Annotated in this window: 91 protein-coding genes (2 of these 91 cut by a window edge); 14 read left to right on the top strand and 77 right to left on the bottom strand. The window is 49.6% G+C overall.

Going from position 1 to position 115,343, the window contains the following annotated elements:
• The 3 genes from gatA to aspS form a co-directional block, all read right to left on the bottom strand.
• Positions 1 to 1,450, bottom strand: partial view of an Asp-tRNA(Asn)/Glu-tRNA(Gln) amidotransferase subunit GatA gene (gene gatA, locus DXC57_RS01355; RefSeq protein WP_118650835.1) — the 5' portion only. Its footprint begins 26 nt before the window's first position; 1,450 of the gene's 1,476 nt are visible here — the first part of the coding sequence; the start codon lies at positions 1,448 to 1,450; its stop codon lies off the left edge, out of view.
• 41 nt (positions 1,451 to 1,491) lie between these two features.
• Positions 1,492 to 1,785: an Asp-tRNA(Asn)/Glu-tRNA(Gln) amidotransferase subunit GatC gene (gene gatC, locus DXC57_RS01360; protein ID WP_106999925.1), complete on the bottom strand. Its 294-nt coding sequence runs from the start codon at positions 1,783 to 1,785 to the stop codon at positions 1,492 to 1,494.
• A 75-nt stretch (positions 1,786 to 1,860) separates the two neighbouring features.
• Positions 1,861 to 3,192 carry an aspartate--tRNA(Asn) ligase gene (gene aspS / locus DXC57_RS01365; protein ID WP_118650837.1) on the bottom strand — a complete coding sequence of 444 codons (1,332 nt, stop codon included), beginning with the start codon at positions 3,190 to 3,192 and terminating at the stop codon, positions 1,861 to 1,863.
• A gap of 909 nt (positions 3,193 to 4,101) precedes the next feature.
• Between aspS and DXC57_RS01370 the strand changes: the two genes are divergently transcribed.
• Complete coding sequence (locus DXC57_RS01370) at positions 4,102 to 6,201, top strand: glutamine synthetase III (protein WP_118650839.1); 2,100 nt, start codon at positions 4,102 to 4,104, stop codon at positions 6,199 to 6,201.
• 174 nt (positions 6,202 to 6,375) lie between these two features.
• Positions 6,376 to 7,800, top strand: coding sequence for an amidophosphoribosyltransferase (gene purF / locus DXC57_RS01375; RefSeq protein WP_118650841.1), 1,425 nt, complete (start codon positions 6,376 to 6,378; stop codon positions 7,798 to 7,800).
• A 244-nt stretch (positions 7,801 to 8,044) separates the two neighbouring features.
• Here the strand turns inward: purF and codY are convergent, their stop codons facing one another.
• From codY to DXC57_RS01410, 7 genes are all read right to left on the bottom strand, one after another.
• The gene (gene codY / locus DXC57_RS01380; RefSeq protein ID WP_022360247.1) at positions 8,045 to 8,842 is read right to left on the bottom strand and encodes a GTP-sensing pleiotropic transcriptional regulator CodY; all 798 of its coding nucleotides are present in this window, start codon (positions 8,840 to 8,842) and stop codon (positions 8,045 to 8,047) included.
• A gap of 143 nt (positions 8,843 to 8,985) precedes the next feature.
• Positions 8,986 to 11,055, bottom strand: coding sequence for a type I DNA topoisomerase (topA, locus tag DXC57_RS01385; protein WP_106999929.1), 2,070 nt, complete (start codon positions 11,053 to 11,055; stop codon positions 8,986 to 8,988).
• 9 nt (positions 11,056 to 11,064) lie between these two features.
• A complete protein-coding gene (gene dprA / locus DXC57_RS01390; RefSeq protein WP_243101256.1) occupies positions 11,065 to 12,297 on the bottom strand; it encodes a DNA-processing protein DprA in 1,233 nt (410 codons plus the stop codon).
• 279 nt (positions 12,298 to 12,576) lie between these two features.
• A complete protein-coding gene (locus DXC57_RS01395; RefSeq protein ID WP_118650843.1) occupies positions 12,577 to 14,220 on the bottom strand; it encodes a YifB family Mg chelatase-like AAA ATPase in 1,644 nt (547 codons plus the stop codon).
• A gap of 489 nt (positions 14,221 to 14,709) precedes the next feature.
• Entirely contained in the window at positions 14,710 to 17,022 is a 2,313-nt protein-coding gene (locus tag DXC57_RS01400) for a molybdopterin cofactor-binding domain-containing protein (protein WP_118468604.1), read from the bottom strand.
• Entirely contained in the window at positions 17,019 to 17,495 is a 477-nt protein-coding gene (locus tag DXC57_RS01405; protein WP_107000403.1) for a (2Fe-2S)-binding protein, read from the bottom strand. The genes DXC57_RS01400 and DXC57_RS01405 overlap by 4 nt, the downstream gene beginning before the upstream one ends.
• 59 nt (positions 17,496 to 17,554) lie before the next feature.
• Positions 17,555 to 18,418 carry an FAD binding domain-containing protein gene (locus tag DXC57_RS01410; RefSeq protein WP_117795471.1) on the bottom strand — a complete coding sequence of 288 codons (864 nt, stop codon included), beginning with the start codon at positions 18,416 to 18,418 and terminating at the stop codon, positions 17,555 to 17,557.
• A 147-nt stretch (positions 18,419 to 18,565) separates the two neighbouring features.
• Here DXC57_RS01410 and DXC57_RS15395 point away from each other — a divergent pair, with 147 nt between their 5' ends.
• The gene (locus tag DXC57_RS15395) at positions 18,566 to 19,690 is read left to right on the top strand and encodes an NTP transferase domain-containing protein (protein WP_182457183.1); all 1,125 of its coding nucleotides are present in this window, start codon (positions 18,566 to 18,568) and stop codon (positions 19,688 to 19,690) included.
• Positions 19,691 to 19,836: 146 nt separating this feature from the next.
• Here DXC57_RS15395 and DXC57_RS01420 read toward each other — a convergent pair whose 3' ends face one another.
• The 4 genes from DXC57_RS01420 to DXC57_RS01435 form a co-directional block, all read right to left on the bottom strand.
• The gene (locus DXC57_RS01420; RefSeq protein WP_118650845.1) at positions 19,837 to 21,234 is read right to left on the bottom strand and encodes a nucleobase:cation symporter-2 family protein; all 1,398 of its coding nucleotides are present in this window, start codon (positions 21,232 to 21,234) and stop codon (positions 19,837 to 19,839) included.
• Positions 21,235 to 21,379: 145 nt separating this feature from the next.
• Positions 21,380 to 22,303, bottom strand: coding sequence for an alpha/beta hydrolase (locus DXC57_RS01425; RefSeq protein ID WP_118650847.1), 924 nt, complete (start codon positions 22,301 to 22,303; stop codon positions 21,380 to 21,382).
• A gap of 298 nt (positions 22,304 to 22,601) precedes the next feature.
• Positions 22,602 to 26,138, bottom strand: a complete 3,537-nt coding sequence (gene nifJ, locus DXC57_RS01430; protein ID WP_118650849.1) for a pyruvate:ferredoxin (flavodoxin) oxidoreductase — start codon at positions 26,136 to 26,138, stop codon at positions 22,602 to 22,604.
• 346 nt (positions 26,139 to 26,484) lie between these two features.
• Complete coding sequence (locus tag DXC57_RS01435; protein ID WP_243101257.1) at positions 26,485 to 28,302, bottom strand: VanW family protein; 1,818 nt, start codon at positions 28,300 to 28,302, stop codon at positions 26,485 to 26,487.
• A gap of 331 nt (positions 28,303 to 28,633) precedes the next feature.
• Between DXC57_RS01435 and DXC57_RS01440 the strand changes: the two genes are divergently transcribed.
• The gene (locus tag DXC57_RS01440; RefSeq protein WP_118650851.1) at positions 28,634 to 29,488 is read left to right on the top strand and encodes a PHP domain-containing protein; all 855 of its coding nucleotides are present in this window, start codon (positions 28,634 to 28,636) and stop codon (positions 29,486 to 29,488) included.
• Between the two features lie 108 nt (positions 29,489 to 29,596).
• On the opposite strand, the gene hemC is transcribed toward DXC57_RS01440, so the two are convergent.
• Complete coding sequence (gene hemC, locus DXC57_RS01445) at positions 29,597 to 32,023, bottom strand: hydroxymethylbilane synthase (protein WP_243101258.1); 2,427 nt, start codon at positions 32,021 to 32,023, stop codon at positions 29,597 to 29,599.
• Positions 32,024 to 32,048: 25 nt separating this feature from the next.
• The gene (locus tag DXC57_RS01450; RefSeq protein WP_117795481.1) at positions 32,049 to 32,531 is read right to left on the bottom strand and encodes a bifunctional precorrin-2 dehydrogenase/sirohydrochlorin ferrochelatase; all 483 of its coding nucleotides are present in this window, start codon (positions 32,529 to 32,531) and stop codon (positions 32,049 to 32,051) included.
• A gap of 494 nt (positions 32,532 to 33,025) precedes the next feature.
• Here DXC57_RS01450 and DXC57_RS01455 point away from each other — a divergent pair, with 494 nt between their 5' ends.
• Together DXC57_RS01455 and DXC57_RS01460 are read left to right on the top strand one after the other, a co-directional pair.
• Positions 33,026 to 33,283, top strand: a complete 258-nt coding sequence (locus DXC57_RS01455) for a hypothetical protein (protein ID WP_022359554.1) — start codon at positions 33,026 to 33,028, stop codon at positions 33,281 to 33,283.
• A gap of 185 nt (positions 33,284 to 33,468) precedes the next feature.
• A complete protein-coding gene (locus DXC57_RS01460) occupies positions 33,469 to 33,705 on the top strand; it encodes a hypothetical protein (protein WP_022359553.1) in 237 nt (78 codons plus the stop codon).
• A gap of 202 nt (positions 33,706 to 33,907) precedes the next feature.
• On the opposite strand, the gene DXC57_RS01465 is transcribed toward DXC57_RS01460, so the two are convergent.
• Positions 33,908 to 35,074 carry an alanyl-tRNA editing protein gene (locus DXC57_RS01465; protein WP_118650853.1) on the bottom strand — a complete coding sequence of 389 codons (1,167 nt, stop codon included), beginning with the start codon at positions 35,072 to 35,074 and terminating at the stop codon, positions 33,908 to 33,910.
• A gap of 216 nt (positions 35,075 to 35,290) precedes the next feature.
• Between DXC57_RS01465 and DXC57_RS01470 the strand changes: the two genes are divergently transcribed.
• Positions 35,291 to 35,542: a hypothetical protein gene (locus DXC57_RS01470; RefSeq protein WP_022359551.1), complete on the top strand. Its 252-nt coding sequence runs from the start codon at positions 35,291 to 35,293 to the stop codon at positions 35,540 to 35,542.
• An 82-nt stretch (positions 35,543 to 35,624) separates the two neighbouring features.
• Here DXC57_RS01470 and DXC57_RS01475 read toward each other — a convergent pair whose 3' ends face one another.
• The 12 genes from DXC57_RS01475 to DXC57_RS01530 form a co-directional block, all read right to left on the bottom strand.
• Positions 35,625 to 36,260 carry a precorrin-8X methylmutase gene (locus tag DXC57_RS01475; RefSeq protein WP_118651314.1) on the bottom strand — a complete coding sequence of 212 codons (636 nt, stop codon included), beginning with the start codon at positions 36,258 to 36,260 and terminating at the stop codon, positions 35,625 to 35,627.
• Positions 36,261 to 36,276: 16 nt separating this feature from the next.
• On the bottom strand, positions 36,277 to 37,890 hold the full coding sequence (locus DXC57_RS01480) for a cobyric acid synthase (protein WP_118650855.1): 1,614 nt from the start codon (positions 37,888 to 37,890) through the stop codon (positions 36,277 to 36,279).
• Positions 37,891 to 38,038: 148 nt separating this feature from the next.
• Positions 38,039 to 39,226, bottom strand: coding sequence for an aminotransferase class I/II-fold pyridoxal phosphate-dependent enzyme (locus tag DXC57_RS01485; protein WP_118650857.1), 1,188 nt, complete (start codon positions 39,224 to 39,226; stop codon positions 38,039 to 38,041).
• Between the two features lie 156 nt (positions 39,227 to 39,382).
• Positions 39,383 to 40,399, bottom strand: coding sequence for an adenosylcobinamide-phosphate synthase CbiB (gene cbiB, locus DXC57_RS01490; RefSeq protein ID WP_243101259.1), 1,017 nt, complete (start codon positions 40,397 to 40,399; stop codon positions 39,383 to 39,385).
• Between the two features lie 23 nt (positions 40,400 to 40,422).
• Positions 40,423 to 40,881 carry a bifunctional adenosylcobinamide kinase/adenosylcobinamide-phosphate guanylyltransferase gene (locus DXC57_RS01495; protein WP_118472659.1) on the bottom strand — a complete coding sequence of 153 codons (459 nt, stop codon included), beginning with the start codon at positions 40,879 to 40,881 and terminating at the stop codon, positions 40,423 to 40,425.
• A 15-nt stretch (positions 40,882 to 40,896) separates the two neighbouring features.
• On the bottom strand, positions 40,897 to 41,682 hold the full coding sequence (locus DXC57_RS01500) for an adenosylcobinamide-GDP ribazoletransferase (RefSeq protein WP_118472660.1): 786 nt from the start codon (positions 41,680 to 41,682) through the stop codon (positions 40,897 to 40,899).
• Between the two features lie 71 nt (positions 41,683 to 41,753).
• Positions 41,754 to 42,395: a bifunctional adenosylcobinamide kinase/adenosylcobinamide-phosphate guanylyltransferase gene (locus DXC57_RS01505; protein WP_118472661.1), complete on the bottom strand. Its 642-nt coding sequence runs from the start codon at positions 42,393 to 42,395 to the stop codon at positions 41,754 to 41,756.
• Between the two features lie 87 nt (positions 42,396 to 42,482).
• Positions 42,483 to 43,625 carry a nicotinate-nucleotide--dimethylbenzimidazole phosphoribosyltransferase gene (gene cobT / locus DXC57_RS01510; RefSeq protein ID WP_118472662.1) on the bottom strand — a complete coding sequence of 381 codons (1,143 nt, stop codon included), beginning with the start codon at positions 43,623 to 43,625 and terminating at the stop codon, positions 42,483 to 42,485.
• Between the two features lie 265 nt (positions 43,626 to 43,890).
• Positions 43,891 to 45,267, bottom strand: a complete 1,377-nt coding sequence (locus DXC57_RS01515; protein ID WP_118472663.1) for a TolC family protein — start codon at positions 45,265 to 45,267, stop codon at positions 43,891 to 43,893.
• A 14-nt stretch (positions 45,268 to 45,281) separates the two neighbouring features.
• Positions 45,282 to 46,472, bottom strand: coding sequence for a TolC family protein (locus DXC57_RS01520; protein ID WP_118472664.1), 1,191 nt, complete (start codon positions 46,470 to 46,472; stop codon positions 45,282 to 45,284).
• A gap of 86 nt (positions 46,473 to 46,558) precedes the next feature.
• Positions 46,559 to 49,567, bottom strand: a complete 3,009-nt coding sequence (locus DXC57_RS01525) for an efflux RND transporter permease subunit (RefSeq protein ID WP_118650859.1) — start codon at positions 49,565 to 49,567, stop codon at positions 46,559 to 46,561.
• A gap of 19 nt (positions 49,568 to 49,586) precedes the next feature.
• Entirely contained in the window at positions 49,587 to 50,870 is a 1,284-nt protein-coding gene (locus tag DXC57_RS01530) for an efflux RND transporter periplasmic adaptor subunit (RefSeq protein WP_243101260.1), read from the bottom strand.
• A 207-nt stretch (positions 50,871 to 51,077) separates the two neighbouring features.
• On the opposite strand from DXC57_RS01530, the gene DXC57_RS01535 reads away from it, so the two are divergent.
• Both DXC57_RS01535 and DXC57_RS01540 read left to right on the top strand, forming a co-directional pair.
• On the top strand, positions 51,078 to 51,755 hold the full coding sequence (locus DXC57_RS01535) for a response regulator transcription factor (RefSeq protein ID WP_118650861.1): 678 nt from the start codon (positions 51,078 to 51,080) through the stop codon (positions 51,753 to 51,755).
• A gap of 430 nt (positions 51,756 to 52,185) precedes the next feature.
• On the top strand, positions 52,186 to 52,416 hold the full coding sequence (locus tag DXC57_RS01540) for a DUF6061 family protein (RefSeq protein ID WP_009203541.1): 231 nt from the start codon (positions 52,186 to 52,188) through the stop codon (positions 52,414 to 52,416).
• A gap of 158 nt (positions 52,417 to 52,574) precedes the next feature.
• Here the strand turns inward: DXC57_RS01540 and DXC57_RS01545 are convergent, their stop codons facing one another.
• From DXC57_RS01545 to DXC57_RS01565, 5 genes are read right to left on the bottom strand one after another with little or no spacing between them, the layout of a single operon-like run.
• Entirely contained in the window at positions 52,575 to 54,284 is a 1,710-nt protein-coding gene (locus tag DXC57_RS01545; protein ID WP_118650864.1) for an ABC transporter ATP-binding protein, read from the bottom strand.
• On the bottom strand, positions 54,277 to 56,040 hold the full coding sequence (locus DXC57_RS01550) for an ABC transporter ATP-binding protein (protein ID WP_055181072.1): 1,764 nt from the start codon (positions 56,038 to 56,040) through the stop codon (positions 54,277 to 54,279). The genes DXC57_RS01545 and DXC57_RS01550 overlap by 8 nt, the downstream gene beginning before the upstream one ends.
• 3 nt (positions 56,041 to 56,043) lie before the next feature.
• Positions 56,044 to 57,516 (bottom strand): energy-coupling factor ABC transporter ATP-binding protein, encoded by a 1,473-nt coding sequence (locus DXC57_RS01555; RefSeq protein WP_118650866.1) that lies wholly within the window; start codon positions 57,514 to 57,516, stop codon positions 56,044 to 56,046.
• Positions 57,513 to 58,238: an energy-coupling factor transporter transmembrane component T gene (locus tag DXC57_RS01560; protein WP_015524536.1), complete on the bottom strand. Its 726-nt coding sequence runs from the start codon at positions 58,236 to 58,238 to the stop codon at positions 57,513 to 57,515. Before DXC57_RS01560 ends, DXC57_RS01555 begins: the two co-directional genes overlap by 4 nt.
• A complete protein-coding gene (locus tag DXC57_RS01565) occupies positions 58,235 to 58,846 on the bottom strand; it encodes an MptD family putative ECF transporter S component (protein WP_055181075.1) in 612 nt (203 codons plus the stop codon). The genes DXC57_RS01560 and DXC57_RS01565 overlap by 4 nt, the downstream gene beginning before the upstream one ends.
• Positions 58,847 to 59,032: 186 nt before the next feature.
• Between DXC57_RS01565 and DXC57_RS01570 the strand changes: the two genes are divergently transcribed.
• Entirely contained in the window at positions 59,033 to 60,001 is a 969-nt protein-coding gene (locus tag DXC57_RS01570) for an AraC family transcriptional regulator (protein ID WP_118650868.1), read from the top strand.
• Between the two features lie 275 nt (positions 60,002 to 60,276).
• Here DXC57_RS01570 and DXC57_RS01575 read toward each other — a convergent pair whose 3' ends face one another.
• The 5 genes from DXC57_RS01575 to DXC57_RS01595 form a co-directional block, all read right to left on the bottom strand.
• On the bottom strand, positions 60,277 to 60,987 hold the full coding sequence (locus DXC57_RS01575) for a DUF6040 family protein (protein ID WP_055181080.1): 711 nt from the start codon (positions 60,985 to 60,987) through the stop codon (positions 60,277 to 60,279).
• Complete coding sequence (locus DXC57_RS01580; RefSeq protein ID WP_118650870.1) at positions 60,965 to 62,686, bottom strand: MobA/MobL family protein; 1,722 nt, start codon at positions 62,684 to 62,686, stop codon at positions 60,965 to 60,967. Before DXC57_RS01580 ends, DXC57_RS01575 begins: the two co-directional genes overlap by 23 nt.
• Entirely contained in the window at positions 62,662 to 62,967 is a 306-nt protein-coding gene (locus DXC57_RS01585; protein ID WP_118650872.1) for a hypothetical protein, read from the bottom strand. The genes DXC57_RS01580 and DXC57_RS01585 overlap by 25 nt, the downstream gene beginning before the upstream one ends.
• On the bottom strand, positions 62,967 to 63,281 hold the full coding sequence (locus DXC57_RS01590; protein WP_014080633.1) for a hypothetical protein: 315 nt from the start codon (positions 63,279 to 63,281) through the stop codon (positions 62,967 to 62,969). Before DXC57_RS01590 ends, DXC57_RS01585 begins: the two co-directional genes overlap by 1 nt.
• Before the next feature lie 144 nt (positions 63,282 to 63,425).
• Entirely contained in the window at positions 63,426 to 63,656 is a 231-nt protein-coding gene (locus tag DXC57_RS01595; protein ID WP_003505382.1) for a helix-turn-helix domain-containing protein, read from the bottom strand.
• A 174-nt stretch (positions 63,657 to 63,830) separates the two neighbouring features.
• Here DXC57_RS01595 and DXC57_RS01600 point away from each other — a divergent pair, with 174 nt between their 5' ends.
• From DXC57_RS01600 to DXC57_RS01610, 3 genes are all read left to right on the top strand, one after another.
• Entirely contained in the window at positions 63,831 to 64,460 is a 630-nt protein-coding gene (locus DXC57_RS01600; protein WP_003505395.1) for a helix-turn-helix transcriptional regulator, read from the top strand.
• Between the two features lie 86 nt (positions 64,461 to 64,546).
• Positions 64,547 to 65,842: a tyrosine-type recombinase/integrase gene (locus DXC57_RS01605; protein ID WP_003505396.1), complete on the top strand. Its 1,296-nt coding sequence runs from the start codon at positions 64,547 to 64,549 to the stop codon at positions 65,840 to 65,842.
• 182 nt (positions 65,843 to 66,024) lie between these two features.
• The gene (locus DXC57_RS01610) at positions 66,025 to 66,900 is read left to right on the top strand and encodes a HAMP domain-containing sensor histidine kinase (RefSeq protein WP_243101261.1); all 876 of its coding nucleotides are present in this window, start codon (positions 66,025 to 66,027) and stop codon (positions 66,898 to 66,900) included.
• 268 nt (positions 66,901 to 67,168) lie between these two features.
• On the opposite strand, the gene DXC57_RS01615 is transcribed toward DXC57_RS01610, so the two are convergent.
• From DXC57_RS01615 to DXC57_RS01655, 9 genes are all read right to left on the bottom strand, one after another.
• Positions 67,169 to 67,573 (bottom strand): GerW family sporulation protein, encoded by a 405-nt coding sequence (locus tag DXC57_RS01615; RefSeq protein ID WP_118650876.1) that lies wholly within the window; start codon positions 67,571 to 67,573, stop codon positions 67,169 to 67,171.
• 1 nt (position 67,574) lies between these two features.
• Positions 67,575 to 68,657, bottom strand: coding sequence for a hypothetical protein (locus DXC57_RS01620; protein WP_118650878.1), 1,083 nt, complete (start codon positions 68,655 to 68,657; stop codon positions 67,575 to 67,577).
• A 122-nt stretch (positions 68,658 to 68,779) separates the two neighbouring features.
• The gene (locus DXC57_RS01625; RefSeq protein ID WP_118650880.1) at positions 68,780 to 69,118 is read right to left on the bottom strand and encodes a hypothetical protein; all 339 of its coding nucleotides are present in this window, start codon (positions 69,116 to 69,118) and stop codon (positions 68,780 to 68,782) included.
• Between the two features lie 103 nt (positions 69,119 to 69,221).
• Positions 69,222 to 70,475, bottom strand: coding sequence for a competence/damage-inducible protein A (locus DXC57_RS01630; protein WP_118650882.1), 1,254 nt, complete (start codon positions 70,473 to 70,475; stop codon positions 69,222 to 69,224).
• Between the two features lies 1 nt (position 70,476).
• Complete coding sequence (gene pgsA, locus DXC57_RS01635) at positions 70,477 to 71,019, bottom strand: CDP-diacylglycerol--glycerol-3-phosphate 3-phosphatidyltransferase (protein ID WP_118628485.1); 543 nt, start codon at positions 71,017 to 71,019, stop codon at positions 70,477 to 70,479.
• On the bottom strand, positions 71,003 to 72,346 hold the full coding sequence (gene rimO / locus DXC57_RS01640; protein WP_118293188.1) for a 30S ribosomal protein S12 methylthiotransferase RimO: 1,344 nt from the start codon (positions 72,344 to 72,346) through the stop codon (positions 71,003 to 71,005). The genes pgsA and rimO overlap by 17 nt, the downstream gene beginning before the upstream one ends.
• A gap of 274 nt (positions 72,347 to 72,620) precedes the next feature.
• Positions 72,621 to 72,875, bottom strand: a complete 255-nt coding sequence (rpoZ, locus tag DXC57_RS01645) for a DNA-directed RNA polymerase subunit omega (protein ID WP_347501656.1) — start codon at positions 72,873 to 72,875, stop codon at positions 72,621 to 72,623.
• A 17-nt stretch (positions 72,876 to 72,892) separates the two neighbouring features.
• Positions 72,893 to 73,513: a guanylate kinase gene (gene gmk, locus DXC57_RS01650; protein WP_022360271.1), complete on the bottom strand. Its 621-nt coding sequence runs from the start codon at positions 73,511 to 73,513 to the stop codon at positions 72,893 to 72,895.
• Positions 73,514 to 73,621: 108 nt separating this feature from the next.
• On the bottom strand, positions 73,622 to 74,500 hold the full coding sequence (locus tag DXC57_RS01655) for a YicC/YloC family endoribonuclease (protein WP_118468641.1): 879 nt from the start codon (positions 74,498 to 74,500) through the stop codon (positions 73,622 to 73,624).
• A 144-nt stretch (positions 74,501 to 74,644) separates the two neighbouring features.
• On the opposite strand from DXC57_RS01655, the gene DXC57_RS01660 reads away from it, so the two are divergent.
• Positions 74,645 to 76,387, top strand: a complete 1,743-nt coding sequence (locus DXC57_RS01660) for an NFACT RNA binding domain-containing protein (RefSeq protein WP_118650884.1) — start codon at positions 74,645 to 74,647, stop codon at positions 76,385 to 76,387.
• Between the two features lie 109 nt (positions 76,388 to 76,496).
• Here the strand turns inward: DXC57_RS01660 and serS are convergent, their stop codons facing one another.
• The 29 genes from serS to DXC57_RS01805 form a co-directional block, all read right to left on the bottom strand.
• Positions 76,497 to 77,774 (bottom strand): serine--tRNA ligase, encoded by a 1,278-nt coding sequence (serS, locus tag DXC57_RS01665; protein WP_022360274.1) that lies wholly within the window; start codon positions 77,772 to 77,774, stop codon positions 76,497 to 76,499.
• 280 nt (positions 77,775 to 78,054) lie between these two features.
• Positions 78,055 to 78,891 (bottom strand): pyridoxamine kinase, encoded by an 837-nt coding sequence (locus tag DXC57_RS01670; protein ID WP_118650886.1) that lies wholly within the window; start codon positions 78,889 to 78,891, stop codon positions 78,055 to 78,057.
• A gap of 461 nt (positions 78,892 to 79,352) precedes the next feature.
• Positions 79,353 to 79,955: an ECF transporter S component gene (locus DXC57_RS01675; protein ID WP_022360276.1), complete on the bottom strand. Its 603-nt coding sequence runs from the start codon at positions 79,953 to 79,955 to the stop codon at positions 79,353 to 79,355.
• 117 nt (positions 79,956 to 80,072) lie between these two features.
• A complete protein-coding gene (locus DXC57_RS01680; RefSeq protein WP_333491426.1) occupies positions 80,073 to 80,732 on the bottom strand; it encodes a thiamine diphosphokinase in 660 nt (219 codons plus the stop codon).
• Positions 80,729 to 81,394 (bottom strand): ribulose-phosphate 3-epimerase, encoded by a 666-nt coding sequence (rpe, locus tag DXC57_RS01685; RefSeq protein WP_022360278.1) that lies wholly within the window; start codon positions 81,392 to 81,394, stop codon positions 80,729 to 80,731. Before rpe ends, DXC57_RS01680 begins: the two co-directional genes overlap by 4 nt.
• A gap of 23 nt (positions 81,395 to 81,417) precedes the next feature.
• Positions 81,418 to 82,311, bottom strand: a complete 894-nt coding sequence (gene rsgA, locus DXC57_RS01690; protein ID WP_118650888.1) for a ribosome small subunit-dependent GTPase A — start codon at positions 82,309 to 82,311, stop codon at positions 81,418 to 81,420.
• Between the two features lie 25 nt (positions 82,312 to 82,336).
• The gene (pknB, locus tag DXC57_RS01695; protein ID WP_118650890.1) at positions 82,337 to 84,583 is read right to left on the bottom strand and encodes a Stk1 family PASTA domain-containing Ser/Thr kinase; all 2,247 of its coding nucleotides are present in this window, start codon (positions 84,581 to 84,583) and stop codon (positions 82,337 to 82,339) included.
• Positions 84,580 to 85,326 (bottom strand): Stp1/IreP family PP2C-type Ser/Thr phosphatase, encoded by a 747-nt coding sequence (locus tag DXC57_RS01700; RefSeq protein ID WP_118650892.1) that lies wholly within the window; start codon positions 85,324 to 85,326, stop codon positions 84,580 to 84,582. The genes pknB and DXC57_RS01700 overlap by 4 nt, the downstream gene beginning before the upstream one ends.
• Positions 85,323 to 86,387 carry a 23S rRNA (adenine(2503)-C(2))-methyltransferase RlmN gene (rlmN, locus tag DXC57_RS01705; protein ID WP_022358690.1) on the bottom strand — a complete coding sequence of 355 codons (1,065 nt, stop codon included), beginning with the start codon at positions 86,385 to 86,387 and terminating at the stop codon, positions 85,323 to 85,325. Before rlmN ends, DXC57_RS01700 begins: the two co-directional genes overlap by 4 nt.
• Before the next feature lie 71 nt (positions 86,388 to 86,458).
• Positions 86,459 to 87,790: a 16S rRNA (cytosine(967)-C(5))-methyltransferase RsmB gene (gene rsmB / locus DXC57_RS01710; protein ID WP_118650894.1), complete on the bottom strand. Its 1,332-nt coding sequence runs from the start codon at positions 87,788 to 87,790 to the stop codon at positions 86,459 to 86,461.
• Complete coding sequence (locus DXC57_RS01715; protein ID WP_106999964.1) at positions 87,783 to 88,499, bottom strand: zinc metallopeptidase; 717 nt, start codon at positions 88,497 to 88,499, stop codon at positions 87,783 to 87,785. Before DXC57_RS01715 ends, rsmB begins: the two co-directional genes overlap by 8 nt.
• A 66-nt stretch (positions 88,500 to 88,565) precedes the next feature.
• Complete coding sequence (gene fmt / locus DXC57_RS01720; protein ID WP_118650896.1) at positions 88,566 to 89,510, bottom strand: methionyl-tRNA formyltransferase; 945 nt, start codon at positions 89,508 to 89,510, stop codon at positions 88,566 to 88,568.
• A 49-nt stretch (positions 89,511 to 89,559) separates the two neighbouring features.
• A complete protein-coding gene (gene def / locus DXC57_RS01725) occupies positions 89,560 to 90,033 on the bottom strand; it encodes a peptide deformylase (protein ID WP_022358693.1) in 474 nt (157 codons plus the stop codon).
• A gap of 18 nt (positions 90,034 to 90,051) precedes the next feature.
• On the bottom strand, positions 90,052 to 92,268 hold the full coding sequence (gene priA, locus DXC57_RS01730) for a primosomal protein N' (RefSeq protein WP_118650898.1): 2,217 nt from the start codon (positions 92,266 to 92,268) through the stop codon (positions 90,052 to 90,054).
• Between the two features lie 161 nt (positions 92,269 to 92,429).
• Entirely contained in the window at positions 92,430 to 93,839 is a 1,410-nt protein-coding gene (gene murF, locus DXC57_RS01735) for a UDP-N-acetylmuramoyl-tripeptide--D-alanyl-D-alanine ligase (protein ID WP_118650900.1), read from the bottom strand.
• Between the two features lie 18 nt (positions 93,840 to 93,857).
• On the bottom strand, positions 93,858 to 95,321 hold the full coding sequence (locus DXC57_RS01740; RefSeq protein ID WP_118650902.1) for a UDP-N-acetylmuramoyl-L-alanyl-D-glutamate--2,6-diaminopimelate ligase: 1,464 nt from the start codon (positions 95,319 to 95,321) through the stop codon (positions 93,858 to 93,860).
• 42 nt (positions 95,322 to 95,363) lie between these two features.
• Positions 95,364 to 98,660, bottom strand: a complete 3,297-nt coding sequence (locus DXC57_RS01745; protein WP_243101262.1) for a DNA translocase FtsK — start codon at positions 98,658 to 98,660, stop codon at positions 95,364 to 95,366.
• 139 nt (positions 98,661 to 98,799) lie between these two features.
• Positions 98,800 to 99,606, bottom strand: a complete 807-nt coding sequence (locus tag DXC57_RS01750; protein WP_106999969.1) for an ATP-dependent Clp protease proteolytic subunit — start codon at positions 99,604 to 99,606, stop codon at positions 98,800 to 98,802.
• Between the two features lie 326 nt (positions 99,607 to 99,932).
• Positions 99,933 to 101,612: an SH3 domain-containing protein gene (locus DXC57_RS01755; protein WP_118650904.1), complete on the bottom strand. Its 1,680-nt coding sequence runs from the start codon at positions 101,610 to 101,612 to the stop codon at positions 99,933 to 99,935.
• 15 nt (positions 101,613 to 101,627) lie between these two features.
• A complete protein-coding gene (locus tag DXC57_RS01760; protein WP_118650906.1) occupies positions 101,628 to 103,307 on the bottom strand; it encodes a C40 family peptidase in 1,680 nt (559 codons plus the stop codon).
• A gap of 387 nt (positions 103,308 to 103,694) precedes the next feature.
• Positions 103,695 to 104,492: an ABC transporter ATP-binding protein gene (locus tag DXC57_RS01765; RefSeq protein WP_117795542.1), complete on the bottom strand. Its 798-nt coding sequence runs from the start codon at positions 104,490 to 104,492 to the stop codon at positions 103,695 to 103,697.
• On the bottom strand, positions 104,492 to 105,409 hold the full coding sequence (locus DXC57_RS01770) for an ABC transporter permease (protein WP_118628495.1): 918 nt from the start codon (positions 105,407 to 105,409) through the stop codon (positions 104,492 to 104,494). Before DXC57_RS01770 ends, DXC57_RS01765 begins: the two co-directional genes overlap by 1 nt.
• Positions 105,410 to 105,539: 130 nt before the next feature.
• Positions 105,540 to 106,562: an ABC transporter substrate-binding protein gene (locus DXC57_RS01775; protein ID WP_106999973.1), complete on the bottom strand. Its 1,023-nt coding sequence runs from the start codon at positions 106,560 to 106,562 to the stop codon at positions 105,540 to 105,542.
• A gap of 182 nt (positions 106,563 to 106,744) precedes the next feature.
• Complete coding sequence (locus DXC57_RS01780; RefSeq protein ID WP_117795546.1) at positions 106,745 to 108,145, bottom strand: ATP-binding protein; 1,401 nt, start codon at positions 108,143 to 108,145, stop codon at positions 106,745 to 106,747.
• Positions 108,146 to 108,152: 7 nt separating this feature from the next.
• Positions 108,153 to 108,881, bottom strand: a complete 729-nt coding sequence (locus tag DXC57_RS01785; protein ID WP_118650908.1) for a response regulator transcription factor — start codon at positions 108,879 to 108,881, stop codon at positions 108,153 to 108,155.
• Positions 108,881 to 110,554: a Na/Pi cotransporter family protein gene (locus DXC57_RS01790; protein ID WP_022358706.1), complete on the bottom strand. Its 1,674-nt coding sequence runs from the start codon at positions 110,552 to 110,554 to the stop codon at positions 108,881 to 108,883. The genes DXC57_RS01785 and DXC57_RS01790 overlap by 1 nt, the downstream gene beginning before the upstream one ends.
• A 166-nt stretch (positions 110,555 to 110,720) precedes the next feature.
• Positions 110,721 to 111,821, bottom strand: a complete 1,101-nt coding sequence (locus tag DXC57_RS01795; protein ID WP_118651322.1) for a tRNA-dihydrouridine synthase family protein — start codon at positions 111,819 to 111,821, stop codon at positions 110,721 to 110,723.
• A 5-nt stretch (positions 111,822 to 111,826) separates the two neighbouring features.
• Positions 111,827 to 112,393, bottom strand: a complete 567-nt coding sequence (cbiT, locus tag DXC57_RS01800) for a precorrin-6Y C5,15-methyltransferase (decarboxylating) subunit CbiT (protein WP_106999977.1) — start codon at positions 112,391 to 112,393, stop codon at positions 111,827 to 111,829.
• Positions 112,394 to 112,432: 39 nt separating this feature from the next.
• Positions 112,433 to 115,343, bottom strand: partial view of a cobyrinate a,c-diamide synthase gene (locus DXC57_RS01805; RefSeq protein WP_118650910.1) — the 3' portion only. 161 nt of this gene lie beyond the right edge of the window; the window shows 2,911 of its 3,072 coding nt (coding positions 162-3,072); its start codon lies off the right edge, out of view — the gene reads right to left on this strand; its stop codon occupies positions 112,433 to 112,435.

Here is a 115,343-nt window from a genome sequence, read left to right on the forward strand (position 1 = left end):
CCGGAAGCTTCCATGCACCTCTCGCCTTTTCGTATGCAGATGCCGCGCCAAACAGCTTCTTTTCCTGAAAGCAGTCTGCGATCATCTGAAGCCCGATCGGAAGTCCCTTCGAATCCAGCCCGCACGGAACTGAAATGCCCGGAAGACCTGCCAGGTTGACCGAAACAGTATAAATATCGCCCAGATACATCTTCATCGGATCGGAAAGGCTGTCGCCCAGCAGCGGTGCCGTGGACGGCGCTGCCGGTCCCAGAATGACATCGTATTTCTCAAACGCCTTGTCAAATGCCTGTTTAATCAATGCTTTTGTGCGGAGTGCTTTCAGATAATATGCATCGTAGTAGCCGGAACTCAAAACGAACGAACCGAGCATGATACGGCGTTTTACCTCTGGTCCAAAGCCCTCGGAACGGCTCTTTTTATACATTTCATGTAAATCTTCATATTCCGGTGTGCGGTAACCGTACTTCACACCGTCAAACCGGGACAGGTTGGAGCTTGCCTCCGCCGATGCAATGACGTAATATGCCGGGATCGCATACTCAACCATGCCTAAATCAAAAAACTCCACTTCTGCCCCGCGTTCTTTTAACGCATCAGCTGCCGCCAGAACAGCTTTTTTTACATCTTCATCGAGTCCTTCGCCCAGATAATCGGACGGGATTCCAATCTTCATCCCTTTTACCTCTCCGGTCAGGGCAGCGGTAAAATTGTACGCCTCCCGCTTGACAGAGGTGCTGTCCTTTTTATCATAGGAAGCGATCGTCTCCAGAATTGCCGCGCAGTCTGCGGTATCTTTCGCAATCGGTCCAATCTGATCCAGCGAGGAACCGTAGGCGATCAGACCATACCGGGAAACCGTTCCATAGGTCGGTTTGATGCCGGTCACGCCGCAGAAGGAACTTGGCTGGCGGATGGAACCGCCCGTATCTGAACCAAGAGCAAAAAAGGTCTCTCCCGCTGCGACAGCCGCACACGAGCCACCGGAGGATCCGCCCGGTACATGCTCTGTATTCCACGGGTTTTTCGTCGGTCCAAACCAGGATGTCTCGGTCGTACTTCCCATCGCAAATTCATCCATATTTGTCTTGCCAAGCAGGATCGCACCGGCTTTTTTGAGGTTCAGCGCTGCCTCCGCTGAGTACGGAGGTACAAATCCCCTTAAAATTTTGGAACTGCACGTTGTCTCAATTCCCTCTGTACAAATATTATCCTTGATCGCCATCGGAACGCCCGCCAGCGGTCCGGTCAGGGTGCCATCGTCAATCTGTTTCTGGATCTCATCCGCCTGTGCCAGTGCTGCCTCCTCGGTCAGCGTTACATAAGCATGAACTGTATCTTCATATTTATGAATCCGTTCCAGAGATGCCTGTACCGCCTCCCGGACGGAGATTTGTTTTTCTTTAATTTCTTTTCCCAGCTCCAGCGCTGTTAATTCTGAAATTCCCATCCTGATTTCCTCCATATTGCTGCCTGTATCTCTACTTCTTTTTACTCCACTGTCCTCGGCACCTTGTACTGTTTTTCTTTCTGCTCCGGTGCATTCGAAAGCATCGCATCTGATTCATCTCCATTTTCCACGACATCTTCGCGGAACACATTGTGAATGTCAAAGACATGCGACATCGGTTCTACCTCCGAAGTATCAAGCTGATTCAGCATATCGATATACTCAAGCATCCGGCTCATGTCGCTTTTCGCTGCCTCCTTTTCCTCCGGGGAAAGGGAAAGCTTTGCTAAAATACCAACATAATCAATCATTTCATCGTCTATTTTCACTGCCATAAGTTCTGTTCCTTCCTATTATAATGTGTGTTATGGACAAGCTCTTTGTTTCATAGGAAATTGCGTCCTGTCACGTTACGGTACCAGACGGCTCATATCTCTCGGGAAGAGCGAAACCTCACGGACATTCTCCTCTTCAAGCAGCTGCATCGTCATACGTTCCAGACCGATACCGAGTCCGCCGTGAGGCGGCATACCGTGTTTGAAGGTGCTTAAATACTGTTCCATTCCCTCGGTATCCATACCGCGTTTTTCAATCTTCTCCATCAACTCGGTGTAGCTGTGGATACGCTGTCCGCCGGTTGTGACTTCCAGTCCACGGAATAAAAGGTCAAAGCTGAGTGTTACTTTCGGGTCTGTCGGGTCATCCATCGCATAGAATGGACGCTTCTTGGATGGATAATGGGTGACAAACACGAAATCGGCGCCGTACTCTTCTTTAAAGTAGCGTCCAATCAGGTGTTCTTCCTCCGGCTCCAGATCGTATGGGTTTTTGATCTGGGTTCCATATTTTTCGGAGGCAAGGCGTTTCGCCTCGGTAAAGGTCACTGCCGGAATCTTCTCTACTTCCGGAAGTTTGACTTTAAGGATTTCCAGCTCCGCGGAATATTCCTTCTTTAAAATTTCCACCATATGCTGAAGAAATCCGGTTTCCATCGCCATGATATCGGTAAAATCATCGATATATCCCATCTCAAAATCCAGTCCGGTATATTCGTTTAAATGACGTTTCGTGTTATGCTTCTCCGCACGGAACACCGGACCAACCTCCATCACACGGTCAAACACGCCGACCATCATCTGTTTGTAAAACTGCGGACTCTGCGCTAACACCGCCGGGCGGTGAAAATAATCGAGTTTAAAGACGTTTGCTCCGCCCTCGGCTCCTTTTGCTCCGATCTTCGGGGAATGAATTTCCGTAAATCCTTCTCCATGCAGGTACTCCCGGAATGCCCGTGCGATTCCTTCCTGGATTCTGAAACGTGCGCGCTCCCGCAGGTTGCGGAGTGTCAGAGAACGCATATCCAGTTTAGCTTCCAGGGATGCGCTCATTTTCCATTTTGATACGGCAATCGGCATCGGTTCTTCCGGTTTCGAGAGGATCCGAACACTCTTTAAACGAAGTTCCATGCCTCTCGGCGCCCGCTCTTCTTTTCGGAGGACACCGGAAACTTCTACGAATGTTTCTTCTCTTAATTCAGCAAAATCCGCGTCGGTCACACCTTTTTCATAGACAGTCTGCAACACGCCGTCACGTTTCCGGAGAATCACAAATGCGATATCGCCCATGTTGCGGACACTCATGATCGCGCCGTTTACCTTTACTTCCCGTCCTTCCATACCGTCTGCAAACACGGCTGCCAGATCCAGCACTTCTTTTTCCTTTTTACCTGTCATAAATTCCATCGCTGTTTCCTCTCTTTCTCTGCTTTTTGATATGTCCGGGACGGGAATAATGAAAAAGAATGTGCCTTGGCACATTCTCGCGCCGAGCGCGGTCGCTTGCGACAAACTACATCTTCGCGCGAGTGCGCATCATTGGCACGTTAGTGCCTTTTTGTGTAATAGGGGATTCCAAGGAATTTCCTATTACACAAAAAGTCCCGGAATGACGTTCACTCACATCATTCCGGGACGGGATATTCCCGCGGTACCACCCGCATTTAAAAAGAAACGATTGTTTTTCTTTTTACTCTTTCGCTGCTTAACGCGCAGTCACGTGATGACCTACCTGCGGCGGCTGGCGGGGTGTCCAGTGTCGCTCTCAGTCATCCGGCTCCGGAGTGTTCCCTATTGTCCCGCTCCCTCCTGACACGGCTCTCAGCCGGTGACCGCGTCTTTCTGTCGGATTCTTCGAAACAGAGTCTCCATCTTTGCCTTTTAAAAAAGTGGGCACGAATACCATGATTATCATGGCATCCTTGCCCACCCCGTTGGATTCAATTTTTATGTTCAAACTATAAACTATTTTTCTGAGTTTGTAAAGAGGTTTTTTAATTTTTTTTCACGCAGTAATTCTGTATGGAATATGTCAGCTTCGCTGACCAGTATCACGCGCCAAGTCTCACAGATGTTCGACTTGAATAGAAGAAATCTTGTACAATATTCTCCCTTGAAACATTTTTTCAAAATTCGTGTGCAAATTGTATTGACATTCAGAATTTTTCGTGTATACTACTACACATAAAAGCAAGGGCGCTTCGAGATGATCGAGGTGCCCTTTTCTTTATGTAAAATGTGTCAGAGCACATTCATCTTACGTAGATTTAATCATCACAAAATCGCAGACATAAAACCTGAAAGGAGACATGAGTTATGAAAAAAAACATCCCTGAACTGTATGGAAGTCTTGTATTCAACGACAAAGTCATGAAAAGCAAATTGCCGCGAGATGTTTATAAGGCACTCCGCAAAACGATTGAAAATGGCAGCCATCTGGATCTCGATATTGCAAATGCAGTCGCAGTTGCAATGAAGGAATGGGCCGTTGAAAATGGTGCAACTCACTTCACACACTGGTTCCAGCCGATGACCGGCATCACTGCTGAGAAGCACGACAGTTTCATCAACCCGGTTGGCAATGGCGAAGTTATCATGGATTTCTCCGGCAAAGAGCTGGTAAAGGGCGAACCGGATGCATCCAGTTTCCCATCCGGCGGACTTCGTGCCACCTTTGAGGCAAGAGGTTATACAGCCTGGGATCCAACCTCCCCGGCATTTATTAAAGACGATACACTCTGCATCCCGACCGCATTCTGTTCCTACAGCGGCGAGGCACTTGATACCAAAACCCCTCTTCTGCGTTCGATGGAAACCATCAACCGCGAGGCGCTGCGTGTCCTGAAACTCTTCGGAAATGAAGATGTGACCCGCGTTGTCTCCACCGTTGGTCCGGAACAGGAGTATTTCCTGGTTGATAAAGAACTGTTTAATAAGAGAAGCGATTTGAAGTTCTGCGGAAGAACTCTGTTTGGCGCACCAGCTCCGAAGGGTCAGGAAATGGATGACCACTATTTCGGCGCTCTCCGTCCGAGAGTTTCCGCTTTCATGAAAGAACTGGATGAAGAGCTCTGGAAGCTCGGTATTCCGGCAAAAACCAAACACAACGAGGTAGCTCCGGCGCAGCATGAACTTGCCACCATCTACACGACTACCAATGTGGCAGTTGACAACAACCAGCTCACTATGGAAATCATGAAACGTGTGGCAGAGAAACATGGCCTTGTGTGCCTGCTCCATGAGAAACCATTTGAGGGCATCAACGGAAGCGGCAAACACAACAACTGGTCTTTATCGACCAACACCGGCGAAAACCTTCTTGATCCGGATCGCGATCCGGCAAAGAACTTACAGTTCCTTCTCTTCCTGTTCGCAACGATCAAGGCAGTCGATGTCTACGGCGATCTGCTCCGCGTATCAGTTGCAACTGCCGGAAATGACCACCGTCTGGGCGGCAACGAGGCGCCGCCAGCTATCGTGTCTATGTTTATCGGCGATGATCTGGAAGCAGTTCTCAATATTGTGGAAAAAGATCTGGAGTCTGAGGCAAAAGAAATCCAGACGATGAAGCCGGGCGCAAAGGTTCTGCCACACTTTATCAAAGATACGACCGACCGCAACCGCACTTCTCCGTTTGCCTTTACCGGCAATAAATTCGAGTTCCGTATGCCAGGTTCCGCTCTCTCTGTATCGGAACCGAACATTGTCATCAATACAGCCGTAGCTGAAGTTTTAGGCGAATTTGCAGACCGTCTGGAAGGTCTTTCAGGCAAGGCTCTGGAGGCAGAAATCCATCTGCTCTTAAAGGAAGTGCTGCGTGATCACCGCCACATCGTATTCAACGGCAACGGTTACACCAGCGAATGGGTAGAGGAAGCTCACAAACGCGGACTCTTCGACCTGCCGAGCTGCGCAGAGGCATTTCCGCGCCTGATTGCTGAGAAAAACGTAGAACTGTTCCTGAAACACGGCATCTACACCAAGGAGGAACTCTTCTCCCGCTACGAAATCAAGGAAGAGAACTACATCAAGACCATCAACATCGAGGCGAAGACGATGCTTTCGATGATGAAGAAGACCTTCCTGCCGTCCGTCCTCTCCTACTGCAAGGAGCTGGCTGAAACCGCCGCAAAGACAAAGGCAATCCTGCCGGACGCACCGATCAGCGCCGAGAGCAAACTGCTTGAGAAGCTGTCCGGTCTCTACACCGAGATTTCCGAGAAAACCGAAGCACTGGCAGAGGCTGAAAAAGCGGCAGAATCCATGGAAGATAATATCGAGAAGGTTACATATTTCCACTATACGATTCTTGCCAAGATGGATGACTTGAGAAGCAGCGTTGATACCGCAGAAGCCCTGATTCCGGATTCCTTCCTGCCGTATCCGACTTACGATGAACTGCTGTTCTCCGTATAATCTGACATGTCAATATTATGACTTGATTGAAAAATCGAGAAAAATGTGTTATGATTTGGCTGCAAAATATTGGTATATTGTCTTTTATACTGATATTTTGCAGTCAATTTTGGGTTCTTATCCCTGTTATTTTCTTATCATTCAGGTATCTTGAATACAAAGGAGGTTTATATCATGAGGGAGTCACTCACATACGAAACCGGGCTTCGTGAGGAATGCGGCGTATTTGGAATGTTTGACCTGGAGGGCGGCGATGTTGCCAGAGATATGTACTACGGACTCAGCGCACTCCAGCACCGCGGTCAGGAGTCATGCGGCATCGCAGTCTGTGACACGAACGGCCCAAAGGGCGTTGTCAACTGCTACAAAGGGCTGGGACTTGTCAATGAGGTATTTCATGAGGAGACGTTAAAACGCCTCGGCGGCAATCTGGGAGTTGGTCATGTCCGCTACTCCACAACCGGTTCTTCTACCATCGAAAACACACAGCCACTGGTACTTAAGTATTTTAAGGGAACACTCTGTCTGGCGCACAACGGAAACCTGGTAAATGCGTTTGAGATGCGCCGCCAGCTTGAAGAAACCGGCGCAATCTTCCAGACGACGATGGATTCAGAGGTAATCGCGTTCCACATCGCCAGAGAACGTCTGGCTGCCCCGACCGCTGAAGAGGCAATCAAACGGACCGCGGCAAAAACACGTGGCGCTTATGCCCTGATTATCTCCAGCCCGCGCAAGCTGATCGGTGTTCGTGACCCATTTGGTCTGCGTCCTCTCTGCCTCGGCAAAAAGGGAAATGTCTGGATCATGGCATCGGAAAGCTGTGCCATCACCTCGGTCGGCGGCGAATTTATCCGTGATATCGAACCGGGTGAGATCGTGACCATCACCCGCGACGGCGTTTTTTCTGATAAAAGCCTGCAGCAGGAAAAACGGGCGCACTGCGTTTTCGAATACATCTATTTTGCCCGCCTCGACAGCCACATCGATGATGTGAGCGTCTATGAGGCTAGGCTGCGCGGCGGCGCGGCTCTCGCACATTCCTTCCCTGCCGATGCCGACCTCGTCGCCGGTGTACCGGATTCCGGCCTGACCGCCGCGATGGGATATGCGAAGGCATCCGGCATTCCATATGAGATTATTTTCCATAAAAACAGCTATGTCGGCAGAACTTTCATCAAACCGACCCAGGAAGAACGCGAAAATAGCGTCCGGATCAAGCTTAATATTCTGGAACCGGCTGTCAGGGGAAAACGCATTGTCCTCGTCGATGACTCTATCGTGCGCGGTACGACGATGAAAAACCTGATCCGCATGCTCAAAAAAGCCGGGGCGAAGGAAGTCCATGTGCGCGTCAGCTCTCCGCCATTCCTCTTCCCCTGCTATTTCGGTACCGATGTCCCATCCAATAAACAGCTCATCGCCAGCAGCCATTCCGTCGAAGAAATCTGCCGGGAGATCGATGCGGATTCGCTTGGATATATGCCGGTTGAAGATCTCGAGGAGATGGCAGGCGGACTGCCGCTCTGTACGGCATGCTTTACCGGAAACTATCCGATGGATGTGCCGGATGGGGAGATTAAGGATGCATTAGAATAAATATTGTGCAAATAAAAAAGAATGTGCCTTGGCACATTCTCGCGCCGAGCGCGGTCGCTTGCAACATGTTTCTGCTTCGCGTGAGTGCGCATCATTGGCACGTTAGTGCCTTTTTGTGTAATAGGGAATTCCAAGGAATTTCCTATTACATAAAAAAGGGCTCTCACCGAGTCCTTTTTTATCCCTCACACTTTTTCACGTTTTGTCAAAACTTTTGTTTTTGTTTAAAATGTCTTATATGTTTTTATACATTGGATGACGGACGGTTGTTCTGCGCTTTTAACGCTTTCAACTCGTCAAATACAACATCGTTCAGAACCTTAATGTAGGTTCCCTTCATACCGGACGAACGGGACTCTATAACGCCTGCACTCTCAAACTTGCGGAGTGCATTGACGATAACGGAACGGGTAATGCCGACTCTGTCTGCAATCTTGCTGGCTACCAGAATGCCCTCGTTGCCTTCCAGCTCATCGAAGATGTGGGTAATTGCTTCCAGTTCGGAGAAGGACAGGGTGCTGATCGCTGATTTAACGATCTGGATCTTTCTTGTCTCCTCTGCATTCTCCTCGTTGACAGAACGCATCATCTCAAGTCCGACAACAGTGGTTCCGTACTCACTCAGGATGATATCGTCGATGTCGTACTGTGCATCTGATTTGTAGATGAACAGAGTACCCAGTCTCTCACCGGATATATCAATAGGCGTGATGATCGCCTGATACTTCTTCACGTTCTCCTCGGCGAATCCCAATGTGGCAAGGTTGACATTTTCCTTCGTTGACAAAACGCTTAAAAGGCGTTCATTCAACATACGGTCAACAAAACCGCCGACCTGATCCTTGATCAACTCTTCGATCTCATCCACACCCTCATGAATCGCAACTCCGAGTACTTTACCTTTCTTGCTGATTACGAGAATATTGGATTCCAGTATGTCACTGAGGACTTCACAAATGTCATTGAACACAACCTTATGAGAATGGTTGTTGTGCAATAACTTATTAATTTTTCTAGTTTTGTCCAGTAATTGAACGCTCATTTTACCAGTTACCTCCTTTGCCTTTATCGTAAATTAGAATTCGATCCTAACCTGTAAGAATTGTAACACGATTTTCGTATAATAGCAAGAGTTTTTCTGTATTTTTCATTTTTTTTAATAATTAATATCTATTTCAAGAGTTTTTATGAGTTTTTTACAAAACCGCAGGCTTCGTTAGAACAAAGAAGCTTATTTCCCTTTTCGAGCATAATATGTCCACATTTCGGACACATTTCTTTTGACGGTTTCTGCCAGGTCATAAAATCACAGTCCGGGTTATTTTCGCAGCCGTAATATCTTCTGCCCTTTTTCGATTTACGGATGACAATCTCACCACCGCATTTCGGGCACTTCACGCCGATCTTTTCCAGGTACGGCTTCGTGTTTTTACAGTCTGGGAATCCCGGGCAGGCAAGGAATTTGCCGTGCGGGCCATACTTAATTACCATGTTGCGCCCGCACTGGTCACAGATCACATCCGTCACCTCGTCAGCAATCTTGACGCTCTCAAGCGTCTTCTCCGCTTCTTTAACCGCCTTGTCAAGATCCGGATAAAAGTTTTCGATAACGGTCTTCCAGCCGATCGTGCCGTCCCCGATGCTGTCGAGCAGGTACTCCATATTTGCCGTAAACTGCAAATCGACGATGGATGGGAACGCTTTCTTCATCATCCGGTTGACTACCTCGCCAAGCTCCGTCACATAGAGGTTCTTATTTTCCTTCGCTACATAGCGGCGCGCGATGATTGTCGTGATGGTCGGTGCATAGGTACTTGGCCGTCCGATGCCCTGCTCTTCCAGCGCCTTGACGAGCGACGCCTCTGTATAATGTGCCGGTGGCTGTGTAAAATGCTGTGCCGGTTCTAACTGGTTTAAATCCAGCTTCATGCCTGCTTCCAGCGACTCGTTCAGAACGCCGTCGGTCTCCTTATCCTCGTCCTGTGAATAGACGGACATGAAGCCGTCAAATTTGATTTTGGACGCCGACAGGGTGAAAAGCTCCTCTCCGGCTGCTACCTTGACGGAGGTTGTCTCGTAAACCGCCGGGCGCATCCGGCTCGCCGTGAAGCGCTTCCAGATAAGCTGGTACAGACGGAACTGGTCTCTGGAAAGCTGTTCTTTTACCTGTACCGGCGTCAGTGTAATGTCGGTCGGACGGATCGCCTCGTGTGCGTCCTGGATCTTGGCGTCTGATTTTGCCGCCGCCGGCGCCTCGGACACGTAACTTGCCCCAAACTGGTCGCCGATATAGCTTCTCGCCGCCGCATCTGCCTCTGCCGCGATGCGGGTGGAATCGGTACGCAGGTAGGTGATCAGACCGATTGTGCCACGTCCCTTGATATCCACGCCCTCATAGAGCTGCTGGGCAAGGCGCATCGTCTTCTGCGTTGAGAAATTCAGCGTCTTGGATGCCTCCTGCTGCAGCGTACTGGTCGTAAACGGGATCGGCGCCTTCTTCACGCGTTCGCCCAGCTTCACATCGCGCACTTCGTACTCACAGCCCTCCAGACGCTTCATAAGCGCCTCCACTTCCTCTTTGCTGTGAATTGCCTTCCTGCCGTCCTTATCGCCGTAATAATGGGCGGTCAGCTTCTTTCTGGAGCCATGTACGTGGAGCTGTGCATCCAGCGTCCAGTATTCTTCCGGTATAAACGCATTGATCTCTTCCTCACGGTCGCAGATCATACGCAGCGCGACCGACTGCACACGACCGGCGCTGAGTCCTCTCTTGACCTTCGCCCAGAGAAGCGGGCTGATGAGGTAACCCACCATACGGTCAAGCATACGTCTCGCCTGCTGTGCATCCACCAGATTTTCATCGATGGCACGCGGCTCTTTTAAAGATGCCTTGACGGCGTTTTTTGTAATCTCATTGAAACTGATACGGTAAACCTTTTTATCTTTCTGTTCATCCAGCTTTAATGCTTTCATCAGGTGCCAGGAGATCGCCTCTCCCTCGCGGTCCGGGTCAGTTGCGAGATAAATCTTATCCGCTTTTTTAACCTCTTTACGAAGACGCGCCAACACATCGCCCTTTCCCCGGATGGTGATATACTTCGGCTCATATCCATGCTCTACGTCCACTCCCAGCGTGCTCTTAGGGAGGTCGCGCACATGACCGCCGGAGGCGTCCACCTCATAGTTGGAACCCAAAAATTTTTTAATTGTCTTGACTTTCGCCGGAGACTCTACAATAACCAGATTTTTTGCCATAACAGACCTCTATACAATCTTCCTAACGTAATATTGATTCATTGGCTGCAGGATCAATCCCTGCATTTCCAGATTTAAAAGCGCAGTCATGCATTCCCCTGCTGTCACCCCACAGCTTTTCATGACCGCTTCCAGATGTTTCGGTTGTGAATCTAGGCAACTATACACCATTTTTTCCGACTTGGCAAGTGCATTTACTGATTTTATTGTTTTTTTACAAGAATTTTTACATTTTATATGGAAGAAATCCAACACATCCTCCGGTTTCGTCACGATCCCCGCTCCCTGTGCAATCAGCCGGTTGCAGCCCTCACTGAGCGGATCGATGCGCCGTCCCGGCAGCGCAAATACCTCTTTTCCCTGCTCCAGCGCCAGATCCGCCGTAATCAGGGAGCCGCTTCTTTTTCGTGCTTCCACGACCAGCACCAGGTCGGAAAGTCCGCTGATGATCCGGTTCCGGATTGGAAAATGGGATGCCGTCGGCGGTACACCCGGTCCATATTCTGACAATATGCCGCCTTGTTCACGGATGCGCGCATGCAGTCGGATACCGGATGGCGGATAACAGGTGTCAATCCCACAGCCCATCACGGCATACGTCAGTCCGCCGCCATCCATCGCGCCCTTATGCCCCGCCTGATCGATCCCCAGCGCCATGCCGCTCACTACCTGCACGCCGTTTTCTGCCAGAATCCGGCCGAAATACTCTGCCTCCTGTCGTCCATACGGCGTACAGCTGCGCGCCCCGATGACTGCCGCGGATGGTTTCGCATCTTCTGGAAGCATTCCACGCACAAACAGCCACATCGGTTTATCATAGATATGCATCAGGCGCTTCGGATATGCCGCCTCACCGCACAGAATGAAACGTACCCCCTGTTCCTCCAGCCTATCGTATTCTTCCACGCGCTGTTTGAAGAGCAAAACCGCTTCCTCCAGCCCCTTTTTCACAGCCTTTCCGAGAAAGGAACATATAAACGGATCCAGTTTCTTCCTATTATATAAAACCCGCTCATAGATTCCCTCAAAACTGCCGCAGGATTCATATAATTTAGCCGCCGTCACCGCGCCGATTCCATCCACTCTCGATAACCAGTAGGCATGGATGCGCTCACGGTCGGAATACTGCATATTTTCTGTCAGAGGCACTTTTTTATGCGGCGGTTCCTGTGTTTTTCCATATAGTTCCTGCATAGAAAGCTGGGCATTCTGTACATTGCTCTCTTCTTTTCCTATTTCCATATCTTTCCCCCCTATATATGTCAGGTCGGCTGCCTTTTACCTTCAAGAATGCCTCGGCATTCTTGCTGCGAGATGCGCGTCATGCAAAGCATGACATACTTCTTTTGCGCATCTTAAGCAATCCTGCCGGAGGCTATATCAGATGGGGGATTGGCTCCCACCACTGATACTAATTTGCTTCTCGCCACCTGAAGAGGTGGGAGTCATCTCACATCTGATATAACAATTACAATCCCTGTTAAACTTTTTATTCTTTCGATCTTTTAGACATGCTTCTTTTCAGAGACTCCCCCAATATTTTTTTTCAAAACTCCGGAATCCAATCGCCTCCGCCAACTGCGTCCGCCCGATCTCCGCCTGTCCATCCAGATCGGCAAGTGTGCGCGCTACTTTTAAAATCTTTCCGTGTCCCCTGGCACTGATTCCCTGCTGCCGTTCGACCTTTTCCAGAAATACCACATCTTCCCCGGATAGACGGCAATACTTTTCGATCTGGCGGCGGGTCATCTGGCTGTTGTAGGAGATAGATTCGTCTGCAAACCTCTTTTCCTGTCGAGCGCGCGCCTCCATGACGCGGGCACGCATGACAGCGGAGGAATTCCTCTGCTCCGTCTGTGGAAAACTCCCCTCATCTATACTCTTCTCTGAAGCCAGCATACCCAAATCCTGCCGCGGTACTTCCACCCCAATATCGATCCGATCTAAAAATGGTCCCGAAACGCGGTTCAGATACCGGCGGATCTGGGTTGGAGTACAACGGCATTTTCCCAAATCTGGGAAAAAACCGCATTTGCAGGGATTCATCGCCGCCGCAATCATCGTTTTTGCCGGAAATACAACCGTCTGGTTGAGACGGGAAACCGTGATGCTTCCTTCCTCCATCGGCTGACGCAGCAGATCCAAAATTTTCGGCTGAAACTCCGTTAACTCATCTAAAAAGAGGGTTCCATAACTGGCAAGTGAGATCTCCCCGGGCTTCGGATTTCGTCCTCCGCCCGCCATCGCCTGGGCGGTCGTGCTGTGATGCGGGCTGCGGAACGGACGCTGCAAAACCAGCGGTGTGTCTGGCTTCAGGAGACCGCAGATACTGTATATCTTCGAAACTTCAATGCTTTCCTCCAGCGTAAGCGGCGGCAAAATTGTCGGAATACGCCGAGCTGCCATCGTTTTTCCCGTTCCAGCCGGTCCGATATAGAGAATGTTGTGACGCCCCGCTGCTGCCGCCTCGGTTGCCTGCCGCACCAGCGGAAGTCCGACGATCTCATCAAAATCGACGTCAAATTCTTCCTGTCCCGCCTGAAACAGATCTGGTGTGAACCATTGTCCGTGAATCTGTTCCGGATGCTGCAGGCAAGCCGTCAGCGCTTTCACATCCCGGACTCCGACGATCTCGATTCCATCCACAGCCCGTCCCTCCTGTACATTCTCTTCGGATAGAAAAACCCGTTTCATTCCGCAGCGGCGCGCTTCATAGACCATCGAAAGAACACCGGTCAACGGCTTGATGCTGCCGTCCAAACCCAGTTCACCGATAAACGCCCATTGGTCCCAATCCGGTGCAGAATTGTTCTCCTCATCTTCCATCCCATCCATTTCCGGGCAGGTTTCATCCGTCTTTCTTATTTTTGCCTTTTCACCCTGTTCCCACAAGCACCTCAAAATTCCTGCCGCGATCGCCAGATCACACCCCGTTCCCTCTTTCCGCACCCCGGCTGGCGATAAATTGACCGTGATCCGCTTCGGCGGCAGGCAAACCCCCGCATTCCGAAGTGCGGTCCGAACGCGCTCCTGCGCCTCCCGCACCTCCTCCGCCAGGTAGCCCACCATGACAAAACTCGGCAATCCGTTGCTCACATCAACTTCCACCGTGATCCGGTAGCCATCGATGCCGCGGGTGCTGAAACTGTTTATTTTACTGAACATATATTTCCCCCTATTACTGATTTTTTTACCTTGCCTTGCATTTTTCATATCATACAGATTTAAAATTTGAATACTTTTAACGATATTTTGAATTTTTAGAATTAAACATTTATTAAAACAAACTTATCTTCTCTGAAATTGATATCATCCAAAAGAGATGGGAGTCTTCTTAACTGAGATAAAAGAAATTCTACTTGAATTTGATTTGAAATTAAGTGACTGTGAAGGTACTGAACAGTTACGAAATTAAAATAAATAGATTTGAATTATGAAATCAGATTTACCAGATCTAAAATAGATATCTACTCTTTCATTATATATAGACCTGCGGCAGAATGCAAGCCAAAACAGCTTAGAACTATGACACATTGTGCGTGAACGTTACTGTTCACGCATGTGTGAACAGTAACACGTGAACAAAAACAAAAGCTGCTGCAAAATGCTAACATATAACATTCTGCTGCAGCTTTTTGTTTTTAATCTATCTCTTTAAATAAAATCTTCTCCCAGCTTCTCTGCCGCCGCGCGTGCAATCTGCTCCGGCGTGATCGGAAGCTCATAGAATCGTTTTCCGACTGCATTGTACACCGCATCAGCAATCGCCGGAAGCGGCGTGTTGATAACAATCTCGCCGATCGACTTTGCTCCGAATGGACCAGATGGCTCATAACTGCTCTCAAATTCAACGTTTAAATGTCCATAGTCAATCCGGGTCGGAATCTTATACTGCATCAGGGAATTTTCACGCACACCACCCTGTGCATTGCGGGTAATATTTTCCGTCAGCGCCATGCCGATTCCCTGCATCAGACCGCCCTCAACCTGCAGGCGGGACAGATTCGGATTGATCGGTGTACCGCAGTCTACCGCTGCCGCATAATTAATAACGCTGGTTTCGCCTGTCTCCATATCAATCTCAAGCTCAACCGCACCTGCCATAAACGGAGGCGGGGAAATGTGGGCGGTTCTCGACTCGGTTACCTCCAGCGGAATTTCATGCCCGTACATGGACGCCGTTGCGATATCAGCCAGAGCGATCTTCTTCGTCTCATCCCCGGCTTTTTCGGTTGTGAATACCTCTTTTCCGTCAAATTCCACTGCATCCGCCGGGACGCCCAGAAGTTCTGCACCCAGTTTACAGATCTGCTCACGCAGGCGCAACGCACACCGTTCGGTCGCTTTTCCGGTCAGATAGGTCGTACTCGATGCATAAGAACCTGAGTCATACGGGGATGAATCCGTGTCCGCGCCCAGCACCGTGATCGCGTCGATTGGGCATTCCAGCACTTCCGCCGCAATCTGCGCCAGAATCGTGTCACAGCCGGTTCCCATATCTGCCGCTCCGAGCGACAATGTATAGAACCCTTCGTCGTTGACTTTGAGACGGGCACTTCCGACATCCATCGCCGTGATTGCCGATCCCTGCATCGCCATACCCATGCCGACGCTGCGGACCTTGCCATTGCCCATGTCACGCACCGGATATTTGTCTTCCCAGCCGATCATCTCACGCACTTTTTTTACACAACGGTCGAGTGCGCAGCTTGTATTAACCTGATTATAATATGCTGGCATCAGATCGCCCTCTTTAACCATGTTTTTCAGGCGGATCTCAAAGCGATCCATCTGAATCTGGTCTGCCAGCTCATTGACCGCCGACTCGATCGCGAAAAGTCCCTGTGTCGCACCATAGCCACGGTACGCGCCTGCCGACATGATATTCGTGTAGACAACATCGCTGATAAACCGGAATGCCTCAACACTTCCATACAACGGGATCGATTTGTGTCCTGACAGTCCAACGGTTGTCGGTCCATGCTCGCCGTAAGCACCGGTATTGGACAATGTGTAAAGATCGATGCCGCGGATCGTGCCGTCCTTCATCGCGCCCAGACGCACATGCATCTCCATCTCATGGCGCGGCGAAGACGCCGTCTGTGCCTCCATCCGGCTATAAATCAGCTTCGACGGTTTTTTCGTCATCCAGGTAACGAATGCCGGATAGACTTCACAGACCGCCGTCTGCTTCGCACCAAAACCCCCGCCGATTCTCGGCTTGCTCACGCGCACCATCGACTTCGGGATATGAAGCGCATTTGCCACGATTCTGCGGCAGTGGAACACGATCTGCGTGGAACTTAAAATATTTAATCTTCCGTAGGTATCGATCGAACAATAGGTACGGAATGTCTCCATCATCGTCTGCTGGCACGGCTTTGTGTGGTATACATGATCAATCACGATGTCGCAGTCCTTTAAAACCGCCTCGACATCCCCGTTGCCGCACTCATCGTGCGCGCAGAGGTTGCGCTTGTTGTCTGCGCCGACCGGAGCAAGACTCTCCCAGTTGTCCTCTGGGTGAACCAAGATCGGGTTGTCCTTTGACGTATGGAAATCCAGAACCGGCTCTAAGACTTCATACTGTACCTTGATCAGGCGGAGTGCTTTATCGACACATTTTTCATCTTTTCCTGCTACAATCGCCACGATATCGCCCTGAAAACGGACATGGCGGTCGATCAGGAGACGGTCATACGGGCTCGCCTCCGGGTATGTCTGCCCCGCCTGTGTGTAGCGCTTTGCATCCTGCGGCACATCCTCCCAGGTATAAATTGCCTCGATGCCCGGAACTTTCATTGCGATCGCGGTGTTGATCGTTTTTACCATCGCATTCGCATACGGGGAACGCAGAAGTTTGACGATCAGGCAGTCCTGCGGCGCCAGATCATCCACGTAAACCGGCTGTCCGGTTACCAGCTGCATCGCATCTTTTTTTCGTACAGAAGTATTGACTACTCTCATTCTGCCGCCTCCTTCTGTTTTTCTCTCTTCCAGTCTAAAAATGCCAGAATGCCGCGAAGCTGTCCTTCATAACCGGAACAGCGGCACAGGTTTCCTGCCAGATATTCGCGGATTTCATCCTCCTCCGGGAACTCTTTTTCCCGGAACAGCGCCAGCGCATTCATGATAAAGCCCGGATTACAGAAGCCGCACTGTTCGGCTCCCTGATCGGCAATGAATGCGCCAAATTCTTTTGCCTCCTCCTGGAGTCCTTCCAGCGTCGTCACGCTGTGACCGTCCGCCCGCGCCGCCAGCACGGAACAGGAAAGCACTGGTTTTTCATCCAGAAATACGGTACAGAGTCCGCAGTTTGCCGTCTCGCAGCCGCGCTTGACACTGTAACAGCCCTGACTGCGTACCAGATCAATCAGAAGCGTATCCGGTTCAATCTCCGGGGAAATCTTCGTTCCATTTAGAGTAATCGTTATCTGCATCATATGTGAATCTCCTAATATTCATACTGTTATACGATCATTTTATTGTCCTATTTCGTTTAGCACTCTTCCAGCACACGCACCGCCCGCTTTATCAGAACACCGGTTAAATGTTTCCGGTATTCAGCGCTGCCGCGCATATTTGAAGACGTCTGAACCTGATCACGGATCCACTTTGCAAGACAGGCTGCTTTCTTCCCGGTCTGCGTCTTGTCCTGACTTTCTCTGGTATCGGCATCCGCATCTGCTTTTGTTTCAGCCTTTTGCTTTTCCTCTATAAGCGCCTGTATTGTCTCCGCTGATGCCTCGAACAACACAGCACGCCCCGGACGCGCACCGATGCTAAAACGATATGCTCCATCCGCCCGTTTCGCCGCTGCACAGGTCAGCACTGGAAAATCAGTCTGCGTATTCCGCACGGACTGGTAGTGATATACGGCTTTGTCTTTATGGACAATTAATTTAACTAAAATGTCCCGGCCGCCGATCTGTTTTGCAAATTCCACCAACGGCATCCGTCCAGCTTTGTAAAGTTCCACTTCGGTGTCCATCGCCAGGAACATCGTCAGGACATCTGAAAATCCAAATCTGCCATAGATACTGCCTCCGACTGTCGCCAGGTTCCGAAGCTGCACGCCGACGATATGGCGCACCGACTCGCGCATGGCACCGTCTGTGTATGCCGCCAGTCCCGGATGTTCTTCCAGCTGGCGCAGGGTAACCATCGCGCCAATCTCAAACGCATCCTCTGTCTCCTCTATCTGATCCAGCCCCAGCCCTGAAATATCAATCGCGGTTCCTACATTGCCCCGGCTCATCTTCAGCCAGATCATACCGCCTATCACCCGGTTCGCTTTTTTCTGATTCAGCTCCCAGGCTTCCTCCAGGCTTTCTACCCGTTTATATTCTCGAATCGTCATCATAGGTTTTTCCTCTTTTTCATCTATTTCTTAAATAACAAAATTATCCATCTTTTATTATAGCATAAAACATGGTATAATTCCGTTGTTATTTTTAAAATACAACGAGGCCCCTTTTTCCAGAAAAGATTAGGAGGATTTGACAAAACTATGAAACCATCCATCCGTACCTACCTCTGCAATGACGAAAACCATCGTTTCTTTGGCGAAGGTCCTCGTCAGCTTCTTCATGCCATCGATGAAACCGGCTCGCTCCGCTCCGCCGCTCTGTCCATGAATATGGCGTATACAAAAGCACTTCGGATTATCCGCTCCGCCGAAGCCACGCTTGGATTTCCACTGACCGTCCGCACCACCGGCGGAAAAGGCGGCGGAGGCAGCCAGATGACGGCGGAGGCAAGGGAGTTTCTAGCTAAGTATGAGGCATATCGGGATGCATGTACGGAGAGTGGGCAACAATTATATGAAGAATTTTTTTGCAGGCGGAAATCTGTTTTTTTCTCTTCTGGAACACAAACGCCCTCTTTCACTTGTTTGCAAAATTCAAACGAGGTCCGGATCGCCTGCATCATCATGGCCTCTGGTCTTGGAAAACGTTTCGGCTCAAACAAGCTCATGGCTTCGTTCCACGGTGCTCCGCTCATCCACTCGGTTCTGGATGTGACCGGTTCTGTTCCGCTCTTTGCCGATCGTCTCGTTGTGACGCGCTCCCGGGAGGTTCACGATTACTGTCAGTCCCTGGGAATTCCGGTGCTGATTCATACACTTCCCAATCGGAACGAGGCGCTCTGCCTGGGACTTACACACATGTTAAAAAGGCACCCGGATTTATCAGGCTGTCTCTTTGCACTCGGCGATCAGCCGCTTCTGCGTCCACGGACACTGGAACGGATATGCCGGCGCTATCTCGAATGCAAAATATCACCAGGTCACTCTGAATCTGTTTTCCCAGATTCTGATTTTTCCATTTTGAAATCAAAATTGCCTCAGAATTCAGGAATTGCAGAAAAATCACCGATTGTACAGCTCTGCAGCATCCAAATGACGGCTTCTCCCGAACCTTCCGTCTCAACCACCGTCGGAAGCCCGATTCTCTTCGACCGGGCATATTTTGACGAACTGCTCCATCTGCCGGAAAAAGCTGGCGGAAGCCATGTTCTCCGCCAGCATCCGGACGTTGTCCAGTATGTGACTGCCGAAGTGCCGGAGGAATTGATGGATGTAGACACGCCGGAGGAGCTCAAACGCCTGGAGAATCTGGTAACAATCGAATAAAACTATAAGGACTGACATCACACATGCAGCATGATGCCAGTCCCTTTTTATCCATCTACGTATCACTTTCAGCCATACATTCCATATTTTATAGATGGATCTTATATTTTTATGTACCTATGACCTTTTTCTAATCTTCCTATTTCTTACGCCTCATCCTTCGGCAGCAGCACATTCAGGATAATCGCCATGAAAGCTGCCGGAACGATACCAGATCCGCCGAATACAAGCTGAATTGCTTCCGGCATCTTGGAAAGGATGGTTGCATGTGCACCCATGCCGTAACCAACACCCAGTGCAACAGAGACGATGGTCAGGTTGCGTGAAGTCATCTTCTCTTTCGTGATAAGCTGAATACCGCTAACTACGATCGAAGAGAACATCATAACCGCTGCGCCTCCCAGTACCGACTGCGGCATGATCGAAACGATCGCACCCAGCTTCGGAATCAGACCGCACAGAATCAGGAATACCGCGCCGGTTGCAAGTGCCATGCGGTTGACTACCTTTGTCATTGTAACCAGACCTACGTTCTGGCTGAACGAAGTGTTCGGAAGAACACCGAACAGCGCCGCAATACTGGAACCAAGTCCATCGCAGATAACGCCGCCGGAAAGCTCTTTATCGGTCGCCTCACGGTCCATACCGCCCTCAACGACACCGGAAATATCTCCGACCGTCTCAACAGCGGTTACAATAAACATGATAAGAACCGGCAAAATTGCGCGCATATCAAAGACAATTTTAACCGGGATGATCGGCGGAATGCTGATCCAGCTTGCCTGTGCTACCTTATCCCAGTTTAATACCCATGCTTTGGTATATTCGGTTCCGTCCGCTGCAATGCCCGTGTGCGGAAGCACCAGACCCATGATGAATGCTACCGCATAACCGGCAATAATTCCGACCAGAATCGAGGAAGAACTTAAATATCCCTTCGTTCCGTGCTTCACTGCCAGAATCACAATCAGGACAAAAATAGCAAGCAGCATATTTTCCATGGAACCAAAGTCCTGCGCCGAGCTGCCGCCGCCGAAGGAATTGACGCCGACCCCGATCAATGACAGACCAATCGAAAGAACGACCGTACCTGTTACGACCGACGGGAAAAATCGGCGAAGCGGCTTTAAGAAGCATCCCAGCACACTCTCGAACAGACCGCCGATGATCGAAGCACCCATAATGGCGCCGTACGCTAAAATACCGCCGCCCATCGTAGCCGCCACGCTGTTGAATACACCGATGAAACCAGAGCTGGTTCCCATGATAATCGGAACCTTGCCGCCGACCGGACCAACCGAAAATAACTGCAGCAGCGTGATCAGTCCCGCCACCAGCATCGCATTCTGCAGAAGCTCGATCTGCAGCTGTGCCAGATCGTTTCCGCCCGTGATACCACAGGCGCCTGTGATGATCAGAAGTGGTGTCAGGTTACCGACAAACATCGCAAGCACGTGCTGCAGTCCCAGCGGAATCGCCTGTTTTAACGGCATCTTCGCCTCAAACTCATAGGCAGGTCCCGTAAATTTCTTTTCATTTTCCATAGATTTTCTCTCCCTGTACCCAATTTAAAACTACCTTTTTACACAGTTTCCAAAACATTCTCAATTATAAAAAAAAGCATATGAACTGTAAAGATTGTTTTTTCATTTGTATATTATTTTTCATTAAGTAAGTTATAAGTATTACTTATAACTTACTTACCCAGTCCACAATATCACCAAATACCTCTTCCCGGTTGATCTCATGAAACAGTTCATGCCTTGCCCCCGGATAAAGTTGCATCGCCACATTGGTACATCCGGTTTCTTGCAGATCTTCCATCGTGCGCCGCACACCGCGTCCGCCTTCTCCGACCGGGTCCTCCTCTCCCGATATCAGCAGAATCGGCAGATTTTTCGGAATTCCATCAAAGCCTCTCTTCCGCTTCAAATCCAGCATGACCTGGAAAAAATCGACGAATGCCCCATCGGTAAATAAAAACTGGCAGTATGGATCCGCCTCGTATTTTTCATCCTCCTCCGTCACGCGCGACAGCCATTGATGTTCCGTTTTTCCTTTTTCAAAATAGCGGTTATAGCTTCCAAGAACCAGCTGGTGCAGCCGCTCATTTCGTCCATTTCTTCCTTCCAGCCACGCTGCCGCTGCCACGACGGTTCCGCCCAGCCACAAAAGTGGTTCCGGCTGGCTTCCGGTTCCCATGAAAATTGCGCCGTCCAGCCATTCTCCATAATGCGTGATAAAACGGCGTCCAAAAAACGAACCCATGCTGTGCCCCAGAAGAATATGCGGAATGCCCTGAAACTTGTGTTTCGCAAAACGTGCCACCTGCGCCATCGCACCGTTCACGCGGCGGACACCATTTTTCTCCGCGAACTCGCCCAATTCCCCTGGTTTTGCTGTCCGTCCATGTCCCGGATGATCGTGCCCGATGACCGCAATCCCCGCCCGGTTCATCGCCTGTGCAAATTCTTCGTATCTGCCAATGTGCTCGATCATACCGTGCGCCACCTGAATGACCGCCCACGGTGTTTCCTCCGGCTCCCAGCAGATGCCATGGATTCTGCCGCTCCCATCCTGGAATGGAATATAAAAATCTTTGCCCTGTGCCATCCTGATTTCCCCGCTTTCTAAACGCTATATCAAATTATCTCTCTCAACATTGCCTGAAATATTTTTTATTTTCCTGTTTTATTGAAGCATATAATTTTCAGATCCTTTTCATATACAGGATACCACAAAAACACTCTATTATACGATTTTCCCCCTTAAAAAAAGAATGTGCCTTGTTGTGTAATAGGGAATTCCAAGGAATTTCCTATTACACAACAAAAGCTCCATCTTTCGACGGAGCTTCTGCAGTCATACGTTTTATATATCGTATGTCATATATTCATGAATCAGTGATTCATTAGTTGTTTGTATACAGAGTAACGAGCTTGTTCAGGTACTGGTATCTAGCCTTTGCCTCTTCCTCGTTCTTTGCATCCAGCGCGCCGGCTCTATCCGGATTCTTCAGAGCCAGAGATGCGTAACGAACCTCACCCTTTAAGAATGCCTGGTAGTCACCTGTCGGTGCCTTGCTGTCCAGAGTGAACTTCTTGTCCTCTGCAGCCGGATTGTAACGGAAGTTGTGCCAGTAACCGCACTCTACTGCCAGTTTCTCCTCAGTCTGAGCCTTATCCATACCCTTCTTGATACCGTGGTTGATACACGGAGCGTAAGCGATGATTAAGGACGGACCCGGATATGCCTCTGCCTCAGCAAGAGCCTTAACAGTCTGAGCATAGTCAGCACCCATGGAGATCTGGGCAACGTATACATAGCCGTAACTCATAGCGATGGAAGCAAGATCTTTCTTCTTCACATCTTTACCGCCTGCAGCGAACTGAGCAACCGCACCGGTCGGAGTAGCCTTGGAGGACTGTCCGCCTGTGTTGGAGTAAACCTCGGTATCGTAAACCATGATGTTGATATCCTTACCGGATGCCAGTACGTGGTCTACACCGCCGAAGCCGATATCGTAAGCCCATCCGTCACCACCGAATACCCACTGGGATTTCTTGGAGAGGAAGTCTTTATTCTTAACAATGTCTTTGCAGATATCGCAGTCGATACCTTCCAGAGTTGCTACCAGTTTATCGGTAGCTGCGCCGTTCAGAGCACCGATTCCGAACGTATCAAGCCATTCTTTGCAAGCAGCCTTAACTTCTGCAGAAGCCTGGTCAGCAGCCATCACAGCCTCAATCTTACCCTTTAAGCCGTCACGGATAGCATTCTGAGCCAGAAGCATACCATAACCGAACTCTGCGTTGTCCTCGAACAGGGAGTTGTCCCAAGCCGGACCCTTGCCAGCCTTGTTCATGGTGTAAGGTGTGGACGGTGAAGAGTTGCCCCAGATAGAGGAGCATCCGGTTGCGTTGGCAATGTACATACGATCGCCGAACAGCTGAGTAATCAGTTTTGCGTACGGAGTCTCGCCGCATCCTGCACAAGCGCCGGAGAACTCAAGTAACGGCTGTTTGAACTGGCTTCCCTTAACGGTGGTCTCTTTATATTTATCAATAACATCCTGTTTGATCGGAAGTGTCTGGCCGTAATCAAAGCCCTTCTGAGCTTCTACGTTCTTCTCAAGGCTTACCATGGTAAGAGCTTTCTCACCCTTCTTGCCCGGGCAAACGTTAGCACAGGAACCACATCCGGTACAATCCAGTGCGGAGATGGTCATAACGAACTTGTACTCCGGCATACCGGTTAACGGCAGGGTCTTTGTTCCTTCCGGAGCTGCTGCTGCCTCAGCCTCTGTCATAGCGATCGGACGGATAGCTGCGTGCGGGCAGACATAAGAACAGAAGTTACACTGGATACAGTTATCCGGATTCCATACCGGTACGTTAACTGCGATACCACGTTTCTCGTAAGCTGCAGAACCGGACGGAGTTGTACCATCTACATAATCGGTGAATGCAGATACCGGCAGATTGTTGCCTTCCTGAGCATTAACAGCAGCCTGAACGGTATTTACAAACTTAACAACGTCAGCTCTTCCCTCTGTTGCGTGAGTCATATCAAGACCCTCGTCAACGCCGCTCTTCCAGCTTTCCGGAACCTGAACCTCTACAACGTGCTGAGCACCTGCATCGATAGCAGCCCAGTTCTTCATAACAACGTCTTCACCCTTACGGCCGTAGGTTGCCTTTGCAGCAGCCTTCATCAGTTCGATCGCTCTCTCCTCCGGAATAATATTTGCCAGCTTGAAGAATGCGGCCTGAAGGATGGTATTGATACGGGTCGGACCCATACCGGTCTCGATACCCAGTTTAACACCGTCGATGGTGTAGAATTTAATCTTGTGGTCAGCGATGAACTTCTTAACCTGTCCCGGTAAGTGCTGCTCCAGCTCTTCCATGTTCCATGGGCAGTTTAACAGGAATGTACCGCCGTCAACCAGTTCCTGAACCATGTTGTACTTACGGATGTAAGCTGGGTTGTGACAGGCAACAAAGTTTGCCTTGTGGATCAGGTAGGTGGATTTGATCGGTTTATGACCGAAACGAAGGTGGGACATTGTAACACCACCAGATTTCTTGGAGTCATAATCGAAGTAAGCCTGTGCGTACATATCGGTATTATCGCCGATGATCTTGATAGAGTTCTTGTTTGCACCTACAGTACCGTCGGCACCAAGACCCCAGAACTTACAGTTTACAGTTCCTTCCGGAGTGGTAACAAGCGGTGCGCCAAGCTCCAGGGAAAGGTTGGTAACATCATCTACGATACCGATGGTGAACTGTTTCTTGGTTGTGTTCTCATATACAGCTACGATCTGAGCCGGTGTGGTATCCTTGGAACCAAGTCCGTAACGACCTGTGAAGATCGGAGTCTGATCGAATTTTGTACCCTTTAATGCTGCTACTACATCAAGGTAAAGCGGCTCGCCAAGGGAACCTGGCTCTTTGGTGCGGTCTAATACGGAAATCTGCTTAACTGTATCCGGAATAGCATCTACCAGTGCGCTGGCTACGAACGGACGGTACAGGCGAACCTTTACAACGCCGACTTTCTTTCCAGCTGCTACGAGGTAATCGATCGTCTCCTCGATGGTATCGTTGACAGAACCCATTGCAATGATAACGTGCTCTGCATCCGGAGCGCCATAGTAGTTGAACAGCTTGTAGTCTGTGCCAATCTTCTCATTGACCTTGTCCATGTATTCCTGAACAATCGCCGGAAGTGCATCGTAGTACGGGTTGCAAGCCTCTCTTACCTGGAAGAAGATATCCGGGTTCTGAGCAGAACCGCGCTGACACGGGTGGTTCGGGTTCAGTGCATTCTTACGGAATGCATCGATTGCATCCATATCTGCCATATCTTTCAGATCTTCATAATCCCAGGTCTCGATCTTCTGAATCTCATGGGATGTACGGAAACCATCAAAGAAGTTAATGAACGGAATCTTGCCCTTGATGGATGCCAGATGTGCAACCGGGGTTAAATCCATAACTTCCTGTACGCTGGATTCACACAGCATCGCGCAGCCTGTCTGACGGCACGCATAAATATCAGAATGGTCACCAAAGATGGATAACGCATGGCTGGCCAGTGCACGAGCAGAAACATTAAATACGCCCGGGAGCTGCTCACCTGCAATCTTGTATAAGTTCGGGATCATCAGAAGCAGACCCTGGGAAGCGGTGTACGTGGTTGTCAGCGCACCTGCTGCCAGAGATCCGTGTACTGCACCTGCTGCACCTGCCTCAGACTGCATCTCTGTAATCTGAACTGTGTGGCCGAAAATATTGGTTCTTCCGTCTGTTGCCCATTCATCGGTAGCCTCAGCCATCGGAGAAGAAGGGGTAATCGGATAGATAGCTGCCACGTCGGTGTATGCGTAAGAAGCATGCGCTGCTGCGTGGTTTCCATCCATGGTTTTCATCTTTCTTGCCATAATGAATATTCCTCCTATTGATAGTGAATGTATTCAGTAATAAATCTCCCCAAATAGATTGTCCTGGAAATTTACCTGATAATATTATAACAAATTCTCGTCAAAATGCAAATAAATTTGATTTATATCCGGTATTATTTTTCGAACAATTACAAAAAAGCTGTCTACTGTTTTTTCAGATAGTCGGTAAAATCACAAAATATGGAAAAAAGCACCGCCAGACGAAGAAAGACTCTCCATCCAGCGGTGCTTTTCATTCAAATGCCGCTTGAATGCCCTTTTATCATTCATTTTTGCAATCTATCTTACAGCACTTTCTATATTTCACCTTAGTTTTGCCTTGGTTTTAATTGCTTCCAGGTCCATTTGCTTCCACAACCGGGTTCGTTTCCTCTGGCTCTGGAGTTGTCTCCTGTGATCCTTCGTTGGATGCCGCCGCTGTCGTGGTCGGAACTTTTGTCTCGCCGCCAGGGCTGGACGGTGCCGCTGTGGTTGTCTCATGTGCCGCTGTGCTCTCATTAGCTGCATTTGTCTCAGCTGCGGTACTCTCTGCTGCCGCCGTTGCCTCCGTTGCGTTGGTCGCTACAGTAGCGGAACTGTTACGTTTGATTTGCGCTGCCTTTCCACGATAGCTGCTATTGTGAAAAAATTCACGACTCACTTCTTTATCATTCTCATAGGTAACCAGATCCGTGGACCAGCGGCTGCCCGGAGTCGCTGCCTTTGTCTGCACTTCCTGACCCGGCTGCAGGGAACCATCCTCGGTATAAACCGCAGACGGCGGATCAATCTCGCCTGTCTTCTCAGAAGACATACGAATCTTGACACCCTCTTTCAGAATCGGAACTCCATACAGTGCGATCGTCAGTTTTCGATCAGATGCGCTGAAGCTTGCCTTGATAGCCAGCGGATATTCCGAGTTGTTGACGAACTTGAAGTCCGGTCCGCCGTAGCTGACTGCCGCATCCTCGCCCGGTGTAACGTAGGACGGCTCGTAGCTGTGTGCGTGGCGCTCCGTACTCTTAAGCCCTGCAAATACAACCGCGTTATATAAGGTTGAAGATACCTGGCAGACGCCACCGCCTGGCTCCTGGACAACCTCGCCATTTAAGTATGCGGTTGCCGGCTTGTAGCCTTTTTCTTCGGTTCTCGCACCGGTCGTATTGTTAAAGGAAAATTCCTGTCCTGGTTTGACAATCGTTCCGTTTAACGCTGCGACCGCCAGACGGATATTCTCGTTTCGGTTGCTGTTGGAGGTCGTCGTGGTTGTGTAGGTGGACATTGTCTTGTACTTATCCTGTACCGACGAATCCGCTGCGACTTCCTTCGTCTCTGCGGTCAGAACGGCATCAAACTCTTTCTTGTCAATCGCATCGACCATCGCCTGTGCCAGCTTGTCCTGATCGATGACAAGTCCCTTGGTGCCCTCGCTGAACTCAAACTTGCCCGTTTCCTTATTGTAACCGGAGATACCGCCGCTCTTGGCTGCCATGTTCCAGTTTCCGGCAATCAGTGCTGCCTCTGCCTTGGCATCCTCGATCATATTTTCCGTGTTGACTTCATATGTCTCACCCGGTTTCAGATCACTTGCATAGATCTCCTCGAGAAGCTGATCAACTTTATCCGCCATCAGATTGGTGACGTCGGCCTCTTTGTCCTCGTATTTGACCTTCATCTTCCAGTCAAATGAATCAAGGATCGCCTTGCGCGCCTCCTCCTGCGTCATTCCGTAAATATTGACGCCGTTGACGGTCACCGCTCCATCTGCCACGGTACTCTCCTGTACGGCATCCGATTCGGTCGCCCCGCCTGCCGCGCTGCCCCCACCGCACCCGCGGGAGGCAATCGCCGCTATCAGGATAACCGCCAGAACACCGATCACGATCAAAAGGATCTGTGTAATATCCAGACGGTTTCTTCTCTTCTTTTTATAACGCCCGGAAGTATGCCCACTCCGACCGGCTGCCGCCCGGTTCATCGCAGTATCCCGGCGTCCCGTGCTTGTGTGCGCAGCTGTACTTTTTGTATGGCTGGATGTTTCGGACGACGAACGATGCCCGGTACTGCTATATCCGGCACGGCTGTACGAACTCAGCGTTCCGCCCTCCAATCCTCTATGTTCAAAATTCCTTCCTCCTGAAGAATTTCTGTTGTACTCACTCATTTTCCATCACCTGTCCGTCTTTTCCATGAAATTTTATTATATGTGTTTATTTGAAAATATCCCTGCTACAGTATAGCACAATTCCAGGAAAAGAAAATAACATAATTCTTAAATTAACTTATAAATTTTTTTGATCCCCACAACCTTTTCCTGGTACAAATTTCCACAACCGCTCTGTTTTTTGTATAACGCTTCTTCTTTCAAATATATCTGATGTAAACAATCATTTTTGTTCCCGTTTACACACTGGCAAACTGCAGTGGGTATCTGCCGCATACTTGACTTTTCCATCTAATGCGGGTAGTCTTACAGCAGAAGGAGGTCTGCATCTATGCAGTTAATTGATTTACACGTTCATTCTACTGCTTCGGACGGAACACTCACGCCCACCGAAGTGACAAAGCTGGCGCTCCAATGCGGTCTGACCGCCTATGCGCTGACGGATCATGATACAGTTGACGGCGTTGCGGAAGCCACGCAGGCAGCCGAGAACACCTCCCTGACTGTCATTCCCGGTGCCGAATTTTCCAGTCCTTATAAAGGAAAAGAAATCCATATTCTGGGGCTCTACCTGAACCCGCACTGCCCGGAACTTTTATCTGCACTGCGGCAGGTCCGCGAGATCCGCAACCGGCGCAATGAAGAGCTTCTCGCTTTATTTCAGGCAGATGGATTTCCCATTAAATATGAAGATTTAATTCACGGAAATGAACACACTGTCATCACCCGTGCCCATTTTGCACGCGCACTGCTTGAAAAAGGCTGTGTCACTTCGGTCAGCCAGGCATTTGATAAATACCTCGGGGACGGCAAAAAATATTACCGCCCGAAGCAGATGATTGAGCCGGAGGAAGCGATCCGCCTGATCCGTGTAGCTGGCGGTTTACCAGCGCTCGCACATCCTCTCCAGTATAAACTTGGCTGGAAAAAGACCGAGCAGCTTCTCTCCTATTTAAAAGAAGCCGGAATGATGGGCATCGAGGTTTATTATTCCTCACACTCTCAATCCGACAGTCTTCATTTACGTGAAATAGCTTCCCGTCTCGGTCTGGTTTCCACCGGCGGTTCCGATTTTCACGGTGCCAACAAACCAGATATCCATCTTGGAAGCGGCTACGGCGGTCTGCGGGTTTCTGCACTGTTGCTGGACAACATAAAAGCCCGGTTACAGCAGAAAAACAGCTAAAATGCTGATTTACCCGCTCACGCTTCTATCGGTTCCGTATGTTCAGGCATTTACAATCTATATGAAAACTTCTTCATGAACCTGCTGAACAGACGTCTGTTTATGTGTTTACATATGATAGAGCGCCTGCTCAATCCCTTCTTCCGAGACGGACTCCGCCAGTACGGCTTTCATTCCCGCCGCGCTGGCGGTTTTTTCTGTCTTTTCTCCGATACAGACGGCTGTAAATCCGTTCAATGTCTCCTTATCCGGCTGTAAAATATCCAGGAATCCCTGTACCGTCGATCCGCTCGTAAACGTGACCGCATCGATCGCGCCCTCTTTTAGGAGTTCACGGATGCGCGCTGCAAGCGGCGATTCCTCCGGCGTGATCGTATCGTAAAGTGTCACATCCATATAGGATATTCCGGCAGCTTCAAATGCCTGCGTCAGTTCCGGCGAACCATGTCTGGCGCGCAGGATGCATACGCGTTCGTTCTGCTTCACCCGTTTTGCCAGCCCTTTTCCGAGATCTGCCGCATAAAAGCGCTCCGGAATATAATCTGGGTAAATGCCGTGTTCCCGGCAGACGGACGCGGTTCCCTCGCCGATCACAGCAAAACGCAGATGGGAGAGGCTCCTGAAATCTTTCTGCATCCGGTTCAAAAGCTCAAAGAAATATTGTGCCCCTGCCGGACTCGTGAGCACCAGCCAGTGATACGATTCCAGATTCCGAACCAGTTCATACAGTTTTTCTTTATCCGCTGTGCCAGCATCCGCTTTTTCTGATTTTTTCCAGACCGGTTTTAACTCAATCGTCGGAAATTCCAGCACCTCCGCTCCGGCATCGCGCAGATGTTCCGCCAGCTTCTGGCTGCGCTCCTTCGGGCGGGTAATCACGATCCGTTTTCCTGCCAACGGCTTTTCTTCTCTCCATGCACACGTATCAGCAAGCGCACAGACCTCCCCGATCACAAGGATGGCAGGCGCCTTGACGCCCTGACGCACACCCTCTTCCGGAAGTGTCTGCAGGGTTGCGCGGATCATTCTCTGGGACGCAAGGGTTCCGTTCATCAGAAATGCCGCCGGCGTCTCCGGTTTCATTCCCGCATTCAGAAGCCCTTCACAGATCCTCGGCGCATTCGCAACACTCATCAGAAAAATTAAGGTGCCGCCGACCCGAGCAAGTGCCTCAAAATCCAGAGCCGGCATGCCCTCCATACGATGTCCGGTAATCACATGAAACGATCCCGCCAATCCTCGGTGCGTCACCGGGATGCCAAAATATGCCGGAACTGCCAGGCTGGAGCTGATACCCGGAACCACCTCAAACGGGATCTGATGTTTCTTTAAAAATTCAGCTTCTTCGCCGCCGCGTCCAAAGACGAACGGATCCCCGCCCTTGAGGCGCACGATCGTTCCGCCCTTTTTCGCTTCCTCTAATAAAATTTCTAAGATTTCTTCCTGCTTCTTCGAATGGCGTCCACTCCGTTTACCAACGTCAATTTTCCGCGTGTGCTCCGGAATCCAGCCCAGTACCGCGTCGCCTGCCAAAGCGTCGTAGACGACGGCATCCGCCTGCTCCAGAAGTTCTCTGCCGCGCAGGGTAAAAAGCCCTGCATCGCCAGGGCCCGAGCCTATAAGGTAGACTTTCCCCAGCGGAGACAGTGCAGGCTTTCCCGATAACTGTTCCGCCAATTTTCTTCCAAGCTCCGCTGCTTTCTCTGCCTCCCCCTCAATGGAGCCAATACGGACTTCTCCCGTTTCTTCCTTATAATAAAGACCACGCAGCTTGATTTTTCCATTTTCAAGCACCGCCGAAGCTGCCGTCGGCGACGAACATCCGCCTCCAAGTGTGGCGACAAAGCCCTGTTCTGCCCTGGTTAAAACCGCAGACTCCTCAGAGTGAACCATTTTCACAAAAGGGATCTCCCGGTCACGCCGTCCCTGGATTGCCAGAATGCCCTGTCCTGCTGACGGGATCATTTCCTCCACAGAAAAATAACGGCTGATGCGATCTGCAAATCCCAGACGAATCAGCCCCGCCGCTGCCAGAATCAGCGCATCATATTCGCCAGAATCGAGCTTTCGCAAACGCGTGTTCAGGTTGCCTCGGATCCCCTTAAATTCTGCATCCGGGAATAATCTCTGCCCCTGTAAGACGCGGCGGCGGCTGGAAGTTCCAATTACCGGGTGTGCCGGAAGCTCGGATAAGCCTTCACGCAGAACCAGCACATCGCGGCAATCTTCGCGCTCTAAAAGCGCCAGCACCGGCAGCTCCTCCGGCGGACAGAGCGGCATATCTTTTAAGGAATGAACTGTCAGCTCGCACCGCCCTTCATAAAGCGCCTGATCCAGCTCTTTTACAAACAATCCCCTGCCGCCAACCGCATCAAGTGGACGGTCAAGCACCTTGTCTCCCGTCGTTTTCATCGTGATCAATTCAAATCCTGTCTCCGGACAGACATTCTGCATCGCTGCGATCGCCATCTTTGACTGAACAACTGCCAGCGCACTGTCGCGGCTGCCTACGCGGATCCTATTGTTATCTGTCAATTTTTAATCTCCTCTATAAAATATATTAAGTATCTTCTACCTCTGCTTCCGCCAGCACGCGGCGTACTTCTTTTGCCACACGATGCGTCAATCCCGGATCCGCTCCGCCAGAAATCAATCCGGCTGTCAGTTCTCTGCCCTGGGCGATCGCCGGGAAATAAAACTCTGACTGACTTTTATCGGAAGCCATATTAAACCAGACGGAATGGCTCGACGCATCCTCCTTGATCCGTGCATCCGTCCCCGTCTGCCCGGTCGCTGCCAGCGCCATAAAAAAGTTTTTTTCCTGCCAGATCGTATCTCGAACTTCCTCATAGGTTTGTTCAATCAGACGGATTTTCCGTGAATCCGCCAGCTTCCGTATCTCTTCCGAAGTGTTCGGTGCAATCACCGTGATTGCTGCGCCAAATTTTTCCAGCACGCCGACCCGCCTCGATGCCACACTTCCAGCTCCCACAACCAGCACCTGCCGATCTGTCATATCTATAAAAATCGGAAAATAGGACATTTCTCTTCTCCCACTATTTTCGTTTGGTAACTGTTCAGTGCCTTCACAGTCACGCGCAATAAATCCGCAGACCTACTGAACAGTTACTTCGTTTGTTTCTATGCCACCGGAATTGAGTTCATCTCTTCAAAACCGTATTTCCGTATTATTATAAGGTTTCACGTTTTATAAATCAAGCATGAGGCAGACCTATTTTTCATTTTAGAACCTCTTTTGTTTCTGTTCACGGGTAGGCACTTTTGGAACCGAAAGTGCCGTAAGAAAACGTGGTGGCAGCAGGAATTTGCCCTATTGAAATGCGAAGCCACGGCAAATTCCGTTACTTTTTACGTATGCGTGTACAGTAACCCTCTTTTATTAATACCCGTATACGTAAAAAGTAATCCTTGTTTTGTCTTGCCAGAACGGTGCAGATTTTGTATACTTATAACACATTTAAATTCAATACAATGAGTATAAAAAGATTGACTAATACCAATAAAGGAGTTACAACGATGGAAGAATTTTACAAAGCAATCGAAGACAAGATCAAAGCTTCCGGCTATCCGGGCGAGGTAAACGGCGAGGATATCTACAACGACATCTGCGATCAGATGGAGGAAAAAGAAAATGGAACCTACCTGTTTCTCTCCAAAAAAGACAATGGCGTCGTATTTGAATACAAGGTAGACATTCTGGATGAGTCTTTCAATCTCTCCTATGTTCATATTACCGCAAATAACGACACGTTTCATATTGATTTTGACAATTAATAGACAATCTTTTCTTGGACATCCCTGTATTTTTGACATACAGGGATATTTTTTTAAGGATTTTTTTGGAAAATGTGAGCATTGCGCCCTTTATAGAGGTCTGTTATAATTATCATTGTTAAAAGATTGACGAAAGTATAAACTGCACACAGGGTTGTGTGCCAATCCATGAAGGAGGGCTAAATATGAAAATCCAGAATATTTCCGATGTAAACACATTTTTTAAAGTAATTGATTCCTGCAAAGGAACCGTCGAGCTGGTTTCCCCGGAGGGCGACCGCATCAACCTGAAATCCAAGCTGTCCCAGTATCTGTCGATGGCAAATATTTTTTCCAATGGCTATATCAAAGAGCTGGAGCTGGTTGCTTATGAGAAAGAGGACTTAGACCGACTGATTAAATTTATGTATCAGGGGGAGTAAGCTCTCTTCTGAGGTGTACACGGTATGTACCTTGCCGTTGTATAAAAAAATGTTTGAATGATACGATAGAAACTGTATAAAAAAGCTTCCTGGCTGCATGGCAGATTGGCTCTGCTGCACAGGAAGCTTTTTTCCGTTTTATGAATCTAAGTCAAACCGTTTCTCATACTTCACGCAGTAAACACGCAAACCTTCTAAACAGCTACGCCTCTATCCGCGCCAGCTCTTGAAAGACTGTTTCAATTTCTTCCCGCGACGCCCGGAATGTTCCCTGCACCATCTGGGTGCTCCCGCCGCCGCGTCCCTGCAGACGGGCGTTTAATTCTTTTCCGAATGCACGCATATCACGGCCGAGGCTTCCGGCTGTGTAGTTATAACCTGACGCGTCATCGCCAGAGCACACCAGCACGGTCTCTCCTTTTTCCTGTTCCAATAGCAGATTTGCAAACTGACGCACCAGAACTGGCGTCATGCCCTGCTCAAATACAGTCAACGCTTTCTGCCCCTGCGGATAGACGTCTGCCTGCATGGTGAGAATGCGCTGCCAGAGGCGGTTGATCTCACCGTCCTTGCGCCCGCTCTCCTCTTTCAGATGGCTGACCGCCTCCGCCGCCTTCTCCGGTTTTGCAGAAAGCAGGTTAGAGATCGTCTGCATCTGCTCCGTCTTCGCCTCAAAATTCTCCAGCGCACGGTCACCACAGAGCATGGAGAAACGCACGCCGCCCTTGTAATTCATCAGGGAAAGCACCTTGATCACGCCGATCTCTCCCGTGTAATCCACGTGTGTGCCGCAGCAGGCACAGATATCCGCCCCCGGAATCTCTACGATGCGGACCTGACCGGTCATCTCTTTCTTGCTGCGGTAATCGATGGTTTTCAATTCCTCCTCACCCGGATATGTCACCTGTACCGGAAGATTTGCCCAGACAACCGCATTTGCCTTCTTCTCGATTTCCTTTAACTGTTCCCAGTTAAGCGGACCATTCAGATCGACCGTCACTTCATCGTGTCCCATATGAAATCCGACATTATCATATCCGTATGCGGCATGAATCAGCCCCGATATGATATGTTCTCCCGTATGTTGCTGCATGTTGGAAAAACGCTGTTCCCAGTCGATGACCGCGTGAACGGTGCTTCCCACCTCCAGCGGCGCGTCCGTCTCATGAACAACCACGCCATGTTTCTCCTCCACATGTGTCACATGCACTTCCCCGATCCGTCCGGTGTCCGACGGCTGTCCGCCGCCCTCCGGGTAAAATCCGGTCTGGGAAAGTTCCACCTCAAATCCGTGCTTTGCCGGGCGACAGGCGGTGACGATGGCATCAAATTCTTTTACATACGGTGTCTGATAATATAACGGTTCCATTTTCATTCCTCTTTTCATTTCGTTGTACAATGTTCTGTGACAAATCGTTATGGATAAACATCCATGTCGATCCGCCCGGTTATCTCGGTTATCTCGATTATTTCAACAAAAAATTTATAATAAAATATTTCCGTCCTAATTTTCCTGATTTATGGAAACTGTGGCAAGCTGCCCCTCATATGATGAAGTGTATAGAAAATCTCGGAGGACATAACCATGAGTGATTTAGCGGCTACCAACTGCGGTTGCGGATGTGATAACAACGGAGGAAGCTGCGGCTGTAATTGTGGCTGTGGATGCGGCGGTTTCGGCAACAACAACTGTCTCTTCCTGATTCTGATTCTGCTGTGCTGCGGCGGATGTGGCGGCGGATGCTTTGATCACGGATGCGGCGGCAACAACTGCGACTGCCTGATCTGGATCCTGCTTCTGTGCTGCTGCTGTGGCGGCGGTGGCTTTGGCTGCTGATAAACATCCGCCCATATCCAGCATATCTTTTGAGAATGCATCCATGTACATTTTAATACCGCAGATTTAACACCATCACATCTTATTTGCGCGTCAACTGATAAATCAATGCATTGCAGATCGCGGCGGCTACATTGCTGCCGCCTTTTCTGCCTCTTGCCACAATATAAGGAGTGTCCGGCAGGGATATAATCAATTCCTTGGACGGCACGACATTGACAAAGCCGACCGGCACGCCGATGATGAGCTTCGGGTGGATTTTTTCCTCCTGAATCAACTCGTACAGACGCACCAGCGCGGTCGGTGCATTCCCAACTGCAAAAATACAGTCTTTTCCCATTTCTGCCGCCTTGTCCATGCTGGCAACCGCACGGGTGGTCCCGGACGCTGCCGCTTTCTTCGCGACATCCTCGTCCGCCATAAAACAGTAGACCTCACCGCCCAGCGACGCAAGCGCGCGCTTGTTAATGCCGGATTTTCCCATATTCGTATCAGTCACGATGCACGCCCCATTTTTCAGAGCTTCCAACGCCTTATCGACTGCGCCCGGTGAAAATACAAGCGAATCTGCGTACTCAAAGTCGGCTGTCGTGTGAATCACGCGTTTCACAATTGGTGCTTCTTTCTCCGGAAATGTCCGCTCCCCCAGCTCCTCGGTGATAATCTCAAAACTTCTCGCCTCGATCTCCGACGGCAATACCTGACTGAGTTCTTTCATTTTCTCATCCATCTATCTACACTCCCTCTTCCAGAATCCGGTAAATTGCTTCCATATCCAAGTACTTCCGCATCGTGTCTGCCAGCCGGTTGTACTGCTCTTCCCGGTATTTCTCATAATCAAACGATAATCCGCCGACTTCCGGCTCCATTCCTTTTTCTTTCATCAGCGCACAGACAATCGTCTCCGCCACCTCTGCCTTGTCAAAAATGCCGTGGACGTAAGTGCCGTAAAGGTTGTCCCGGCAGCAGCCATCCTGTTTTTCAGTGTGGTTTCCCGCCTGTTCTTCCCTGAGTTTCAATAAACTATGATTTACGGCTTTTTCCTGCTCCTTGATCACGTTCTTAACAATATCACCGCCGACCGATGATGTCTCTCCCATATGTATTTCATATCCTTCCGCCTCCATCCCCGAAAGCCCGGAAAAGATACCGCTGACCGTCCCGAAACATCCCTTGACCTGCGTCCTGGTCTTTTCTTCCTGAAACTGTGTCTGTAACGGCAGAAGTCCCATACCGGAGATCGTACGCCCAGGCACACCCGCCTCGGTTCCTTCCTGATCTGACAGCGTCTGTCCCATCATCTGATAGCCGCCGCAGATGCCCCAGATCGGCGTTCCTCCGGCTGCTTTCTTTAAAACTGCCGCTTCCAGACCATTCTGCCGCATCCAGAGCAGATCCTCGATCGTATTCTTCGTTCCCGGAAGAACAATCAGATCCGGTCGTCCCAGCTCAGACAGACGGCTCACATAACGCACTGAAACGCCGGGGATCGGGTCAAAGACGTTCAGGTCAGTGAAATTGGATAAACGCGGAAAGCGGATGGCTGCAATGTCGATCCATGCCTCTACATGTTTTTCAGATGACTCGTTTTCCTGTTTAAGGGTATTATTCCGCCCTGTGGATGAAAGACGACTGCTTAAACTATCCTCGTCCTCGATATCCACGTCCATGTACGGAACGACGCCGACCACCGGAATCTTGCATAATTTCTCGATCATCTCAACACCTGGATCCAGGATCGTCTTATCGCCGCGGAATTTGTTGATGATAAGCCCCTTTACCATCGCCTGTTCATCCGGTTCCAGAAGCGCTACCGTTCCATAGAGCTGTGCAAACACGCCGCCCCGGTCGATGTCCCCGGCAAGCAGCACTGGCGCACCCGCCATGCGCGCCATTCCCATGTTCACGATATCATCCGATTTTAAGTTGATCTCCGCCGGGCTGCCGGCGCCCTCGATCACGATGATATCGTACTGTTCGGACAAGTGCTGAAACGCATTCTTGATTTCCGGGATTAGCTGCTTTTTATACTTGAAATATTCCTTCGCGGGCATTGTGCCGATCGGGACACCGCGCACGATCACCTGAGAACCGACATCGCTGGATGGCTTTAAGAGAATCGGATTCATGTCCACCGATGGCTCACAGCCCGCCGCCTGCGCCTGCACTACCTGTGCGCGTCCCATTTCCAATCCCTCGCTGGTAATATAGGAGTTCAGCGCCATATTCTGCGATTTAAACGGCGCCACGCGATAGCCGTCCTGCTTGAAAATCCGGCAGAGTCCCGCCGCCAGCAGGCTTTTTCCCGCATTGGACATCGTTCCCTGTATCATGATTGCTTTTGCCACGGTGAAATCCTCCTTATTTTTGAGTGTCTTACCAAATAATGGTTGCTCAGAGCTATTTAATTCGAAGCTATTTTGTGCTTAACCGAAACTATTTTTCTGCCATTTGTCCTTTCAAATGACAGAGATTATTTTATGGTTTCGTTTTATATTACAAATTCACATTGTGTTTTTCTTCAGATTGTACCTCTTTCAAAATATTTATCAACCTTTCATTTTCTCCCCGGTTCCGCACCGCCACCCGGTAATAATGACGGTTCAGCCCTTCAAAATTCTCACAGGCGCGAATCAAAATGCCATGCTCTAAACATCCCTGTTTGTAATCGCGCGAATCCTCATCCGGCGAACGGAACAACAGATAATTTGTCTGGGACGGATAAACGATAAATCCCAGTTCTTCCAGTTTTTCCGCCAGCCGCGGACGTTCCGTCTGCAAAGATTTAACCGTCCATTCCAGCAGATTTCCTTCTGAATGATCCGCCAGTACCGCAAATGCCGCCACCCCGCCCGCCTGTGCCGGAGCCGAGACACTCCACGGCTGGCGGAACTTCTCGAGGCGTTCCCGGAATCCGGCATTGGGGATGAGGCCATAGCCCAGGCGAAGGCCTGCCATTGAGCAGATTTTGGTCAAGGCATTTAAGAGAATAACGTGATCTCCAACACCATTTAACAAATTTCCAACAAACGAACATTCTCTCCGTGTATCCAAAAACCACTGAAAACACTCGTCCAGCATAAGCCAGGTATGTGTTTCCCGGCAGACCTGTGCCAACTTTTCCAGCTCGGTGGCTGAAATAGCGCGCCCTGTCGGGTTATTGGGATTTCCGAGAATCAATATTTTTTCCCAGACGTTTTCATGTTTAGAGGATAAAGTTGGGACCGAATCTATCTTCGATGCATCCCCTGAGCCATCGCAAAGCATGGCATACAATTCTTCCCTCGTACTCTCCAGAGAAAATCCATTTTCTTCCTTTAAATGAAGCCACCGGATCTCGCAGCCGCACATCCGAAGCGCCTGCTCATACTCCGAAAATCCCGGTGCCAGCAAAATCGCCTGTTTGGGCCGAATCGCTGAGACAACTGCATATAAAATATCCGAAGCACCGTTTCCAAACACGAGCCAGTCCTCCGGAATCGGCGTGCCGTCTGCCTCATAAAAAGCAGCCGCTGCACGCCGCAGCTTCCGGCATAAAGCATCCGGATATTGTTCCCAAGCAGCCGCCGATGCTATCACAGCATCACGGACAGCCTGCGGCATTCCAAGACGATTTGTATTGACTGAAAAATCTAACTCTACGGCTGCATCACCGTAAATATCGCCGCCGTGCGTGTATGGCATAGATGCTTCCTCCCTGTTGTTCCCTCTTTTTTGTGTATTCTTTATCTGGTTACTCTTTCCTTCGTTCGTTCTGTTTTTGATATTTTTATCTGTTTGATTGCTTCATTATTTGGATTTTTTGCTTTTTTTATATTCTTCTTTGTTAAAATTCCCTTATCAAAACAAAATCACGGCCCGCATCACCAGTGCCAGAAGTCCCATGATTCCCGCCGCTCCATACATCAGGCGGTTGACACGGCGGATGTCCTGCGGTTCAATCGGGTGTATCTCATCACCGATATATGGCTTCGGAACTAACTTGCCGAAATACCAGGCATCGCCCGCCAGTCGCAAGCCCAGCGCGCCGGCGCATGCCGACTCGGTCTGCGCGGAATTGGGGCTTTTGTGGTTCCGGCGATCACGCCGCCAGATACGGTAAGCATTCTTTCCGTCATATCGTAAAAGGTATGCAGATACTATCAATAAAAGCGCTGCCAGACGCGACGGAATCAGGTTTACCAGATCGTCCAGTTTTGCTGCCGCGCGTCCAAAATGCAGATACCTGTCATTTTTATATCCGACCATCGAATCCATCGTGTTGACTGCCTTGTACAGCCAGCCAAGAAACGGACCTCCGATCGCCAGATAAAACAAAGGCGCAATCACTCCATCCGATGCATTTTCCGCTACCGTCTCAACTGCCGCCCGTGCGATCCCCGCCTCTGAAAGAGGTTTCGTATCGCGCCCGACAATCATCGACACTGCATAGCGGGCTCCCTCGATCTCTCCCGCCTCCAGCTTCCGGCAGACCGCCATGCTCTCATCCCGCAGGGAGCGCGCCGCCAGCAGATAGTAAGTCATGACCGCCTCGACTACTGTCTGAATCCAGATGCCGCCCAGACGGGAAATCCAGAGGATTGCGCCTGCCACACTGCCTGTCACAAGCAGCACCAGACACACAAAAAGAACGCCCGCGCGGCGTTCCCCCCGTTCCGTTGCATGCTTTTTTCCAGCTGGACGCAAATATTTTTCCAGCCACACAATCAGATTTCCGATCGCCCGGACTGGATGTGGCATCGAATGCGGATCACCCAGGCACAGATCCAGAAGATAACCTGCCAGAATCGCAGCTAAGTGATATCCGACCATTCTGCCTTCTATCATTCCTGTCAATACTTTACTGATTGCTGTCATTTTGTCTACTCCCAACTATTCTTTTATTTGATCCGCATTCCCAGACCGCAGATAACCCGGTGCACTTCCTCCGAATATGCGGCGATCCGCTGGCAAATGCGCCCGTCTGTCTCCCGATAATCGCGCTCAAATGCTTCCATCGGCACAATGCCGCAGCCGATTTCATCCGCCGTCACGAATGCATCCGGATTTTCCTGCATCAGGCGTTCTGCAAACACGTATGGATCGCGCCCGGCTTCCATCTCACGCCTCACAAACAGTTCAAAATGCGTGATCAGATCCGCCTGCATGATCGTCTGTTCGTCCGTTTCTAATCTCCCGTCCGCGATGCGTGCCGTAACTCTACACGCTTCTGGATTTTTCGATCGATTCAGAACGGTGGATAAGTCTTTTGTTTTCCTCCGTTCCAAAGTACGTTTTTCCCACAATTTCATCGCATACGCTGTCTTTCCTTGTTCCCTGCCGCCAATTATAAAAATCATTCTGCTTTTCCTCGCTTAAAAATTCAAAAATCGCAGGCACGTACCTGCCAGCCGCATCGCCGCCAGCACCAGCAGCACATTCCGCTCGCAGCTCTGCAGAAAATGCCCTGCCAGATCGCCGTTGATGCCGCCAAATTCCCGCATGGAAAAACGATAATAGCAAACAAAGGTTGCAAGAGCCGTCAACGCTGCCAGAGCGCCGCGCAGATGTCCCCAGTAAATCATCCAGCTGATCGCCAACACTGCTAAAACTGCCATACTCACGCGAACAACCTTTGTCTCGGCACTTCTGGAAAATTCAGCGGCAAGCCCGTCCTTTTTCGCCTTTGGAAATGCCACCACCGAATAGCCGCTGCAGGCGCGTTCCAGCATAAGCGCCCCCGGCAGCAGCCACACATCTGCTCCCACAAGCTCAGAAACTGCCCCCGCATAGAGAAGCAGGTACAGCCCCAGACCGATGATCGCAAACGCCCCCGTATGGGGATCTTTTAAAATCGCCAGCTTTTTTTCCCGCTCGCCGTAGGAATGGCGCGCATCCGTCACATCGAGATACCCGTCCATATGGATTCCACCAGTAATCAATAGTGGAACCGCCGTCAACAGGCAGGTCCGGAACAGAACTCCAGCACCCAAAATTTCACAGAGCGCAAACGTGGCTATCTCTACCGCCCCGATCACCGCCCCGATCAGCGGAAAAAAACAAAGCGCATAGCGCATCCGCTCTTCCGTCCAGTCCATGCGCGGCATCGGAATGCGTGAATACATAGAAAATGCAATGACAAAACTTCCTATCAGATTCAATCTTCGATCCCCCTGACTCTATTCTGGCAACTATAACTTTAGCAGGCATTCCGCTCTGTTCCACTCACTGACTACCCTACATCTTTTGTCCTTTCATCGGCTGCAAAAACAGGTGTTGACACCGCAATCGGAATTCCATACACCACTTCCGTCACCGAATCCGCCATCTGTCCCAGTTCCCGGTTGATCCGTCCCAGAAGCTCTATGTACCGCTCCGATTCCAGATCATACGTCACACCGTCCGAAAAGATCTCATTCGTTACAATGATAAGGTCATGGCACTGGTTTTGCAAGCGTTTTATTCCTTGCAGAATCCGCTCTTGCGCACCATTTTCCTGAGCATAAAATTCATTGAGGACAAGGTTGGACATACATTCAAGGAGAAGCACTGGTTTTTGTGCCACTCGGCAGGACTCCCAGCGCTTCAAACTATCGTTTTCCTGTTCAGCGTCCAAACCAGCCGAATTGGACTCTTCGAATCTCTCCTCTAATTCTAATGTTTCTAACCCCGTATACCGCTCAATCGTCTCAAACCCTTTTGCCGCGCGCATCCGCCGATGGCGCTCCACCCGTTTTCTGCCTTCATCATCCCAAATCCGCATCGTCGCCAGATACCAGAGTGTCCCACCGTTCCTGTTCCGGCACTGCACGGCAGTCTGTTCGGCATATTCGGACTTGCCGCTGCCACTGCCGCCTGTAACTATATATAACATCGTTCATTTATCCTCTTTTTCACTGAATTGCAGCAGTTTCCATGCTTTAAAAACATACGCAAAAAATGTTTTAATCCGTATATCTCATCACACCAGCGGCTTATATTCCTCTATTTCCATCTCCGCAAACGTATCCATATCCCGGTAAATGGACAGCGCCATATCCAGCAGTGGAAACAGCGCCAGCGCCCCTGTACCTTCTCCGAGTCGAAGTCCCGCCTGGATAGCCGGAGTTACTCCTATCAAATCAAGCAGCCAGATAGACGCCGGTTCCGCCGATACATGGGCTGCCAGCATATAGTCCGTCGCTGCCGGTGCAATTCTTCCAGCAGCTGCCGCCGCAGCTGCCGCGATAACCCCGTCAATCACAACCGGAACATGATAGATGGCACCGCCCAAAAAAGCACCTGCCATCGCCGCCAGATCGAATCCGCCTACCTTTTGCAATACCTCCATGCCATCCATGGGATCCGGGTGATGCAGTCCGATTCCACGCCGGATTGCCTCCGTTTTCCGTTTCAATCCAGCCGAATCTAAACCCGCCCCAGCTCCAGTGACAAGTTCTGGATCCTTTTGCAGCAGAACCGATGCGACCGCACTGCTGGTCGTCGTATTGCCGATCCCCATTTCACCCACTGCAGACAAGCGGTACCCCTGCTCCTTCAGCACACGCACCGCATCAATTCCCGTCAAAATGGCTGTCAACACCTCCTGGCGCGTCATCGCTGCTGCTTTTGTAAAATTGGAAGTTCCACGGCGGATTTTCCGTTCCGTTAGGGGATAAAGTTCTCCCCGATGTTCTACCTCACAGGCAATTCCCATATCGATCGGAAACACATCTGCCTCTGCCTTTTCTGCCATCAGGCAGGAACAGCTCCTCCCGCGTGTCATATTCGAAACAACTGCCGCCGTAACCTCCTGCCCGGTCTGTGATACTCCTTCTTTGACTACCCCATTATCTGCGCAAAAAATTAAAAGCGCACGCCTGGAGAAGTCTGGCACTTCCTCCCCCTGCGCTGCCGCCGCCCGCACAATATCTTCCTCCAGGACTCCCAGACTGCCAAGCGGTTTTGCCACATGCCCCCAATGCTTTTCTGCCTGCTCCCGGATTGTCTTGTCCGCTGGTACAATCTGTTTCTTAAGCTGGTCAAACCGTATTTCCAGCTCTTTTTCCGAAAAATGCCGAAAATCTTCCAGAGATTCCAATGTCTTCATATTCTCCTGCTGCATCTATATGTTCCTCCCGTTTTCGTTTCCGACCTTTTCCATGGGTCCGTGAACGGGCGTACCCTTTCAGTCTATCGTTTACCGGTTCAAAATTCCGCCTATGATTGTACCATTGACCGGAACAATACGCAAATACAAATTTGTTCTCACACCGAAAGCATGAAAAAGAATGTGCCTTGGCACATCCTTTTTCAAACCCATCTTATAAAATTCCATTTCACATATCCATACAAAACATACAATCTTAGGAAACGCAATCACTTAATCCTCACGCAACCCCTTTCAACATCCACTCATACGCATCATACGCCGTCCGCAGGGAAATCTCGGCAGTCTCTAGTTCTGCTTTTTTCTGCAGATAAGACGCCTCACCCTGTAAATACGTTGCTTTATTAATCGCACCGGACTGATACTTAATCTGGGTGGCGCCGTATGTTTTTTCGGCAGACTGGTAGGCTGCCTGCGCCGCGTCACGTTCTAGGCTTAATGCCGCTATCTCAGCGTACTGCTCATCCGCTGAGGCGCTTGCGGCGCTCTCGGCTTCCTCGATCTGCTGGTGGCGCAGCTTGCGCGCCGCATCTCCGGTTGCGGAGGATCGTCTGGCTGATTTGACACTGGAACTTGCAACGACAGCTGCCGCGCGGTCCGCATCCAGATTCATAGAAGCCAGTTCCGTTGCCGATACGGCTGGAATTTCCCCCAGCGTAATAGAAGTTCCGCTCTTTCCAAGTAAAATAGCAAGCTGGCGCAGCGCCTTATTTGCCTGATCGGTCGTAGATTGTAATGCTGTCTGGGCGCTTAGCAGGTTTTTCTGAGCCTGCAGCAGATCCGTCTCCGTGCAAAGCCCCGCTGCCAGTTCCCGCTCTTTGCGATCCACCTGCGCCTGATAGTTCTCTGCCGTCTTGGCAGCCGCCTCCACCTCGTCCTGAAGCTGCCGGCAGGTGCCCCACTGGATCTGTGCGGTCTTTACGACCTGCCAGACCGTCCGGTTTCTGGACGCACGGCTTGACGCCGAATTTAAGGAAGTGAGGGACTTTTTATACTGCTTCGCTGCCATCGACAGCGTTTGTGCATTTCGCTCATAGGTGCCGATCAGTGCCTCATCTCCGCCCGCATCTTCGAGCTCATCTGCTTTATAGTTCATATCCCGGGCACCGGAAATCATCGCATCGTAGGCTTCCTGGTAGACGGCAAGGCTGTCCTGATAACTGTAATCGGCGCTGACAGCCGTTCCATTGCCGCGCCGCACCAGCGCCTCCAGTTCCCCGTACTCTATCACAGAATCCGCGAGCTGTTCCTCCGTATAGGAGCCGGACTGGCTGGCGATCGTGTTGTCTGCGCTGTTTTCGGTTATGGTGCCATCTTCCAGCGCCGGACCATCTGCCTCGCTGTCTGAATCACTTTCAGTGCCGGAAATCAAAGGCGTTTTCGCCGCCTGCGCCGGGCTCGATACAAGAATACAAGCCGCCAGGGCAATTCCGATCGAACGAGTCAATCTGCTTTTTCCGATTCGTTTCACATTATAACCGTCCAGATGCACATCCAAAGCACTTGCACCGCTTCGGTCTCTTTCTTGCCCCTTGCGCATCTTTTGCTCTGTCCCAGCTTCCGCGTTCATCCATTTTCCTTTCAGATTTCGCATCATCCGCCCACCCCTTTCTACTGCGTGGACGCCAGACCGCCCACCGCCCACTGGTAGGCGAGCTGCGCCTGGAGAAGCGACATCGCTGCCGTCTCTTTTGCCACGGATGCCGATTCATAGGAATAGGTTGCGCTCTGGTATGCGTTCTGGCTGATAAGTCCGGCTGCCAGCTTGCGGTCGTTGGTCTGTTTCGTCTTTTCTTCTAATTCAAGGCTGCGTTTTGCCTGTTCATACTGTGCCTCAGAAAGCTTCAGATTCTGATAAGCCGACTGGACATTCGACTTGACTGCCTCCTTTCCGCTGGTCAGAGTTGTCTGGTACTGCTCTTTAAGGGTGCTTGTCATCGCATTGTTGACCTGACGTGCCAGAATCTTTAACTGATAATTATTTTCCTGTGCTTTCGCAATGTCCTCTTCGAGGTTGACCGATGCACTCATCTGTTCCTGCGGGTCCGGTAATGCACCGATTTCTACTGATGCGCCATATTTCCATCCAAGCATCTGGCACAGGGATTCCTTCGTCGATGCAATATTGCTCTCCGCCGTCGTGATGGACGCCTGCGCCTTTAAAAGAGTCTCCTTGGCATCCAGCACATCCGTCTGGGTCGCGCTTCCGGATAAAAGCTTTAAGTTTGCCGTCTCATAGTCTTTTTCTGCCTTGGACACCTGGTTCTGCACACTCTTTAAGTTTTCCTGGGCATTCCAGTACTGGATCATCAGGTTCTGCGCCTGCTGTACCAACGATTTCTCGGTCTGCGTATACCCCCACGCCTTAACATTCGCATCATCGACGTTATTATCGCCCTGCTCGCGCATCTGGGTCGCGGAAGTCTCGCTTCTCTGTGCTGCTGCCAGTGCGGAACCATAATTCGCATCATCTGAATCCGGGTACTCGATACTGCTCTCGATCTCATCTGCCGCGTCATAATATTCCTGCGCGATCTCATTGCTGTCTTTGCCCTGATAATCCTTGTACTCGATCCGGTTCTTCTCCACTGTGCTGTTGTACTCATGGATCCGATCAGCAATCTCGTCAAATTCGAGCTTATCATCCTGCAGCGAAGCCCATTTTTCTGTGGAATATGCAAATTGCGGGCTGGCTGCCAATACCTGGACCGGCGCACCTGTCGCCAGGAATACTCCCAGTGAGCAGGCTGCCACGCCAGAGGCAATCCGACGGGTCAGGCAGAATCTTCTATTTTGATTCATGTATGTCACTCCATTCCGATCTATCTGATTTTAATTTCCGCAGCAAATATTTTATTTCCTACAATATTTTTTCAATTAACCTATATCTAATCCACATCCGGTATCTCTTCCTTCGGTTTCCGGCTCAGCAGTGCGTAATATACTGGAACCATGAAGAGCGCGACAATCACACCTGCGGTCAGGCCGCCGATATCTACGATCGCCAGACCCTGTGTCGTGGAACCGCTGCTTCCGATTGCCAGTGCCATCGGGATCATCGCGAGGATGGTTGTCATACTTGTCATCAGAATCGGTCGGATACGGGTCGCACCTGCCTCGATGAGCGCTGTCCGCAGATCCATCGTGGAGCGATACTGGTTGACCGTATCCACGTAGAGAATACCGTTATTTACAACAGTTCCGACCAGAATCAGGAAGCCAAGCAGGGACGTCATACTGATGCTGACGCCGGTCAGCTTCAGTAATCCGAAGGAACCAACCAAACTGAACGGGATGGTCGTCATAACCATGATGGAAAACTTCACAGACTCAAACTGTGCCGCCATGACAACGAATACCAGGAAGACTGCAATCGCAATCGCGCGGTACAGGGAGCTGAACTCACTCTTCATCATACGGTCACGGCTGTTCTGCCCAATGCTGATTGTGCCGCTTAAGTTCGGAGTAATTACCTCACTATTGATTTGCTGCTGTACATTATCACCGGTGTAATCGGCAGAGATTGTGATCTCATATGCACCGTCGGTTCTGGAAATCGAAGCCGGGCTATCCTCAAATACGACATTTGCCACATCGGTCAGTGCCACCTTCTGTCCGTTTGTTCCCGTCAAAATAATATCTTTTATGTTATCAACTGTCTCGTACTCGCCCTCCGGATACTCAACCGTTACCGTAATGTCCTCGCCGTCAATTTTAAGTGTCGTCGCGTCGATACCACTCAACATCTGGTTGATCGTCGTTCCGATACTGGAAGCCGTGAGTCCATACGCCTTTGCCATGACTGGATCAATCTTCAGGGTAATGATCGGTGCATTATTCTCAATACTGGAATGGATGTTGATGACATCCGTTCTTGCTGTCATTTCCTTGACAATCTTATCACTAACTTCTTTTAATTCATCATACTGCGTGCCGTGAAGAATCACTTCATAGCCGCGCTGTCTTCCCATGAAGCTCATGGAAGTCGATGCCGATACGTCGATCGTACAGTTTGCAATGTTATCCATCTCTTTCTGCCACTGATCGGCTACATCGTCTGTTTTCATGGTACGGTCATCTTTCAGATAGGCACTGATCTCACCGCTGTCTCCGTTGTAACGCAGCATGTACGAATCAACCTGGTCGCTCGCGGAAACAATCGCCTCCGCTTCTGCCAGCGCCTCCTCGATCTTTTCCTGTTTCAGACCCGGACGCGTCTCAATGCTGACACTGACCGTACCGGTATCATCCGATGTCATCAGCTCCGTCTGCATTCCGCTCGCCAGAATTACCGTCAGTACAAGTACCAGAACCGAAAATCCCATAACCATCGCTTTGTGGTTTAACAGACGGTCCATGATGCCGCGGTACCATTTCTGTAAACGTTCAATCGGACGTCCCATCAGGGCGCGCTTCGCCTCGCTCGGTTTGTAGAACAGATAGCACAGCGGAACCACCGTCATCGCAGAAAGCAGGGACGCCGACATACAGAATACGATCGTGAATCCCAGCGGTTTGAACATCTGTCCGGTCATACCGTTTAAGAATGCCAGCGGCAGGAATACGACACAGGTCGTGATCGTCGAACCGATGATCGAGTTGATGACAATGCCGGTTCCGTGAAGCGCTGCCGAAAAATAGCCAAGCGCCCCCTTGTCTTCCTGCTCCGCCGTTGCACGGAAACAGCTCTCCAGTACAACGATCGAGTTATCGACCATCATGCCGACGCCGAGTACCAGCGCACTCATCGTGATAACGTTCAACGAAAATCCTGCCATCGTGATCGCAATCAAGGACATCAAAATCGAAGTCGGAATGGAACTTCCGACGATCAAGGACGCCTTATAATCGCCAAAGAACAGGAAAATGATGAGCATGGAGATGATAACCGCCAGAACCATTGTCTCTGCTACGTCTTTTAAGGAATCAAGAATCGTGTCAGATGTATCATTTGCAACCGTGATCGTCAGATCCGAATCATCTGCCATCAATTCTTCAACTTTCTCTTTGACAGCCGAGGACACTTCCATATCTGTGCTGTCCTGCTGCTTCTGAATCGAAATGGAGATCGTCTCCTGACCGTTGTAACGGGAAATGCCGCCCCGGTCTTTCGTTGCCTCATACACATTTGCCACATCCGACAGAGAAATAATCTGTCCTGCCGGCGTCTTGATTGGAATATCCTGCAGCTCATTTACCTGTTCTGTTTTTAAGGAGGTAGTAACGGAAAGCTCCAGGTTTCCGGCATCTGCCTCACCCGACGGGGATGCCACGTTTGCATCGCTGATCGCACTCGCAACATCCTGCATGGTCAGATTGTACTGATCCATTTTTTCAGACTGTAATTCAATGCTGACATACTTAGAAGAACCGCCTCGCGTCTCAATGTTTGCAATTGAAGAAATTCGCTCTAATTCAGGTACTATCTTCTGATCCACATAATCGTAGAGGTTTGTCTGCGTTTTATGTGCAATCGAAAGCATCATGCTGTCTCCTTGATTGGAGTTCATCGACATAACGCTCGGTTCCACATCATCCGGCAGCTCCCGCTGGATATTGTCCAGTTTCTGCTTTAAGTTGTCATACGCCTCATCCATATCGGTGCCGTAATCGTACTGAAGCATGACCATCGAACGTCCATCGCTCGATGTGGAGGAAATCGTGTCCACGCCCTCTAGCGTGCCGATCGCATCCTCGATCGGTTCGGTTACCAGCTCGCTGATATCCTCCGGTCCTGCGCCTGAATAATTTGCCATGATAATCAGCATCGGCGTCTCCATATCCGGCATCTGCTCCAGCTTTGCCGAAAAGACCGATGAAATACCGAATACAACCAAACACAACAGAGCCATGACAGTAGTAACCGGATGTTTCAGGATATATTTCGTTACTCCCATGTCTTACATTCCTCCTGTCCTACTGTTTCTGTCCATTTTTTGCATCTTTCGGAGCACCTGCATCACCCGCAGGCTGATCGTTTCCGCCATCTGCCGGAGCACCCGCTTTCTGTCCATTTTCAGACCCTGCCGGGGCATCAGCTTTCTGGTTTCCAGCTTCATCCGCTGCTGCCGCATCTGTTTCTTCACCCTTTAAGTTAACGGTTGAACCCTCATAAAGCTGGGAACTCCATGTACTGATGACGAGATCATCTGCCGTCAGCCCCGACTTGATCTCCGCCAGCTCTGTATTATAAAGCCCCACTTCGACTTCCACTTTATGTACCGTTCCGTCCTGATAAACATAGACATTTCCAACGCCGTTATCATAGTAGATCGCATCTACCGGCACGGTCATGACATTCTCTGCACGCTCAGAAGTTACTGTTACCTTGACAGTACTTCCCGTTGAAAGGCTGTTCGCCTCCGGCAGCTCTGCTTTTATCTTAAACAGACCGTTGCTCTCGTCCGCCATGCTGCTGACATCGGTAATCACACCATCATAAGTCGTTCCATCTTTTACAATCGTCATCGCGTCGCCCTGGTTTAAGTTGCTCATAACACGCTCGGATACGTAGAACGATACCCTTTTATCTCCCTCACCGGAGATAACGCAGAGCTGCGCCTGCTGGTTGACATGATCATATACATCAATATCCATCGTCTCAATCTTGCCGGAGATCGGTGCGGTCACGGAACTGTATTCCACCTGACGATCGTAGTTTAATTTTGCCGATTCATAATTTAACTGTGCCGTCTTCGCCTGGTTCTGATACTGCTCCCATTCCTGATCAGAAATATCTCCTCCCTGATAAAGAAGCTGCATACGGCTTAAATTGCTCTGTGCCTCGGTCAGGTTAACAGAGGCGGAGTCCATCGCATTTTTCGCCGTCTCAACCTGTTCGGTATTGATCGTACAGAGAAGCTGACCCGCTGTCACCATATCACCGACGCTGACGTTGACACCCGTCACATCGCCGGATGCCTTCGCATAGACATAGACAACGTCCGATGCCTCGACAGTACCGGATGTGCTGGTTGTCCGCTCGATCGTTCCGCTCTTTGGATTCTCAGCCGCAACCGTCGCCACATTGTCCATCTGCATGTCCTGCATACCGCCCGGACCGCCGCCTGAACCTCCTTTGCTGCCACCCTTGAAACGCATAAAAAGCGCCGCAAGTACGAGCACCACCACCACCGCGATGATGGCTGTTTTCTTTTTATTCTGTTTTGCCGCTTCCATCAGAGAAGATCGTTTACTCATTTCGCATATTCCTTTCTGGTTTTTCCTGATTGTCCCTAGTATAACATCCCATTTTTAAACGAGTTTCAACTACATATAAACTGAATGTAAACGAACCGTGAAAAAAATGTGTTGCACCGTTCACAATCAGTTTAAACTCATGTGGTATACTATGAGTACTTATGATATTACATCTTTTTAATTGAATTATAGGGAGGTTTTACGGATATGTTTCACATTCTTGTGGTAGAAGATGATGCGAAACTGCGTTCCCTGTTCTGCACGGTACTTACCAACAATGGTTATCTGGCGCTTCCGGCAGAAAGCAGCGAAAAAGCATTATCTCTTTTAGATTCTGAATATGTAGATCTCATTATTTCGGATATTATGATGCCCGGAATGGACGGATATGAACTGATTGATCACCTGCGGACGAGTGGATTTACAATGCCAATCCTGATTATCACCGCCAAAGAGCGCTTCGAAGACAAGCAGCGCGGCTTTCAGGCAGGCACGGATGACTACATGGTGAAGCCAATCGATGTCAATGAGATGGTTCTGCGGGTTGGCGCCCTGCTCAAACGCGCCAAGATCGCGACGGAGCATCGGATTGTATGCCAAAATACGATGCTCGACTACGATGCACTGACGGTCACGGTCAACGGGCAGGAGACACTTCTGCCGCAGAAAGAATTTTACCTTCTATATAAATTACTTTCTTATCCAAATAAGATTTTCACGAGGCAGCAGCTCATGGACGAAATCTGGGGGCTTGACTCGACAACCGACGAACGGACGGTCGATGTGCATGTCAACCGGCTGCGCGAACGGTTTAAAAACTGCGATGATTTTATCATCATGACCGTGCGGGGTCTCGGCTATAAGGCGGTGAAAACAGAAGCATGATCAGCAAGAACTTTACCAAATATTTCCAGATTCCTCTCTACTGGCTGACCCTCCTGGTCTTTTTCTTCCTGGTGTCCTCGTTGATGCCGATGCTGACCGGATATTTTGTCTCACTGCTCACAAGCGGAATAGATAAACTTGAATTGAGATTTCATATATTCAAAGGGATTTAATAACTGTTATATTTTATTATCAAATATCTCTCAAGCCCTTGAAAACACTAAGTTTGTCGCAGGTGAGCTTTCCCTTATTGTTTCCCTTGTATTATATTGTCCCATGAGTTTTTACGAACTCTGATAAGGGAAAAAACAAGGGAAAGAAAATCTTATAAAATAGTATAACACAAAATAAAAGTGACATGGGGAACTGATTGAAATGCTTCTGATTTTTGCAACAAATGATTGATTGAACGATAAGGAGATTTGATACGATGAGAACGATATTTGCAGAATACAATCCACAACGCAACAGCATTGATGTTTATACTTCTGCTGGCTATATGCTCCGCATTGACTGCTGGGAAGCGGAGAAGAATTTAACAACTACTCCCGGATCTGACTGTGCATTAAACGCACTTGCCATTGATGAACCACTTGAGTATGCAAGATTGTATCTTGATGGAACGATGCAAATGTGGATAGATGCGGAAGATTCCTTTTAGGTATACGCAAGAAACGGCGGCTCTGATTTCTCAAAACCGCCGTTAGGATAATAACTTAAAATAGGCGCGCAAAATCACCTGCCCCAGCCAGCGTTTTTTTCTTTCCCCGTAGTCGGGGCAGGTTCATGCGCTATGCAATTATTCTTCTTTAGCTTCTATCAAGCCGATATTTTTTGCTCTGCGTTCCACATAGCAGCATATTTTCCGCCTTTCGCAAGCAATTCCTCGTGGGTTCCAGATTCAGCAATCCTGCCATCACCCATTACAAGAATTTGATCAGCGTTTTTGACAATGGAAAGGGTATGAGCAATCATTACCACTGTCTTTTTCTCTTTTAATAGATTAGCGATGGCCTGCTTTACGGCAAGCTCATTTTCAATGTCAAGAGATGCTGTTGCTTCATCCAAAAGCAGGATGGGGCTATTTTTCAGTATAGCGCGGGCTATTGAAATTCGCTGACGCTCACCGCCAGAGAGAAGATTTCCGTTCTCACCAGTCGGCGTATCGTATCCCTTTTCCATCTTACGGATGAAGCTGTCACAGTTAGCCTCCCGGCAAGCATCCTCGATTTCCGTGTCCGTAGCATTAGGGCGGGCGTGTCGGATATTATCCCGGATGGTATCGTCAAAAAGAAATACGTCCTGGTCTACCATAGAAACTTGTTCCAGTACACGCTCTGCGGCAACATGGTTAATGGGTTTACCTCCAATAGAAATCGTCCCGCCCGTTGCTTCATAATATTTTGCAATCAGATTCAAAATAGTAGATTTGCCAGAGCCAGAGTCTCCGACAATGGCCGTGAGCTTTTGATCTGGCACCGTAAAGGTGGCGTGTTTTAGTACAGGTTCACCGGGAACATACTCAAAATCTACACTGTCAAATGTGATTTCATGGGTAGCTGTGTGAAGCGGCTCCATGCTACCAGTTTCCTCTGGCTCATTCATTACACCCGAGATTTTGTTTTTTGAGATCATCAGGTTCTTATAACTGGTGAGGTCTACAAAAATCGAGTTAGCCAGCTTTGCACAGAACAGGGGCAGCATACAAATCAAAAGGTATTCCACCGTGTTCAGTGTCCCTGCGACCCAGGGGGCATAGGACAGCAAGATAACCAGCGGGCAGGACAGCCAACTCAAGATACCAAAGCCCGCACCAATAGGAAGCACTTTTGCCTCGTATACAAAGCTAATCCGGCAAAACTCCCGCATGGCGTTGATAACAGTTTTGTTCTTCATACCGCCCACACCATAGGCTCGAAAAGTCTGAATACCAGAAACATACTCAACAATGCTACTGACATTCTCCGCACAAATATCGTTCTTTTCTTTTCCGTATTTCCGTACCATGCGGAAAGAAAGCCATAGGCTGGGGATTAAAAGAAGGTCGGCTATCAGCAGGATAATTCCAGCCGGAACATAGAGCGTCATAACAAAGACAATCAACATCAATGACAGGGCAAAATTCTTTGCCAAATCTCCGACTTTATGGGTCAGGATTTTTTCGTAGTTGTTTACGTCGCTTGTAATGGTGTTGATATAATCGCCAGTGTGCCCCTGCGAAAATCGGGACAGTGGGATGCGCTTCAAATGGTCGCCCATAAAAAGCCGAATCTTTTTGCTGACCTCTGCACCGCCAATCTGCGCTTTGGTATAACCGTAGCTGTAAATCAGGATACGAAGAAGAAAAACCACTGCAATTATACCGGTCAGAGCCAGAACACGGTTCATGTCAAATTGGCCCGACCACAAAAACTGCATAACAGAGTAAAGCAGCATAAACAGGCTGCCGGAGAGAAGTCCTTCCAGAACGGTTCCGCTGACACCAATATAGAAATTGTGGTTCTTTTTCAATACATCATGCTCATTCATGCTGCTCGCCTCCCTCCAACTGATAAGTGATATTCCGGGCTGTTTCGTAGTCTTTCCACGCATTTCGATAGTAGGCATTGTTCTTACGAACTTCCTCATGGGTGCCAGCGCTGGTAATTGTATGATTTTCCACCACAGCCACCCGGTTGCACATTTTCAAAGCACTCAAACGGTGTGCTACTACAATGACTGTTTTGCCTTTGCATAGATTTTGAATAGCTTTATCAATCTCCATCTGATTTTCCGGGTCAGAGGCACTTGTGGCCTCGTCCAAAATTAAGATAGGTGCATTTTTCAGAATTGCACGGGCAATCGCAATCCGCTGTTTTTCTCCGCCAGAAAAGCGTGAGCCGAAACTGCCCACTTTTGTGTCATATCCATCCGGCAGGGACATGATAAAGTCATCAATCTGTGCCTCTTTTGCAGCAGCCCGCACTTCTTCCAGAGTAGCGTTACTACCCATGCGGATATTTTCCAGCACACTGTCACGGGTGAGGAAAGTCTTTTGAAATACGATGGCTATATTTTTCAGAATGGTATCGTAGTCAAGCTCCTTGACATTTTTGCCGCCAATCAGCACTTCGCCTTCCTGCACATCATAGAACCGGGAAATCAGTTCAATCACAGTGCTTTTACCGGCACCAGATCTGCCCACAAGAGCCATGCGCTCGCCATCACTGATTTTGAGATTGACACCATGCAGCACATCGGTTTTTCCGTCATAAGAAAATCGAACATTCCGAAGCACAATATCATGGTTTTGGGGGAAATCTGTTCCACCCTCATAAATCGGAATATCCAGTATCTCTTTGGTTTTGGTGATAGCGTTTAGTACATTTGCAAAGTTTGTTCCCAATTCCTGCAAAGGCCTGATTTCAGTTAAATACATAGAACCGACATACAAAAATAGCAAGAGCGTACTGGCAGCCAGTGAGCCTTTCAGGAAAAACATTCCGCCGATTGGAACCATCATCAACATCCCACATTCGATGATAACAACAAAGGCCGCATAAGGTGGCCCCATGCGCCGGGAAGTTTCATTCCACATGGCGTTTTCTTCCTGGATAGCGTCTGAAAACTTTTGAAACGATTTGCTCCCCATGTTATAGGCTTTAATCAATTTCATGCCGCTGATGTACTCAATCATAACCGAGTTCAGTGTGGTAATGGAGTGATTGGCCCGTTCCATCAGGTCATCCGTATTGCGGAACATCATCCCCATTACAACAACAGCAAGGATCAGCGGAACCAGGGAAATCAATGCCAGAGGAATATTGACGGTCATCAGATAAATAAAGATGACTACCGGCCCCACCAGATAGCACACAAGGTCAGGAAGGTTATGGGCCAGAAACAGCTCCAACTTTTCAATATCTTCATTCAGAACCGTTTTTATGTCCCCGGTGCGCCGTTCATTCAAGGCCCCTAAAGGCGCTCTGGCCATGTGTTCTGCAACCATGCAGCGCACTTTGAAAAGAGCGCCATAGGCCCCTTTGTGGGCTGCTACGCCGGAACAGCCAAACAGGGCAAACCGCAAAGTTACCGCCACTGCAATCATTACCACGGTATGTACAACAAGTTCCTGCGTGCAGGTATGATTGAAGGTGGCGTCCATCAGCCGGTAAATTCCAATGTAAGGGACGATAATGCAAAGACCGCTGACCGCCGATAGAAAAATTGCCAGGAACAGCCAGATTTTTTGCTCACCGGCCCAGTGGAGCAGCAAAGCTACTCTGTTTTCTTTTTTCTGTTTCATAGATCACCTCTCCTTTCCATCTGGAACAGAGAACAGCTCTCTCAATTTCGGGAGGGCATCCATTGTAACTGGTACATCATCGGGCATTTCGCCCTCGTCAAAATGCAGGACACGGGAGCAGGTACGGCAGACAAATTCAAAATCGTGGGTGACAATGAAAATAACCTTTCCCATATTGGACAACCGGCGGATCAGTCCCGCCACCTGCGTCATACTGTCAAAATCAAGGCCGCTGGTCGGTTCATCGAATACCAGCAGATCTTTCCCACAAATCATGCTAACAGCTACAGCTACTCGTTGCTTTTGACCGCCAGAAAGCGTGTTTGGATGGCGCTCCCGATATTGGGTAAGGCCTAATTCCTCCAAAGTTGCATTTACCAGTGTTTGATCTGGATTGCGTATACCAAAGGAGCACTCTGCCGCCACGCTGTCAGCGAAAAGTTCATAATTCACATCCTGCATAACCATGTAAGAGCGTTTCAGCCTTTCCTTACGCTCAATCGGCTCGCTTTCCCACAAAAATTGTCCATCGCAGTCTTTGTGAAGCCCACAGAGAGCGCGGGAAAATGTAGTCTTTCCAGCTCCGTTGTGGCCGACAACACCAATCACTTCGCCCTTTCCGGCGGATAGCTCAATGTCATGCAAAATTGTTTGCTTCTTGTAACGGAGCGTCACATTCCGCAGCTCCAATACAGGGGTAGGCGCAGGCAAGTGGGCTTTTTGCGGGAATACCGCCTGTAGATCAACAGCTCGCAGCCCCATGTGTTCACGATCAGGTTCAGATAGCTGCCAAAATTCTTCCGGGGTGTATATTCCTTTGATTTCTCCTTTTTCCAGATAAACAATTCGGTCAGCCAACTCCATCAGGTAGTACAGACGATGTTCCGCTATCAAAACTGTTTTGCCCTGTTTTTTTATCAGCCGCAAATGTTCCTTTAGTTCTTGGATCGAAGTCATATCCAGATTAGAGGATGGTTCATCCAATAGATAAATCTGTGGGTTCATGGCATAAACAGAAGCAAAGGCGATTTTCTGCTTTTCTCCGCCGGACAACTCAAAAATATTTCTGTTTCGCAGCTTTTGAATATGCAAATCTTCAGTTGTCTGCTCTACTCGCTCAGCCAATTTCTCAGGAGGGCGAGCTTCATTTTCAATTCCAAAGGCAATCTCACTGTCTGTATCAACATTGAAAAACTGCGTCCGTGGATTTTGGAAAACGGAGCCAACCTTAGCGGCAATCTGATACATGGGGATATTGCTGATTTCCTGACCATCTACCAGCACACGGCCATGAAGCTCCCCCTGATAAAACTGAGGGATCAGTCCATTCACCAGCCTTGTAATCGTTGTTTTTCCGCACCCGCTGCGGCCACAGAACAGGACGAATTCTCCGTCCGAAATTTTCAAATTGATGTCGCGCAGCCCACCATGTTCCTGCCCCGTATAGGAAAACGATACATTTTCAAACTCAATCAACCGATCACACCTCCTCGCACACATAATTCAAAAATCAGATAAGCTACGGCAACGGCCATGACGCCCCAATCGGAAATTCCGCATTTTATCTGGACAAGACAGGTGCGTGGATTGGGATTTTCAATTCCACGAGTGACAGAAGCAACAGAAAGATCATCCGCCGCTTTTGAAGCTGCCATCAATAAAGGCACATAAATACACTCAACCGTCATGCCCGGATGTGTTAAAAAGCCCGCCAGAGATGGTGAAACATCTCTCATTCGCATAGCGTCTGTGATATAGCGCCAGTCCTCTTGAATAGTTGGAATGTACCGCAGCATAACTGCCATAGGAATTACTAACTTTTTGGGTGCGCGGACACGGTTCATAGCAGACAGGAACTCATTGACTTTTGTAGTAGTCAGAACAATCCCAGCCAAGGTTCCGCACGCATAGACCTTATGAAACAAGCCTAAAAAGGCAATAAACATTGTCCGCAGCGTGCCTGTCATTTCTGCCATGATCCAAACTGTCAGGGCACAGATGACCGCATAAAAGCATACAGCCTTAATGACATATTTCCACTTTCCAAAGAAAGCCCCCAATATCGCAATCAGCATAACAAGGATAAATTGATATGCAAGTGAGGGCGCAAACATGGACGATAAAACACACATAAGAATAAGAAAGAGCTTGGCCCGTGGGTCGAGCCAAAGCTCTTTCTTGTGGCGTTTACCGCTCATGCTGTAATACCTGCTTTTTCAAACTGCTTTTTCAGCATTTTGCAGCCTACAAAAGCGCTGATTGCAGATGTAATGATAACCGCAGCAAACATGGCAATCAGGATGCCGGTATTTGCAGTTGCCTGCATGGTGTCGATGTAACTCTGTTCAGTTCCGTTCCCCAACATGGTCTGCGCCCAGCCGTTGGGGTCAGCAAAGAACACGATATATGAACCAGTGCCACCGAGAGAGAACAGGATATAAGACAGGCTGTTGAGTTTTTTGCTTTTGTACTGCCCTACACCAGCAACAAAGTCCGCGACAATCGCCATGATCATGTAGCCCAATGCAAAAGCCCAGTGCATACCAGTCACGAACCAAATAATACCCATGATAACGCCCATTATAGAAAGGCTCCAACGCTTATGTACTTTTGCAATCAGCAAAAGATAAATGGGGCCAGCAAGCAGCCCACCTCCTGCTGGCATGAAAAAAGTAAGTACAGGATTCGTTGCAAAAAAGACACCGCCCACCAATACAAAAACAAATAACAGTGCAGTAAAAATACCTGTTGTTACAAGGTCTTTCACTGTCAGACCTTTGTTCATAGAATTTACTTGATTACTCATTTTGACCTCCTACCTTTCATTGTCTTGACTCGACAAGTGGTTTGTGATATTCTTCGGTTAGATACCTCTAATCTTCGTCTAATACAATACGCATTTATCGAACAACATTCAATAGGTTCCGGCAATGTTCGTCTGTTCCTTTCAAAAGTTCGTCTAATCGTTGCAAAAAGGAGGCGGTCTGTTTTCATGTCTGAAATTATTGACCAGTTTTATACACCGCTACTGATTGGACACGGTTTTATCCGTGACCCAGACAACCAGCAATATGGGGCATTAGGTGACTGCTGGAAACTTTCTCCCGAAGTTGGAGAAGGCACCTACTGGACTTATGGACAGAAAGACTTATATGATATTAAAATCCATAACTTTTCCTTCCACGAAGATTTCATGTTGGAATGCTCCATGCCGGAATGTCTGAGTATCACTCGGTATGACTCTATTTCCGGGGAGGAATTATCTCCATACCGTAGACTGTCTGCCGGTTGTATAAAAACATTTATTGGAGGCTACGCTCCATACAAGGCTTTGATACATAAAAATATTCCAATCCGTTCGGTTGGGATTGAGATTGCACCGGCATATTATGAGGACTACCTGAAAAAACTGTACCCGGAGGCACAGATCAATCCTGTGGATGCATTTCGGAAGATCGACCAAACATCCGACTTTCCAGAAATGTCACGGTTACTCACAGAAATCAAAGACTATCGCGGGGAAGGGATTGCAGCAAAACTTTTTTATGAGAGTAAAGTCGCAGAAGCTGTTTCAATGGTGGTGGAATATCAGAAGAAACATCCTGATAAACCGGCCCATAAGCTCTCTCAACAGGATATTGAAAATCTCCAAATAGTTGCCGCTTATCTTAGCGATCACTATGCTTTTGATATTCCTCTGGAACGGCTAACACAGATTGCCTGCATGGGAACAACAAAGCTCAAAAGCTGTTTTAAGAAATACTACGACTGCACCATCACGGAATATGTTCAACAGCGGCGCATGAGTCAAGCAGAATATCTGCTGGCATATACAGAGCTGACAGTCGGGCAAGTTGCCCAAACAGTAGGCTATTCCACTTCAAGCCGATTTGCAGAATTATTCCGTAAAAGCACTGGATTGTTGCCACTGGAGTACAGAAAAAACGCACGGCGAAAATAAAATGAGTGCCAGAGGAAACTCTGGCACTCGTGAAATTTTTCACCCACATTCTAGTCGGGCTTAGCCATGTGTGGAATATATACGGAATGCATCGTCAATATTCCACTGCTGCTTGCGGTTGTTACCAAGATAGTGAGAGCTCATCTGAACACAAAGTTTCCATTGCCCTTTTTCGTACCTAAACGAAGTAAGATTTCATGTGCATGCTCATCACTGAATTTTTAGAATAATCTGTCCTAGCACGAAAGTAAATATGAATAGTTTCTAATAGTTTTTTAATAATATCCTCTGGCTTCTTGCCATCCTTTTACATACCACCTAATTCCAACATATACCAGTTGCACCAATAATAAGAGAAATAGCATATTGATCGGCAAGACTGTCTTTATCCAATCTCCAAAGTAGATTGTTATTTCCAGGCTTATAAGTGTTACCAGTATGGTAATCATATCCCAACAGTATTTCTTATATAGCCCTGCAATCTTTATCCCTATAAACGCTACAAGTATTCCCGCACCCACCAGACATCCACCGCAAATCAATATTCTTATCAGCCAGTATATAATTCCGGCAATGACAGGATTGGATATTCCATTACTAATCTGTGCCACATTCTTTCCTATCAGTGCAATCCAGCCAGCAATAGTCTGTGTGAAAGTTCCGATTGCACCAAAGAATATTCTGCAATCAGAAATAAATACCTTTGACTGTATCATCTGAAAAAGAGTAGTTGATGCGGAATACCATATCAGCAGAAACATCAATGCTTCATACATAGCTGTTTTTGCTTTATATCTGCCTGCCATTTTTTCTCTCTGCGTATCATACCTTTCCTTCGCTTTCAGATAAGCTGTCTGGTTACAATTCCTGCACTTTTGATAGAGCACCGACTTTTCAACCGGTATCTCTACTTTTTTCTGATGGGAGAGTGCATAATCCCGTTCCTGTTCTGCCTGTCTTAGCTTATCGCGACATTCCTCTATCATGTCCTTTGCGGTGAGCGTTTTCTCTTTCTCGCTCTGCAATAATTCTTTTGTTTTCCTCAAGTCGTTCTTTAAGGCTTGAATGTTCCCTGCTCTGTTCTCGCTGTTTAACCTCTCGTTCAAGGTCAGCGATTCGTCGAGCTGCATTTTCAGTTCCCGGATAGTCATGTCTTTCTGGTCGAGTTCTTCCTGCATCTGCTCCGTCAGCATTAGCAGTTCTTCCAGTTGATCGTCGCTCTTTGAGTTTCTTAATTCGTTCATCAATCAACCTTCCTTTCTCTAATTGCTGTTCAAGTTCAGTAATTCGCTGTTCTGTTTCTGCAATAGCCGGTTCTCGCTGTTTAATTTCTGTGCCAATTCCTGCCATTGCTGATTTTCGTCTGTAAGCTTCTGTATCTGGTCTGTCTTTTCTTCCAGAAGCATCAACAGTTCTTCTGTATTCGGTAAGATTTGTAGCAGCTCTGACAATTCTTTCTCTAATTGCTGCAATCGTTCTTCCTGCTCCTGAAAGCACATCAGCTTCTCGTCCTTTTCCTGTATCTCCTGAAGCATCTCTGCCATGATATTCTGCTGTTCCTCTATCTGTGTAATCATTGCTTCCATCATGGGAATTACTTCTTTGCTTTCTTCTAATGTCATTCAACCACTCCTTCCATATTGACAATGCACCGGATACCTTACCAAAGGTTGTGATTACCTTTTGCAGCAATGCATTTTGTTTTTTTATCATCTGGTTTTCCTCGACCTTCCATGAACCTTTCCTTATCTGCCCGGTGAGATATTTTTCCTCGATCTTCCTTGCATCTGCACCCTCATGAATCGTAGGGATTTTTAATTTGCCCTGTCTTTCATAAGAGCGGTGGTCAATCTGATTGTCTATGGATAAATGCCGGTTACACATCCTAGCCCATTCGCTTCGCCATAACTCACAATTTTTTGGACTGTTCCAGCCGGTAGCATCGGTCAGAACCCGTTTCCATTGTTTTCTGTTTCTTGCCCCGACTTTCTGTACTCCGTTTTCATCAAGTACCGGAATACGGATTCCATGACGGTCTGGATTTTTCTTATCCTGCCACCAATCCGGGTGGGATTCATCAACCACGATATTTTCCTCAGTATCTCTGACAAAATCCCAGTCCTTGACTTCTTTGTTGCCCCATGAATGATCCGGATTGAATGGTCGCATGGTTACAAGTAAATGCACATGTGGGTTTCCATCGTTCTTATCGTGTATGCTCCAATCGGCACACATTCCCTTGTCCACGAAAGTTTTTTGAATATATTCGGTTGTATAATCAATCTGTTCCTGTCTGCTCCATTCTTTCGGTAAGGAAAATTCAAACGAGCGTCCAAGCTGTGCATCTGCATTTTTTTCTATCTTCAATACCTCATTCCATAGCCGCTGTTTCTGAAATGTGATTTTAAACTTTTCCAGTGCGGCTTCCTTATCGCCTGCCCTTTTATAACGGATAGACTGTTGAAACCTTTTTATATTTTCTTCCGGTACATGCAGCCATTCAGGAGGTGCATTTTCACACATCATCAGACTGGTGTAGACGACTTCCTTTTTGGAAGTGTAGTAGCTGATCCTGCCTGTTTCCTCATTTTTCATCACATCTCCATTAAGATATGCCGATGCGGATATGACAGATTTTCCTTTACTGCGTCCGACAATCTTTACTGTAAAGTGAAATATCGCCATGATACGATTCCCCCTTTCTGCCGTATCCGGCATTGATTTCCGACAGCATCTTCTTCTAGTTTGGCAGGAGTGAAGCTGTCGGAACGCCCTCTGCGCAAGAGTGCCCCCTGCGGCATGAGCAGGTCTGGCTGAAAGCCCCGCCGACGGAACGAGCCCGGCAAGCGTAAGCGCAGACCGGTTGCCACTTGTGGCAAACTTATAAGGACGACCTCTGGTTGTCCATAAGTGCGCCCTTCATTCAAAGGCAATGAAGGGAATGGAAAAACCACTCCCTCCGCCATTACACTTCCTCCATATCTGTAAGTGGCTCTTTCTGCATCGCCTTTGAGAAAAACTTTCCGTTTGTTTCCTGCCTTTTTAAGAAGCCTATCAACTTTGGTAAATCTTCCTCCTCAATCGGACAGCCAAGAACCGATTCCACTGCGCCACCAATCTGACAGAGCCTGTGGGTTCGTTTTTTACTTTCCTCTGCTTTCTTTCGCTTTTCCAGTTCCTTCCGCTGTGCAATGAGCTTTTTTGTAGCTTCAATGCTTTCCTGTTCCTTTTTCTCTAATGCACGTATTCTTTCTTCATAAGTCTTTGTTGATTTCGCCATATCGTCTTCATCCTTTCTTTTTCCGATAAACAACAGTTCCCGGTTGCATATCAGGAGAAGCACATGGTATAATCCTCTTGCGTGTAGGTATATCATGGCTTCGGTCTGATAGAACCTTTGGCGGTTTCTTAGGAAGCCGCCTTTTTAAGTTGCCACATTTCTTGTGACAGCTTTTACATTTCCTTTATCCCTCAGATCACGCCCCTCGTTGGCTTCCATGAACTTTTCCAGAATGTCAGTTTTAATAAGGACTTTTCTTCCGACCTTTAATACCGGAAGCTTCTTCCATTCAACCAGCTTTCTCAAAGTGTTTCTGCCAATTCCTGTATAGTCGGCTGCTTCCTCGATGGATAATGCAATCTTTCTTTCCGTCATCTTGTCACCTCCTTATAAATTGCATTATGCAATTTTTGTTGTGCTGTTAGTATAGCGGTTTTATATTGTGTTGTCAAGCGTTATGAAATTTTAAAAATAATTATTATATTGCATATTGCAATTATGTGAGGTACATGCTATAATTCATACATACCGAAAAAGGAGGCAATCAGCATGAAAGATAAAGAACTACGCAAGCTGATAGGCAGCAGGGCAAAACAGCGTCGTCTGGAATTAAATCTGACACAGCCTTATGTTGCAGAGAAGATGGGAGTTACAGCTTCCACAATCCTGCGTTATGAGAATGGTTCGATTGACAATACCAAAAAGATGGTGCTGGAAGGTCTTTCGGAAGCACTTCATGTATCTATTGAATGGCTCAGAGGGGAAACCGATGAATACGAAACCGATATTACGGATAAGAAAGAATTACAGATTCGTGATGCAATGGGCGATATTCTCAAACAGTTACCTCTCGACCTTAGTAAAAAGGAAGATGCTTTTTCCAAAGATTTACTGCTGTTGATGTTAAAGCAATATAACCTGTTTCTGGAATCATTCCAGTTTGCCTGCAAGAATTACAAGGGCAACACGAATGAAGCTGATATTGCAAAAGTAATGGGGTTTGAATCGAATGATGAATATAACGAGATTATGTTTCTCCGGGAGATCACCCACACTGTTAATGCCTTTAACGACATGGCAGATATCGTAAGGCTTTATTCCAAGAAACCGGAAATGGCAGAACAAAGGCTTGAAAATCTTTTATCAGAAGTTTTGTATGAGGATTCCGATTCGGTATAGAACGACAACCGGAGTTATGATATACTTACACGCAAGAAGCATTTCATCAGTTCCGATTGTCTGATATCGAAAGGAGACACACGATTATGGCAAAAGGATCTGTAAGAAAAAAAGGAAAGAAATGGTACTACCGCTTCTATGTAGAAGATGCAAGCGGCAATCTGGTTCAGAAAGAATACGCTGGAACAGAAAGTAAAAGTGAAACGGAAAAACTGCTCCGTCAGGCAATGGACGATTACGAAAGCAAGAAATTCATTGCAAAGTCGGAAAATATTACAATTGGAGAATTACTTGATATATGGGCAGAGGAAGAATTAAAGACCGGTACGCTCAGTAATGGGACAGTCCAGAATTACCTCGGTGCCATTACCAACATCAAGAAGCATCCAATTTCAGAGAGAAAGTTGAAAAATGTAACATCTGAGCATTTACAAGCCTTCTTCGATCTGCTTTCCTTTGGTGGCACTTATCCAGATGGTTCAGAAAGAAAAGGTTATAGCAAAGATTACATTCGTTCTTTCTCGGCAGTATTACAGCAGTCATTCCGATTTGCAGTATCACCAAAGCAATATATCACTTTCAATCCGATGCAGTATATTAAGCTGAAATACCAGACGGATGAGGTTGACCTGTTTTCCGATGATGACATGGATGGCGATATACAGCCAATTCCACGAGAGGATTATGAAAGACTGATTGAATTTCTACAGAATTACAATCCACCGGCAATACTTCCAATCCAGATAGCTTATTATGCAGGACTTCGTATCGGTGAAGCCTGTGGTCTGGCATGGCAGGATGTGAATCTTGAAGAACAGTGCCTTACAATCAGACGCAGTATCCGATATGATGGTTCAAGGCACAAGAATATCATCGGACCAACCAAACGAAAAAAGGTAAGGATTGTTGATTTTGGAGATACACTGGCAGAGATTCTTCGCAATGCCCGAAAGGAACAACTTAAAAACCGAATGCAGTACGGAGAACTTTACCATAAAAACTACTACAGAGAAGTAAAAGACAAAAACAGAGTTTACTATGAGTTCTATCATCTGGACGGAACAGAGAATGTTCCAGAAGATTATAAGGAAATATCCTTTGTCTGCTTAAGACCGGATGGAAGTTTGGAACTGCCAAGCACGTTAGGAATTGTTTGCAGGAAGATTGCTCAGAAACTGGATGGATTTGAAGGATTTCATTTTCACCAGTTGCGACACACCTACACAAGCAACCTTCTGGCAAATGGAGCAGCACCAAAGGATGTGCAGGAACTGTTAGGGCACTCAGATGTCAGTACCACCATGAATGTCTATGCACACTCTACAAGAAAAGCCAAGCGGGAATCTGCAAGGTTACTTGATAAAGTGGCAGGCAATGACTAAATAAAACTTTCCCTTATTTCCCTTACGATTATCTCATAAGGGCAAAAATAAGGGAAAATACATATCGTTTCGCTAATGCACAGGCTGGAAAGCCTGTAAAATAGGGAAAGTTAGAAATATATTTCGGCAAACACGAAGTTTTTCGGATTTTCGGTCCGAATTTTCCGAGTCTGATGTCATTTTTGAGCAGCCTTGCGTTCAGTATCGCGCTGTCGCTGCTCCTCTGGTCGAAAATCCTCCGCCCGATCGGTTCCATAAGCCTTGCCGCTAAGCAGGTAGCAGACGGAGACTTTTCTGTTCATGTGCCAAATTCGAAGTCTTTGCAGGCGATCTGTGAACTAACCGACAATTTTAACCGTATGGTGCAGGAGTTAAACAGCATCGAATCGCTGCGAAATGATTTCGTGACCACGGTTTCCCATGAGTTCAAGACACCGCTCGCCGCCATCGAGGGCTATGCGACATTGCTGCAGGATCCATCTCTCTCAGAGGCGGACCGGAATGAATACACGCGCATCATCATCGACAGCACGCGCCAGCTTACCACGATGACCGGCAACATTCTTCTGCTTTCCCGCCTGGAAAAGCAGGAGATCGTGACCGGCCGCACGATGTTCAGCCTCGACGAACAAATCCGTCAGGCGATTCTTCTGCTGGAACCGCTCTGGGAGAAAAAGCATCTGAATCTCGACATTGATTTGACGGCGTGCAAATTTTACGGCAACTGTGAGATGCTGCAGCAGGTCTGGATCAATCTCCTGCAAAATGCCATCAAATTCACCCCGGCTGGCGGTATGCTTTCTGCCAAACTCGTTATCACAGGAGATAAGGTGCGTGTCTCCATCCGCGATACCGGCGTCGGCATGGATGACGCCACGATGAAACGGATCTTTGAAAAATTTTACAGCAGGAACTCTGATCCCAATGAAAAGGGCAACGGGCTGGGACTTTCCATCACGAAACGGATCATCGATCTGATGCACGGTACCATCGAGGTATCCAGCCAGGTGGACGAGGGTAGCTGCTTTACAGTGATTCTGCCGCTTGAAAAAGCATAAAATCTCATCGGCAAAACATATTGTACCCGACAATCATCAGAGAAATGGCGATGCTGACCCATAGAAAATTCTTTGGGAAAATGAGCACCAGGGTCATGCCAAATCCCATTGAAAAAAGGACTAAACCAAATAAACGCTTCATAGAATGATACCTCTCTGAAATGTCTGTTTTCAAAAGAAGTTAAATAGCAGGCGATCATTGCCAGAGACATCTGACATTCGATCGTGTGCTATGATCATTCTATGAAGCGTTTTGATTTTAATTTCTTTATTTCTTCTCTTCCATCTCGCCCGCCATTTTCTCAGCTGTCTGCATCGTCTCCGCATCGATCGGTCCGGTGCTTCCGCCGACAAATTTATTGACGAGATCCGGTGCCATGTCGAGAACCTTGGTCAATGCATCCTGATGCTTGATATTGACCACCTTCGTCATGCCATTCTGAATGACCAGCACCGCGCTCGGCGTCATCTTGGCGCTCATGCCGCCCGCATTCTTCTCTTTCGTCGACTGACCAAACGCGCCCGCCGCCATGCCGCAGGTTACATCCACGAGTGGAAGTATAATCGCATCGCCAACTGTCACCGGCTCTCCCACGACTGTCTTTGTTGTGACGAACTCATCCATACCCTGAAATAATGCACCGATTGTCGATGCAAACTGATTGTCTGCCATATTATCTTCCTCCTCGGTTTCTATATTTATAAACCTGTGTCCGTACATTCTTATCCATCCAGATCCGAAGCGCCATCAATGCCAGCACGCCAATCTGGACTCTGCCCCGGAACGAAAGCTCCCCGTCCAGCGCATTTGCATCCATGACCGGAGTCAAATCAATCTTCTTTCCGTAAACTGGATACAAAAAAGCCGCCACACTCAAAATTTGTCCCATCAAATAAGGATCCTCCACGCCAAACGTAACCTGCCCGGACAGCTTTCTGGGAAATATATGCCGCAGAACTCGCATGAGCTGGCGTTTGATCAGGCGAAATGACTTCTGATTTTCTTCATTTTCTATAAATGCAAGGACGGATTGGCGTTTGTGCTCCAGGTTGTTGATTCGGGTAAGCAGCTTTGAGAGGGATTGCCGCAGGGCGCTCCATTTTTGTTTGAACCAGCTAATGATTCTATGAAGGAACGATTCACACTTTTCCTGGCTGGGATTTGAATTTAATTCATTCTTTGCCCGATGCGTTTCTCCTTCTGCCTCCTTCACATCTGGAAATGCATCTGCATTCTTCACAGCTTGAGACATTTCCGCCTCCCTCTGCGCACTCCGTCTCTTCACCGCCTCCTCCAGCAGCCTGGCCGTTTCCTCCGCTTTCTCAATCGCGGCGTCTGTCTTCTCCGATGCTGCTTCCGCCCGCAAAATCAGTTCACCGGTGTCTAAATCATCATCCTCTGTTTTCTCCTGCGCATTTACAAATTCCAGCTCATCCGAATCCGCTGCCTGCGTGCCTTCCCGCACACGCCCAGATTCCGTATCTTTCACTTCACTCTCACTCCCGAAAATCCGGAATCCAAACAACTTAACCGCATATCGAAGCTCATTTTCATAAGCAATCCGCAGCGACACCGCATGAAGCAGCCAATGGATATGCAGATGCACGCCAAAATCCTTGATACTGTGGTAGCTTCCGTTCCCCCGGTATCGAGTCGGGACAAATAAAACCGCCAGCAGGCACAGAAACAACAGTCCCAGAATGACAAGAAGCAGGATTCCGAGTATTTTCAAGATTATGAACAAAATATGCAGCAATCCATCCCCTCCCACTTCTTATTTTTTCATTGACAAATTCATGTATCAGCTCTGTATCATATGATGTTGGGGTCAAAAGACATTTTCAGTCCAAAAAATCTTCCTCAAAGGCTGCAAAATACTTACCTCTTTTTCCTCAGCCTGTCTTCCTTCTCTCTCAGATACGTCTTCACATCAAATCCACCCGTCTCGCGGTACGTCTCATCCACAATCCGCCCCACCGTCTCCACGGCATCCTGGTAGCCCGCGCCGACCCCTACGATCAGCAGATCCGCCTGCTCCCGGTAATAATTCTGCCGGAGCACATAGGCAGGCAGGATATCAAGCAGGTTGTGTCCGCCTGAGGCAGGCGTGATCACGTGAACGCCCGGCTGTACCTTTCCGAGGCGGAGTCTCTGTAGAATCGAAAAACGATGCTTTTTAGCAGTTTCTCCCAGATACAGATATTTATACCAAATCATCGTCCCCGCCTCCTAAAAAAGGAGAGCCTGATCCATGGCGCTCTAAAAACAGCACGTTTCCGGCTATTTCTCTCCGCCTGTCAGCTCTCCCTCCTTTACGTGATCAATCTTTTTTATAATTTTTAATAATCGACCGTCTCAGCAGATCCAGCGCCTGAATCACCGTCTGTTCACGCACCTTCTCGCGGTTTCCGCGGAAATGGTATTCCTCTACTTTGACTTTATCCTTCATATAACATGCGATATAGACGAGTCCCACCGGTTTCTCCTCGGTTCCGCCGTCCGGTCCGGCGATGCCGGTCACAGCGATACAGGCATCCGCATCCGTCGTAAATACACCGCCTGCAGCCATCTCACGCGCCGTCTGTTCGCTGACCGCGCCGTATTTTTTCAGGGTTGCCTTACTGACGCCCAGGATCTTTTTCTTTGCCTTATTGGAATACGTCACGTATCCCTCGTTAAAGACCTCTGAAGCCCCCGGCACGTTGACGATGCGTCCGGCGATCAGACCGCCTGTGCAGGACTCTGCGGTTGTCACAGTCAGGTCGTATTTCTTTAAGAGGCGGACAACGACATCCTCCAGATTCTCATGCTCATCTGTCGTGTAAACCGCATTACCGAACCGTTTCTTGATCTCTTTGATAACCGGTTTTAACAGCTGTTTTGCCGCGTCTTCGCTCTCGGCTCTCGCGGTCACGCGCAGATGTACTTCTTTCGTCTTTGCATAGGTCGCAATCGTCGGGTTCGTCTGCTGGTCGATGAGGTCGAGAAGCATCTCCTCCACCTTGCTCTCCCCGTATCCGCAGATTTTGAGCATCTGGGAATAGATCACACAGTCAGATCGTTTCTGAATATAAGCACAAACCTGATCTTCCACCATCGGATACAGTTCGTTCGGCGGTCCCGGAAGAAGGATCGCGGTCTTACCGTTTTTCTCCAGGGCAAGTCCCGGAGCTGTACCGTTTGTGTTGGAAAATACCACCGCGCCCTCCGGCACCAGCGCCTGACGCCAGTTGCTATCCGGAATATCGGTGCGCTTGCGCTGCCGGTACCAGTCCTCCAGATGTATCCGCACCTCCGGATCCTCGACTAACGGCATTCCCATCAGCTCCGCGCAGACATCCTTCGTGATATCATCCTCCGTCGGTCCCAGACCGCCGCCGATGATAACGAGATCGGCTCTTGAGAGCGCCGTCCGGAAGACTTCTGTCATGCGCTCCCGGTTGTCCCCTACCGTCGTCTGGTAATAGACGTTAAGCCCCAGCTTTGCACACGTTTCCGATAAATACTGCGCATTGGTATTGACGATATTGCCAAGCAGCAGCTCTGTTCCTACCGAGATCAGTTCGACTATCATATCAGATACTCCCTTCTGTCAGTATTTTATGATTCTTGTAAATATAATCAACCAGTGACACAATCGTCAGCAGCAGCGCGATCCAGACACAGATCGTCGTGACAAACGCAAGCGCCGGAATATCCAGAATCAATAACACCACCGATACCATCTGAAACGTCGTCTTAAATTTGCCCCAATAGCTGGCGGCGATGACAACTCCGTTGTCCGAGGCGATCAGACGGAATCCGCTGATGATAAACTCCCGGCTGATGATGATGATAACCATCCAGGCTGGAAGCGCGTTCAGCTCAATCAGGCAGATGAGCGCCGAGCACACTAGAAGCTTGTCCGCGAGCGGATCCATAAATTTTCCAAAGTTCGTAACCAGATTGTACTTTCTGGCAATCTTTCCATCCAGAAGATCGGTCAGGCTGGCTATGATAAACAGTGCCAGTGCAATCATACGGAAAGTATGGTTTTCACCATTCTGCCAGAGAAGGAAAAACACAAAAAACGGAATCATGATGACGCGAAGCGTCGTAAGCTTATTCGGTAAATTCATCAGCCAACTCTCCTATCAAATCATATTCGAGTGCTCCCGTTACGCGGACACGGCAGAAATCGCCGGACATCAGCGGAACATCCGCATTGACAAAAATCAAACCATCTACGTTCGGCGCGTCTTTATAGGTACGTCCCACGAAAGCATTCTCGTCTGCCACTTTTCCCTCGATCATAACCTCAAGCACACGATCTTTCATATCCTCGGCTTTCTCAAAGGCAATCTCCTGCTGCAGCTCCATGATCTCGTCGCGGCGGTCTTCCTTGACCTCCTGCGGTACCTGATCCGGATATCCGGCTGCCGGTGTGTCCTCTTCTGCAGAGTATGCAAACACGCCCAGGCGGTCAAATTCCATCTCATCGACGAACCGCATCAGTTCCTCATGATCCTCCTGTGTCTCACCCGGGAAACCGGAAATTAAGGTCGTGCGGAGTGCAATATCTGGGATCTCTTCCCGCAGATGCGCGATCCGCTCCCGAAGCTCCGCCTGATTCGTGCGGCGTCCCATCCGCTTGAGAACGGCATCGCTCGCGTGCTGGATCGGAATATCCAGGTAGTGACAGACTTTTTCCTCCGTCTTGATCGCCTGAATCAACTCCTCGGTGATCTCCTCCGGATAACAGTACTGGATACGGATCCATTCGATTCCATCGATCTGTGCCAGTTCATGTAAAAGTTTCGGCAAGGTCTTCTCTCCATACAAATCCACGCCGTAAAGCGTTGTCTCCTGTGCGACAAGAATCAGTTCCTTCACGCCCTGATCCGCAAGCTCCTTTGCCTCTGCGAGAAGCTGCTCCATCGGCACACTGCGGTACGGTCCACGCAGGGACGGGATAATACAATAAGTACACCGTTTGTTACAGCCCTCGGAAATCTTTAAAAAAGCATAATGTCCGCCGGTCGTCACCAGACGTTTGCTCCGCATCTTCGTCTCCGGAAGCTCGGACAAATCGTGGAAATCAGATACCCGCTCGCCCTTCAGCGCCTCCGCCAGCACCTTGCTGACCTCATCATAGCTGGTCGTACCGAGAATACCGTCCACCTCCGGCACCTCCTGCAGGATCTCTTCCTTGTAACGCTGTGCCATACAGCCGCTGACTAAGAGCGCCTTGCAGGTTCCGCTCTTTTTGTACTCTGCCATCTCTAAGATAGTGTTGACACTCTCCTCCTTGGCATCGTTGATAAAGCAGCAGGTATTGACCAGAATGACATCTGCCTCCTGCTCGTCATCGGTAAACGTGTACCCGTCCTGGCTCAACGAACCCAGCATACGCTCTGCATCAACCAGGTTTTTATCGCAGCCAAGGGATATACAAAGTAATTTCATTCAATTCTCTCCTAATACCATATTTAAAAAATTTCTGTAACCATAATCGATTTGAACCGTCACAAAAATTCTATATCGTAACTGTTCAGTACCTTCACAGTCACGCGCAAAAATCCATTAAAAATTGCCTACGGCAATGGGATTTTTGCCTGCTGACCCATGTTTTCGTACGGTCAGCGCAGTAAATGCGCAGACCTACTGAACCGTTACTCTATATCTAAGAAAAGACCATCTCCATGTACATAATGAACACGGGACGGTCTTCTGTCACCTTTTAGACCTCTTCCTCCGGGGAATCGTTCTCTGCTACAATTTTAACCTTAGAATGGTACAGCTCGTCGATCGCGATCGAAAGCGGTTTTCTTCCATTCTCAATGACCAGTGCCTCATCACCGGCGATCAGCTGTCTTGCACGCTTTGCAGTCGCAATTACGATGGAGTAACGGCTCTGAATCAGCGGTTCTTTCCCCGGCTCAGCCTCATTGTTTACAACATTAATTAAGTCAAGATATGACGGACGCAGCATCATAATACATCTTTCTCCTTTCAGAATTGCTTCATCTCTTCTTTTATTTTTTCAATCAAAGTCTTGTGATTTTCTGTTCTGGCATGCATCGCCTGAATCAGTGCGTGCATTTCTTCTACACAGCGGTCTACCTCATCATTCACCAGAATGAAATCGTAGTCATCCATCTGCTTGGACTCCTCTGCTGCTCTCGAAAGCCGTGCGGCAATCTTCTCCGGTGTCTCGGTTCCACGACCTGCCAGCCGGTTTCTAAGCTCCCCGGCACTCGGCGGCGTGACAAAAATGAGAACTGCCTCCGGGAATTTCTTCTTGATTTTCAGGGCACCCTGAATCTCAATCTCCAAAAGGACATCCTTGCCCGCTTTCAGGTTGGAAAACACATACTCCTTCGGTGTGCCGTAATAGTTTCCGACATACTGGGCGTATTCGACCAGCTCATCGTGTTCGATCATCTGTTCGAACTCTTCCCGGGTCTTAAAGAAATACTCTCTTCCATCAACCTCGCCCTCGCGCGGTGCGCGGGTGGTCGCGGAGATGGAAAGGGCATAATTGTCATACCGCTCCAGCAATGCACGCATCAATGTTCCCTTGCCTGCCCCTGAAAATCCGGATATAACTGCCAGTACTCCCTGATTATCCATATATTTCGCCTGCTTTCTAAATTCTATCTATTATTACAATATTTCATATTCTCCGTATTTTCACCGCCAACGGCAGCTTTCCGTGAATACCTCTTCCAGCATGATCGGCTATTCAATATTCTGAATCTGCTCTCTGACTTTCTCGATCTCTGTCTTGAGTGCAATCGCACAATCGGAAACCTCCAGATCGTTTGCCTTGGAAAGGATCGTATTCGCCTCGCGGTTCATCTCCTGTGCAATGAAATCCAGCTTACGTCCGACGCTTCCGCCCGCCGTCAGCTCCTTGCGGGTCGCCTCGATGTGGCTTCTCAGGCGGACCGTCTCCTCATCGGTGCAGATCTTGTCTGCAAAAATCACAACCTCTGCCGCAATCCGGCCTTCATCGACGCTGCTTCCTTCCAGAAGCTCTTTCACCTTATCTTCTAGTTTCGCCCGGTATTCTTCCACGATCTTCGGGGAACGTTCTTCAATCTGATCGACCAGCGTTACCATATAGTCCAGCTTGCCAAGCAGATCCTGCTTCAGATTCTCACCCTCGCGTGTGCGTGTCTCGACAAATTTCTCTGCCGCCTCGCCGATCGCCTTTTCGAGAATCTGCCACATATGCTCCTCGTCCTCCGGCGCCTGCTCCATCGTAAAGACCTCCGGACACCGTGCAAGACGCATCACCGTCGCGTCATTCGGAATTCCAAGCTCGTCCGCCATCTGACGGAAATAATCCATATACTCGCCGGCCAGGGAACGATTGTACTTTAAGGACATCTTCTCATCCGTATAATCTTCATAGGAAATAAAGACATCTACCTTTCCCCGCTGAATGTATTTCTTGAGCTGCGCGCGAATCGCCGCCTCAAAGTAATTAAATTTCTTCGGCATCTTAATGCTGAGATCCAGGTAACGGTGGTTTACCGCCTTCATCTCCACAGAAATCTTATATTCATCCGTTGCCATCTCGCATCGGCCAAATCCAGTCATACTTTTAAGCATAGTGACGCCTCTCTCTTTCATCCATAGATAATGGTATTATAATGCAAATCGCCGCAAGCGTCAACCGAATTTAAAAGTGATTGTTTTTCGTGTCTTCTTTCATTATAATAGTAGATACTACACAAATAAAGGAGCACCAAAACCATGGCATTTGACGGAATTGTAATCGCAAACCTGGTTAAGGAGTTTAGTGACGCGCTTACCGGCGGCAAGATCGCAAAGATCACGCAGACCGAGCGCGATGAACTTCTTTTTACCATAAAGAACTTCCGGGAGACGAAACGGCTTCTTCTCTCGGTCAACGCAAGTCTCCCGCTGGCATATCTGACGGATACCAACAAGCAGGGACCGATGACTGCCCCGAATTTCTGCATGCTGCTTCGCAAGCACATCGGAAGCGGACGCATCGTGTCGGTCAGCCAGCCGGGTCTGGAACGCTGTATTCATTTTGAGATCGAACATCTGGACGAGATGGGTGACCTCTGCCGCAAGCTGCTTATTGTCGAACTGATGGGAAAATACAGCAATATCATTTTCTGCAGCCCTGACGGCACGATCCTCGACAGTATCAAACATATCTCCGTGCAGGTCAGCTCCGTGCGCGAGGTTCTGCCGGGACGGCAATATTTCCTCCCGCAGACGGTCGCGAAGCAGGATCCGCTGACTGCATCTGCCGATGATTTCGCCGTCATTCTGGCACAGTCATCGGCACCGGCAGGAAAAGCCATTTACACGAATTTCACCGGTATCAGCCCGGTCATGGCAGAAGAATTCTGCTATGAGGCATCGATCGATGCCGACCGCCCCGCATCGGAACTGAATGAGCTGGAGCGCACGCACCTCGGGCACACGCTGGAACTGGCAATGGAATCCATCAAAAATGGACAGTTCTCGCCCTGCATCGTATACCGTGAAGATGAGCCAATGGAATTTGCCGCTCTCCCATTGACCTCGTTCCCGCCGGAATATCAGGTCGAACACTTTGATTCGATCAGTAAAGTGCTGGAGACCTACTATGCGTCCAAGAACGTCATCACACGAATCCGCCAGAAATCCTCGGATCTGCGCCGGATCGTCCAGACTGCCCTGGAGCGCAATTATAAAAAATACGATTTGCAGCAGAAGCAGTTAAAGGACACCGAAAAACGGGATAAATACAAGCTCTACGGCGAGCTGTTAAACACCTACGGTTATGAGCTGACCGGCGGCGAAAAAGAACTTGTCTGCACGAACTACTACACAGGAAAAGAGGTCAAGATCCCGCTTGACCCGCAGCTGACCGCCCGCGAAAATTCGCAGAAGTATTTTGACAAATATGGAAAACTCAAACGTACTTTCGAGGCTCAGAGCCAGCTCATTGAGGAGACGAAGCAGGAGATCGAGCACCTCGAATCCATCAGTACCTCCCTCGATATTGCCTTAAAGGAGGAAGATCTGACCCAGATCAAGCAGGAGCTGACGGAATATGGCTTCATCAAAAAGCACGGTCCGGCTGGAAAGAAAGTGAAAATCACAAGCCGTCCATTCCACTACCTTTCCTCCGACGGATTCCATATCTACGTCGGCAAAAACAACTACCAGAATGAGGAGCTGACCTTCAAGATCGCGACTGGAAATGACTGGTGGTTCCACGCAAAAGGAATTCCGGGTTCCCATGTCATTGTGAAATCCGAAGGAAAAGAGCTTCCGGACCGCACCTTCGAGGAAGCCGCCGGGCTGGCTGCCTACTATTCCAAGGGACGGGAAAATGAAAAAGTTGAGATCGATTATGTACAGAAAAAGCAGGTCAAAAAAGTAGCGGGCGCTGCTCCGGGATTTGTGATTTATCATACGAATTATTCGATGATGGCGACGCCGTCGAATCAGCTGGAAGAACTGCCATCATAATGCCGCCTGAAAAAAGACAATGTCTATATTTCTGCAATTCACAATGAGTCCAGTAAAAAACGCCACAGGCACACAACCCATGGCGTTTTTTTACTGGACTCAAATGAACTTAGCGAATCTCGCTCTTACCACCCATATACGGACGCAGAACCTCCGGAATGCGGACAGAACCGTCTGCCTGCAGGTTGTTCTCTAAGAATGCGATCAGCATACGCGGCGGAGCTACTACAGTGTTGTTCAAGGTGTGTGCAAAGTATTTGCCGTCTTTGCCGTTGACACGGATCTTCAGACGTCTTGCCTGTGCATCACCTAAGTTGGAGCAGCTTCCAACCTCGAAATATTTCTTCTGACGCGGGGACCATGCCTCTACATCAACAGATTTTACTTTCAGATCAGCCAGGTCTCCGGAGCAGCACTCCAGGGTACGAACTGGAATATCCATGGAACGGAACAGATCCACGGTGTTCTTCCACAGTTTGTCATACCACATCTTGCTGTCTTCCGGTTTGCAGACTACGATCATTTCCTGTTTCTCAAACTGGTGGATGCGGTATACGCCTCTCTCCTCGATGCCGTGAGCGCCCTTCTCTTTACGGAAACACGGAGAATAGCTGGTCAGTGTTTTCGGAAGCTCTTCCTCCGGAACTACGGTATCAATGAATTTACCGATCATAGAGTGCTCGCTGGTACCAATCAGGTAAAGATCCTCGCCCTCGATCTTGTACATCATCGCATCCATCTCATCGAAACTCATAACGCCGGTTACAACATTGCTGCGGATCATGAACGGCGGGATACAGTAGGTAAATCCACGGTCAATCATGAAATCTCTTGCATATGCGATAACAGCAGAATGAAGTCTTGCGATATCGCCCATCAGGTAATAGAAACCATTTCCAGCTACCTTTCTGGCACTGTCCAGATCGATGCCGTTAAATTTCTCCATAATCTCGGTGTGGTACGGGATCTCAAAATCCGGTACAACCGGCTCGCCGAAGCGCTCGATCTCTACGTTCTCGCTGTCGTCTTTACCGATCGGAACACTCGGATCAATGATGTTCGGGATGGTCATCATAATCTTTAAGATGCGCTCGCCAAGATCCTTCTCCTGCTCTTCCAGCTCAGACAGGCGGGCAGACTGCTCTGCTACCTGTTTCTTCAACTCTTCTGCTTCCTCTTTCTTTCCCTGACCCATCAGAGCGCCGATCTGTTTTGCAATCTTGTTCTTGTTCGCACGCAGATCATCTGCTTCCTTCTTCGCTGCACGGTTCTTGGCATCCAGCTCAATTACCTCATCTACCAGCGGAATTTTCTTGTCCTGGAACTTATTTTTAATATTCTGCTTTACAATGTCAGGATTTTCTCTGACGAATTTAAGATCTAACATATCTTCCTCCTACTGTTATGCAATTAACTGCACGAAAACTATTTATAATTATACTACAACTTTGTACGAATGAAAAGCCCTGTTTCAAGAGTTCCTCTGTTCGTTACTGTTCACGCATACGTGAACAGTAACGGAATTTGCCGTGGCTTCGCATTTAAATACGGCAAATTCCTGCTGCCACCACGTTTTCTTACGGCACTTTCGGTTCCAAAAGTGCCTACCCGTGAACTGTAACCTATGTTCTTCTTGATACAAAACAGGATAGACTGCCCCATTATATTTAACTCAACTTCGTCAAATAGGACAGACACGCCTCCAGGCACAGTCCGTCCTGCTCCGGGGCACCAAGTTCTTCTGTCTTTTCCACACATTTTTTTGTAAAAGCTGCCGCCCGTCTGACGGCTTCCTCCATCGGCACACCTCGCACCATGCTGGCACCGATGACTGCTGCAAAGACATCCCCGGTTCCGTGGTAATTGCCCGCCACAAATTTAGTTGCATGAAAGACCGGATCCTTGCCACGCTCATGGATCACGTTGAGGATCCGTTTGCCCTTGACCACGCCTGTCAAAATGACTGACCGCGCGCCCAAAAGGTGAAGCTTCCAGGTCAGATCTGAGAGCTTGCGCTTACTCCATCCATTTTCCTGATACAGCGTGTCCGTCAGGGCACAGGCTTCAGTCAGATTTGGCGTGACAACGTCCGCATACTGCATCAGCTCCCGCATCGCCTCGATCAGATCCTCGTCACAGACGCTGTAGAGATGTCCGTGGTCGCCCATCGTCGGATCTACCAAAACCTGCGTATTTTCCCGTTTGAAATCCCGGATAAAATCTGCCACGATCGACGCCTGTCTGGCAGAACCTAAGAATCCAGTCATGATTCCGTCCATCTCAAATCCCATCTTCCGCCACGGCTCCAGATATGCCTCCATCCGATCGGTATAATCATCCATATAGCATTCCGGATATCCCGCGTGATTGGACAGCACCGCCGTCACCACCGGACAGCACTGTACTTTGAGGGCGCTGATAACCGGCATTGCCGCCGTCAGCGAACAGCGCCCGTAGCCTGACAGGTCATTTAAAACCGCTATTTTCTTCTGAATTCCTTCCATGTATAATTTTTCCTCATTTTCTTAATTTTAAGATACCAGGGTCAAAAGGTCAGAAATTCGACGCAAGCTTGCCTGCAGGAGAATTTTTGACCTTGGAACCCGCCAAAAACATGAGTAAGTAGCCATTTTTCAAAGAAAAATGAGCGAATTACGAATGTTTTCGAAGATTGCGGGAGCATATAGTGCGGAGCAATCTGGTATCAGAGGGGTCAAAACGTCTTTTGACCCCAACATCATTTTAAGCAACTTTATAATCTAACATATTCTCGCGGCAGATACGACTGCCTGCAGCATGATTCTGGTTTCTACAAGCGTGTATCTATGCATTTGTGTTTCATAAGCCGTACACTCCAATGACGCAACAAGGAGACTGCGCCCGGACAGATGTTTTTCCCATTCTGCCCAATCACAGTCTCCTGTATGTATTTCATTTTAATTCTTCTCGACTGAGATAAATTGCCTTATGCTCTCGCTTCTACAGACAATGCATCCAGAAAACCTGCCTTGCGGAGTGCCGGACGAACTGCCATATATATAACAACAGACGCAATCGTAGATGTCACCGCATTGATCGAAGTCGCTGCGATATTCCATGCAAGTGTGAGCTCTGCCGCCGGTTTACCAATGATCCAGAGTTTATAATAATATCCGATCAGCGGATCTGCAATGACGTTGAATAAAAGACCTGCCACCGCTGCTGCAATCGTAAAACCAAGGATGTGGTTCTTATCGGTGCTCCGGTCAATCTTGCCCAGACGATGTGCTACGAATCCGGCGATCAGTCCGATGCAGAGTTTGCAGATAAATGTCTTCGGTGCATATACAATATAAACCGGATCGAGAAGGTCACCTATCGTCATGCCGATAGCACCTCCCAAACCGCCGTAAAAGCCGCCGACTAAGAGTGCCCCGATGACACAGACTGCATTTCCCAGATGAATGGAGGTTGCATCGCCGCCCGGAAGTGTGATCTTCACCTGTCCGTATGTAAATACGACATAGGAGAGAGCTGCCAGCAGACCGACCATCGCGATCTTGTAAGCCTGATTTGATTTGTTTGCCATGATGTTTCATCCTCCCTTGTTATTGGACTCATCATAGCACAATCTTGTCCCCTGAAAAACATACAGTTTTTATCATTTTAAGCAGGTCAGTTTTAACTTGCCACTTTTTTATCCGGATTAATCATGTGCCTCCACGCACAAAAGGACGCCTCTCTCCAGCTCCAGAATGCCCTCTTCCCGTTTGAGTTCATTGCTGATGCAGAGACTCGTCCCCAGCCCGATCGTCCGCCGCTGGAGCGGGTATTTAAATCCCCGCAGCGTCAGTCCCTCGACAGTCTCGGTCATCGGCAGGAACGAAATGTATTTTCCATACACCTCTTCCCGGTGAAATACCTTATGCCCGCCCAGAAGATACAGGCGGTTGCGGGCATCATAAATATTCACTTCCATTCCCTGGCAGAAAAACTGATACATCAGCTGGATATTGCCGATGGCGTGATCCATACGGCCGCCCAGCGCCCCCAGGATATCAACTGCCTCACAGCCCTGGCGCGCCGCCGTCAAAAGCGCCAGCTCCGTATCCGTCTCATCCTTCTCCGGTTTATGGATCTCAAATTCGATGTCCGGCTGGTTCTGATATTCTTCCAGAACCTTTTTGTCCACCGTGTCCAGATCGCCGACCACCGCATTCGGAGAAATATGCAGCGGGCGCAGAACCTCCAGCCCCGCATCTGCCGCAATTACATAGTCATACGAGCGCTGTGAGAGAAAATCTTTCGCAAACGCAATATCAATCGTTCCGCCTGTCACAATCAAACAACGCTTCATCTTCATCATCCCTGTTCAAATTCCTGAAAAATATTTAAAAATGTTTTTACATTCCCAGCCGGGTTTCCCTTAAATACGGCGCTTCCCGCCACGATCACATCGGCTCCTGCCTCTAATACCGTCCGCACATTGTCCGGCGTGATTCCTCCGTCCACCTCAATGCGGGTGGAAAGTCCCCTCTCGCTGCACATTGCGCGCAGCTTCTTGATTTTTTCTACCGTATATGGAATAAATTTCTGACCGCCAAATCCCGGGTTGACCGTCATCAGAAGAACCATGTCCACCTCCGGCAAAATAACATCCAGTGTCTCGACCGGGGTCGCCGGATTTAACGCTACACCTGTTTGCAGTCCTGCCTCACGGATCTGCGCGATCGTGCGGTCCAGATGAAGACAGGCTTCCTGATGCACACAGATCAGATCCGCCCCCGCTTTTTTGATATCCTCTACATAACGTCCCGGTTCTTCCACCATCATGTGTACGTCAAACACACGATCCGTCACCGGGCGCAGGCTCTTAATCACCGGCATTCCAAAGGAGATACTCGGCACAAACGCGCCATCCATCACATCCAGATGGATGTACTGTGCGCCTGCCTTGTCCACCTCAGCGACCTGCTCTCCCAGCTTCGTAAAATCTGCCCCCAGAATCGAAGGTGATAATATAATCATGGTTCTTTCCTCCCAATTTCTTGTCAACGGCTGCTTCTGCCGTATTTCTTTTTCTCTTTTAATTCCTGATACATCAAACGGTAATTGTCATACCGGCTCTGCCCGATCTTCTGCTCCTGCACCGCCGTCTTGACGCCGCACTCGCGCTCGCCAATGTGGACACAGCCTAAGAAACGGCATTCATCCTCATATGCCTCAAATTCCGGGAAAAAGTCCTTGAGCGCCTCCGGCTCCAGATCCTCGATATAGAGGGAACTGAATCCCGGCGTATCCATCATATAGGTGCCCTCTTCCACAAAAAACAGTTCTGAATGGCGCGTCGTATGTTTGCCCCGGCGGATCTTCTCACTGATACCGCCCGTCTCCATCTGTGCCTCCGGCTGGATAAAGTTCGTGATCGACGATTTTCCAACACCCGAAGGTCCTGCTAAGACCGTTGTTTTCCCGATGATCAACCGATGAAATTCCTCCAGCCCTGATTTTTCATAGGTGCTGATAAAATGCACCGGATAGCCTGCTGGTTCATAGATCGCACGCAGCTTCTCCTGCTCGGCTGCATCGACCAGATCGATCTTGTTGAAACAGATGCTGACCGGAACTTCCTGCCGTTCCATCATGACGAGGAAGCGGTCGAGAAGGTTTAAATTTGGCATCGGATCGGTGATGGCAAAAACCACCACCGCCTGATCAACATTTGAAACCGCCGGGCGGATCAGACGGTTTTTACGAGGAAGGATCTCGTCGAGATTGCCTGTCGCCTTCTCCTCATCGAGAACACTGATCTCCACGTCATCGCCTACCAGCGGCTTGATGCCGCGATTTCGGAAAATTCCCTTTGCACGGCATTCATATACCTTTCCAATACCGTCGTGTACATAATAGAAACCGCCGATCCCTTTAATTATCTTTCCCTGCATACCTGTACCTTACAACTACCTCTTATTAATTATCTGAAACTTCCACAAATTCAAGCTGATACGTTTTTAGAACCCGATCGTTCGTCAGATCGAGGATCTGCAGCTCGCCTGTCTGCACACCGTCCGCTCCCTCGATATTATAATGAATCGGAAGTGTGATATTGCCGCCGATCTCCCTCGGTTCCATGACCGTCTTAGTCACAGTATTGCCGGCAATCGTCTGCTTCATCACAATACTGACGCGGATATGCGTATCTCCGGAACTTGGTCCAAACAGTTCACTCATCTGGAATTCATCGTTGATCGCCGCCACATAGCGGGTCCCTTTTCCCAGACTGACTGTATAGCCAATGGCACTTCCCTCCGGTGTATCTGTTTTCTCCAGGACATCCTGACTGATGATCTTGCCCTTTGCCACTTCCGAACTCTTCGCTTCCTTGCGCTCGCCAAGCCCTAATCCGACCGCTTCCAGAACAACTTTTGCATTTTCCTCTGAAAGCCCTGTAATCCTCGGCATCGGTACCGTCGGTACGTTCGGACCTGTGCTGACATACAGCGTCACCGTGCCGCCCGGATCCACGCTGGACGGACTGTATCGGATCACTATACCGGAGGCAACCGTATCGCTGCTCTCTTTCTGCACTACTACGGTCAGTTTATTTTCTTCTGCCAGAAGCGTCTCCGCATCCTCGCCGGACATCTCTTCCAGTCCAAGTTTCGTCAAATCTATTGCCTCATTGCCTTCTCCGATCGTGACGATAACTTCCGTCTGTTTCGAGACAACCGTGCCGCTGGCAATACTCTGACCGATGACCTTCCCTTTTTCAGAGGTTTCCGACTTTGCATATTCATAACGGATTTTCAACGACTGCTTTTCCAATGCTGTCTTCGCCTCATCCTCCGTCATGCCGTCCAGTGGCGGAACCCTGCACTCCGTTGATTCCAGACTCTCGCTCTCAGACGCCTCCGAAGAAGCTTCAACGGTCGTCTTCGGATGCTTCTGACTACCAGATCCCAGATTAAAGATGCCTGTCAACTTCGCAGCAATGACAATCACAACCACCACAATCAATACGGCTGCACCGATTCCAATCATCGTAAGCAGGCGCTCCATCTGCGGATTGACATCCTCGCTGTCTTCTTCTATACGGCGTCCCTTCCGTCTACGGTCTGGGCGCCTTGAGGTTTCTTCCTCATAGACATCCGTCTCTTCTTCCTGCCAACCTTCTATCTCTTTCTCCGGCTGTTCCGGCTCTTTCCAGACTACCTCACCACGTTCATTTTCTGTCGGAACCGGTCCGGTCTTTTCGCTCACTGCCGGATGTTCCATCGTTTGTTCCAGATTTCGATTTCTCTGTGCCTCCATCTGGCGGTTCAGTTCCTCTGCCCCGCGCACGACTGTCGGGGAATTTTCATCAAATTCCGGTTCTTTTTTCAGAAAATCATCGTTTGGATCCACCAGCGCATGGCGCAGATCCGCGATCAGCTCATACGCATTCTGGTAACGGCGTTCCGGCTTTTTCTGGGTACATTTTAAAATAATGCGGTCCAGGCTTGCCGACACCTCCGGGTTGATGCGGCTCGGCGGCTGCACCGGTTCTTCCAGATGTGCCAGTGCCACTGAAACCGGGGTATCCCCGTCAAACGGAAGTTTTCCTGTTAGCATCTCATACATCGTGATTCCCAGTGAATACAGATCGCTTCGTCCGTCGCTATAATTTCCTTTTGCCTGCTCCGGCGAGATATAATGCACGGAACCGACCGCATTGACCCCGATCGTCTGGGACGATACAGCTCTGGCGATACCGAAATCCGCCACCTTCACCTTGCCGTCACGCGAGATAATCATATTCTGCGGTTTGATGTCCCGGTGCACAATATGCTGGTCATGTGCCGCTGCCAGCCCCTGCGCTACCTGAATGGCAATTCCAATCGTTTCTTTAACGCCCAGATGACCTTTCTTGAGAATGTAGCTTTTCAGCGTGATTCCCTCGATGAGTTCCATGACGATATAATGAAGACCGCCCTCATCCACAACGTCATAAACACTCACAATATTTGGATGGGAAAGCCCTGCCGCCGCCTGCGCCTCCATCTTGAATTTGCTGACGAAATTCGCATCCTGGCTGTACTCATCCTTTAAAACCTTGATCGCCACCAGACGGTTCAGAGTGTGGCATTTTGCCTGATACACCTCTGACATGCCGCCCGTACCAATCAGTGAGAGGATCTCATAGCGATCCTGCAGATAGGTTCCCGGTTTCAGCATCATGATTCTCTCACCTCCTTGATCTGCGGGTCAATCAATATGACCGCGATATTATCTTTCCCGCCGTTCTGGTTTGCGAGCGCCGTGAGCGCCCTTGCCTTGGTGTCCAGGGTTCCCGGCAGAAGCACCATCCGGTAAATTGCTGAATTATCCACCATATTGGTTAACCCGTCCGAACACAGCAGTACGTAATCGCCCGGGTTCAATGAAACCTCAAAGAAATCCGGCTCCACATGCCCACCGATCCCAACTGCGCGGGTAATGATATTTTTCTTCGTCTCATATTCTCGGCTGCCGCGGCTCATCTGTCCCAGCGAGACCATCGCCTCCACGTAGGAATGATCCCGGGTAATCTGATGAATGCCGGAGCGCTCAATCCGGTAGAGACGGCTGTCCCCCACGTTTGCTACGTAGAGTGTATTTCCCTGAATTGAAGCCGCTACCAGCGTTGTTCCCATGCCGGCAAGCTCCTCGCGCTCACAGGAAAGGGAATAAAGTTCCTGATTGACTGCCTCGATCCCCTTTCGAAGCGCCGCGACCGGCTCATTCTCACCACTCTCTTTGATATATTCCGGCATATGCTCGATCAGATAGCGCGAAGCGAAATCTCCCGCCTGATGACCGCCCATTCCGTCCGCCACGACAAACAGGTTGGAGAGTTCTCCCACCGGCTCCGTGCTGGCAAACTGGGCGTCCTGATTGACCTTACGCGTTTTTCCAATATCCGTCAGTGCGTATGCTTTCATTTGACCGCCGCACCTTCTTTCTCCTGCTCTTTATCCATATAGCTCTTCCGGAGCTGTCCGCAGGCACCGTCTATGTCGCGCCCCATCTCGCGCCGGATTGTCACATTGATTCCCTTAGATTCCAGACATCCCTTAAATGCTTCGATCGCTTTCCGTCCCGACTGTACATAAGAGCGCTCCTTGATCGGATTGACCGGAATCAGATTCACATGCCCGTGCTGATCCTGAATCAGCGCCGCCAGCTCGCGCGCCTCGTCCAGATTGTCGTTGACTCCCTGCACCAGGCTGTACTCAAACGTCATGCGGCGTCCCGTTTTTTCAAAATAGTAATGACAGGCCGCCAATACATCCTTTAACGCATATGTACGCGCGATCGGCATCAGGCTCTTCCGCACCTCGTCATTCGGCGCATGCAGAGAAAGTGCCAGCGTGATGGTCAGTCCCTGATCTGCCAGCTCCCGGATCTTCGGAACCAGCCCACAGGTGGAAACCGTCACATTCCGCTGACTGATATGCAGTCCGCCTTCCTCCGTCAAAAGATGGATAAAGCGGATCAGGTTATCGTAATTGTCCAGCGGTTCACCCGATCCCATCACAACCACGTTGGAAACGCGTTCGCCTGTATCGCGCTGAATCTGATAAATCTGGTCCAGCATCTCCGACGGGCGCAGGTTCCGTTCCAGGCCGTCCAGGGTCGAAGCACAGAAACGGCAGCCCATCCGACACCCCACCTGCGAGGAAATACAAACGGAATTTCCATGCTTATAACGCATCAGGACACTCTCGATGACATTGCCGTCCGCGAGGCGGAACAAGTACTTGCGGGTTCCATCGATCTGCGAAATCTGCACCCGTACCTTTTCCAGTGATACATACTCGCACGCGTCCTGCAGCTTCTGCCGGAGTACCTTGGAAAGGTTTGTCATATCGTCAAAGGAAGATGCCAGTTTTTCATGCATCCACTGATAGATCTGGGCGGTCCGGAATGGTTTTTCGCCCAGACTCACCAAAAAGGCACGCAGTTCCTCCTGCGTCATTGATTTTATATCCTGCTTTTCCATATCGGACTGCCTCCCTCTCTCCTATATGCACTCTCGGAGTCTTTCCTGTATTCATACACTGTTCCGTCCAGTTATCCTTTTCTTTTCATCACAGAGATGAAAAATCCATCACACGGATGAACGCCCGGATAGAACTGGATGTATCCCTCTTTCAGGCTGTCATCCTGAAAATCAATCCCCAGACGACCACTGATATCAACCGGCTCAAATGGATATTCGTTTAAAAACCTTGCCCGGTTTTCATCATTTTCCAGACGGTTGACCGTACAGGTGCTGTAAACCAGCACTCCACCCGGCTTCACGTACTGCCAGACCACCGACAGCATCTGCCGCTGCAATGCAGCCAGGTCCCGGATTCCGTCCATTGAAGCGTTGTATTTGATATCCGGCTTGCGTCCGATAATGCCAAGTCCTGAACACGGCAGATCGGCAATGACCACATCCGCTTTCTGCTCCATCGAAGCATCGAATTCACACGCATTCCAGACGCAGGCAGAGACGTTTGTACAGCCGCTGCGGGCAATATTCTCCTTGATCAAAGATACCTTGTAATCACTCACATCCCGGATCTCAACCTGTCCAGTTCCGTGCAGCAGATCCGCCGCATGAAGCCCTTTTCCACCCGGTGCCCCACAGACATCGAGTACAAAATCACCCTCTTTAATACCCGCCGCATCACCAGCCAGCGACGAACTCAAATCCTGAATCCGGATTAGTCCTTCGCGGAACGCATCCAGACTCTCTGGATAGTCCACTCCCGTCAGACGGTAAACACCGCTTCCCGCCGCTGTCTCCTCTGCCGTCACGCCCTGGGCAGACAGGGAGGCAAGAATCTCTTCTTTCCCTGCACGGCTCTCGGCAAACCGCACCATAAACGGACGTTTCTCCAGACCAGCCTGTGCCATCCTGTGCGTCGTCTCTGCCCCATAGTTTTCCTTCCAGAGAGATAAAATCCAGTCCGGCATTGAATACCGCACTGAATCATCCGGGAAGGTCAATTTGCCTTTTCCACGCGCCACAGAACGCAGCACACCATTTACAAAGCCGGAAAGTCCGGAAAATCCGCGTTTTTTCGCAAGGCGCACCGCCTCATTGCACGCCGCCGAATCCGGTACACGGTCCATATAATAAATCTGGTACACGCTCATCCGCAGAAGTGTGCGGATAAACGGTTTCATCTTATGAACTTTTGTTTTGGAATATGCGTTGATAATATAATCAATCTGGATTTTATACTCCACCGTCCCGTCCACAATCCGTTTTAAAAACGAGCGGTCTGATTTCTCCAGATACTGATATTTAGAAAGAGCCTGAAAAAGGGCCAGATGTGTATACTGTCCCTTTTCCAGAATCTCAGTCAAAATTTCTGCCGCTATTTCACGCAGCGCAGTTCCATCAGTCATCGCGTCGTCCTCCAAATAATATAATCAGACGCAGAAGCTGTAAAATCGAACCAGCCGCCGCTGCCACATACGTCAGTGCCGCCGCACCAAGCACCTGTTTGGTATATCCTACTTCTTCCCCGCGAAGAATCCCTGTTGAATCAAGCAGACGTACCGCACGCGCGGATGCATTGAACTCAACCGGAAGCGTCACCAGCTGGAACAGCACCGACAAGGAAAATAAAAGAATTCCAAGTGAAACGATCGGAGATCCCATGCCGCCGACCAGGACACCAATCAGGATCATAGGCCAGGAAAGCTGTGCGCCGATGTTGACCACCGGCACCATTGAACCGCGCAGGCGCAGCGGAACATACTCAGATGCATCCTGCATCGCATGTCCGCACTCATGCGCCGCAACACCAATCGCCGCGACCGAAGTAGAACCATATACACTCTCAGATAAATTCACGGTCTTGGTCCGCGGATCATAATGGTCGGTCAGGCTGCCTGCCACCTGGCGGATCTGGACATCATAGATGCCCTGTGAATTTAAAAGCTGTCTCGCTGCCTCGGCTCCCGTCATGCCGGTCATGCTCCGGACTCTTGAAAACCGCGCGTAGGTGCTTTTTACCTTCGCAGATGCCCCTAATGACAGAAATACACCAATTAATACCAGAATCATCGTCGGATCAAACATACTGTAATATCCATATCCGTATCCGTACATATCACTCCAACTCCTTTCAAACGCCTGGCTGCCTGTAGCAGTTCAGTTCCTGCTGAAGCATTCATTTTATCCGAGCTTTACTCCTGTTTCCACCGGATATCCGCGTAAAAATGCCGCCGTATCCATCCGCTTCTTGCCTTCCAGCTGAAGTTCCCGGATCGTGAGAATCCCTTTGCCGGTCTGGACAGAGAATGCATCTTTACCGACACATACCACCTGTCCGAATGTCTCCGGTAACGGCCTTCCCGCCGCATCTTCCTCGACATCCGCCGACCAGATTTTCAGGGTTTTTCCTTCAAATTTTGTATAAGCGCTCGGCCATGGATTTAAGCCGCGGATCAGGCGCTCAATCACTGCCGCATCCATCGACCAGTCGATCTGCCCCATCGACTTATCGAGCATTGTCACATGGGTTGCCTCTGCCTCATCTTGTTTAACCGGATGCAGGATTCCCGCCTCCGCTTTCTCAAGCGTGGAGAGAATCAGCTTTCCTCCCGCAAGGCTCAAGCGGTCAAACAGGCTGCCGCCTGTCTCTTTCGGATCCAGGCGTACTTCCACGGTATCCAGGATATCTCCGGTGTCCAGACCGACATCCATCTGCATCGTCGTCACACCGCTGACCTCATCGCCATTGATGACCGCCCACTGGATCGGGGCTGCCCCACGGTATTTTGGCAGAAGCGACGCATGGATGTTGATACAGCCGTATTTCGGCAGGTTCAGAATCCGCTCCGGCAGAATCTGGCCAAATGCAATCACGACGATCACGTCCGGCTGAATCTTCGTCAATTCCTCAAAAAATGCCTCATCCTTGCGGACGCGCACCGGCTGATACACCGGGATTCCATATTCCAGCGCTTTTTCCTTGACAGGCGGCATTGCCATCGCCTTGCCGCGTCCCTTCGGCTTATCTGGCTGTGTCACCACCGCCGCTACTTCATGCCGGCTCTGATAGAGCGCTTCCAGTGTCGGAACCGCAAAATCCGGTGTTCCCATAAATACGATCTTCATATCTGCCTGTCACCCCACTCTTGTTTTTCTCTCATTCTGCCAATGTGCTTTATTCTTCCTCTGCCGCTACATCCTCTAACGGACCTTCTACCAACTCCACATACAGATGTCCGTGCAGATGATCGCACTCATGGCAAATCGCACGTGCCAGGAAATCATCTGCTTCCAGGACAAACTCTTCCATTTTTTCGTTCAGCGCGCGTACCTTTACATGGCTCGGACGGGTTACCAGACCAGCCTTGCCCGGAACGCTTAAGCAGCCTTCCTGACCAGTCTGGCTGCCGGACATTTCCTCGATGACCGGATTGATCAGGACATACTGGTTGCCATCCTCCACGTCGATTACTACGATCTGTTTGCGGATACCGACCTGCGGTGCTGCCAGACCTACGCCGCCGGCTGAATACATCGTGTCAAACATATCCTCTATCAGTTCAAGTGTGTGATCGGTTACCTCCGTCACTGCCTTACACTCTTTTTTCAGTACCTCATCGCCAATAGTTCTAATTGACCGGATTGCCATTTTATACACTCTTCCTCTCTATGATATATCGTATTGAATCTGGACCGCCTGCCATTTTGTATCTGCGGCAGCCAGGGTTTCAATCTGACCCCTGATTTGATCCAGTATAGCACATTTTTCACACTTTATATATAAAATTTTTCTGTAGATGTCATTAACTTTGTATACCGGTGCCGGAACCGGACCGATACACTCGGCACTTTCGCGCAGCCGCCGCGCCGCCATTTCCGCACATTCATCCAGCACCGCCTCATCGCCGCAGGCAAAATAAACCGCAGCCATCTGGCAGACTGGTGGATAATGAAGCAGCCTCCGGTAATTGATCTCATGGCTGTAAAACAGCTCATAATTCTGCGCCGCTGCCGCCTGCACGGCATAGTGTTCCGGCCGGTACGTCTGGATGACCACATCGCCGGGCTTCCCGGCGCGCCCCGCTCTGCCAGCCGCCTGCGTCAGAAGCTGGAACGTCCGCTCCGCGCTGCGGTAATCCGGCGTATTTAAGGAAAGATCCGCCGCCAGGATTCCGACCAGCGTCACTCCCGGAAAATCATGCCCTTTTACAATCATCTGCGTGCCGATCAGGATATCTGCCTCACGATTTGCAAATGCCTCCAGAATCGCTTCATGTCCGCCTTTTTTTGCCGTTGTATCCGCGTCCATCCGCAGGATCCTCGCATCCGGAAACCGAATTTTCGTAAATTCTTCCATCTTCTGCGTTCCGGCCCCAAACCCGGCAATATACGGTGATCCGCAGGACGGACACTGCTTCATCAGCGGAATCGTATAGCCGCAGTAATGACAGACCAGACGGTTCTTCCCGTGTAGTGTCAGGGAAACATCACAATGCGGACAAGTCACTGCCTTTCCGCAGGAACGACAGGAAACAAAATTGGAATAGCCGCGCCGGTTCATAAAAAGCATCGCCTGCTCGCCACGTGCGAGTCTCTCTGTCAACATTGCATCCAATGACCGGCTGAACACCGATTTATTGCCTGCCTGCATCTCCGCACGCATATCAGCGATCTGTACTTTCGGCAGGATACTTCCCGCCACTGCCCGGTGATGCAGGGGCAGAAGCACATATTCGCCATTCTGAGCCCGCAGATACGATTCCAGAGAAGGAGTCGCTGAGCCCAAGACCAGCGAAGCCCCGGAAAGCCGGGCGCGCTCCGCCGCTACCTCCCTTGCATGATAGCGCGGCATCGTCTCGCTCTTATAGGCGCCCTCATGTTCCTCGTCGATCAGAATCAGTCCCAGATTGGAAAATGGGGCAAACAGCGCCGACCGCGGTCCGATCATCACGGAAACCTCGCCCCGCGCCGCCCGTTCCCACTGATCATAGCGTTCTCCCGCAGAGAGACGGGAATTCAGAATCGCGATCTGATCGCCAAATCGCCGGTAAAACCGCATCACCGTCTGATATGTCAGCGAAATTTCCGGGATCAGCAGAATCACCTGCTTTCCATCCCGCAGGACACGCGCCATCAGCTCCATGTAGACTTCGGTCTTTCCACTTCCCGTAACGCCGTGAATCAGATACGTTTCACGTTTCCCCGTCTCATAATCCTCACAGAAACGGTCAACCGCCGCCTGCTGCTCTTCATTGAGATGCACGGTCTGTCCGGCTGGACGCGGCAGTTTTGCATGGTTTAACCCGCGTTCCTCACGGGAAACTTTCACTGAAAGCTGTCCCCGTTCCTCCATCGGGCGGATCGCCGCCAGGGTCAGGTCAAGCTCCCGTCGGGCAAATTCCATCGGAATATCCAGATTGTCCCGGAATGCCTCAAGGAGCCGCACCCGCGCCTTATAATGCCGCTTCTGTGCCGCCAGGATTGCCGCTTCCAGCTCTTCCTGGTTTAAAAGACAATGCAGCGTCTTTTTCTCGCGCGGTTTTATCTTTTCCTTGACGGGAAGTACGGTTTTGAGCGTCTGGTTCATCGTCGCGCCATAACGTTCCCGCATCCACCACGCCAGACGGATAAGCTGGGATTGCACCGACATACTGCCCGGTGCGATCCCAGCTATCTCCTTGATGCGGGATGGGTCATACTCCGCCGTATTTCCCATTCCCACCACATATCCAGTCCGAAGTGAATTACCCTTTCCAAACGGTACCGTCACGCACGTTCCCGCCGTAATCTCCTCCGCCAGCTGCGCCGGAATCCGGTACTGAAACGGGCGATCCACCTTCTCATGGGATATATCTATAATAATATCCGCGTATTGATACGCCATGATTCCTTCTCTTTCTATTTCTAATTCAAGTCGAACGTCCGTGAGACTTGGCGCGTGATTCTGGTCAGCGAAGCTGACATATTCTTTACAGAATCACTTCTCATCCTCGCGGAGCGTTTATCTCAGTCGGAGAATGGACTCCCACTGAGACAAATTTGCTATTACTCATCACCTGAAGAGGTGGGAGTCTTCTCGACTGAGATAAACCTCGCTGCCGTCTCCCCCAGCTTCATACTGTTGGAACCCTTGAACAGGACTGCATCTCCCTCACCGATCTGTGCATCCAGCCAGTCAAGCATATCTTCTTTTTCGTCCTCTTCAAACGAAACGACATGCAGATCCGGTTTGACTTTCTTTGCTCCCTCGGCGATCGCCTGCGCCAGTTCGCCATATACAACCAGGATATCGACCGGTTTTTCCGCCAGAAACGCACCAACTTCACGGTGGAACTGAATCGTATTCTCTCCCAGTTCCTTCATATCCGCCAGAACCGCAATTCTGCGTCCTGCCGGCAGGGAAGAAAGCACACCTATCGCCGCTTTCATCGAATCCGGGCTTGCATTGTAGGTATCGTCCACGATCGTATAACCATTTTTATGATAAATCTGCTGACGGTTCTTGAACCCGCCAAATTCAAGCAGCTTTTCCGCTGCATCGGCAAGCGGCACACCGTAGGCATCCGCAACCGCCAGGGCAGCCAGCGCATTCATGACATTGTGCTCGCCCATAACAGTCAGCTTCACCGGGACGCGCACCTCGCCGTGTACCATCGTAAAGGACGGAAATCCATCCGGATATGAAAGATCCTCGGCGCGGTAGTCGTTATCTGCTCCAAGTCCATAACGGACGGTATGGCAGCCTGCTTTTGCATGCACGGTGGAAAGCATATCATTATCTCCATTTACAAACAGGATTCCGCCTGCCTTCATACCGTCCTGGATATGCAGCTTTTCTTTTAAGATATTCTCGCGGGAGCCCAGATTCTCAATATGCGTCACACCGATATTCGTCATGACTGCCGAATCCACCGCCGCAATCTCCGCGATCACCGCCATCTCGCCCGGCTCACTCATTCCCAGTTCCAGCACGCCGATCTCATCATTCTCAGAAATCTCCGAGATCGTGAGTGGCACACCGATCTGGCTGTTGTGGTTTGCCGGTGTCTTGAATGTCTTATATTTCGCTGAAAGCGCCGCCGCCACCATTTCGCGCGTCGTCGTCTTTCCCACGCTGCCGGTGATACCAACTAACGGGATAGAAAGACGTGCCCGCAGGCAGCGCCCGATCGTCTGCAATGCCAGTTTCGTATCTTTCACCTGGATCAGCGCGCCGTGAAAGCCCTCCGGTGCCGCCTCATGCTCCGAAGTCAGTGCGGCTGCCGCCCCATTGTCCATCGCCTGAACCAGGAAACGATGCGCGTCTGATTTCTCCCCGATCAGCGGAACAAACAGATCCGCCCCACGCATACTCCGGGAATCAATGCTGATGTGTTTTAACTCCGTATCTGCATCTCCGCAGAGCAGTGTTCCCGACACTGCTTCCACGATATGTCTGACTGTAATATGGTCCATATTTTGCCTCCAAATTGATTACATATGCAGCTTCTTCACCGTCTCCTGCACTACTTCCCGGTCAAGGAAATGATAGCGCACGCCCTCGATCTCCTGATAATCCTCATGCCCCTTTCCGATGATCGCGATGATATCGCCATCCTCCGCATGGGACAAGCTGTACTCGATCGCTTCGCGGCGATCCGGGATCTCTACGTATTTACCGTCGGTTTTTGCAAGTCCGGTCTTGATATCTGCCAGAATATCTTCCACTTTCTCAAAGCGGGAATTATCCGCCGTGATGATCGACAGATCTGCCAGCTTTCCGCCAATCTCTCCCATCGAGTACCGGCGATCGCGCGCCCGGTTGCCGCCGCATCCGAAGACGCAGACGAGACGCTTCGGCTTGTAGTCGCGCAGCGTCAGAAGAAGACTTTCCATGCTGACCGCATTGTGGGCGTAGTCAACGATCACGGTGCACTTTGCTGATTTATATACAATCTCCATCCGTCCATCGACCTGGATATGTTCCAGCGCATGGCAGACTTTCTCCTTCGGCAGGTCAAAGAAGCTACACACGCCCGCTGCCGCCAGCGCATTGTCCACGTTAAATTTGCCCGGAATGCCGACACGCAGATCGCTCTCATATCGTCCATGAGTCTGAAATTCGACGCCCACGAAATCATGTTCGCGTACATAGTGAATGTCATCCGCTGTAAAATCAGCCGCCTGTTCCAATGAAAAGGCCAGGATCTCTGCTGTCGCCCCTTCTACGATCGCATCAAAGTGCGGATCATCGCGGTTGACGAGCGCTGTCCGGCAGTTTTTCAAAAGCTGCTTTTTGTAGTAAAGATATTCTTCAAAACTTGCATGTTCATTCGGGCCAATATGATCATTGGAAATATTCAGGAAAATTCCATAATCAAAGAAAAGTCCATCTACCCGGTGCATCAGGTAGCTTTGGGAAGAAACCTCCATCACGATGTAACGGCAGCCCGCTTCCACCATTTTTGCAAAATATTCTTGCAAAATGTAGGATTCTGGCGTCGTATTTTTGGTCGGATAATGATTCTCACCGATCACAGCGCCGTTCGTTCCGATGAGACCCGTCTTCTGTCCGGCTGCCTCCAGAATCGCCTTGATCATATAAGTGGTAGTCGTCTTTCCCTTCGTGCCGGTCACACCGATCGCCGTCATCTTCCGCGCCGGATAATCAAAACGTGCCGCCGAAAGAAGCGATAGCGCGTTCCGTCCATTCTCCACTTGAATGACCGTCACGTTCTCAGGCGCCTCAACCGGATGCTCGACCACCAGAACCGGCGCGCCCTTTTCAACCACATCCGGGATAAAGGTATGCGAATCAACGTTTGCCCCGCGCATACACACAAACACCGTCCCCGGCGCCGCCTTTCTTGAATCGTAGACCACCTCGTCAACCTCCGTCTCCAGGCTGCCCTGCAATAATGTATACGGCAATTCTTTCAGCCAGCTTTTAAGCTTCATAGGATACCTCCTGATTTTGATATTTTATAATGATTCCGCTTTTTAATATCCTTCTTCCATCATGTTTTCAAACTGCTCCATGCTCATCAGCACCTTACGCGGCTTCGTGCCTTCTTCCTCACCGACCACGCCTGCATCTGCAAGCTGATCCATGATACGCGCGGCACGGTTGAAGCCAATCTTAAACATACGCTGCAGCATGCCGATGGATGCTTTGTCTTTCTCAATAATAAATTTACCTGCCTGTGCAAAATAGGCATCGCGCTCACCGCCGCCAAAGCCCGCATCCATCGCCGTCGAACGGATCTTGGACTCAACCTCAGCGCTGTACTCTGCGGTCAGCCCCTCCTGTTTCAAAAATCCGACCACATCCGAAACCTCATTGTCGGACACAAACGCGCCCTGTACACGCTGGGGTTTCTGATAGCCCGACGGATAGAACAACATATCGCCCTTTCCGAGCAGTTTCTCCGCGCCGTTCATATCAATAATGGTACGGGAATCCACTCCGGAAGAGACGGAAAAAGCAATTCTCGACGGAATATTTGCCTTGATCACACCGGTGATGACATTGACCGATGGTCGCTGCGTCGCAATCACCAGATGAATGCCCGCTGCACGCGCCAGCTGTGCCAGACGACAGATCGAATCTTCTACTTCGCCCGGCGCTACCATCATCAGATCGGCAAGCTCATCCACGATAATGATGATCTGTGGCAGTTTCTCCGGTTTCTTCGGATCGTCGATATCCGCAATCGACTCAACCTTGGCATTGAAACCCTTAAGATCGCGCACACCGTATTTTGCAAACTTCTGGTAACGGTCGGTCATCTCTGCCACCGCCCAGTTGAGGGCGCCGGACGCCTTTTTCGGGTCGGTCACAACCGGAATCAGAAGATGCGGAATACCGTTGTATACACTTAACTCAACCACCTTGGGGTCGATCATGATGAGCTTGACCTCGCTCGGCTTCGCTTTATAAATCACACTCATGATCAGCGTATTGATGCAGACTGATTTACCCGATCCGGTCGCACCCGCGATCAGAAGATGCGGCATCTTCGCAATGTCGCTGACAACCGTCTGACCTGCGATATCTTTTCCGACCGCGAATGCCAGCCGGGACGGATATTTCTTAAATGCCTCTGACTCCAGCAGATCGCGCAGCAGAACCACATGGTTCTCCTTGTTCGGAACCTCGATACCGACCGCCGCCTTGCCAGGAATCGGTGCCTCGATACGGATGTCCGCCGCTGCCAGATTTAACTTGATATCATCCGCCAGCGCTACAATCTTGCTGACCTTGACACCCTGCTCCGGGTGAAGCTCATAGCGGGTAACCGTCGGTCCACAGCTGATGTTTGTAACCGTCACGCCCACGCCGAAGTTCTGGAGCGTCTGCTGCAGCTTGATCGCTGTCTCCCGGTACTCCTGATCCGAAAAATCGGTCTGTCCCGTGCCGCGTTTTAAAAGAGTCAATGGCGGGAATATGTATTCTTTCTGGATCTTCTTTTCTTCCTCTTCCTTGCGCTCGATCTGCTCTGGAACCGTCAGTTCCTCAACTGGAAGTGCTTTTCGTTCTTCCCGTTTCTGCTCCAGTTTTTTCTGTATCGCCTCTGTATCTGTCTCGATCACCTTTCCGGATGCGGTCACGACCGTTTTGGAATCCTCCGGGACAAAGAAACTGCCCTTTGTCTCGCCCCGCTCTGATTCCAGCGTCTTATAATAGCCATCGATTGGTTCGGAATCCGTTTCCCCAGATATAGGTTCGTTCCATTCATCCTCATTCCCCATCGAAACGGTTTCCCACTCGTTTTCCGATGGCTCAAAGACATCCTGACGCCCTAAATCTGTATGAACCTCCTCTGCGGTCAAACCGGACGCCGCCTCCGCAGCCGGTTTCTCCCGTGTCTCTACCGGATAATAGCCTGGACCTTTCCGGCTCTCGCTGCCGGCAAATTCTTCCATCGTCCGGGTATCACGGCGTACATACAGGCGTTTCAACAGCTGGTCGCTCGCACTGTCCTCTGTCTCTGCGGGCTCCTTTGCAAATTCTGTCTCTCTTACCGCCCGCGCCGTCTCGCGCTCCGCTTCTTCCTGAAGCTGGGATTCTGAACCAGCGTATGCATATGGATCCTGCTCCGATTCCACTGGTTCTTCTTCGCACTCCACCGGATCTTCTTCATACTCCACCGGTTCCGGTTCTACCGCTCCGCCGCCGTGAAATATCTGACCGCGAAATACATCTGCCGGATTCTTCTTCTCTACTCCCTGTCCGGAATCCTGTGCCAGATTTTTTCCCTCTGCCGGAACATCGGTCCAATCATCATAAGCCACGGCCTCATCCTGCAAGTTTTCCTGCCTTCCATGCATCTCACGGAATTCCTCCGGTGCATCCTCCGGTCCCAGCACGGTTCCCTCCGGGACTCCTTCCGAGAAATTCCGCATCACTGGCAGCTCGGTCAGCTTGGCGCCCTCGAGATCAACGCCACGGACCCGCTGCTCCTCCCGCAGACGGCGTTTTTCTTCCTTTTTCTCCTCATGTATCTCACGGCGGCGGCTCATATCTTCTTTCGCATACTCATATGCCCTTCCGCTGCCCTGTTTAACGAAGTTTACCAGGGAACGCTCCGTAATGCACACAGCACCGAGTGCCAAAAGCACCAGCAGAATCAGAACTGCTCCGATCGTTCCCACTGTTCCGCACAACAGCAACATCAGAATGCCACCGATAAATCCGCCTCCACCTGCCTGCGCGTAATAATCGCCCAGATTCCAGTCCAGATGCTGACCGCCTCCCATGAGAAGCTGGGAAAGTCCGCAAAATGCCAGAAGCACCTCGCCAACCGCCACCAACTTGGCTACGGCTTTCTGGTTGCCTCGGTTTGAAAGATAAAAACAAGTTCCCATAAATAAAAGGAATGGCACCAGATACCCCATCACGCCGAATACGCCAAGCAGAGTCGATCGCAGAAAACTTCCGACAAAGCCGCAAAGCCCGAAATTGCTCAAAAACAAAAGTACCGATATTGCAAATGATACAATAATCGCCACTTCCGTTCCCATAAATGCCCCTGTACCACTTTTCTCCACCGGCTCCGGCGCCTGGCTGGCGCGGCTTCGGCTTCCTGTTCCTTTCGCGGTGCCTTTTCCAGACGAAGCTTTCTTCTTCCCCCTACTCTTTTTCTCGTTCAGCGTCTCCTCCGCTTTCTTCGCCGCAGGGGACTTTCTGGATCGCCCGGCTTTTTTCTCTGTCCCAGCTGTCTCCCCGGCACGCTCTGTACTCTGTCTTTTCCTGCTTGTATCTGCCACCTGTCTCATGCCTCCAACATTTCCCATGTATCTGCGGTTCCTCCTGTTTCACAAAATACAGCCTCCCGCAGACTGCTTTTCTCATTTTACATTCTTATTATCTCATTCAGTATACCCAAATTCAGGGAAAAAAGCAACGCTTTCCTAAAATTTTCGCACGTATGTTCTACTTTCTTTTCAGATTTTCACTAAAATCCGTCTTCGTCATCCGGTCGTGTGCATCTATTTCTTGTTTCTTCCCATCGATCGCCCGGTTCAGCCATGCAAGCGCTTCCCGGATCCCGCCGCATTCATCGATCAGTCCCTCCTGGACCGCCTCCCCGCCAACCAGGACCGTTCCCAGATCTTTTGTCATCATCTCCGTATTGAGCATCAGACTCCGGAGGCGCTCATAGGAGATCTGACTGTGTCCGGACACAAAGCTTAAAATACGATCCTGAATCATTTCAAAATAATCATACGTCTGCACGGCACCGATCACCATCCCCGTCATCCGTACCGGATGTACCATCATCGTCCCGGTCGGGACAATAAAAGAGTGATCGACCGCCACTGCGAGCGGCACACCGATCGAATGGCTGTCTCCGATGACCAGTGAAACGGTCGGTTTGCTGAGCGAAGCAATCATCTCCGCCAGTGCCAGTCCACAGCTTACATCGCCGCCCACCGTGTTAATCAGGACTAAAACTCCCTCCGTCTCACCGCTCTCCTCGATCTCCGCCAGCTTAGGCAGAATATGCTCATATTTCGTCGTTTTCGTATTGCCGGACAGATTTTCATGTCCCTCTATCTCTCCGATGATCGAGATTAATTCAATGTGATTGCCATTCTTTCCCGTAATATCCGTCTGTCCATTTTCACGCTTCTGAATCGGATCCTCCTGCGCCTGTTCCCGACTTTCTCCCGCCTTATCTGCCTGCTTGTCCCACGCTTCATTTTCCCATTCCCTGTTTTCACGATTTGCCCGAATCATATTTTCCTCTTTTCTGCGCTCTTTCCATCTTACACGCGGATTCAATGTTTTTTCTCAACTGCCTAATTCATTCTTAGTATTCTGTCTTCCTATTATCTTTATTCACCGAAACCGCTTTTTATACAAACAAGGATGTGCCTTGGCACATTCGGGCGTCTCGCGCGGTCACTTGCGACATGGTTCTGCTTCGCGCGAGTGCGCATCCCCGCGGAGCGTTTTTTATTTCATAGGACACAATTTCCTATGAAACAGAAAAAAGAGAGCTGGGAAAAGCTGCCTTTTCTCCCTGCTCTCTTTCAAATAATTTTTATTGACTTTCCATGGAATTAATCGCCCAGTACATTGACGATCTTCGCCGGGGTACGGTAATTCCAGGTGGAAATCTTGATACCATCCCTTGCATTCGATGCATGGCACACGCGCCCGCCGCCGATATAGAGTGCTACATGGTTGATCGTTCCACCGCTGTTTGTGTAGAAGATCAGATCACCCGGACGCATCTGGGAAGAACTGATACTTCTTCCTGCTCCCGCCTGGGAACCCGAATGATGCGGCAGGCCGACGCCGAAGTGTGCCATAACCGACATCGTAAATCCAGAACAATCCGTACCATTTGTCAAGCTGGTACCGCCCCATACATACGGATTCCCAAGGAACTGAGTCGCGTAGTTTGCGATCTGCGCACGCTTGGAGGAGCCGCTTGAAGATGCTTTCTGGCTGCCAGAACCACCGTTACTGCTGCTCTTGCTTCCAGAGCCTCCCTTGCTGCTCGCCGCCTTGGTCTCAGGCTCCGGGGTCTCCTCAACCGGTGTAAACTCGATCGCCTCATTTAACGCATACCGGACATCGACAAATTCAGTCGCTACATAGGCACTCGTCTCATCCAGTGCAATCTGCACCCAGCCATCCTGCTGGCTCATAACCGAATACCGCTCGCTGTTGGAAATCTGCGTCCAGATCGGCGCGTCCGTGTTCGGCTCCGTACGGGCATTCAGACGGTCAGTTGATACGATCGCCATCAGCTGTGCAACCTGCAGTGCCTCCTGCTTCGCCGCATCTCCAGTCAGAATAAATTCGGATTTAACATAGCCAGTAACCGGACCGGACTTGATCTTATACCAACCGCCATCCTCGGTCGTTTCCAGAATCTCACCACCGGACTTGCTCGTCATCTTACCGATGATCTTCGCATCCTCCTTCGGCTCCACGCGGATATTTAAGTAGTTATTGACATTGGAAATACCCAGATTGTCATACATATTGAGAACCATCGTCCGCAGATCCAGCTTACGCGCTTCATTTAACGCATAGCGCACATCCACATAATCCGCTGAAATATAGCCCCCGCTGATCTGAATCCAGCCGTCCTGCTCGCTGACAATGGAATAACGCTCATTTTTCAGCGCCTGTTCCAGCACCTGCGCGTCCTCACTCGGCTCACTCCGGATATTCAGCTTGTCAGTCGTGATGACCGCCATCTTCTTGACCAGCTCAAATGCCTCTGTTTTTGCCGCCTCGCCGGTCTGTACAAATTCTGAACTGATGTAGCCCTCCAGACCGCCGGAAGATATCTGATACCAGCCTTCCTGGGAATCGTCCAGAATCTCGCACGCACTGCCGCCCATCAGTTTGCCAATGACATCGGAGGTTGTACTGGCGCTCTCACGCATATTAAGATAACCAGATACATCCACAATACCCAGATTCTGGTAGGACTCGACTACATTTTTCTTTTCTTCGTCCTCTTTTGCCTGTTCCTCATCCTCCGGCAGCGTCTCTCCGATCACGGTTTCCTGCACCTCTGCCTCGGATGCCGATGCCACCCGGGCGTTTCCAGAACCTCCGAAGGTGCCGCCCTGTGCCAGCTTCACGATGATAACCAGAGCCAGCACCACAATGACGGCACAGCCCCCGATCATGAACCAGTGCATCGGATCTTTGCCATTTCGTCTCTGACGTGCTTTCTGCAGGCGTTCTTTATAATCTTCTGTCTTTTGCTCTTCCATCTTATCCTCCCCCTATCAGTCTCCCAGCATATTGACAATCCGGTACGGATTCCGGTAATTCCAGGTAGAAATCTTGATGCCGCTTCTCCGGCTCGCCGCATGGACGATCTGACCATTGCCAATGTACATCGCCACATGGTTGACCGTTCCCTTGCGATTCGTATAGAAAATCAGATCGCCCGGACGCATCTTCGAAGAATCAATCTTCGTACCCGTCCGCGCCTGTTCCCGGGACACCCGCGGCAGGGACACGCCCGCCACATGGCTGTATACATACTTTGTAAAACCAGAACAGTCCACACCCGAATGCGGGTCATTACCGCCCCAGACATAACGGTTTCCGACAAACTGAAGCGCATAGTTGACAATCTGGGTCCGCAAGGATTCTTTTTCTTTTAATGGGGTAAATGGGATCGCCTCCGGCAATGCATAACGCACATCTACGAAATCAGTCGCCACATACGCACTCGTCGTATCGAGCGCAATCTCGACCCAGCCATCCTGCTGGCTTATAACGTCGTAACGCTCATTGTTAGAGATCTGCGTCCAGATCGGCGCATCCGTGCTCGGCTCCGTGCGGGCATTCAGGCGGTCGGTTGAAACGATCGCCATCAGTTCTGCAACCTCCATCGCCTCCTGCTTCGCCGCATCTCCTGTCAGGATATACTCCGCCTTCACATATCCAGTGACGGGACCCGACTGGATCTTATACCAGCCGCCGTCCTCGCTCGTCTCCAGAATCTCTCCGGCAGACTTGCTCGTCATCTTACCGATGATATTGCCATCCTCACTTGGCTGATCGCGCACATTCAAGTAATTATCCACACTGGAAATACCTAGATTTTTGTATAAATTCAGCACCATCGCACGCATATCCAGCTTCCGCGCCTCATTGAGTGCGTATTTGATCTCCGCATAATCCGTGGAAATATAACCGCTCGAAATCTGAATCCAGCCATTCTCCGGCTCACCCTCGACCACATAGCGCTCATTTTTCAATGCCTGACCGACAACCTCAGACTCCGTGTTCGGCTCTTTTCGGATGTTCAGGGAATCTGCCGTGATGAGCGCCCGCTTTTCAACCAGTTCCAACGCTTTTTTCTTCGCCTCATCCCCGGTCAGAACAAACTCTGAGCTGATATAACCGGAAATACCGCCAGATTCGACCTGATACCAGCCTTCGGTTGAATCATCCACGATCTCACACGCACTGTCGCCCATCAGCTTGCCGATGATGTTGCCATCCGTGCTCGCCGTCTCACGCATATTCAGATAACCAGACACCTGCACGATACCCAGATTTTTATAGGAAGCTACCACTGCTTCTTTCTCTTTGATCTCCTCTGCTCTGGACTCTTCGGATGCCTCGTCCTTCGAAAGCTCTGATGCTGTCGCCGCCCCATTCTTTGCAGTTCCGGCTCCCGCCTGACGGCTGAGCAGGGACTTGCCTGCAAACGCTGCAACTGCAAGGGCAATTACCACTCCTGCTGCTATCACTCCGAAGCGCAGGTTCTGACTCTTATCTTCGCCCTGACGCCTGCGCGAATGTCCCGCGGATTCCCGGACCGGCTTTGGTGTCTGATCCTGAGCTGGCTCTGATTCCTGACTCTGAACTGCTTCCGGCTCTTGAATCCGCTCCGCCGCTGGCACCTGTTCTGACTCCTGCGTTTCTTTTTTATTTTCTTCTTCTAACATATGGATCGCTCCTGATTTTTCTTGAAATTATGACTTAATATCTTAAACGTCTTAAACGTAATTTTTATTTTATCATATTCGTAGGGAATTGCCAAGGAAGGATGTGGAGGAAAAAATGAATTTTCTATAAATGAATTATTACAGAAGTGTTAAGTTGTAGATAAACGGTTAAGTCGTGAAAGGTGGAATTAGTTGGAAATATGGGAGGAGAATGCGCGGCTGCTTAGTCCGAAAGAATGCCCTCCGACCGCTCGCGCCGCCGGAGGGCATTCTTTCTCACTTATAGTCGTGGTTTTTAATTTGTTAACCCACTTTTCATTCCGTATATTTTTTGTCTGTTATCGGTTAATGATTTTGATAAAAGCCTTCAAATCTTATACCCCCTGCTTATTTGGCAAGCATCATACGGTCATTCGCAAATTCTTCTCCGCTTACCTTTTCAAATCTCTCTAACAGGTCTTCTACCTGCAGATTCTTCTTCTCTTCCCCTGCTACATCGTAGATAATCCGACCTTCGTGCATCATAATCAGACGGTTGCCGATCTGAATCGCATCTTTCATGTTATGGGTAACCATAAGCGCGGTCAGATTTTGTTCATCTACAATCTTTTCGGTGAGATCGAGGACTTTGCGGGCTGTTTTGGGATCGAGGGCGGCGGTGTGTTCGTCTAAAAGAAGGAGCTTTGGCTTCTGGAGGGTCGCCATCAGAAGGGTGAGCGCCTGGCGCTGTCCGCCGGAGAGTAAGCCCACTTTGCTGGTCATACGGGTCTGAAGCCCCAGATCGAGCTGTGCCAATGCCTCACGGTAGAAGTCCTTTTCATTCTTTTTGATGCCCCAGCCGAGTCCTCTGGATTTGCCGCGGCGCAGTGCCATGGCAAGGTTTTCCTGTATCTCCATATTGGCAGCGGTGCCGCGCATCGGATCCTGGAAGACTCTGCCGATATATTTAGCGCGTTTGTATTCTGGTTCCCTGGATATGTTTACACCGTCGATCTCGATTTTACCGGAATCAATCGGATATACGCCTGCGATCATATTTAACATGGTGGATTTTCCAGCACCGTTTCCGCCGATGATCGTCACGAAATCGCCCGGTGCCAGGTGCAAGTTGATACCGTTTAAGGCTTTTTTCTCATTAACAGTTCCTTTATTAAAGGTTTTCTTTACATTTGTTATCGTCAGCATTACTCCTCGCCCCCTTCTGAATAATCTTTTCTCAGCCGATATTTAGCGAGTGCTACCGGAACACAGAGTGCCAGCGCTACAATGACAGCAGAGAGCAGCTTCATGTCGTTTGCGTCCATACCCATGCGGAGTACAACCGCACGGATCACAAAGTAAATGACCGAACCGACAACCACGGAGGTCAGTTTCCAATAAAAAGAGGTCAATCGTCCCATCAGGACTTCGCCGATGACGATCGCCGCCAGACCAATGACGATCGCACCCGTACCACTTCCAACATCACCATATTTCTGGCTCTGGCAGACGAGTGCGCCGGAGAGAGCGACCAGGCCGTTGCTGACCATCAGGGATAAAAGCTTCGTCATACGAGTGTCCACGCCCAGCGCGCGCACCATATCCTCGTTGTTACCAGTTGCACGCATCGCACTTCCGATCTCGGTTCCGAAGAACCAGTAAAGAAACAGAATAGCCGCCACCGCCAGCACAATTCCAACGATCATCGATGCCTGTGCCTGGGTCATCCCGAAGGAAGCAGCCAGACCACTGATAAGTGTCTTGACTTTCAGAAGCGGCAGATTGCTCTTTCCTCCCATGATCCGGAGGTTGATCGACCAGAGGGAAATCTGGGTCAGAATTCCTGCCAGAATCGCTGGTATCTCAAATACAGTATGAAGAATACCCGTTACCGCACCAGCCACGACACCGGCTGCCACTGCAACTAAAAGTGCCAGCACCGGATTTACTCCTTTGTTGACTACCAGGACTGCACAAACGCAGGCACCCAGCGCAAAGCTTCCGTCTACCGTCATATCCGCGATATCCATCAGGCGGAATGTAATGTAAACTCCCAATACCATGATTCCCCAAAGAACGCCCTGTGCAACCGCGCCCTGCAGGGATACTAATAAACCGCTCAAACTTTTACCTCCCTGTGTTTTGTATTTTCTTCATCTGATTAACTGTAAAGACTGCCAGATCGGCATATTTATTTTATGCTTCTGATCTGACAGTCCATCTCATTTGAAGTTTAGGTCTTTCTGGTACTCTTTATTTCTCAAGTCCAGATACATCGATTCCCAGCGTCTGTGCTGTCTCTTCATTGACACTCAGCTCGCACTTGGAAGCGTCCAGATAACCGATCGGCATCTTAGAAATATCGGCGCCCTCAGTCAGGATTTTAACGGCCTGTTCACCGGTCATGTAGCCTAACTGGTAGTAATCAATACCGTAAGTAGCAAGACCGCCTGCATCTACCATGCCCTTCTCGCCGCAGATAACCGGAAGTTTATTCTCATTTGTTACCATCGTTACGGTTGCCATACCAGCTGCGATCATGTTGTCGGTTGGTGTGTATACGCAGTCTACATTGCCAACCATAGATTCTACAACGGTAGGAATCTCATTGGAATTGGAAACGGTGTAATCTTCATACTCAATACCGGCTGTGTCGAGTGCTTCTTTCGCCATATCAATCTGAAGAACGGAGTTTGCCTCCGCGCTGCAATACAGAAGTCCGACCTTCTTTACATCTGGAATAATCTGCTGCATCAGGTCAATCTGCTCTTTAACCGGAGTCAGATCAGAAGTACCCGATACGTTGCCGCCCGGAACCTCGTTGCTCTCTACCAGACCGGAAGCCGCCGGATCGGTAACGGCGCTTACAAGAATCGGAATCGAATCCGTCACACCTGCAACTGCCTGTGCTGCCGGGGTTGCGATTGCAAAAATCAAATCATCTTTATCGTTGACCAGTTTCTCTGCGATCGTCTGGCATGCAGACTGCTCGCCAGCTGCATTCTGCTGGTCGATCTCGTATTTGATGCCTGCATCGTCCAGCGCTGCCACGAAGCCCTCATTGGTCTTATCCAGTGCCACATGCTGGGTCAGCTGTAATACGCCAATCTTATAGGTCTCGCCGTCTGCTGTCTGCTCTGCCTCTTTGCTTTCTTCTCCGTCTGCGGACTCCGCTGCTGTCGTGTCCGTACTTGCTGTCTGTCCTCCGCAGGCTGCCAGGGATGCCGCCATCGCGCCAGCCAGCATCAGGGCTGCTAATTTCTTTGTCTTTCTCATAATATCATCCTCCTGAACCTTTTCAACGTATGTAACAGATTTTCCTCTTATGCATCAAACCATGATTTATTTTTCACTTTAAAGAGCTGAACTGTTACGCTTTAAAGCAATCATACTACAAACTCCAAAAAGAGTCAACCTAAAATTCCGCTATTTTATAGGGAATTCAGGTTGACTCTTTTTTATTTTGCTTCCGCGATCTGCAGTTTCACCGTAAACGTTGAACCTTTTCCGACTTCCGACTCTACCTTCACGCTTCCATGATAAAAATTCACGATATGCTTGACGATCGAAAGACCAAGCCCGGTGCCGCCCTGTTTGCGGCTGCGCCCTTTATCCACCCGGTAAAACCGCTCAAAAATACGGCTCTGGCTCTCCGCCGGGATGCCGACGCCGGTGTCGCGGACCGTCAGTATCATATCCGCGCCCCAGTGCTTGACCTGCACCCAGATTTCGCCGCCCTCGTTGTTATACTTGACCGCGTTTGTCAACAGATTGTTAAACAGCTCCTGCATCTGGCGCAGATCGGCACGAATTGTGAAATTCTCGCACTCTTTATGGACTGTGATGCCGCGCGACGCCGCCTGCGCGGCAATCGAAGACAGGCTGTCCTCCAGCAGTTCCACCGTGCGGATTGTCACAATATCTGCTTTCGCACCGCGCGATTCCAGACGGGAGATCATCAAAATATCATCCACCAGGTTCGTCATCCGCATTGCCTCTTTTTTTATGCGTCCCAGAAAATCATGTGCCGTGTCCGGATCCTGTGCCATGCCGCTTTCCAAAAGCTCGACATAACCGCGGATCGAAGTGATCGGTGTTTTCAGCTCATGCGATGCATTGCTGAAAAACTCCTGCCGGATCTGTTTTTCTTTCTCAATGCGCTCCAGATATTTCTTCATATTCCGGGACATCCGCGTCGTCGTGTCCGCGATGACATTGATCTCCTCATACGGGCATTTTTCAAACTGAAAACGCGTGTAGTCGTCATCCATCCGCACCATTTCGCTGGAAATTTCCTGCAAAGGACGCGTGATTGACTGGGAAAACCGTTCCGCCTCCATTGCCGATGCAAAAAAAGCTATTCCAAAGCTCAAAAAAGCGGCCGGAATCAACATCAGGATATATTCACCCAAACCGGTTGAACAGGCAGAAAGGCGCAGTATGTATTTGCCGTCCGATGAACGGATCGCCGCGTACGCCATCTGCATTCCTAACGTTCCAGAACGGCGCACCGAATATCCATAGCCCGTCGCCAGCGCATCCTTCACTTCCTTGCGCTCCAGATGATTTTCCATCTGATTCACCTGCGCTACTTCCGTATCAGCCACCACCGTGCCATCCATCCGGATCAGCGTATAACGGCTATTATTGTCGTTCGTAAGGTCGCTCAAATCCATCAGCTGTTCTTCCACATTCCCCGTATAATCCAACATACGGTCAACGGATTCCAATGCAAAATGCATGTCCTCCCTTGACCGTTTGAGCAATACACTGCTGGTAACCACCAGAGCGATAAATGTATTCAGAACCAGCGCCAGGAATAACAGATGAATAAATTTCGTCAAAATCGCTTTTCGCATCGTTTCATCACTTTCCCGCTTCTTTTTCCTTTAAAAACCGATAGCCCACGCCGCGCACTGTCTTGATCTGGGCTCCGGCATCATGCAGCTTCTGCCGGAGTGTCTTGATGTGCATGTCCAGCGTTCTCGTCTCCCCATCATAGTCATAGCCCCAGATATGATCGAGAAGCTCGTCGCGCGTCACCACCCGGTTGATATGTTCCATGAGATATGTTAAAAGTTCAAATTCTTTGAGCGTCAGCTCCGTCCGGTCGCCGCAGGCAATCACCTCCCGCGTCTCCCGGTTGATGCTGACTTCACCGATCGTCAGGCTGGAAACCTCCTCTTTTGCAGGTTCCACCCGCTTTAAAAGGTTTCTGACGCGCGCCGAAAGCTCCAGAATACCGAACGGTTTCGTCATGTAGTCGTCAGCACCGTTGTCAAGTCCCTGTACAATATCCATCTCACGATCCTTTGCCGTCAGCATCAGGACCGGGGCTGCGGAAAAGTCCGGCATCTCCCGGATTTTGCGGATCGCCGCCATGCCGTCCATCCCCGGCAGCATCCAGTCGAATACAAACATCGCCGGATACTCCCGCTGCGCCTCCCCGCCTCTCCGGAGCAGGGCCGAGAGGTTGTCAAGCGCTTCCTCTGCCGTCTCAAATCCGCTGGCGCAGTAACCGAAGTTTTCCAGTGCCACGCAGATCAGATTCCGGATATTTTCATCATCCTCAATCACATATATCCGATATTTCATTACTGCATCTCTTCCTTTACGTAGCCAGCTACATTCTTGGCATGATCCGCGATTCTCTCATAATTTGCCAGTGCATCCAGGAAGATAACACCGCCCTCAATCTTGCATTCTCCATTGGAAAGACGATTCATATGGCTCTCGCGCATCTCCTCTTCCATATTGTCAACCTCTTCCTCCCAGCGGGCAGTCTGACGTACTTTCTGCATGTCATGCGCCTGACGTGCCTCCACGGACGCCTCGACCGATTTAAGCGTTGCATCTGCAATCGTCCGCAGCTCTTTCAGCGCCAGATCCGAGAAATCAATATTCACATTCTCAATCCGCTTCTTAGCAAGCTCTGCCAGGTTTTCACAGTGGTCACCGACACGTTCAAGATCACCGATTGTATAATACATATTCTTAACGAGAAGATGCTGTTCATCATTCAAGGAGAGGTTGTTGATCTTTAAGAGATATTCGGTCAGCATTTTCTCCATGCGGTCGATCGTCTCTTCATTTTCAAATACCTGTTCACAAAAATTATCATCTGCATCTACTAAGGCTGCTGTCGCTATTTTTAAGTTGGCAACCGCTACCTTACCCATGTTGACAACCTCGTTGCACGCCGTCTCAATCGCAAAGGACGGAGTTTCGAGGATACGGTCGTCTAAGTGACGGATCATCTCGGTCTCGACACTGTTTGCCGACCACTCTTTCTCTGTCTCCTTCGGCTTCGGAACAATCACATCCGATGCCTTTACCAGGAAACCGGCAAACGGGAACATAATGCAGGTGTTGACAACGTTAAATATCGTATGGAAAATCGAAATTCCCACACTGTCCGCACGCGTCATCGCAAGCTCCGGATTCATCATAAACACGATGTATAAAGCGACGCCAAATACAACTGCACCCGTCACATTGAACAGAAGGTGAATGACCGCCGCACGCTTTGCCGTACGGGTCGTACCGATACAGGATAACAGCGCGGTCGCACAGGTACCGATGTTCTGTCCCAATGTAATAAAGACTGCTGACTGCCAGTTTACCATGCCGTTGATCGCCAGCATCTGTAAAATACCGACGGACGCGGAACTACTCTGGATGATTGCGGTAACTGCCAGACCGACTAAAATACCTAAAAGTGGATTCTGTCCCAGTACCCGGAAGGACTCGGAGAAGATCGGCGCATCCCGGTACGGCTCAATCGAACCGGACATGAAAGAAAGACCGATAAACAGGAGTGCAAAACCGATCAGGACTTCGGCACCCTCTTTTTTCTTGTGGCTCTTCGCAAACATCGTGATGAATGCGCCGATACCGAAGAGAACCGGTGCAAAGAACTCTGGCTTTAACACCTCGCCCCACTCACTCATCGACACAATCCAGCTCGTCACAGTCGTACCAATGTTGGCACCCATGATGATGCCGGTCGCCTGCAGAAGATTGATAATTCCGGCATTTACGAAACCAACGACCATAACCGTCGTCGCGGAACTACTCTGGATGATCGCGGTAACGCCCGCGCCCACCAGCACGCCCAGCAAGCGGTTCGAAGTCAGGATCTCAAGCACACGTTGTAAACGGTTGCCCGCAAACTTCTGCAGACCATCCGCCATCGACTCCATTCCATACAGGAACATTCCCAGTCCTCCAATGAACTGAAAGAGTGTTCCCAAAGTACTAATAGACATACATATTCTCCCATCATCTTTTGATCTTTACACATAGTATGTCTTCACTATATCAAATAAATGTAAAAATAACCAGCAGGAAATGTAAAATCTGTGTAAAATTTGATATTCGCAACACTGTACTGCCTGAATGAAAGGATGGTTACAGGACAGCCCGGTACCAATCCTATAGTGCCGGGTTGCGAAAGCCGCCTTCCACAAACCGCCCGCTCGCAAACATCGCCTGAACAGCAGCCCGGTAGTCAGACAGCTTCTGTGCCTTCTTAATCCTCTTCAATTCTTTTTCACATCCCGGAAAATGGCACTGGAAATAGTACCAGAGTTCCTTCATTTTAAACAAAGTATTCCGGTCGCCGGACATGATTTCTGCATAACCGGTCAGGAGGCGATCGTGGAACTGCTGGAAAGATTGGAGATGATTCGAGGATGGCAGATTCCGCACCTCTCCAAAAATCCACGGGCTCGCAACCGCACCGCGCCCAAACATCAGTGCGGCTAATTTCATTTTTTTCTGCGTTTTACCGCTATCAGATGCTTCATCTTGTCCTACAATTTCTTTCATAAGTGCAGACGCATCCGCCGCCGAAAAAAGATTTCCATTATAGCTGACCGGGCAGCGGCTCTGCTCCAGCGCATACGCAAATGACTCCATCCGTATTTTCCCCTTATAATAGTCCTCGCGCACTCTCGGGTGTACAATCAGTTCTTCCAGCGGATAATGATTATAGATTGCGAGCAGGCGTGGAAATTCAGACGCTTCTTTCATGCCGATCCGGGTTTTGATCGACAAACGCACCGGCTTTCCATCCGCAGCGTGGATTTTTTCCAATCCGTTGCAGACTTCCTCCAGAAACAAGCTCAAATCTTCCGGCTCGGCTAAAAATCCCGCGCCCTTTTTCTTCGTAACCACCGTCCCCGACGGACAGCCCAGGTTCAGATTAACCGTCCTATATCCATACTCCGCCAGTTCCTCGCAAACCCACAGAAAATCTTCCGCCGAATGCGTCAGAATCTGCGGGATCAGGCATAATCCCTGATTATGCTCTGTAAGAATATCGTTCCTCTCCCTGGATGTCAGCTTATGGCTGGAACCTGGTGCAATGAACGGACTGTAATACCGGTCAACGCCCCCATAAATGACTGCATGCGCCTGCCGGAATACGTATCCCGTGATTCCCTCCATTGGTGCAAAATCTAATTTTACACTCCTTGCATCGTTCGCGCTTATACGATTCTCGCCCACTTTTAATGCCTCTGGCTGAATCATTTTCTTCACGCTTCATTTCCTCCCAGTGATATGATATAGATCGGATTCTGCCCTTTCATCAAATGACTGGAACCAATCTTCTCCGCTTTTGCAATCTGCATGGACAGAATCTCCGCCTCTATCCCGCGCTCTTTCAGGTAACTCATAAGCACTGTCAGAGACTCCAGCGCAATCAGGTTGATCACAATTCGGATATCTGGGTTCAAGCGGAACAATTCATCCAGAATCTCGCGCATCTGTCCGGTTGTTCCCCCGATAAATGCCCGATCCGGTCGGTGAACACTTACCTGTGCAAATGTCTCCGGCGCCTTTCCCGGCACGATCGTGACCGCCTCTGTTCTGGCTTTCTCACAATTTGCCCGGATCAGATCAACCGCCTCTTCCTTATATTCAAACGCACACACATGAATCCCCGGACAGCTTACCGCCGCTTCCACACTGACAGAACCCGTTCCCGCGCCAATGTCCCAGAACTCACAGTCCTCATACAATTCCAGCTTGGACAATGACACGGTCCGCACCTCACTCTTCGTCATCGGGACCTTGCCCCGGATAAACCATTCATCTCGCATTTGGTACTCCCCATTTTCTAAATTCTCATATAAATTCACTCAATTGGTATATTTTTGCTGACTCCCTTTGGCACATTCATCCAGCCATTTTCGCAAAAAATCTGGACAGGATGCATAATAGAGATGCGGAAATCCGCCAATCTGTCCTCCCTTTTCATGGATGCAGCGCCAGCTTCGGTTTCCGGTCGGTTTGACTGCCTCCCAGTCGGTGCCCGGATCTTCGCTCTCCCAGTAATGGAACTCATGCCCGTGAATTTCCTGACCGGATGAGGTCAGCAGACGCACATAGCCAAACCGGCGCAGGCGGTTCGTCCGGTAAGCGTCAAATGGATAAACGCCAGCCATTTCCCAGTGTTTTCCATCGCTTCCTTCAAGAGTACGGTGTAAATATAAAAATCCACCGCATTCCGCCAGAAACGGCATTCCCGCCGCAATCGACCGCCGGATACTCTCACGCATCGCCGCGTTCTTTGCCAGCTCCCGTGCATAATTCTCCGGATAACCGCCGCCAAATAAAAGCCCATCCACTCTGTCCGGGATTTTTTTATCCCTCAGTGGACTGAAATAAACCAGCTCCGCCCCCATCTGTTCCAGAAGGCGGAAATTTTCCTGATAGTAGAAGCAGAATGCCTCGTCACGGGCAACACCGATGCGGACGCGCGAGGTGACTTTTTGCTCTTGACATGCTGGGAATTTCGCTATACTTTCCGCCTCCATTGATTCGTTTTCTGCTTTTTCTTTCTCTTTGTTTTCTATCCTCAATGGAAGCATCCCTGCCACTTCCAGCACCCGCTCCACCGCGATCGACTTTTCCATCTGATCTGCCAATCGCCCGATCCGCTCGCGCAGCCGATCGATCTCGCCCGGCAGAAAAAGTCCCAGATGGCGGCTTTCCATGCGGTATTCCTCGGATTCCGGCAGATAACCAAGCACCGGAAGCCCCGACGCCTCTTCCACGGCTGCCGCCAGCCGCTCATAATACATCGAAGAAACCCGGTTCAAAATCACTCCGGCAATATGGCTTTTTTTCCGGAAATGTAAAAATCCAGATGCCATTGCTGCCGCCGACAACGATGCGCCCTTACAGTCCAGCACCAGAATCGCCGGCGTGTCTGTGATCTCTGCAATCTCCCAGCTGCTGGCGGACGTTTCTGTTCCGCCCAAGCCGTCATAATAGCCCATGACACCCTCTAAAACTGCGATTCCCGCCTGTTCTTCCCGCACTGCATCCACCAAAACCTTCCGCACGCCTTCCGCTGGCATAAAAAAGCTATCGAGATTTCGCCCAGGAATGCCGAGCACATAGCGGTGAAACATTGGATCGATATAGTCCGGTCCACATTTGCACGCGATCGGATTCAGACCGCGGCGGCGAAGGACTTCAAGCAGCCCGCAAGTCAGAAGGGTTTTTCCACTGCCGCTTTTGGGGGCGGCAAGCATGATACGTGGAAATACTCCGACAGAATCTGCAGAAAGCAAACGTTTATCTTCTTGTTCAAACCTTTTCAGCTGCTTTACATTCTTTATTTCATCCGTGACTTCCAGCAGTATCAAGCTCAAATCCGCAAATTCCAATTTTTTCATTTCTTCCGCGGTCCCGCTCCGGATCTGCTCTTCCGGGTACGATAAGTTTTCACCAACCGTCACCTGTACATTTCCATATCCCGCCTGTGTCAGACGTTCACAAAACTGTCCAGCTCCATTTTTGCCGCCCATGAGGATAAACGCACGCTTAGCCGGTTCTTCTGGATCACACAGACGTTTCATCACCCGATCGACAGACAATTCTCTTCCATGTGCGGAATAAATCGCCGCATCTTCCCAGTGCGTCCCCAGGCGTGCCGCCAGATAACTGACACAGGATGTACCCGGATAGACGGTAAATGGATAACCAGCTTCCCGCAACCGCTCTGCCATCCTGGATGCCCCGCTGAAAAAGCCGGTATCACCCGAATACAGGATGACCGCCTTCTTCCATTCCGGATGCTTCGATACAATCTGTATCACATCGTCAGGAAGATATGCTTTATAGCACTTCGTTTCTTTTTCCACCGCAGCCGCTGATTCCTGTCTGTTTTCAGCTTTTCCTTCCTTGCTAATCAGCAAATCATTCTGCAGCGCTCTCTCCGCGGATTCCAGCATACGCCCCGCGCCAATCAAGGCGTCACTCTCTCGAATTGCCCGAAGGACTTCCCCTGTCATCTGGGACGGCTGTCCCATGCCAATTCCCGCCAGAATCAAATGTGTTTTTAACTCTCCAACCTTCCCCTCATCCGCCTTCTTCAGCACCTCCATCGCCTCTTCCAGCGAAATGCCATTCTCCTCCGGTCTGCGGATCACAACCACTCTGGTTCCATTTTCACGCGCCGCTTCTACCTTTTCCTGAAATCCGCCCGCACGCCCGGAATCTTTCGTCAATAGCCACTCCGCTTTTGTCTGTCGGAGAAATAGCGTATTCATTTCGGTGGAAAAAGGTCCCTGCATCGCAATCAGATGGCTGCCAGTTATCCCCAATTTTTCACATTTCTTCAAAACATTCGAAGTTGGAAGCACTCTCGCATACACCCGTTTTTGATAATCTGGTATCTGGCACAGGGCTTCCAGTTCTTTGCTGCCAGTTGTGGCAAAAATCACGCCGGAAACAGAAGAAAGAAATGACACTGCCTCCTGAATGGAATCAACCTCGACCCAATCACGTGCTTTGTTTTGTTCGCCCTCTGCGCGCAGGCACCGTTCCAGGCGGACACCAGTCCGTCCGCACGCTTCCTGGATTTCTTCTGAAACAAGTCTGGCATGCGGATGGGTTGCATCGATCACAAGATGAATCCCCTGGTTTCGGATAAATTCTTCCATCTGGTAACGATCCATCCGTCCACGTAAGACTTTTATCACTGAGGATGCCTGAACCGTTTTCAAGTTTTTCTTTGCAAGGCAAGTATTATGGTTCAAA

It is taken from the genome of Clostridium sp. TF06-15AC, assembly GCF_003481165.1.
Taxonomy (GTDB): domain Bacteria; phylum Bacillota; class Clostridia; order Lachnospirales; family Lachnospiraceae; genus Otoolea; species Otoolea fessa.

Bases quoted from the DNA above. Each gene is read 5' to 3' on its own strand.
- rsgA (WP_118650888.1), bottom strand. From the start codon at position 82,311: ATGCAGGGAAAGATAATTAAAGGGATCGGCGGTTTCTATTATGTACAC.
- DXC57_RS01590 (WP_014080633.1), bottom strand. From the start codon at position 63,281: ATGGCGAAATCAACAAAGACTTATGAAGAAAGAATACGTGCATTAGAG.
- DXC57_RS01410 (WP_117795471.1), bottom strand. From the start codon at position 18,418: ATGATGACGATTCGAGAATATAAACGGGTAGAAAGCCTGGAGGAAGCC.
- cbiB (WP_243101259.1), bottom strand. From the start codon at position 40,399: ATGACAGCAATCAGTAAAGTATTGACAGGAATGATAGAAGGCAGAATG.
- DXC57_RS01530 (WP_243101260.1), bottom strand. From the start codon at position 50,870: ATGAGTAAACGATCTTCTCTGATGGAAGCGGCAAAACAGAATAAAAAG.
- DXC57_RS01575 (WP_055181080.1), bottom strand. From the start codon at position 60,987: ATGATAGAGGAATGTCGCGATAAGCTAAGACAGGCAGAACAGGAACGG.
- DXC57_RS01565 (WP_055181075.1), bottom strand. From the start codon at position 58,846: ATGAGTAATCAAGTAAATTCTATGAACAAAGGTCTGACAGTGAAAGAC.
- DXC57_RS01395 (WP_118650843.1), bottom strand. From the start codon at position 14,220: ATGTTCAGTAAAATAAACAGTTTCAGCACCCGCGGCATCGATGGCTAC.
- DXC57_RS01570 (WP_118650868.1), top strand. From the start codon at position 59,033: ATGTCTGAAATTATTGACCAGTTTTATACACCGCTACTGATTGGACAC.
- DXC57_RS01435 (WP_243101257.1), bottom strand. From the start codon at position 28,302: ATGAGTGAGTACAACAGAAATTCTTCAGGAGGAAGGAATTTTGAACAT.
- DXC57_RS01425 (WP_118650847.1), bottom strand. From the start codon at position 22,303: ATGGCACAGGGCAAAGATTTTTATATTCCATTCCAGGATGGGAGCGGC.
- gmk (WP_022360271.1), bottom strand. From the start codon at position 73,513: ATGGATAATCAGGGAGTACTGGCAGTTATATCCGGATTTTCAGGGGCA.
- DXC57_RS01520 (WP_118472664.1), bottom strand. From the start codon at position 46,472: ATGAATCAAAATAGAAGATTCTGCCTGACCCGTCGGATTGCCTCTGGC.
- DXC57_RS01745 (WP_243101262.1), bottom strand. From the start codon at position 98,660: ATGGGAAATGTTGGAGGCATGAGACAGGTGGCAGATACAAGCAGGAAA.
- DXC57_RS01495 (WP_118472659.1), bottom strand. From the start codon at position 40,881: ATGATTTTTATAATTGGCGGCAGGGAACAAGGAAAGACAGCGTATGCG.
- DXC57_RS01750 (WP_106999969.1), bottom strand. From the start codon at position 99,606: ATGATTCGGGCAAATCGTGAAAACAGGGAATGGGAAAATGAAGCGTGG.
- DXC57_RS01400 (WP_118468604.1), bottom strand. From the start codon at position 17,022: ATGAGAGTAGTCAATACTTCTGTACGAAAAAAAGATGCGATGCAGCTG.
- DXC57_RS01440 (WP_118650851.1), top strand. From the start codon at position 28,634: ATGCAGTTAATTGATTTACACGTTCATTCTACTGCTTCGGACGGAACA.
- DXC57_RS01775 (WP_106999973.1), bottom strand. From the start codon at position 106,562: ATGAGAAAGACAAAGAAATTAGCAGCCCTGATGCTGGCTGGCGCGATG.
- DXC57_RS01420 (WP_118650845.1), bottom strand. From the start codon at position 21,234: ATGGAAAATGAAAAGAAATTTACGGGACCTGCCTATGAGTTTGAGGCG.
- DXC57_RS01595 (WP_003505382.1), bottom strand. From the start codon at position 63,656: ATGACGGAAAGAAAGATTGCATTATCCATCGAGGAAGCAGCCGACTAT.
- DXC57_RS01675 (WP_022360276.1), bottom strand. From the start codon at position 79,955: ATGGCAAACAAATCAAATCAGGCTTACAAGATCGCGATGGTCGGTCTG.
- cbiT (WP_106999977.1), bottom strand. From the start codon at position 112,393: ATGCGAGATGAATGGTTTATCCGGGGCAAGGTCCCGATGACGAAGAGT.
- topA (WP_106999929.1), bottom strand. From the start codon at position 11,055: ATGGCAAAAAATCTGGTTATTGTAGAGTCTCCGGCGAAAGTCAAGACA.
- cobT (WP_118472662.1), bottom strand. From the start codon at position 43,625: ATGCAGCAGGAGAATATGAAGACATTGGAATCTCTGGAAGATTTTCGG.
- dprA (WP_243101256.1), bottom strand. From the start codon at position 12,297: ATGGAAATAGGAAAAGAAGAGAGCAATGTACAGAATGCCCAGCTTTCT.
- DXC57_RS01680 (WP_333491426.1), bottom strand. From the start codon at position 80,732: ATGATGAAGATGAAGCGTTGTTTGATTGTGACAGGCGGAACGATTGAT.
- DXC57_RS01715 (WP_106999964.1), bottom strand. From the start codon at position 88,499: ATGTACGGATACGGATATGGATATTACAGTATGTTTGATCCGACGATG.
- DXC57_RS01405 (WP_107000403.1), bottom strand. From the start codon at position 17,495: ATGCAGATAACGATTACTCTAAATGGAACGAAGATTTCCCCGGAGATT.
- DXC57_RS01795 (WP_118651322.1), bottom strand. From the start codon at position 111,821: ATGATTCAGCCAGAGGCATTAAAAGTGGGCGAGAATCGTATAAGCGCG.
- DXC57_RS01660 (WP_118650884.1), top strand. From the start codon at position 74,645: ATGGCATTTGACGGAATTGTAATCGCAAACCTGGTTAAGGAGTTTAGT.
- DXC57_RS01475 (WP_118651314.1), bottom strand. From the start codon at position 36,260: ATGAAAGAACTCAGTCAGGTATTGCCGTCGGAGATCGAGGCGAGAAGT.
- DXC57_RS01585 (WP_118650872.1), bottom strand. From the start codon at position 62,967: ATGGCGGAGGGAGTGGTTTTTCCATTCCCTTCATTGCCTTTGAATGAA.
- DXC57_RS01740 (WP_118650902.1), bottom strand. From the start codon at position 95,321: ATGAAGCTTAAAAGCTGGCTGAAAGAATTGCCGTATACATTATTGCAG.
- fmt (WP_118650896.1), bottom strand. From the start codon at position 89,510: ATGAAGATCGTATTTATGGGAACACCGGATTTTGCGGTTCCGACACTG.
- rpe (WP_022360278.1), bottom strand. From the start codon at position 81,394: ATGATTATATTATCACCTTCGATTCTGGGGGCAGATTTTACGAAGCTG.
- pknB (WP_118650890.1), bottom strand. From the start codon at position 84,583: ATGATGCTGAAACCGGGAACCTATCTGCAGGATCGCTATGAGATCCTC.
- def (WP_022358693.1), bottom strand. From the start codon at position 90,033: ATGGCAATCCGGTCAATTAGAACTATTGGCGATGAGGTACTGAAAAAA.
- DXC57_RS01560 (WP_015524536.1), bottom strand. From the start codon at position 58,238: ATGAGCGGTAAACGCCACAAGAAAGAGCTTTGGCTCGACCCACGGGCC.
- DXC57_RS01455 (WP_022359554.1), top strand. From the start codon at position 33,026: ATGGAAGAATTTTACAAAGCAATCGAAGACAAGATCAAAGCTTCCGGC.
- priA (WP_118650898.1), bottom strand. From the start codon at position 92,268: ATGGCGTATCAATACGCGGATATTATTATAGATATATCCCATGAGAAG.
- serS (WP_022360274.1), bottom strand. From the start codon at position 77,774: ATGTTAGATCTTAAATTCGTCAGAGAAAATCCTGACATTGTAAAGCAG.
- DXC57_RS01755 (WP_118650904.1), bottom strand. From the start codon at position 101,612: ATGGAAGAGCAAAAGACAGAAGATTATAAAGAACGCCTGCAGAAAGCA.
- DXC57_RS01465 (WP_118650853.1), bottom strand. From the start codon at position 35,074: ATGGAACCGTTATATTATCAGACACCGTATGTAAAAGAATTTGATGCC.
- DXC57_RS01700 (WP_118650892.1), bottom strand. From the start codon at position 85,326: ATGAAAGCATACGCACTGACGGATATTGGAAAAACGCGTAAGGTCAAT.
- murF (WP_118650900.1), bottom strand. From the start codon at position 93,839: ATGGACCATATTACAGTCAGACATATCGTGGAAGCAGTGTCGGGAACA.
- DXC57_RS01605 (WP_003505396.1), top strand. From the start codon at position 64,547: ATGGCAAAAGGATCTGTAAGAAAAAAAGGAAAGAAATGGTACTACCGC.
- rimO (WP_118293188.1), bottom strand. From the start codon at position 72,346: ATGAAATTACTTTGTATATCCCTTGGCTGCGATAAAAACCTGGTTGAT.
- pgsA (WP_118628485.1), bottom strand. From the start codon at position 71,019: ATGAATTTACCGAATAAGCTTACGACGCTTCGCGTCATCATGATTCCG.
- DXC57_RS01460 (WP_022359553.1), top strand. From the start codon at position 33,469: ATGAAAATCCAGAATATTTCCGATGTAAACACATTTTTTAAAGTAATT.
- aspS (WP_118650837.1), bottom strand. From the start codon at position 3,192: ATGGAATTTATGACAGGTAAAAAGGAAAAAGAAGTGCTGGATCTGGCA.
- DXC57_RS01625 (WP_118650880.1), bottom strand. From the start codon at position 69,118: ATGATTTGGTATAAATATCTGTATCTGGGAGAAACTGCTAAAAAGCAT.
- DXC57_RS01780 (WP_117795546.1), bottom strand. From the start codon at position 108,145: ATGCGAAAAGCGATTTTGACGAAATTTATTCATCTGTTATTCCTGGCG.
- nifJ (WP_118650849.1), bottom strand. From the start codon at position 26,138: ATGGCAAGAAAGATGAAAACCATGGATGGAAACCACGCAGCAGCGCAT.
- DXC57_RS01600 (WP_003505395.1), top strand. From the start codon at position 63,831: ATGAAAGATAAAGAACTACGCAAGCTGATAGGCAGCAGGGCAAAACAG.
- DXC57_RS01765 (WP_117795542.1), bottom strand. From the start codon at position 104,492: ATGCTGACGATAACAAATGTAAAGAAAACCTTTAATAAAGGAACTGTT.
- DXC57_RS15395 (WP_182457183.1), top strand. From the start codon at position 18,566: ATGAAACCATCCATCCGTACCTACCTCTGCAATGACGAAAACCATCGT.
- DXC57_RS01485 (WP_118650857.1), bottom strand. From the start codon at position 39,226: ATGCCATACACGCACGGCGGCGATATTTACGGTGATGCAGCCGTAGAG.
- purF (WP_118650841.1), top strand. From the start codon at position 6,376: ATGAGGGAGTCACTCACATACGAAACCGGGCTTCGTGAGGAATGCGGC.
- rlmN (WP_022358690.1), bottom strand. From the start codon at position 86,387: ATGGAAAAGCAGGATATAAAATCAATGACGCAGGAGGAACTGCGTGCC.
- DXC57_RS01505 (WP_118472661.1), bottom strand. From the start codon at position 42,395: ATGTTATATATAGTTACAGGCGGCAGTGGCAGCGGCAAGTCCGAATAT.
- DXC57_RS01760 (WP_118650906.1), bottom strand. From the start codon at position 103,307: ATGTTAGAAGAAGAAAATAAAAAAGAAACGCAGGAGTCAGAACAGGTG.
- codY (WP_022360247.1), bottom strand. From the start codon at position 8,842: ATGAGCGTTCAATTACTGGACAAAACTAGAAAAATTAATAAGTTATTG.
- DXC57_RS01790 (WP_022358706.1), bottom strand. From the start codon at position 110,554: ATGTCTATTAGTACTTTGGGAACACTCTTTCAGTTCATTGGAGGACTG.
- DXC57_RS01525 (WP_118650859.1), bottom strand. From the start codon at position 49,567: ATGGGAGTAACGAAATATATCCTGAAACATCCGGTTACTACTGTCATG.
- DXC57_RS01470 (WP_022359551.1), top strand. From the start codon at position 35,291: ATGAGTGATTTAGCGGCTACCAACTGCGGTTGCGGATGTGATAACAAC.
- DXC57_RS01545 (WP_118650864.1), bottom strand. From the start codon at position 54,284: ATGAATGAGCATGATGTATTGAAAAAGAACCACAATTTCTATATTGGT.
- DXC57_RS01670 (WP_118650886.1), bottom strand. From the start codon at position 78,891: ATGGAAGGAATTCAGAAGAAAATAGCGGTTTTAAATGACCTGTCAGGC.
- gatC (WP_106999925.1), bottom strand. From the start codon at position 1,785: ATGGCAGTGAAAATAGACGATGAAATGATTGATTATGTTGGTATTTTA.
- DXC57_RS01450 (WP_117795481.1), bottom strand. From the start codon at position 32,531: ATGTCCTATTTTCCGATTTTTATAGATATGACAGATCGGCAGGTGCTG.
- rpoZ (WP_347501656.1), bottom strand. From the start codon at position 72,875: ATGATGCTGCGTCCGTCATATCTTGACTTAATTAATGTTGTAAACAAT.
- DXC57_RS01515 (WP_118472663.1), bottom strand. From the start codon at position 45,267: ATGATGCGAAATCTGAAAGGAAAATGGATGAACGCGGAAGCTGGGACA.
- DXC57_RS01785 (WP_118650908.1), bottom strand. From the start codon at position 108,881: ATGAAATATCGGATATATGTGATTGAGGATGATGAAAATATCCGGAAT.
- DXC57_RS01615 (WP_118650876.1), bottom strand. From the start codon at position 67,573: ATGGCAGACAATCAGTTTGCATCGACAATCGGTGCATTATTTCAGGGT.
- DXC57_RS01580 (WP_118650870.1), bottom strand. From the start codon at position 62,686: ATGGCGATATTTCACTTTACAGTAAAGATTGTCGGACGCAGTAAAGGA.
- DXC57_RS01535 (WP_118650861.1), top strand. From the start codon at position 51,078: ATGTTTCACATTCTTGTGGTAGAAGATGATGCGAAACTGCGTTCCCTG.
- DXC57_RS01655 (WP_118468641.1), bottom strand. From the start codon at position 74,500: ATGCTTAAAAGTATGACTGGATTTGGCCGATGCGAGATGGCAACGGAT.
- DXC57_RS01550 (WP_055181072.1), bottom strand. From the start codon at position 56,040: ATGAAACAGAAAAAAGAAAACAGAGTAGCTTTGCTGCTCCACTGGGCC.
- DXC57_RS01630 (WP_118650882.1), bottom strand. From the start codon at position 70,475: ATGATAGTCGAACTGATCTCGGTAGGAACAGAGCTGCTGCTTGGCAAT.
- rsmB (WP_118650894.1), bottom strand. From the start codon at position 87,790: ATGACTGATGGAACTGCGCTGCGTGAAATAGCGGCAGAAATTTTGACT.
- DXC57_RS01370 (WP_118650839.1), top strand. From the start codon at position 4,102: ATGAAAAAAAACATCCCTGAACTGTATGGAAGTCTTGTATTCAACGAC.
- DXC57_RS01540 (WP_009203541.1), top strand. From the start codon at position 52,186: ATGAGAACGATATTTGCAGAATACAATCCACAACGCAACAGCATTGAT.